The following is a 115343-nucleotide window of genomic DNA, read 5'->3' on the forward strand; positions in this document are numbered from 1 at the left end:
CGACCCAGACCGCCGAGCGCGCCTATGCCGCCTCTGCCGGGCACGCATCGCTGGATGTCGATATCCGCGCGGGCGCCGGCGCCTCGGTCGACTGGCTGCCGCAGGAAACGATCCTGTTCCAACGCTCGGCGCTGCATCGGCGGACCCGTATCGCGCTTGAGGGCGACGCCACCTGCCTGACGGTCGAGACGCTGGTGCTGGGCCGCGCTGCGATGGGCGAGACGCTGACCACGCTGGACGTGACCGACCGCCGCGAAGTGACCCGCGACGGCGCGCCCGTGCTGCTGGAACCGCTGCGCCTGACCGATGCCGCGCTGGCGGCCGGGCCGGGGCACGCGGTGCTGGGCGGCGCGCGGGCGCTGGCGACGGTTGCGCTTGTCGCGAAGGGCGCCGAGGATGCGCTGAGCCGGGTGCGCGCGGTGCTGGACGCCGACGGCGTCGAGGCGGCGGCAAGCGGCTGGGACGGCAAGTGCGTCGTGCGCGCGCTGGCCCAAGATGGATTTCCCCTGCGCCGGTTGGTGGCGCAGGTGCTAATGACCCTGAGACCGGGGCCCTTGCCCCGCGTCTGGCAGATCTGACGGAGGACACATGAACCTGACGCCGCGGGAAAAGGACAAGCTGCTGGTATCGCTGGCAGCGATGGTGGCACGGGGCCGGCTGGAACGGGGGGTGAAGCTGAACCACCCCGAGGCGATCGCCCTGATCACCGATTTCGTGGTCGAGGGCGCGCGCGACGGCCGCACGGTCGCCGACCTGATGCAGGCGGGCGCCCATGTGGTCACCGCCGACCAGTGCATGGAAGGGATCGCCGAGATGATCCATGACGTGCAGGTCGAGGCGACCTTCCCGGACGGCACCAAGCTGGTTACGGTGCACCATCCCATCCGCTGACGGAGGCGGCGATGATCCTGACCTTCATCCTTGGCGTTCTGGCGCTGGTTCTGGTCGACAAGGCCGAGCCCTACGTGAAACGCGGGCTTGAGAACCTGTTCATGGCCGAGATCCGCTTTTCCGGTGGCGAGCTGCGTCTCGCCACGGTGCTGGCCAGCCTTCTGGCTGCCGCGATCCTTGCCGAGCTGTTTTCGGATGGCGATGCGATCCCGCTGATGCTGGGCGCCTGCGTCGGTCTGGTTCTGCCCAAGCTGATGGGCGACAAGTGGCCGGGGTCCAAGGGATGATGGCTGCTGAAATGACGATATTCCTCACAGGAGACCCCGCATGATTCCAGGTGAAATCATGACCGCCGACGGCGAGATCACCCTCAACGAGGGGGCCGAGGCGATCACGCTGTCCGTGTCCAACACCGGCGACCGTCCGGTGCAGGTGGGCAGCCACTATCACTTTGCCGAAACCAACAGCGCGCTGGATTTCGACCGCGACGCGGCAAAGGGCCTGCGGCTGGACATCGCCGCCGGAACCGCCGTGCGCTTCGAGCCCGGCCAGACCCGCGAGGTGCAGCTTGTGCCCTTCGGCGGCAAGCGCGAGGTTTACGGCTTCAATCAGAAGGTCATGGGCAAGCTGTAATCCGCCTGCGGGTGGCAGCCATGCGCAGGCAGGGACTCGGCGCCGCGATCCGACGGGCTATATTCCGGCTCGGGGAGGCGTCTACGAAAGGGCGACGCCATGTCGAGCCGTAAAGAAACCACGTTCCGCATTTGCGGGGCCGCCGCCTGATGTTCCCACATCCCGGCCGGGTCCTTGGCCTTTGGATCAGCGTTCTCGCGATGACGGCCGAGGCGCAAAGCGTTATCGCCATGCGCATGATGGGGATGGCCGGTCTTTGGCCGGTGTCGCCCACCGAGGGCAACCGCATGGTGCTGGAAAAGGTCGAGGCGTGGCACGACCTGCTGCGCGCCGGGGCCGTGACCGCCTTCCGCCCGCCCTTCGACACCGTGGAAGCCGCCGTGAAACCCTATCGCCGCCGCACCCGCGCGAATGCCCGTCGTCTTGGCCGGATGCCCGCGAAACGAGGCTGACGCGGAACGGGCTTTGACTTTGGCGACTTCGGCCGACCTCTGACGCTTGCCCTTGCGGCAGGCAACAGGGGCAAGACCCGGCGGGTTTCTTTCTGCTAGGCTTCCACCAACACGGCGGCCCAGCACCGCCGGGGCCGGCAGAGGGAGGAGCCTGTTCTTGGATTTCACGATTTCACCGCGCGTCGAGGATTTCCGCGCGCGCATCGCCCGTTTCGTCGAGGACGAGATCCTGCCGGTCGAGGCCGACCGCGCCAACTATGACGCTCACGAGAACATCGCCGCCGGGCCGCTGGAGCGCCTGCGCGAGAAGACACGGGCCGAAGGATTGTGGTGCCTACAACTGAAGAAAGAGAGCGGCGGGCAGGACCTTGGCCGCGTCGGCATGGCGGTCTGCTACGAGGAGATGCAGCGCTCGATCTTCGGGCCGGTGGTGTTCAACGCGGCAGCGCCCGACGACGGCAACATGATGGTGCTGGAATCGGCGGGCACGCCCGAGCAAAAGGCGCGCTGGCTGGCGCCCATCGTCGAGGGCAAGGTACGGTCGGCTTTCGCGATGACCGAACCGCATCCCGGTGGCGGCTCTGACCCGTCGATGATCGGCACCACCGCGCGGCGGGACGGGGACCGCTATGTCATCGACGGGCAGAAGTGGTTCATCACCGGCGCGGCAGAGGCGCAGCATTTCATCCTTGTGGCCAAAACCTCGGACGACGCCCGCAAGGGGCTGACCGCCTTCCTGTTCGACGCGGACCAACCCGGCTGGACCATCAAGCGCCGGATCCCGATCATGGGACCGGAAGAGCACGGCGGCCATTGCGAGCTTGAATTCGACGGGCTGGAAGTGTCCGCCGGGAATGTGCTGCTGAACGAGGGGGACGGGCTGAAGGTGACCCAGATGCGGCTGGGCGTGGCGCGGCTGACCCACTGCATGCGCTGGCTGGGCCTGTCCAAGAAATGCGTCGAGATCGCCACCGAGTACGCCCAGCGGCGCGAAGGGTTCGGCCAGAAGCTGATCGAACGCGAGAGCATCCGCATGATGTTCGGCGACCTCGCCATGCAGATTGAACTGGGTCGGCTTCTGGTGATGAAGGCCGCATGGGCGCTGGATCAGGGCTCGTTCGCCCGCAAAGAGGTGTCGATGGCCAAGATCCACGTCGCCAACCTGCTGCACCGCGCCGCCGACACCGCGATACAGATCAACGGGGCACGCGGCTATTCCGGCGACACGCCGCTGGAATGGATCTACCGCTACGCGCGGCAGGCCCGGCTGGTCGACGGCGCGGATGAGGTTCACAAGATGGTGCTGGAACGCACCCTGACCGCCGAAGGCCGCGACTTCTGGTCTTGGGACGTGGCGGATGGGGGCGCGCCGTGACCGCGTCCGGCGATCTGGATTTCGACCCCGCCGCGCTTCACCGCTATCTTGACGGACGGTTCGGGGCAGGGCGGCTGGAAGTAGAGCGGATTTCGGGCGGCCAGTCCAACCCGACCTATTTCGTGACACATGCCGACGCGCGGATGGTCCTGCGCAAGAAGCCCGTGGGTCCGATCCTGCCCGGCGCCCACGCGATCGAGCGCGAATACCGCGTACTGGGTGCCTTGCACCCCGCCGGCGTGCCGGTCGCGCGCCCGATCCTGATCGAGGAGGACGCAGAGGTGCTGGGCACGCCGTTCTACCTGATGGAGCGGGTGGAGGGACGGGTGTTCTCGGACTGTGCGCTGCCGGACCTTCCCGCCGCCGAACGGCGCGGCATCTGGATGGGCCTCGCCGATGCGCTGGCGCGGATGCACTCGGTCCGGCCCGCCGACGTTGGGCTGGAGGATTACGGCAAGCCCGGCAACTATTTCGGACGCCAGCTTGCCCGCTGGACCCGCCAGTGGCGCGAGTCCGACAGCGACCCGATCCCCGAGATCGACCGGTTGGCCGATTGGCTGCCCGCCAACATGCCGGAGGATGATGGCATGGTCCGGCTGGCACATGGGGACTTCCGAATGGGAAACATGCTGTTCCACCCAACCGAGCCGCGCGTTGTCGCGATCCTCGACTGGGAACTCTCGACGCTGGGCCATCCGCTGGCCGACGTGGGGTTTTGCGCGATGCCGTGGCATTCCGCACCGGATGAATATGGCGGCATCCTTGGGCTGGACCTGGCGACGGAAGGTATCCCGTCAGAGGCCGAATTCGTCGCGCGCTATCACGCGGGTGCGCCCGATGTCGCGCCGCTGCTGCCGTTCCACAAGGTCTTCGCGCTGTTTCGCTTCGCGGTGATCTTCGTCGGCATCGCCGACCGCGCCCGCGCAGGCAGCGCCGCCGGGGCCGATGCCGGGCGGCTTGGGCCGCTGGCGAAACGCTTCGCGGTGCGGGCGATGGAAATCGTCGAGGGCGGCGGGCACCGGGTCTGACGATAACCGGCTCCGCCGGTGCGGATCAGGCGACGGCGCGCGCGTCCGGGAACAGAAGGTTCAGGTACTCTCTGAACTGTTCCGACTGTCGGGCGGTCAGACCGGGCGATCCATAGGCCCGCTGCAGGATCAGCCCGCCCTCGATCACCGAGACGAACATCTCCGACAATTGCTTGGCCGTCACCGGACGGACCGGCTGGCGGCGGTCGATCACCTCTTGGAACTTGCGGATATACATCGCGGTCCATGTCTGAAGCACCTCGGCGACATGACCCTTCACGTCGTTCTCGAAGTGGTCGTCTTCGTAGGTGTAAAGCGCGTACAGGCAGCCGCGCGGCGGGCTGTCCGGGTCGCTGAGATATGTCTCGAACGAAGTCAGAAACTGCAGAAGCTGGTCCATCGGATCATCGTGGGCGGCCTCGGCCTGCGCCATGAAGGTCCGGAACATCTTCAGGTCTTGCGCGGAGTGCCAGCGTATCAACTGGTTCGCAAGATCGCCCTTCGACTTGAAGTGATGGAAGAACGATCCCTTCGACAGGCCGGTCGCCTTGAGTATGTCGTCGACCGAGGTTCCGGCGAAGCCCTTGCGCATGACAAGGCCCTTGGTCGCCGTCAGGATCCTCTCTCTCGATTGTTCGCCCTTGGCGCTCATCGCTGCTTTCCAGTCCAAACAGTCTGATCGGTATAGCGTGGCCGTCCTTTGATTTCCACCGGAAAACCGCGTGTTTCAATCATGTTTCGACGTATTCACGGTCCGAAACAAACGAAACTCCAGCTGCTCTACGTCTGAAACAGACCAAACGGTATGACCGGATTAGACCAAATGGTCTGCAACCGGAGTACCGAAAATGATCGACCTGACAGCACATATGACCGCTTCGCAGATGGCCCCCGTGTTCGGGATTGCCGGGCTTGCCGGCCAGCTGGTCTGGCCGCTCTTTCGCAAGCGCGGGTCCATCCTGATCACCCAGCTGGCCGCCGCCTGCTGCTTCGGCACGAGCTATGCCCTGATGGGCCAGCAGACCGGCGCCGCCGTCTGCCTGACGGGAGCGATGCAGACCACCGTAGCTTTGCTGGCCGGAGACCGTCCGTGGCTGAGCCGCATGGGGTACGTGTTCCTGCCGGCGGTGCTGGCGATCGGCGCCCTGACATGGTCGGGCCTGCCCACGCTGTTCGCCGTCACCGCCTGTTGTCTGGTGATGGTCGCGCGCCTGCAGGCCGACACGCTGCGGATGCGCCGGGTGCAGCTGACCGCCGCGCCCTTCGGGATGGCCCACGACACATTGATCGGGGCGTGGCCCTGTCTGGCCGCCGCGCTGCTGTCGTTCGGCATCGCCGCAAGCGCCTATCGCCGCGAACTGATCCTCCGGGGCGTGGCCGCACAGGCGGCCTGACCCCGACCGTTCCCGGCACGCGCCATGCGCCTCCGATCCCGAAAACAGGCGGCTGTTACCAGTGAAACATTCGGCGACCGCGGACTGAAACACGAGGCCCCTAGAACAGCTTCATCGGCACTGAGCAGCCGTTGACCACATACCCCGATAGGAGAATTTGAATGACCACTACCCTCGAAAAGCCCGCCAAGGTCGCCATGAACGGCGTCGACGTTCCGACCTTCGTCGCCACCCTCGGCGTCGTGAAGGAACAGCCCGAAATCGCCAAGTTCACCTTCCGTGCGAATGGCGAATGGCTGTCGGGCAACCACTCGCGCACCTCCGTCAGCAACTTCTTCGGCGTCATGGCCGAGCAGCAGCACAAGGACACCTTCTCGGTCGAGTCCGATCACCCGCAGGTCCTTGGTGCCACGGGCAACGGGATGACGCCGCCGGAAATGCTGCTGGCCGCGCTGTCCGCCTGCATCACCGCCGGGATCGGCAACATCGCGTCGATCCGTCAGGTGAAGCTTCAGTCGGTGGAAACCACCGTCGAAGGCGACATCGACCTCGTGGGTCTGCTGGGCCTCGACAAGTCGGTGCGCAACGGCTTCTCGGGCATCCGCGCCACCTTCCGCATCAAGGGCGACGCCCCGGCGGAAGATCTCGAGAAGATCGTGCAGCAGTCGGTGGCCCGCTCGGCGGTCTTCGACGTCATCACCAACGGCGTCCCGGTCTCTGTGGCCGCCATCGCGAACTGAACCCGCAACCGGGGGTGCCGTCGCGCACCCCCACACCAAACACACATGAACTGGAGAAAGACATGCAAACCAAAAAGAAAACCCCGTACGGCGAAGGCTTCAACGATCTGCCCTTCATGGCCGACTACAAGAGCTTCCTGTCCTGGTGGAATTCCGAAAGCTGGTTCCCGGTCGACGAGGAAGAGTTCGACATCGAACGGGACTTCCCGATTGCGGCCTGAGCCGCTTCCCAACCTCGCACGCCCCTGAAAGGCCCGCATCCGATGCGGGCCTTTCTTCGTAGGTGAGCCTTGGCGCGGAAACATATGAAACCTTTGACGGAACTCCGGGCCATCCGACTGAAACGCACGGGCGCGACGATGGTGGTCGAAGCAACCCGGAGACATTCAGATGCCCCGCACAATCGACGCCCTGATCATCGGAGCCGGCCAGGCCGGCCTGGCGATGAGCCACTGTCTGAGCCGCAGGGCCGTCGATCACGTCGTGCTGGAGCGTGGGCGGATCGGCGAACGCTGGCTGTCGGAACGCTGGCCGGGTCTGCGCCTGCTGACGCCGAACTGGATGATGCGCTTGCCGGGACCGGCGCCCAGCCTGGACGCGCCTCGCGATTTCCTCGAGGCACGCGCCTTCCCGGATGTGCTGTCCGGCTATTCGGACCGCATTGGCGCGCCGGTCGAAACCGGGTGCGACGTGCTGGCGGTCCGTCAGACGGGCGGACGGTTCCGGGTCGAGACCTCGACCGGCGACTGGATCGCCCGCAGCGTCATCGTCGCGACCGGGGCCTGCGACAAACCCTCGGTCCCGTCGTGGGCCGGACGCCTGCCGGACACTGTCCACCAACTCGCACCCTCTGGCTATCGTGGCGTGTCCAGCCTGCCAGAGGGCAACGTGCTGATCGTCGGCGCCTCTGCGACCGGCGTACAACTGGCCGCCGAGATCCGCGTCTCTGGCCGCGAGGTGACGCTGGCCGCCGGTCGCCACGTCCGCACGCCGCGCCGTTATCGTGGGCGCGACCTGTTCGAATGGCTCGACGCCTGCGGCTTTCTGGACGAGGGTCAACCCGCAGGCGCGGACCCGGCACGCCTGCGGGTTCAGCCGTCGCTGCAATTGATCGGCGATCAGGCCGGGGGAAACATCGACCTCGACCAACTGGCCGCGTCCGGGGTCCGGATCGTCGGGCGTGCATTGCAAGCCGACCGGGGAGCCGTGCAGTTCTCCGCAGACCTCAGCCGCGAGCGCGCGGCCGCCGAGCGCCGTCGCCAAACCCTGCTGACGCGGATCGACGCATTCGCGGACGCCATGGGGATCGACGCGCCAGCCGAGCCTGACGCCTGGACGGTGCCTGCCGATCTGCCCGCCGGTCCGGACCGGATCGACCTTGCCGCCAACGGCATCTCGACGGTGATCTGGGCCACCGGGTTCCGCCGCTGCTATCCGTGGCTGAAGGTCCCGGTCCTCGACCGGCACGGCGAGATCGCGACCTTCGGCGGCCATACCGCCGTGCCCGGTCTCTTTGTCCTTGGGCTCCCCTACATGCGACGGCGCAGTTCCGCCTTCATCGACGGCGTTGGCCGCGATGCCGAGGACCTCGCACCCGCCGTTTCCACCCATCTCACCCACCGCCACCTTCGCGCAGCCTGACAGGAGTTCCAGCCATGACCCAGCGCACCCAGTACGACGCAATCATCATCGGCGCCCGCTGCGCCGGAGCCTCGACCGCCATGCTTCTGGCCCGAAGCGGGGCGCGGGTTCTCGTGGCCGATCACGGCCAGCCGGGAACCGACACCATGTCGACCCATGCGCTGATGCGGGGCGCGGTGTTCCAGTTGCACAAGTGGGGCGTTCTCGACGCGATCCGCGCCGAGGGCACGCCCGCCGTCCGGCGCACCACGTTCCTGTACGGCTCGGAAGAGATCGACATCGACATCCGCGCCTCGGGCGGAGTCGACGCGCTGTACGCGCCACGCCGCAGTTGTCTCGACCTTGCGTTGGTGCGCGAGGCGGCGGCGGCGGGTGCAGAGTTCCGCTTTGGCACCGGCTGCGCCGGGCTGCTGCACGACGAGACGGGCAGGGTGACCGGCGTCCGGTTGCGCCGTGCGAACGGGCAAACGGAAGATGTCTTCTCTGGGATCGTCATCGGCGCGGACGGCCGCCGCTCGGCGGTTGCGCGACAGGTGAAGGCGCGGGCGGTCCGCACGGCACGGTTCACCACCGCCTGCACCTATGCTTATTTCGACGGGCTGCCCGACCGGGGTTTCCGCTGGCACCACGCGCCCGGCGCGATCGGCGGCATCATCCCGACGAACGATGGGCTTTCCTGCGTCTTCGTTGGCGTGACGCCCGATAGGATGAAGGCCTTCGGGTCCGTCACGCCGGAGGGCCTTATTGCCGGAAACGTGCCGGTCCTCGCAGACGAGATCGCAGGCGCGCGGCGGGTCACGTCGCCGGTCGTGTTTCGCGGAGAGCCCGGCTATTTCCGGCAATCCGCCGGGCCGGGCTGGGCGCTGGTCGGTGACGCGGGCTATTTCCGCGACCCGGCGACCGCGCATGGCATCACGGACGCCCTGCGCGACGCAGAGATCCTTGCGAATGCCATCGTCGGCGGCGCTGTCGCCGAGTTCCCCGCGCTTCGGATGAAGCTTTCGGGGCGGTTCTTCGACCTGACCGACCGGGTCGCGTCGTTGCAATGGACGCTGCCCGAGCTGATGGACCTGCACCGGCAGCTGAACGAGGACATGAAGGCGAACCAGAAGTGGATCGCGGGCATGACCTCAGAGATGCCGGTGGCGGCCTGACGCGACGCGCTGGGGAGCACAGAGACACGCCGTCGCAGGACCCTGCGGGGGCGTTTTTCCGTTCGGCGGGTCTGGGCCGGGGGCTCTGGCCGCACCGCCTACCAAAACGAAAAACGCCTTCCGGGGAGGAACCGGAAGGCGCAGTCAGGGAGGAGGCTGTTTGCGGGGACGCGCCGGAAGGCCCGGCACCGTCAGATCCGGTGAACCCGGTCGTGGTAGTCGTCGCGGTTCAGACCGATGTCGCGCATTATATGCGCGTCCAGATGGCGGGTGGCCCGGTAAATCTGCCGGGCTTCGCGGCGTTCGGCCATCGTGCGGCGGAAGTCGTTGATCTTGGCTTTCATGACGTCTCTCCATCGTTTTCAGTTTCGATGAAGCAGTTTTCGCCGATCCGCGTTTCGGTCCGATGTCTTTGAAGCCACGGGTTTGCTTCAGTTTTTCGACCCAAACCGCCCCGCTGTTACAATTGAAACAGAACCGGGTGTTGCCCGACACACGACTGAAACGCCGGCGGTGTCGGCTGGGGAGAACGCAAATTGCTTGATCCTACGTAAACCATCGGCCCATGATTCACTGTCTTCTAAGCAAAACGGGTCCGGCGAACGCCAAGAAGGATGGGGAACTGGTATGGAAAAGACACTGTTCGAAAAGTACGGAGGCTTCTCGGTCGTCAGCAAGATCGTCCTCGATCTGTACGACCGGCTGCTGGATGACGACGACGTGGGGCCTTTCTTCGACGACGTCGAGATGAGCCGCATCGTGGATCACCAGACCAAGTTCGTTTCGTCGCTGATGGGCGGTCCGGCAAGCTATACCGACGACCAGATCGAGAAAATGCACGCCCGCTTGCCGATTGGCGACGCGCATTTCGACAAGCTGGAGCAGATCCTGCGCCAGACGCTAAGCGATCACGGCGTGGCGGAAGACGATATCCAGACGATCGTCGGCGCGTTCGAGTCCCGCCGCGGGCTGGTGGTCGACTGATGTCCATCGAGGCGATCAACGAACAGCTTCTTCGCGCCATCGGCGTGGGCGTCGCGCTTTTGGATCTCGAGACGTTCCGGATCAAGTTCCACAACGACACGTTCCGGGAGTGGTTCGGCGACATCGAGATCGGTCAGCACCTGTCCGAGCTGTTCGCGAGCCTCGACCCCGAACCGCTGAAGGCGGCGCTGAACGAGGACGGCCGCTATGCGACCGAAACGACCTTTCGCGTGCGCCGCCGTACGATGACGGTCGCGCTGGCTTTCAACAAGGCGCTGGACGGCGAGGACCCCATCGCGGTTCTCGTCTGTCAGAACATCAGCAGGATCAAGGAACTGGAGTCGATGATCGACTCTTATTCCATGATGGTCGAGCGCAACACGCGCGAGATCAAGCGCGAGAAGGAGCAGGTCGAGAAGCTGCTGCTGAACATGATGCCGCGCTCGGTCTACGAGGAATACACGACCTTCGGAGTGGTCACGCCCCGGCTGTATGACCCGGTATCGGCGATCTACCTGGATTTCGTGGGCTTTTCCGACATGGTCATCGAACACGATCCGGGGGTCATCGTATCCGAGCTGAACGACATCTACACAGCCTTCGACCGGATCGGAGAGCAGTTCGGCTGCGTCCGCATCCGCGCCGTGGGCGACTTCTATATTGCGATGGCGGGGATGCCGGACCCGGCCGAGGATCACGGCGCCGCCGCCGCGAACGCCTCGGTGCGGTTCCTGCGCTACCTGAACCAGCGCAACGAGACGCACCCGATCAAGTGGACCTGCCGTGTCGGGATCTCGTCCGGCCCGGTGGTCGGGTCGGTTGTTGGCGTTCAGAAGTACATCTACGATGTCTTCGGCCCCGCCGTGACCCACGCCAGCACGCTGCGCCATTGGGCGCGTCCGATGCGGATCGTGATCGACAGCCGCACCGCCAACACCCTTCCCGAGGGCTTCCGGCTGGAACCGGTCGGAGAGGTGGAAATGTCCGGCAACGCGGTCGAAGAGGTCTACGCCCTCGAGGCCGACATGCCCGCGCCGCAGGAAGTGCGCTGACATGGCGCTGCGTCCCTCTCCGATGTCGCAGGGCGACGACGGAAGCGACCTGGACTATTCCGTTCTTCTCAGCGACGTGATGGACGCGCAGGGGCAGGGGCTTGCGATCTTCGACGAGGACGCGACGCTTCTGCGGTGCAACGCGAGTTTCCGGGGCATGATCAACAACGCGCTGGCCGATATCCTCGAGCCGGGGCTGAGCTGGGACATGCTTCTGCGCGAGTTCGTGGCGCGGGGCGTGCTGCTGTCGTCGGCGGCGCAGCGCTTTGCTGCGATGGAGGAACAGCTCGACGCGGGAGAGGTGGACGTTCCGCCCTTCGAGATGGACATGCCGAACGGCGCGGCGTTTCAGGCGAAGATGCAGCAGACCTCGACCGGCGGCTTCCTGCTGTCGATCCGCGACATCACCGCCCGCCGCAAGCTGGCCGAAAGCGCGCGCGAGGCGGATGAACTGCTGGAAAAGGTGCTGGAAGCCTGTCCAGCCAACGTCGTCATGTCGCGGGTGGGTGACGGGCAGATCCTGTACCGCTCGCCCGCCGCGACCGAGCTTCTGGGAACCACCAAGCAGACCACCGAGCATTTCGCCTCGCGCGAGGAGCGGGCGGATTTCATCACCGCGCTGCTGCCGGACGGACGGCTGGATGACATGAACGTCACCTCGCTGCGTCCTGATGGCGCCCGGTTTCCCAGCCTCGTCTCTGCGCGGCTGATCGACTATCGCGGCGAAGAAGTCATGGTGTCCTCGACCGTCGACATCTCGCGCGAGGTCGAAATGCGCCGCAAGCTTGCCGAACAGCGCGAGCAGATTTTTCAGGCCGAGAAGATGTCGGCCCTTGGCGAGTTGCTTGCGGGCGTCGCGCACGAGTTGAACAACCCTTTGTCCGTCGTCGTCGGGCAGGCGCTGATGCTGCGGGAAGAGAATACCGATCCCGAGACGCTGCGCCGGGTCGAGAAGATTTCGGACGCCGCCGAGCGCTGTGCGCGGATCGTTAAGTCCTTTCTCGCCATGGCGCGGCAGCAGCCGGTTCGGCTGGTGCCGATCGACGTTGGCGAGACCGTCGAGATGGCGATCGACGCGCTGCTGAACGGGACCGACGGGCTTTCGACCGAGGTGCAGACCGATCTTGGCCCGGACCTGCCGCAGGTCCGGGGCGATGCGCATCAACTGGCGCAGGTGGTCATCAACCTTATCACCAACGCCGAACAGGCGATCCGCGACAGCGGGACCGGCGACCTGATCCGCGTCGCGCTGCGGCATGATGCGCGGGGCGACGCGGTGGAACTGGTCATTTCCGACAACGGCCCCGGCATCCCTGACTCCATTCGCCGCCGCATCTTCGACCCGCTTTTCACCACCAAGCCGGTCGGCACCGGCACCGGGCTGGGCCTTGCGCTGGCGCACCGTGTCATCGCGGCACATGACGGTCAGATCCGGTTTGAACCGGAACCGGGGGGCGGCGCGCGGTTCGTGATCCACCTGCCGGTGACGGTCGGCGGAGACGGGCAGGTGGCCGAGGTCGAAGACGCCGAGACCTCCGCCGCCAACGCCCGTATCCTCGTGATCGACGACGAGCAGGACGTCTGCGACCTGATCCGCGAAGTTCTGGAGAAGGAAGGCTTCGCGGTCGACATCGCGGGCACGGCGGAAGCGGGGCTCGAGAAGCTGTCGGGGCAGGTCTACACGCTGGTGCTGACCGACCTGAACATGCCGGGCATGGGCGGGCGCGGATTGTACGAGACAGTGTTGCGGACCAGGCCCCACATGGCGCAGCGCATCGGTTTCGTCACCGGCGACACCATGAGTCCGCAGGCCAGCGGGTTCCTGAACGGCGCGGGGCGCCCCTATCTTGAAAAGCCGATCGCCCCGGCGGAACTGCGCAAGCTGGCGCATTCGATGCTTTCGGGACTGAAGGGAGGCCGCAAATGAGCGACCACGTGATCGTTTGCGACGACGAAACCGATGTCCGCGAGATGCTGGTGGAATACCTGGGCGGCCGCGGCCTTCGCGTCAGCGCCGCCGGAAATGCCGAACAGTTGCGCGCGGTGATGGCGGAAGATCCGCCCGACCTCGTGGTGCTGGACATCAACATGCCGGGCGAGGACGGGCTGTCGGTGCTGCGTTCGATGCAGGCCGATGAAGGCCCCTTCGTGATCATGCTGACCGCCGCCGGAGAGGTGGTGGACCGTGTCGTGGGCCTTGAAATGGGCGCCGACGACTATCTTGGCAAGCCGGTGGACCTGCGCGAGCTGCATTCGCGGATCAAGGCCGTGTTGCGCCGTCGCGGCAGCGCCGCGCCCGAGGCGCCGCCGCAAGAGCGCAGCCGCCACCGCTTTGGCCGGACATGGCTCGACATAGACGCCGCGAAGCTGACCGACGAGGACGGCACCGAGATCCCGCTGACCTCGATGGAGTTCAACCTGCTGAAACTGTTCGCGCGCAACCGGGGCCGGGTGCTGAACCGCGACCAGATCCTTGAAGGCGCGCACGACCGGTCGTGGGACCCGTTCGATCGCTCTATCGACATCCGCATCAGCCGCATCCGCAAGAAGATCGAGGTGAACCCCCAGTTCCCCGAAGTGATCCGCACCGTGCGCGGCGTGGGCTACATCTATGACCCCGGCTGAAACATAAGAAACATGAAGGGCCCCTTGCGGACGTTCGTCTGAAACAGGGACCCTTCAGGTTGGTGGCATCAAGAAAAGGATGTCACCATGAGCCTCACAGCAGAACACGTACGCCTCCTTCGCGAAACCTGGTCGGTTGCCGCGCGGGACCCCGAGGCGCTGACCGGGCGCTTCTATGCCGAGCTGTTCCGGCGTGAGCCGGGCTATCGCCGCCTTTTCGCGGGCTCGGACCTCAAGGAACAGCAGCGCAAGCTTGCCGCCGCGCTTGGCCTGGTCGTCAAGCACGCCGCCGACCTGCGTCCCGTCATCGCCCCGCTCGAGGATCTCGGCCGCCGTCATGCCGGCTGGGGTGTCGTGGACGCCGATTACGACGTCGTGGGCGGTGCGCTGGTCCACGCGCTTTCCGAAACACTGGGCGACCGCTTCCGGCCCTCCGTCCAGGAGGCCTGGGTCGCCGCCTATACCGCCGTCGCCGACACCATGAAGGGCGGCGCGCGCAGCTCTCTCAAGAAAACCGCCTGAACACGGAAAGGAATTTCGACATGAACCCTGCGAACACAAACACCCGCCCGGACCCGGCCGATTGCATCGGGCCGTGGAACCCCTGGTATCCCCGAGCGACCAAGAAACCGCAGCCCTCCAGCCCCGCGTCGCGGCTGGGGATGACCTGGGGGCACTGAGATGTTCGTGCCCGACGACATCTCGGACATCACGCCGCGCGGCGGCCCGGGCGTTCTTGGCCCCTGGCGCACCCTGACGCGCGGCGACCGCCGGCCGGGGCCGCGAGCCGCCCTTGCCGCCGCCTCTGCCATCGGTGCGGCGACCGTTATCGCACACTGCATTCTGCCTTTGATCTAGGAGCCTTCGACATGACCAACCGCCATTCTTCCATCCTCGGCGCAATCGGCAACACGCCGGTCGTCCGCATCAACAACATCGCGCCCGAGGGCGTGGAGCTTTACGTGAAACTCGAAAGCGCCAATCCGGGCGGGTCCGTCAAGGACCGGCTGGCCATGGGCATCATCGAGGCTGCCGAGCGCGACGGCTCGCTGAAGCCCGGCCAGACCGTGATCGAGGCGACCTCTGGCAACACCGGCATCGGGCTGGCCATGATCTGCGCGGCCAAGGGCTATCCGCTGGTCGTCACCATGGCCGAAAGCTTCTCGGTCGAACGCCGCAAGCTGATGCGGATGCTGGGCGCCAAGGTCATCCTGACCCCGGCCTCGGAAAAGGGGTCCGGCATGCTGGCCAAGGCGCAAGAGCTTGCCGGAAAGCATGGCTGGTTTCTGGCCCGCCAGTTCGAGAACGAAGCCGGTCCCGACATTCACTCTGCCACCACGGCCGAGGAGATTCTGGCCGATTTCGCGGACGCGCCTTTGGATTTCTGGGTCTCCGGTTTCGGCACCGGCGGCACCATGAAAGGTGTCGCCCGCGTCCTGAAAGAGCGCAGCCCGCAGACGAAGATCGTCGCCTGCGAACCCGACAACTCGCCGCTGATCGGGTCCGGCATCGGGCAGGAATACCTGTCCGACGGCAGCCCCGCCGCCAGTCACCCGGCCTTCCGCCCGCATCTGATGCAGGGCTGGACGCCGGACTTCATCCCGAAGCTGGCGGGCGACGTCATCAAGGCGGGCTGGATCGACATCCTTCAGCCGGTACCCGGCGCCGACGCGATGCAATGCGCAAAGGATCTGGCGCGGAAGGAAGGCATCCTGTGCGGCACCTCCGCCGGGGCGACCTTTGCCGCCGCTCTGGAGATCGCGCGCACCGCGCCGAAGGGGTCGCGCATCCTCGCGATGCTGCCGGACACCGGCGAGCGCTACCTGTCGACGCCGCTATTCGCCGAGATCGAAGAGACGATGACCGAAGACGAGAAGGAAATCGCCGCGTCGACGCCGCGCTATCGCTTCGACGCCACGGCTCCGGCCCCGGTCGGTCAGACCCCCGAAGCGCCGTCCGAAGCCGCCACAGCGCATGTCGAGGAAATCATCGGCAACGCCGACGAACCCGTCGTGCTGTTCGCGCTGGAATGGTGCGAGTTCTGCTGGTCGGTGCGCAAGCTCTTCGCGGCGGCGGGTATCGCCTATCGCACCGTCGAACTCGACGGGCCCGCGTATCGCGAGAACGGCTGGGGCGGTGATATCCGCCGCGATCTGGCGCAGCGGACCGGTGCGGTGACGATCCCGCAGATATTCATCGGCGGTAAGCACATCGGCGGCGCGACCGAGACCTTTGATGCGTTCAACGATGGCAGCCTGTCTCGCCTGATGGCCGATCTGGGTCGACCGGTCGACGCCGAAGGCATCGGCAACGCCTACGGCTTCCTTCCGGCGTGGCTGCATCCGCGCGGCAAGGCTGCCGCTCCCCGCAAAGACGCGCCCTGACCGGCTGCGAACGAGGACCCGAGACAATGACCGACAGACCTGCAAAAGAACCGATGTACCGCTGGATCATCGTCATCATCGCATCGACCATGCTGGCGATTTCCATGGGACAGCTCGTCAATGGCCTGTCGGCCTTCTTCCTGCCGCTCGAAGCACAGTTCGGCTGGGCTCGGGGCGAGATCGCCCTGATCAACACTGCGGGCCTGATCGGGCTGGGGCTGGGCGGCATCGTCATGGGCTTCGCTGCCGACCGGCTGGATATCCGCAAGGTGGCCCTGACCGGGGCCATCGTCACCGGCGGGGCGATCCTGCTGGCGTCGCGGGCCAACGCACTGTGGCAGCTGTATGCGCTGTTCTTCGTCGCGGGCGCCTTGGGCGGCGGCGCGTTGTTCGCCCCGCTGATGGCGCTGGTCGGCGGCTGGTTCCGCACGCGCGCCGGTCTGGCCATCGGGCTGGTCGCGGCCGGGCAGGCGCTGGGGCAGGGCGGCATGCCCGTGATCTCGGCCATGCTGATCGAGGCAATGGGCTGGCGCGGCGCGATGTCGGCGCTGGGGATCGGAACTCTGGCGACGCTTGTGCCGCTGGCGCTGCTGGTGCGCCGTCCGCCGGTCGCGCCCTCCGCTGGCACAGTGGCGGTCGAGGTCACGCCGCCGCTGCGCCCAGCGACCACCGTCATCGTGCTGGGCGCTGCGGTTCTGTGCTGCTGCAGCCTGATGTCGGTGCCGCTGATGCACCTGATCCCGCTGGCGCAGGGATGCGGCATCGGCGCCACCGGGGCGGGCAGCATCCTGTTCGTCATGATGATCGCCGCCATCCTGGGCCGCGTCGCCTTTGGCCAGTTGGCCGACATGATCGGCGCGCTGCCCGCCTACCTGCTGGCCTCGGCATGGCAGACGGCGCTGGTCTTCGTCTTCACGCAACTGGTGACGTTGGAGCAGATGCTGACCTTCGCCCCGATCTACGGCTTCGGCTACGCGGGCGTGATGACCGGCGTCCTGACCACGATCCGCAGCCAGACTCCGGCCCATTGCCGGGCAAGCTGCACCGGCATCATCCTGGCCTTCGCGTGGTTCGGCCACGGGATCGGCGGACTGGTGGGCGGTGTGTTCTACGACGCAACCGGAGCCTACGAGACGACGTTCGGCGTGGCTGTGCTGTTCGGGCTGGTGAACCTCGCCATCGTCGGTGGCCTGTTCTGGGTGACGACCAGTCGGCGGCCCGGGCGGCTGGCGGGCAGCGCCGCTGCGTGAGCGCTCCGGGCACACCGGCGAGAGGGAAGGCTGCGGCGCCAGATCGCAGCTTAACCTTTTCCAAATCCCCGCCGGACCCTGCATGATGGAGACGGGAGGACGGGCCGGAACAACTGACTGCGGGCAAGCATGAGCGACCAAAGCGACGTCATCGCCTTTCTTTCTTCATCGGACGCGTTCGGCGGCGACGCAGGGCCGGTCCAACGCATCGACACCCACGGCGCGCTGGTCTTCCTGTGCGGCGGCACCGCGCTGAAGCTGAAGCGCGCGGTGCATTACGACTATATGGACCTCTCCACTGTCGACCTGCGCCACAAGATGCTGGACCGCGAACTGTCGCTGAACGCCCCCCACGCGCCGACGATCTATCGCGACGTGGTGCCGGTGACGCGCGGCGCGGACGGGCTGGGCCTTGGCGGCGAGGGGGCGGTCGTGGACTGGGTGCTGCGGATGAACCGCTTTCCGTCCGAAAACGAGCTAGAGGCCATCGACGCGCGGGGCGCGTTCGACAATCGTCTGGCCGCCGCTGTTGGGCAGATGATTCAGCGCTATCATCATTCGGCCCCGGTGCGCCGGGGCAGGGGCCGCGTTCTGATTGCCGAGATCCTTGACGAACTGGGCCGCGTCTTCGCCGAGTTTCCGGGGGCGGTGGGAACGGACCGCGTGGACGACTACCTTGCCGCGGCCCGTGTTGCGCTGGACGGCTGCGGCGACCTGCTGGACCGCCGCGCCGAGGCGGGGCACGTGCGCCGCGGGCACGGCGACCTGCACTTGCGCAACCTCGTGGTGGTGGAGGGCAAACCCGTCCCGTTCGACGCGCTGGAATTCAGCGAGGAACTGGGCACCTGCGACGTGCTGTACGACCTCGCCTTCCTGATCATGGATCTTGACCAGCGTCGTCTTGAACAGGCCTCGACCCGCGTGCTGTCGACCTACCTCGCCTGTGCGCAGGGGACCGAGGATGAGGGACTGGCCGCCCTGCCGCTTTTCATCTCGGTGCGCGCCGCGATCCGGGCGATGGTGTTGTTGCAGACCGACAAGGCGACGGACCGTCCGGGTGCCTCGGGCGCAGGGATCGGCAGCCATATCGACGCGGCGCTCGCGGCGCTTGACCCGCAGCCCCCTCGGCTGGTGGCGGTCGGAGGTTTTTCCGGCAGCGGCAAATCCGTGCTTGCCGGCGCACTTGCGCCCGGCCTTGGCGCCGCGCCGGGGGCGGTCCTTCTGTCCACTGACGAGGCGCGGAAGATCGCAAGCGGCGTGGCGCAGGGCGCGCACCTGCCGGAAGCGGGGTACAGCCAGGGCGCGCGGGGCGCGGTCTACGACGGCCTTTTCGCGCGGGCAGAAGCGATCCTGAAAGCGGGGCACAGCGTGATCCTCGACGGCACTTTCCTAGATCCGGCGCAGCGGGCGGCGGCGATGGATCTGGCGGCGGGGCTGGGCGTGCCGGGGCATGGCCTGTGGCTTGACGCGCCGGTGGCAGAGCTGGAGGCGCGGATCGCGCAGCGGACGGGCGACTGGTCCGATGCCGACGTGTCAGTGCTGGCCCGGCAGATGGAACGGGGGACGGGCCCCCTTGACTGGACGCGGATCGACGCCGCGACGACGCTTGAACAGACCTTGGCCGCCGCAAGACTGGCGGTGGGCGTCTGACCCACGGCGCGCCCCGCCGGTCAAATGCCGTAGCTTGCGCCGATTGCCGGGCGTTCGACCTTCGCAGGGGCCAGTTCCCGCGCGAAAGCGTCCATCGCCTTTGGCTCGCCGTGGACCAGAAAGGTCTGCTCTGGCCGTCCCGTCCGCGCGTGCCATTTCTTCAGGTCTCCCCGCCCGGCATGGGCCGAGAAGCCGTTGATCGTGTGGATATGGGCGTTCACCGGGATCTCGCGGCCGAACAGTTTCACCTTTCGGGCGCCGTCGATGATGATCCGGGCCAGCGTTCCTTCGGCCGCGAAGCCCACGAAGATCACGCTGCTGTCCGGCTTCGGCAGGTTGTGGCGAAGGTGGTGCCGGACACGTCCGCCGGTACACATGCCGGAACCTGCCATGATCACCGCGCCCGCCCGTATCCGGTTCAGCGCCATCGACTCTTGCGTCTCTTGCGTGAAGTGCAGACCGGGCAGCCGGAACGGGTCGCGCCCCGCGCGGATCATCTCGCTGAGTTCGGGGCGCATGGCTTCGGGATGGCGCGCGAAGATGCGGGTGGCCGAGATGGCCATGGGCGAGTCCAGAAACACCTGAAGCGACCGCCTGAAGGCGCCGGACTCCATGCCTTGCCGCAGGAACCAGATCAGTTCCTGTGCACGCTCCAGCGCGAAGGTCGGAATGATCACGTTACCGCCGCGCCGGTCGGCCTCGTCGATGGCCTCGTGGAATTCCGCGACCGAGGCGTCCAGCGAGCGGTGGTCCCGGTCGCCATAGGTCGTTTCCATCACCACGATATCGGCATTCGCAGGCGGTGACGGGTTGTTCAGAAGCGGCCTGTCGTCCGGCCCGATGTCGCCGGAGAACAGCACCCGCCGGTGCCGCCCGCCCTCGGTCAGGTCCAGCAGGATCGAGGCAGAGCCAAGGATGTGCCCGGCGTCGTGAAAGGTCGCGCGGACGCCGTCGAACAGGTCCAGTGTCTTGCCGTACACCGCCACCCGCCCGAAGCGTTCGACCGCGTCCAGCGCATCCATCGTGTCGTACAGTGGCTCGTTGTGCCCGCCGCGTTTGCCGTGCCGGTGGTGGCGGCGCGCTTCTTCCTCGTGAAGATAGGCAGAGTCCATCATCACCAGTTTCGCAAGGTCGCGAGTTGCCGAGGTCGACACGATCTCGCCGGAGAAGCCGCGCTTGACCAGCAGCGGAATGCGCCCGCAGTGGTCGAGGTGCGCGTGGGTCAGCAGCAGGATGTCGATGTCCGCAGGATCGAACCCGAAGCCGGCGGCGTTCTCGTCGTGCAATTCGCGCGAGCCTTGAAACATGCCGCAGTCGACAAGGATCTTCCGGCCCGCCGCTTCGACAAGGTGGCACGATCCGGTAACCTGCCGCGCCGCGCCGTGAAACGAGATCTTCATTGCTCCCCTCCCGAACAGTCAGCCATCGACGCATCGGCCATCCCGCGCCCTGTCCGGGCGGGTCAGCGCCGGATCCTATTTGTGCTGGGCTTGGGCCTGCGTCTCGACCGGCAAGTTCACCGTCCTCCCACGATGCACCGCCGTCGCAAGCAGCCTAGGCCGCCCGGATCGGCAGCGCACTAGTCGAGGGTGCGGCGGAACCGCGCGAGCGCGAGCAGCGCGAAGGCAAGGACGAACAGCATCATCGCCGCAAGCTGGGGCTGCACGTTGGCATAGCCCGCGCCCTTCAGCATCACCGCGCGGATCATCCGCAAGAAATGGGTCAGCGGCAGCAGTTCCCCAAGCACCTGCGCCCAGCCGGGCATCCCCCGGAACGGAAACATGAAGCCCGACAGCAGTAGCGACGGCAGGAAGTAGAAGAACGTAAGCTGCATCGCCTGCATCTGGGTCCGCGCCACGGTCGAGATCGTGTAGCCCAACAGCACAAGCGCCAGCACGAAGATCAGCACTCCCAGCAGCAGGAGCGACAGGTCACCCACGAACGGAACGCCGAACAGCAGCCGCGCCGCCACCAGCACCACCGTCACCTGAACCGCGCCGACGCCGAGATAGGGCAGTACCTTGCCCAGCATGATCTCGAGCGCGGTGGCGGGCATCGCCAGCAGGTTTTCCATCGTGCCGCGCTCGGTCTCGCGGGTGAGCGCCATCGAGGTCATCATCACCATCGTCATCTGAAGGATGACGCCCAACAGGCCGGGGACGATATTGTACTGGGTGATACCCTCGGGGTTATAGCGCCGGTGTACGATCACATCGAGCTGGCCGCGCGCCTCTTCCTCGGCCAGCGCGTCCAGTCCGCGTTCATGCAACAGCGCCTGCTGCGCGACCGTTCCAAGGGTCGAGACCGCGCCCGAGGCAACGGCGGGGTCGGTCGCGTCGGCCTCGATCAGGATCACCGGGCTGTCGCCCCGGTCCACGCGCCGCCCGAAATCGCTTGGAATGGTGACGACGAAGGACACCGTGCCGCGCTCGATCAGCGCTTCGGCCTCGGCGGCAGAGGCGGTCACGTGGTCGAAGCGGTAATAGCCCGTCAGTTCCAGCGCGGTGACGATGGCGCGGGTGTAGCGGTCCTGCGTGGGGGCCACCAGCGCGGCGGGCAGGCCCTTTGGATCGCCGTTGATCGCGAAGCCGAACAGCACAAGCTGCATCAGCGGCACGCCAAGCATCATGGCGAAGGTGATCCGGTCGCGGCGCATCTGAACCAGTTCCTTCCGCCACATCGCCGCGAGGCGGCCGAGAGAGAAGAACCGGCTCATGCCATGTTGTCCTGCGCGTCGGCCATGAAGCGGATGAACGCGTCCTCAAGGCTGGTCTCGACCACCTCGGCGCGGATGTCGAACTCGGCGGAAGCGGCCTTGATGGTCTGCCCAAGCGCTGCCGCGTCGCGGCCCACCACGTGCAGCGCCGCCCCGAAATGGGTGACTTCGTCGACGCCGGGGCGGCCCGCCAGCGCATGGGCGGCCTGCGCCGACGCGGGGCCTTCGACAAGATAGGTGGTCAGACCCGCGCCCGCGACCACCTCGCCGACCGTGCCGCTGGCCATCAGCTTGCCGTAAGAGATGTAGTTGATCCTGTGGCAGCGCTCGGCCTCGTCCATGTAATGCGTCGACACCAGCACCGTCAGCCCGGCTTCGGCGCGTTCGTGGATTTCGTCCCAGAACTCGCGCCGCGCCTTGGGGTCGACGCCTGCCGTGGGCTCGTCGAGTAGAAGAAGCTTCGGGCGGTGCATCACGCAGGCCGCAAGCGCCAGCCGCTGCTTCCAGCCGCCCGAAAGAGTCCCGGCAAGCTGCCCGGCCCGTGCGGTCAGTCCGAGGTCGGCCAGCGTGTCCCGCACGTACCGGCGCACCGGCCGCAGCCCGTAGAGACCCGCCACGAAAGCGAGGTTCTCGGCGATGGTCAGGTCCTCGTACAACGAGAACTTCTGGGTCATGTATCCGATCTGACGCTTGATCTCGGCGCGCTTCGATAGGTCATGCCCCAGAACCGTACCGCGCCCCGCGTCAGGCGTCAGCAGCCCGCACATCACCCGGATCGTCGTGGTCTTGCCCGATCCGTTGGGCCCGAGGAAGCCCGCGATCTCGCCCGTTTCCACCCGCATCGAGACGTGGTCGACCACGGTCCGGCCCCCGAACCGCTTGACGAGACCTTCGACCTCGATGGCGGGCGTGCTCATTCCGGAATGTCCGGAAGCACCACGTCGACGATCTGTCCCGGCTTCAGCCGCGTGGTGTCGCCCGAGGGCTGCGCCTCGACCATGTAGACAAGCTTTTGCCGGTTCTCGAGTGAATAGATCACCGGCGGCGTGAATTCGGGCTCGTCCGCGATATAGCTGACGGTAGCGCGGGCGTCGTCGGAACAGCCGTCGCAGTTCACGCGCAGCTCGGTGCCGATGTCGATGCCGGAAATCGCCGTCTCGGGCATGTAGAGCCGCAAGAACACGGCCCCCTCGGGCAGCATCGTCAGCACCGGCGCCTGCGGTCCGGCAATCTCTCCGACACGGCGCAGGACTTCGTGGATCCGGCCGTCGGACGCCGCATAGACGGTACGGCGGTCAAGCTGCCACCGGGCGGCCTCGACGCTTGCGCGCGTCTGCGCGACCTCTGCTTCGGCGGCGGCAATCTCGTAGTCGCGGGCGGGCAGGCGGGCCACGGCGAGGTTTGCCTCGACCTCGACCACATGCGCGTTCGCCACGTCCAGCCGCGTCTGCACCTCGTCATACTGCGCGATGGGCGATACGCCGCGGTCGACAAGGCTTTTCACGCGCGCCGCCTCTTTCGCGATCTCGGCGGCCTGCGCGCGGGCAGAGGCGAGGTTCGCCTCGATCACCTCTAACTCCTCGGTCCGCTTGCCTTCGCCAAGGTTCGCAAGCCGCGCTTTCGCAGCCTCCAACGCCGCCTCGGCCTCGGCCAGTGCAATGGCCGCGTCCTGCTGTTCCAGCCGCACCAGCACGTCGCCCGCCGAGACAGGGTCGCCGCGCCGAAGGCCGATCTCTTCGATCCGCGCGGTGGCGACCGGGGCCACCAGCACGAACTCGCCCTCGACATAGCCGGTCGCCAGGGGCGGCGCGGGCATACAGGCGGTGAACAGGGCCGAGAACAGGGGGAGGCTACAGATCAGAGATGTCATGTGTCCGCTCCTTCATGCGCGGCAAGAGAGGCCCGCAGGTTCGCCGTAAGGACGTCGCGGATCTTGCGGGCCTCGTCGGGTCCGATGCCGGACCAGCCGAGCCTGCGCACCACGACGGGGCGGCCGATCCGGAAGTAAAGGATCTGCCCCAGCATCGCGAAGGCGGCGATCCGGGTGCGTTCGCTTTCGGGATCGGTGCCGGTGGCACGGCCCCACAGCAGGCATAACTCGCGGTGGCGATCCTCGATCATGCCTTGGTACAGCAGGTCGAGAACGCCGTCGGGGTCGTTCAGTTCGCGCAGGATGAAGGCCGCCATATCCTCGGCCTCGGGCACCTGCGTCATGAAATCGAGAAGGGCGGACAGCAAAATCTCAAGCTGCCGTGCGGCCTGCGCCGCATCCACGTCCTTGACGACCGGCGGAAGCGCGGTCTGCACCCGTGCAAGGATCGCCTCGCCGCAGGCCCGCCGCAGCCCGGCCTTCGAGCCGAAGTAATAATTCACCATCGCCGCGTTCTGTCCGCCGGCCTCGGCGGTGATCTGGCGAACCGATGTGGCGTCATAGCCAAGCCGGCCGAAAAGCCGGATGGCGGCGGCGATCACTAGGTCCTTGGACGTGGGTGCCGGTGGTTTCATCTTAAACGACTGTATAAAACATCTGTTTAAGTCGTTCAATGCGGACCGCTGCCAGCGCGGCGTCGGGTCGCGGGTGTCAGTCCAGCGCCTCGGCGATCTGGCGGGCGTAACCGTGCATCACCTCGGCCAGCGCGCGATGGCGGTCCGGGGGCAGGGCGGCGAGCGGTTCCGATATGCCAAGCGCGGCCTCGGCGGTGCCGGGCGCACCGACCGGAACGGCGATGCCGACCGCGCCCGCCTCGAACTCGCTTCTGACGATGGCGACGCTTTGCGCGCGGATCTCGGCGACCGAGCGGGCGATGGCGTCGCGGTCCATCAGCGTCTCGGGGGTGAACTTCTGAAGCGGCGCCGTCTCAAGCATCTCATCCGCCCAGCACGGATCGCCCCAAGCGATCAGCATCCGGCCGATGGCGGTGGACAGGATCGGCAGGCGGCTTCCCAGCGTGAACCCGAAGGTATAGCGCGCGTTCTGCTGCGAGGACTGGGCGACATAGACCGCTTCCTGCCCGTCGCGCATGGCGAGGCTCACGCTGAAGCCAAGCTCGCGGGCGCACATCTCGATCAGCGGCTGGATCACGCGGCCGAATTCATTGCCGCGCAGGAAGCCGCTTCCCAGCACTAGAACGCGGGGCGTCAGCGAAAAGCGGTTCTCGATCTTCCGCACATAGCCCAGATGCACAAGGGTCAGCACCAGTCGCCGGGTTACGGCGCGTTCGATACCGGTCAGCCGCGCGATCTCGGCCAGCGTGAGGCGCGCGCGGGATTCGCCGAAGGCCTGAAGAACGGTCATGCCCTTCGCGAAGGTCAGCGAGATGTCCCGGCTGGATATTTCAACGTCCACTTTTTTCGTCACTCCCCCGCTTGGACAGTCTGCATTCTGCACATGTTTTGCCGGGGCCGTAGGGTTCTTTCAGAAAAGCCGGGCCTAAAGATGCGGGACGTGTTGACATTTGGGCGCAATAGCGACCGTTTGATCTATTATCGCACACCTGAAAAACAAAGCACCGCGTCCAGCCCGTCTGCGCCGCGGATCTGACAAGGAGACACCCGCACCCATGTGGCAGAAACTTTCACTCGCCGGAACGGTCGCGCTTGCGTCCACCGCGCCGCTGCACGCGCAGGACACGCTGCGTTACGCCCACTTCATGTCGGCGACCAGCTGGCAGAACGAAGTGATCTTCGAGAACTGGGCCGCCGCCGTGGAAGAGGCCGGTGGGGACTCTGTCGACGTGCAGGTGTTCCCGGCACAGACGCTGGGCAAGGCCGCTGCGGGCTATGACAACGCGGTGACCGGCGTGGCCGACATCGCATGGACCGTGCCGGGTTATACGGCGGGCCGCTTCCCGCTGAGCCAGATCATGGAACTGCCGGGCCTGTTCGACACCGGCGCAGTCGGATCCTGCGCGTTCCAGATGCTGTACGACTCCGGCGCGCTGGACGAGGAATACGCCGACACCCACATCCTGTTCGTCCATACCCACGATCCGGGGCACCTGCACACCGCCGACAAGCCGGTCGAGACGCTGGAAGACCTTGCCGGTCTGAAGCTGCGCCGCCCGACGCAGGTGGTGGGCGAGCTGCTGACCGAGCTTGGCGCAGAGCCCGTCGGCATGCCCGCGCCCAACACCTACGAGTCGCTGCAGCGCGGGGCCATCGACGGCTACATGCTGCCGTGGGAAAGCGTCGACAGCTTCCGTCTGGATGAACTGACCGAGTATCACACGATCTTCGGCTTCTACGCGCTGGCCTTCATCTCGACGATGAACAAGGCGAAGTACGAAGCGCTGTCGCCCGAGGCCAAGGCCGCCGTCGATGCCAACAGCGGCATGGACTGGGCCGTGACCGCGGGCCGTGGCTATGACGAAGCCGGCGCCGCCACCCTGGCCCGCCTGCGCGAGGAATCCACCGTGATCGAGCTGAGCGACGAAGAGCGCGCCAAGTTCGAGGCCGCCGCCGAAACGGCGACCGAAAGCTACATCAGCTTCCTCAACGAGCAGGGCCTGCCGGGCACCGAAACCTACGAAGCCGTCGTCGGCTACGTCAGCGAATGCGAAGCGGAACTGAACTGATCCCGCTTTGAATAACCCGGACCGGGAGGGTGCGCCTTCCCGGTCCTTTCCATAGCCAACTTCCGGGAATAGCCATGCTTGTCTCCGCGCTCGGGCGCATCGTCAGGTGGGTCGAGATCTTCTGCCTCGCCCTCGCGGTGATCGCGCTGCTCTACATGCTGGGCATCGTCGCCTTCAACGTCGTCGCGCGGACCGTGTTCGACATGACCGGCACCGCGGTGAACTTCATGATCCCCGGCGCCATCGAGCAGGTGTCCTACCTGCTGGGCATCATCGTTCTGGCCGCAATCGCGGTGTCGATGAAGGTGGGCATGATCTCGGTCGACATCCTTGTGGGACGGTTGCCCACGCGCGCGCGCAACTATGTCGCGCGGTTCTGGTTCTTCGGGGTCGTGGCGCTGGCGGTCGTTGTCGGCTGGCAGTTCTGGGAAGAGGCGCACGCCACCTTCTCGCGCGGCGAGGAAACGCAGGACCTGCGCATTCCGATGTTCCTGATCTACGGCCTGTATTCCATCGAGTGCTTCGCCCTTGCCATCGTCGCGCTGCGCGAGGCCCTGACGAACACCGGCGAACACGTGGAGCTTCTGTGATGGCGCCTTTGGAAATTGGATACCTGTCCATCGTCGTCATGTTCGCGGCGGTCATCCTTGGCGCGCCCATCGGGCTTGCGATGATCGGCGTCGGCTTTGCGGGCTTCTCGCTGATCATCGGTGTCGCGCCCGCGCTGAGCGTGCTGAAGACCGCCGCCTTCGAGACGGTGACGAACTATTCCTACACGCTGGTGCCGCTGTTCTTGCTGATGGGCAACCTGATCTCGCGGTCGGGCGTCGCGGCGGACCTGTTCAAGGGCGCGCTGCTGCTGACGCGGGGCTGGTCCGGCGGGCTGGCGGCGGCGGGCGTGACGGCAAGCGCCATCTTCTCGACCGTGTCGGGATCGTCGCTGGCCACCGCCTCGACGATGACGCGGGTGGCCTATCCCGAGATGCAGGCGCACGGCTACGACCCGCGCCTGTCGACCGGTTCGCTGGCGGCGGGGGGCACGCTGGGCATCCTGATCCCGCCGTCCATCGCCTTGCTGCTGTACGCGCTGATCACCGAACAGTCGGTGGGCACCATGTTTCTTGCGGGCATCCTGCCGGGCATCCTGGCCTTCGTCCTGTACATCGTGACGATCCTGATCATGGCCCGCATCTGGAAGCCCGCGCCGGGCAGCCCGGCGGTCGCCGCCGCCGCCGCCGAGGAGGGCGAAAGCCACTCCCGGCTGGACATCCTGCGCCTGTTCGCGCCGTCGCTCGTGCTGTTCGGGCTGGTGATGGGCGGGCTTTACGGCAACTTCTTCACCCCGACCGAGGCGGGCGGCGTCGGCGCCGCGCTGGCGCTTGTCTTCGCACTGTGGCGGCGGGTGCCGCGCAAAGAGTTGCTGGCCGCCTGTATCGAGACCGTGGGCACCACCGGCTCGATCTTCCTGATCCTGATCGGGGCAGAGGTGTTCGGCTTCGTCCTGTCGACCTCGCAGCTGTCGATGGCGCTGGTGGATTTCCTGAACAACAGCGGGTTCGGCCCGTGGCAGGTGCTGTTCGCCATTCTGCTGTTCTACATCGTGCTGGGCTGCTTCATGGAAAGCCTCGCCATGATCCTGCTGACGGTGCCGGTGTTCTTCCCGGTGATCCTTGCCAACGGGTTCGACCCGATCTGGTTCGGCGTCATCGCGGTGGTGACGGTGGAACTGGGCCTGATCACGCCGCCGGTGGGGATGAACCTGTTCATGGTGAAAAGCGCCTCGCGCGGGGTGTCGATCGGCCAGATCATGACCGGCGTGGTGCCCTTCGTGATCACCGACGTGATCCGGTTGGGCATCCTGCTGGCGTTCCCGGCGATCTCGCTTCTGTTCACCGGGCGCATGTAGCGGCACGCGGGGCGTCCGGTGCGCCCCGCGGTCAGTTTCGCGCCAGAACCCCCGTGCCGGCGGCCAAAGCGGCGGCGCTGGCGCGGGGCAGGGCGCGAAAGCGCGACTTTTCGGAAGCCTTCCCTCGACACGCAGGCACTTGCGGCAGTATCCCGCAGGGGCACCGCCTTCCTTGTCTCTTGCCTTGGATTCGGGTTTGGTATACTGCCGCATACAGAATTTTGCCGCCGTAGACCGGACGCCTTCGCCGTCCGGTGCTCCAGCCCAGTCCAACTCTGAATCGTAGGGATCGCCATGAGCTTGTACGCCGAGTACCTGAAGGAAATCGAAACGCGCAAAGGCGAGGGGCTGCATCCCAAGCCGATCGACGACGGCGCGCTGGTCGCCGAACTGATCACGCAGATCGAGGATGCGGACAACCCGCACCGCAAGGACTCGCTGGACTTCTTCATCTACAACACGCTGCCCGGCACCACGAGCGCCGCGGGCGTGAAGGCGGCCTTCCTGAAGAAGATTATCCTCGGCGAGGCCGTGGTCCCGGAAATCCCGCAGGCGTTCGCGTTCGAGTTGCTGTCGCACATGAAGGGCGGCCCCTCGGTCGAGGTTCTGCTGGATCTCGCGCTTGGGGACGATGCCGGCATCGCCGCGCAGGCGGCCGAGGTGCTGAAGACGCAGGTGTTCCTGTACGAGGCCGACACCGGCCGGCTGGCCGACGCCTACAAGGCGGGCAACCCGGTGGCGAAAGAAATCCTTGAAAGCTACGTGCAGGCCGAGTTCTTCACCAAGCTGCCCGAGGTCGAGGAAGAGGTCGAGGTCGTGACCTACATCGCCGCCGAGGGCGATATCTCGACCGACCTTCTGTCGCCGGGCAACCAGGCGCATTCGCGTTCAGACCGCGAACTGCACGGCAAGTGCATGATCAGCGAGGCCGCGCAGAAAGAAATCGAGGCGCTGAAGCTGCAGCACCCCGGCAAGCGCGTGATGCTGATCGCCGAGAAGGGCACGATGGGCGTGGGCTCGTCGCGGATGTCCGGCGTCAACAACGTGGCGCTGTGGACCGGCAAGAAGGCCAGCCCCTACGTGCCTTTCGTCAACATCGCTCCGGTCGTCGCGGGCACCAACGGCATCTCGCCGATCTTCCTGACCACCGTGGGCGTGACCGGCGGCATCGGGCTGGACCTGAAGAACTGGGTCAAGAAGCTGGACGCCGACGGCAAGCCGATCCTGAACAACGAGGGCAACCCGATCCTCGACCAGAAATACTCGGTCGAGACCGGCACCGTGCTGAAGATCGACACCAAGAACAAGAAGCTGACCAGCGAGGATGGCGAGGAACTGGCCGACGTGTCGTCGGCTTTCACCCCGCAGAAGGTCGAGTTCATGAAGGCCGGCGGATCCTACGCCGTGGTCTTCGGCAAGATGCTGCAGACCTTCGCCGCCGAAACGCTGGGCGTGACCCCGCCCGCCGTCTTCGCGCCGTCGAAGGAAGTCAGCCACGAAGGGCAGGGCCTGACCGCGGTCGAGAAGATCTTCAACGCCAACGCCCGTGGCGCGACGCCGGGCAAGGTGCTGCACGCCGGTTCGGACGTGCGGGTGAAGGTGAACATCGTCGGCTCGCAGGACACCACCGGCCTGATGACCTCGCAGGAACTGGAAGCGATGGCCGCCACGGTCATCTCGCCCAGCGTCGACGGCGCGTATCAGTCGGGCTGCCACACCGCGTCGGTCTGGGACAAGAAGGCGCAGGCCAACATCCCCAAGCTGATGTCCTTCATGAACACCTTCGGCCTGATCACCGCGCGGGACCCCAAGGGGGATTACCACGCGATGACCGACGTGATCCACAAGGTGCTGAACGACATCACCGTCAGCGACTGGGACATCATCGTGGGCGGCGACAGCCACACCCGCATGTCCAAGGGCGTGGCCTTCGGCGCCGACTCCGGCACCGTGGCGCTGGCTTTGGCCACGGGCGAGGCGACCATGCCGATCCCGGAATCCGTCAAGGTCACCTTCAAAGGCGAGATGGCGCCGCACATGGACTTCCGCGACGTGGTTCACGCGACGCAGAAGCAGATGCTGGAACAGCACGGAGACAACGTCTTCCAGGGCCGCGTGATCGAGGTGCACATCGGCACGCTGCTGGCGGACCAGGCCTTTACCTTCACCGATTGGACGGCCGAGATGAAGGCCAAGGCCTCGATCTGCATCTCGAACGACGAGACGCTGATCGGTTCGCTGGAGCTGGCCAAGGACCGCATCCAGGTGATGATCGACAAGGGCATGGACAACGCGGCCGGCACGCTGGCCGGTCTGGTCGCCAAGGCCGACAAGCGCATCGCCGAGATCAAATCCGGCGAGAAGCCCGCGCTGACGCCCGACGCGACGGCCAAGTACGTGGCCGAAGTGGTTGTCGACCTCGACAAGATCGACGAGCCGATGATCGCGGATCCGGACGTGAACAACGCCGACCCGTCGCGCCGCTACACCCACGACACCATCCGCCCCGTGTCCTATTACGGCGGCGAGAAGAAGGTGGACCTGGGCTTCGTCGGCTCGTGCATGGTGCACAAGGGCGACATGAAGATCGTCGCGCAGATGCTCAAGAACCTTGAGAAAGCCAGCGGCAAGGTCGAGTTCAAGGCGCCGCTTGTGGTGGCCGCGCCGACCTACAACATCATCGACGAGCTGAAAGAGGAAGGCGACTGGGAGATCCTGCAGAAGTACTCGGGCTTCGAGTTCGACGACCTGTTCCCGAAGGCGCAGGCGCGGACCGAGTACGAGAACATCCTCTATCTCGAACGCCCGGGCTGCAACCTGTGCATGGGCAACCAGGAGAAGGCCGCGAAGGGCGACACCGTGCTGGCGACCTCGACCCGCCTGTTCCAGGGCCGCGTGGTGGAAGACAGCGCCGAGAAGAAGGGCGAGTCCCTGCTGGCCTCGACCCCCGTCGTGGTGCTGTCCGCGATCCTCGGCCGCACGCCGAGCGCCGACGAGTACAAGACCGCCGTCGAGGGCATCGACCTGACCAAGTTCGCCCCGCCCACCGCAGCCCCGGGCACCGCGCGTTCGGTGCATTTCTGACGGGCTGACTTCAGAGGGTTGTTACGCGGAAGGGCCGCGCCGGAGTTCGGCGCGGCCTTTTTTGGTGTGTGGGGAAGTTGTCGCGCGTGGTGAACGGTCTTGGTTTGCGGCGTAGACGAGGCGGTTTGTGTAAAAGGGCGGAAACCGGACATTCGCTGCGGTTTGCACAACGTTCCGGGATGCGCCGAAAGCTGAATTTGCATTGTCCGGTGAGCCGGATGTGACTCCTCGGCTCCGCCCGCGCTGAACCGAGTTTCGTAGCTATAAAATCAAATCAAATAGCTCTCCCAGAATTCTTTCAACCACCCTGCGAAAATCGTTAAGTTCGGCATCAGTAATTTGAAGGGTTGCGCGCTCGTGCACCAATTTGTTCCGGCGATCGTAGTAGTGGCGAACCTTATCCCAAACAGAATCGGAAATCGAAAGGTGAGGTTTCACAGCATCAATCACTTCGTGCCTTCGTTTGAAAAGCTCCAGGAGTTTTGCGTCATTGTACCTGTCAGGCCTGAAAATGTCCGCGCGATGCACAATGAATTCCTTAAGTGCAATCTCTAGGTTGCTATCAAGTATGACCAAAGAGATTCGGTTCTTCGTCTGCAATCGCTTTCTGGAAACTGTGTCGGCAACGCCCATCGCCTCAACTAATCCCAAAGTCCAAGGTTTTTCCTCAGTCACCTTAGAGTTATTCTCAAGGATTAGGTCTGGATATGCTTTCTTTTTTCCCCTCGGCAGCGGCAAGTCCACGACCCGCTTTGCAGTTCCATCGCCAGCCAGGTCGATTTCTTCGACTTCCCCTGATTGATGCGCAAACACTTCCGCGTCGCGATCGTTCTTCAGACGACGCGACACTTTGGTGAAATGACTCGTGAGCGCGACTACCCTTTGCCGAATTTCAAGGAACGTTGGGTGGCTCCAGTTGATCCCACTTTTGCTGGAAGTCCATGGCATCAACTCTGGCGGGCCGGACAACTCAACAATGACCCGTGCCAAGGACGCGTCCGGGTGCGGCACGCCAGCTTCGCCTTTGAAGAACCCTACTTCGTATGACTTCTCGTGCGCCACTACCAAACGGTCATTGCAGTAGATGTATACGCCGTAGTTTTCCTCTACCGGATTGCGATCGCGAATGAGGCCTGCTGTGATAGTCACCTCGACAGTCTCATCGTCAGCCGGGCGAATGCTGAACCGCGAGGTCTTCGGCATATATTCAGGCGGGAATGACCAAAAGTCGAACTCGGTTCTGCCAACTGGGTCACCATTCACAGAAATGTTGCATCCCAATTTGATGAACTTGGCGTAGATCTCGGCAAGCCGGAGTTTCAGAAAATCAACGTCTTTGTATGAGAACCCCTGCCTCAGACTGGAAATGGCTACGTTCGTTGTTCCATGGTCTATCTCCGAAGCCGGTTCAACCTCGACCTCCCATGTTTCCCTGGCCAGCCAGTCGTCCGAAAGCACGAAGCGAAAAGTCGCCTGATCATGGTGACGCGTTGTAACTTCTACCCTTTGCCCCAATGCAATTCCGGCTCTTTTGCCACCAACGCCAAAGTTACCGATGAAATGGTAACCACCTTCGTCTCTTGAGGCGCCAGGCGCAATCAGCAACTGAATGTGTTCGGCAGGAACGCCACCCGCATTGTCTTTCACCGTAATAAGTCGGCGGTCGACATTGAGGAACAACTGAATGTGTAGACCATCTGCGCGCCCCAAAGCCGTCCAGTGGTCAATGGCATTGTCAACCAGCTCACATATCGAGGTTTGAAGGCTGTAGTCCGCAATAATGGACCTGAAAATACGCTTCTGTGGAGTTCCATCCACGAAAAATGAGGTGCCTGACAAGTGAACCTCCATCACTTACATTTTTTGTCTTTCAAATCACACTACAGCAGTTAGAATAATTTGTCGCGACCCTATAGGCCGACTTCCAGCACTGTTGTCGAATGAGCGTTTTCTCGGTTGATGCCGGATCCACCGAGAGCGTGCTGCTTACAGAAACTCTATGTCCGCTATCTCTTGGTGGCGGCACAACGGTCCGTTTCTCATCCAAGGTCTGGTCTGGGCCGAAAGCGCCCTCCGCTCCGACTGCTCCCCCAAACCGCCAAGCCACCAGACTGATACACTCACGCCACCAACCACCATAGCCAACAGTCCCCCAACCCCAACACCACATCTCGCCACCACCCACCCACGCCTCACTACATCCGCCACCTCCCACCCCAACTCGCATCGTCACGTGATTGGTACAAAACCGTCACGTCGGTGAAGTCTTGCCGGTCTACCACCCCCGCCAACGAGAAAAACGAATGGGCGGAGCGGTGACGGATCGTGCAATCTTCCTGTCGGATTTTCATCTGGGCACCCGCGGGTGCCGGGCGCAGCTTCTGGTCGAGTTCCTGAAGACGCATGACGCCGAGACGATCTATCTCGTCGGTGACATCGTCGACGGCTGGCGGCTGAGGCGGGGCTGGCACTGGCCCGAAACCCACAACGAGGTGGTGCAGGCGATCTTGCAAAAAGCCCATCGCGGCACCCGCGTGGTGCTGATCCCGGGCAACCACGACGAGGCGCTGCGCAATTACTTCGGCATCCATTTCGGCGGCATCGAGGTCAGGGCCCACGACACCCACGTCACCGCCACCGGCAAACGCTATTTCGTCACCCACGGCGATCAGTTCGACGCGGTAGTGATGAACGCCCGCTGGCTCGCCTATCTGGGCGACAGCGCCTACGCCACGCTGATCTGGCTGAACCCCAAGATCAACGCGATCCGCCGGCTTTGGTCGCCGCGCTACTGGTCGCTGTCGAAATGGAGCAAGCAGCAGGTCAAGCAGGCGGTCAACTTCATTTGCAAGTTCGAAGAGGCGCTGGCGGAAGACGCGCGCCAGAAGGGCCATGACGGCGTGATCTGCGGGCACATCCACCACGCCTGCATCCGCACCATCGGCGACATCCACTATCTGAACACCGGCGACTGGGTCGAAAGCTGCACCGCCATCATCGAGAACCACGCGGGCGAGATGCGTCTGATCGACTGGGAAGCCCGGATCAGCCGTGACCGCATGCTGAAACGGCGCGCGCGCAAGCGCAGCCGTGCGGCGGCCCGTCACAACCACGAACAGGACGCATAATGAGCGACACGACCGGCAACATCATCGGCGAGGCCGTCTATCAGAACCGCTCGTTCTCGATCGGCACCCTGTCCGAGCGGGCCTTCGCCCGGCTGTTCCGCGGCCTTGTCTACCCGCAGATCTGGGAGGACCCGGTCTGCGACATGCAGGCGCTGGGGCTGAGCGAGGCCGATCATGTGGTCTGCATCGCCTCGGGCGGGTGCAACGTGATGTCCTACCTCACGGCGGGACTGCAAAGCATCACCGCGGTCGATCTGTCTCCGTGGCATGTCGAACTGAACCGGCTGAAACTGCGCGCGGCGCAGACGCTGCCGGATCACGCCGCGTTCTACAGCCTGTTCGGCCAGGCCGACCGGCCCGGCAATGTGGACCTGCTGGACCGCTACGTGCTGCCGCGCATGGACATCGAGGCGCGGGCCTTCTGGAACGAAAGCGTCCGCTTCCGGTCGCGCAAGTCGATGTTCGCCCGCGGTTTCTATCGCTTCGGGGTGCTGGGAAGCTTCCTTGGCGCTGTGCATGTGGTCACCCGCATCGGCGGGGCCGATTTCGGCAAGCTGCTGGCCGCCCGGACACTGGGCGAACAGCGCGCCTTCTTCGATGCCCAGATCGCGCCGCTGTTCCGGTCGCGGTTCGTCCGCGCCATGGCCCGCCGCCGCGCCTCGCTGTTCGGGCTGGGCATTCCGCCCGCGCAGTACGACAAGCTGGCCGCCGACGCGGGCGGCGACATCCTCCCCGTGCTGACCGAGCGGGCGCGGAAGCTGTTCTGCGACTTTCCGATCTCGGAGAACTACTTCGCGTGGCAGGCCGCGACCCGCGCCTACCGGCCCGACGGCACCGGCCCGGTGCCGCCCTATCTGGAGCCGCGCCATTTCCACGCCGTGCGGGAAGGCGCGAACCGGGTCGAGGTGCTGAACCGGTCGATTACCGACGTGCTCGCGGAAGCGCCGGCGCAATCGAAATCGGTCTACATCCTACTGGATGCGCAGGACTGGATGACCGATGCCCAGCTGACCGCGCTGTGGGACCAGATCACCCGCACCGCCATGCCCGGCGCGCGCGTGCTGTTCCGCACCGGCGGCACCGACGACATCCTGCCCGGCCGCGTGCCGCCCGCGATCCTGAGCCGCTGGCAGTACGACGCCGCAGCCTCGTCGCGCGCTTTCGCCACCGACCGCTCGGCGATCTACGGCGGCGTCCACCTGTACCGCCTGCGAGGCTGAACCGATGACCGACGCCGCATCCCACGGGCAGTTGATGGACGACGTCTATCGCTACCAGCGCCTGTTCTACGACATCACCCGCAAGCACTACCTGCTGGGCCGCGATCACCTGATCGCAGCGATGGAGGTTCGGGCGGGCGAGCGGGTGCTGGAAGTCGCCTGTGGCACTGGCCGGAACCTTGCCGCGATCGGGCGGCGCTATCCGGGGGCCGAACTGTATGGTTTCGACATCTCGGAGCAGATGCTGATCTCGGCCCGCCGGAAGCTTGGCGCCACGGCGCGGCTGGGGCAGGGCGACGCGTGTTCCTTCGACCCGGTTGCGATGTTCGGACAAAGCGGGTTCGACCACATCGTGTTCTCCTACAGCTTGTCGATGATCCCCGACTGGGAGGCTGCGCTGGCAGAGGCGCTGTGCCATCTCGCGCCCGGAGGTCGGCTGCACATTGTCGATTTCGGCGATCAGGCCGGGCTGCCGATGTGGTTTAAGCGCATGCTGCGGGCATGGCTGGCACGGTTCCACGTCGCGCCGCGCGATACGCTGCCCGATGCGCTGCACGGGCTGGCCGGAGCCGGGCGAACCGCGCGGGTGTCCAGCCTGCGACGGGGCTATGCGACCTACGGCTGCCTTCGCCGCGACGTCTGACTCCGGTCGGTTCCCATTTCGATTTCAATGACCTGAGGCACGACCGGACGCGTCCGCGGATTTGTCGGCCACCGCGCGCTGGGTTGTTATTGAGTGGCCTTAATCTATCAGCGGTAGAGATTGGGCGGCTGCGTCCGAACACCCGATAGGCGATCTGCTGATTCCCGTTGCGGTCTGTGCCGATGGAATATGCATGCCATCTGCAGGATGCAGCCAGCGGAACGCGATGGAAATGTGGCAAATTTCCGGTCTAAGTATGCGAAATTAATGGCATTAGCGATTTCGTTGACAGACGGAAGAAACGACGCCTAGAATTTAACTAAATTGCGATAGTCTCGAGTGTCTAGAGAGCTCGATGACATTGATTTCATTGGTTCCAATTTGGAAACAACAGAGTAACGATTTTGGTCTGAAAGGCGGTGGGGGCCGCTCTTGCATCTTGGTCAATGGCTCTTCTTGGGGGGTAGAGACATGAAAATCATCCACATACCGGACAGCTGATCCGCGCACGAATTCGTGCCGCGTCTAGCGTCTCACGATTTGATGTAACGCCGAGGAATGTCTCTTCGGCGAAGTATTTCGTCTGCTTGCCTGGAGTAGAAAATGGCTTTTACCAATCCTTCGATCACCTTCGGCTCGACCGGTCTTCAAGGTGAGTCCTCGAACAATCCGACCGCGCTGGACACCAGCAAAACCGGCGCTCCGATTGTCTACGTCACGCAGCAGGACGGGAACGTCTACCGCTACGAAATCGAACGGCAGGATGACAACAACGGGGACGGCACAGACGAGTTCGTGGTGACGGGCACTACCCAGATGAACGTCATTCCGCAGACGATCCAGAACTACAACGACGACGGAAGCCTCAATACCACGCAGCAGCGGCAGGTGACCGGCATCGTCGTAACCAAGGACGACGACGGCAACGACGTGCTGTACGTCTCGTCCTCGGACTGGCGCATCGCGGTGGGCAATGACTCGGGTCTCGACACCAACTCGGGCCAGATCCACAAGATCGTTGTCGATCCCGACGGCAATATCCTGTCCAACGTGGCGATCCTTCGCGGTCTGCCGCGGTCCGAGGAAAACCACTCGACAAACGGTCTCGACATCTCGATCGACCCGGTCACCGGGGACGAGATCCTGTGGATCGCGCAGGGCGGCAACACCAACAAGGGCGCTCCGGGCAACAACTTTGCCGGAACCGTCGACTATGCGCTGTCAGGCACCATCCTCAAGGTCAACCTGACAGAGCTGGAAAGCTTTGACATCCGCACCGATGCCAACGGCGACCTGTACGTGATGGACCTGCCCACGCTGGACGACCCGACGCGGGATAACGTGGACCTGGTGAACGATCTTGGCCTCGATCCCGCCGAGATTCCCGACAATTACACCATCGACGAAGGTCCTGCCGGGCAAGAGGGCAATCCGGATTTCGCCGGCGGGCACAACGGTCTGAACATGGCGAAGATCACCGAGAAGGTGCTTGTCAGCGTCGGAGGCGAACTGACCTTCGTCGACAATCCGCTGGCGGTTCACTCGCCCGGATTCCGCAACCAGTACGACGTGCTGGTGACCGAGGACAACGAGGTCTTCACCTGGGACAACGGCCCGAACGGCGGCTGGGGCGGCCAGCCGCTGTCGCAGGAAGACGGGCAGGTCGTGGACGACTGGACCTCTGAATTCGCGACAAACCAGTTCAACGAAAGCGGCTCTGACGGCTTCGGCGACCAACTGCATTACCTTGGTGAGACGACCGACGCCTTCGGGCCCTATGGTGGCGACGCCAACCCGATCCGCGCCGCGCACGAGGCGATCCAGGCCGCGTTCAATCCCGATGGCACCTACACCGGCGCGACCAGCGACGATCCGGTCATCGCCAACGGTGTCGAGCTGTTCGCGAACGAGGCCGAGGCGCGCGCCTATCTCACCAGCCTGCTGATCATCTACGAAGAGCAGGGTGACGGGAACTGGGTGGACGTGACCGGGGCGACCGGTCTGCCCGCCGATTTCTTCGACGTGGTCAACGGCTACCTGTGGGAGCACCCCGGCAGCTCACTCTCGGATCCGACGTCCTACTATGACGGCACCAGCGTCATGGACAACACGGCCTATTCGCCGGAAAGCCAGCTGCTCAACGACAACAACGACGGCTCGCTGAAGACGGTGAACGCATCGACCAACGGTCTGGCCGAATACACCGCGACCTTCTTCGGCGGCGCGCTGGATGGCGCGATTATTGCCGCGTCCTTCGATGGAAACCTGTATTTCGAAAAACCCATCGACACCAACGGCGACGGGCGCACCGACGCGGTCGAAAGCCTTGGCACCATCGGCGGCTTCGGTTCGCAGCCGCTGGGCGTGACGGCGCTTGGCGATGACGGTTTTTCGTCCGACGTGCTGATCGACAACGACGGCGACGGCATCGACGACTTCGCCGGCCTGATCTTCGCCGCCACCTATGGCGCGAACAACATCACCGTGTTCCAGCCCGGTGGCACGCCCGCCGATCCCAGCACCGACCTTGACCTTGACGGGGTGAACAACACGCTCGACAGCCACGTGGGCGACCCCGACAACGGCCTTGGCGTGCGCGTGGGCGCGGATGGCACCGCGCTGTGGCATTTCGAGCTGAACGATCCCGAGACGACTCCGCCGGGCGCGATCCCGGACGGCAACAGCATCGCGGGCGATATCGGCATCAACGCCGTGTGGCGCAACGAGACCGATGTGCAGGTCGCGCCTCCGGGCGAGTTCGCGCTGTACGACGCCGGGGTCTGGAACCTTGGCGGCGCATCCACCGTGGTCAGCATCGACGTGGCCAATAGCGGTTCGGCCGAAGGCATCGACAACGATCAGGGTGACGTTCTGGGCATCGGCTTCGCCGTTCAGAACGACGTCGGCGCGATCAGCATCGTGTCGGAAGGCAAGAACATCTTCGCCTACTCGCTGAACGAAACCAAGACCTGGGACGGTGGCGAGAAGTACGGCCTTGTCGTCGGCCCCGGCAACCAGACGACCTTCGTGCAGGCCGCCGTGGTCGTGCGCGACGTCGGTGGAACGCCGACGTTCGGTGTCGAGCTTCTGGTTGAAGAGAACGACGTAAACTCCAGCGTTTTCGTCGAAATTCCCGGAATCGAAGCGCCGATCGTCGGCCTAAGCGATCCGAACATGCAAGTGGCCATCGACCTTGACCTGACACCGGGCGCGGCCACCGCGGTTGCGCGGGCGCGGTATGTTACTGACGGCTCGTACACCGACTGGGTCGAGACCGCCGCCATCGCGGTGCCGTCCGACGTGATCAGCGCGGTCCGGGGGACCTACCAGAACGGCGCGCAGACCACCGGCGCGTTCGTCGGCCTTCTGGCCACCACCGAGGACGGTGACGACAGCTTCGGCGCGGACTGGGATTTCGTCGAGATCACCGGCACGCCGCTCAGCTACACCGAAGGCGAGATCCTGTACCGCTGGAACGCGGGCGACACCAACGTCGCCGCCATCGACGGCGGCCCGGACTGGGTTCAGACCGGCGCGGTCATCACCGGCTCTTCTGCGCCCAGCACCCAGAACGGGTCGGACAACGGGCTTGACGCGTCCGCTCCCTCGGCATCGACGCCGCTGGGCCTTTACACCAACGAGTATTACGGCAACGACGCGGGCAGTCCGTTCGGGCTTGAGTTCGGCAACGGGGCGCTGGCGGATGGATACTATGCCGTGCGTCTGTTCATGGCGAACGGCTATGACGGAACCAGCGCCATCGGCAGCCGCGTGTTCGACGTGTCCATCGAGGACGGGCTGTTCCTTGACGACATCGATCTGGTCGCCGAGTTCGGCCACAAGGTCGGCGGCATGTTCGAGTGGATCGGCTATGTTGACGATGGCACCATCGACATCGACTTCGGCCACGTGGTCGAGAACCCGCTGATCAACGCGGTCGAGATCGTCTCGCTTGACACCACGCCGGGCGGGCCCGCCATCTCGGTGGTTCCCGAGGCCGTCGCCGAGGGCGATGCCGGCGTCACCGAGGTCTTCGTGACCGTTCAGTCGTCCGAGGTCGTGCCGTCCGGAGAGACGGTGTTCTTCGATCTCGAGATCCGCGGCGCCAACAATGGCGCGACGCCCGAGGTGGACTTCACCGTTCCGGGTGCGACCTTCAACGCCGGCACCGGGGTCTACACGCTTGCGGGCTCTATCGCGGGCAACTCCGCCGACTTCACCTTCGAGATCGAGGTGATCGGCGACACCGACGCCGAATTCAACGAGAATATCGAGGTCGCGCTGGTCTCGGTCAGCGGTGCGGATGCCTATATCGGTACGCCGGTGACGCCGATCACCATCCTGAACGATGACGGCCCGGTCGACGGTATCATCCTGTACCGCGTCAACGCGGGCGGCCCGGAAGTGGCGGCCACGGACGGCGGCCCGAACTGGAGCGCCGACACCGACTCTGAGAACTCGCCGTTCCTCGTCAATCCGGGCTCCAACAACGACTACCCGGACACCGGCGTCGCGACGGGACCCATCGACCTGAGCGAGGTGTCCGACTACGGCGCGCCGGAAGCGGTCTATGGCATCGAGCGCTGGGACGCCGCGGGGGATCCCGCGGGCGAAATGGCCTACGCCTTCGACGTTCCCGTCGGCACACAGGTCGAAATCCGTCTGCTGCTTGCCGAGAACTACCAAGAGATCTTCGACGAGGATGGCAGCGGTGATGCGACGGGCGACCGCGTGTTCAGCGTCAGCGTCGACGGCACCGTTCCGGCCGCGTTCCAGGACATCGACCAGTACGCGCTGGCCGGCACCTTCAACAAGGCCGCCATCGTGACCCATACGGTGGTCAGCGACGGCACCATCAATCTTGAGTTCGTGCACGGCGTCGAGAACCCGGCGATCAAGGGCATCGAGATTGTCGCCGTCGGCGGCACGCCGATCTCGCTGGTCAGCATCGGCGATCCGGTCTCGGCCACCGTAGAAGAAGCGGGCGACACCGGCTTCACCACGCTGGTCTTCCCGGTCACCTTCGACACCGACCCGTCGACCTATGTCGAACTGGAGTACTCGGTCGACATCAACGGCGCCGTCACGACCGGTCTGACGCAGTCTATCGCCATCGGCGGCGGCGAGATCACCGTGAATGTGCCGAACGACGCAATCGACAACGGCGATGACGCCGTGACCGTCACCCTGACCGGCGTGAACAGCGGCCCGGCCGTCATCGACGGCACCACCGCCTCGGCCACGGTGACCGAAGACGACATCGCGCCCATCGTGGTGGCGGTGAACGTCGGCGGTCCGGCGCTGTCGCAGGGCGGCATCGACTTCGAGGGCGACAACTACTTCGACAACGGCAACCAGTTCACCGACGGCACGGGCGGCAGCCCGGATCAGCCGGTATTCGACGGCACCGTGTTCGAAACCGAACGCTGGGGCGGGGGCGGAGGCGGCGAACCGCTGTCCTTCTCGATCCCGGTCGATCCCGGCAGCTACACGGTCGAACTGTACTTCGCCGAAATCTACCTCGAGCCGGATACCCTCAACGGTCGGGTGTTCAACGTCTACATCGAGGGCCAGCTTGTCATCGAGAACCTGGATATCCTTGCCGAGACCGGGGGCGACATCAATCAGCCGGTGGTGATCCAGCTTCCGGACGAATTCTCGCCGGACCAGTTCGACGAACTGGACAAGCTGGACATCACGCTGGAGGCCAGCGTCGACAACGCCAAGCTGTCGGCCATCGTGGTCCGCGAAGCACCGCAGCCGACCGGAGGCGCGGCCACGCTGGCCGTGACGGTGGATAGCGACGACGTCCAGATCTCGAACTACGGCGGCGACTCCTTCGTGCTGGCCAATACCGGCACCAAGAAGATCGTCCAGGTAGATATCGACGTCACCAACGCGCTGTATACCGACAGTGTCTTCGATCCTTACGGAATTGCCGGCGACACCATCGGCAAAGAGCTTGAGATCAACACGGACAGCGGCACGGGCGTCAACGCGCCGTCTTCCGCGTCCTATATCGGGGCAGGGGGCATCGACGGTTTCGAGGGCCTGCGTCTGACCTTCGATACCGGCACCAACGGCGGCTTCGAACCGGGCGACACGGTCGGTTTCTCGGTCGACATGGACCCGAACTCGATTGCCGGCGCCGACAAGGGCACGCTGGACTCGGGTGCGTCGCCCGCATGGGACATCGGCGGCATCTCGGGGGCCGAGTTGATCGGTTCGACCTTCACCATCACCTTTGAAGATGGCACCACCGCCACCGGCCAGTTGATGGGCGCCAGCAATCAGGGCGGCAGCAAGGGCCTTGCCTCGCAGGACAGCCCGGAACTGGGCGTCACGTTGCAGGTCAACGGACTGGATGCCGGCGGGGTCGGCACCTACGCCGATGGTGGTCCGTCCGTCACCGTGCAGGGCGAGGCGGGCCAGACCGCCCGGATCGTTCTGACCAAGGGCATCATCCAGCCGTTCGAGAACAATTTCCCGGACGGCGCCTATGCAGACCAGCTGGACGCGCAGCTTGCCGCGCTTGCCTCGTCGGACTTCCCGGCGAACAACGCGACCGAGTTCCAGACCGTCGACATCCTGCTGGACGGGACGGTTCAGGACATCAGCGGCCTGTTCAACTTCACCGAGGTGCCGGGCTACGACCTGCCGTGGAACGAGGCGCAGCTTCCGCTGGGCTTCGTGGCGGCGGTCATCGACACCGCGAACGACGACCTGCCGCTTGGCCCGGTCACGGCGCCGGTCTACCTGACCTATGCCGAGAACGCGGCCCCGGTCATCGACGCCATCGCGCCGATCGTGATCACCGAGGGCGAGGATGCGGCGTTTAGCATCTCCGCGACCGACGCCAACGACGACGCGATCACCCTGTCTGTCGAGGTGACCGACGACTCGGACGGCTCGACCGTCGATCCGGGTCTCTACACCTTCACCGACAACGGCGACGGCACCGGCAGCTTCTCGTGGACCACGGGCGAGCCGGATGACGGCACCTACTCGATCGAAGTCACCGCGACCGACGGCGTTTCTTCCAGCACCCAAGTCGTGCCTCTGACCGTGAACGAGGACGTGCCGCCCCAGCCCGGCGACGTGCTGTACCGGGTCAATACCGGTGGGGTGGAACAGGCCTTGTCGGATGGCGGTCCAGCTTGGTCCGCCGACACGGCCGCCAACAACTCGCCGTACCTCGTCAATCAGGGCTCGAACAACGTGTACGAGCCGGGCAACACCGTCGATATCTCGGGCCTGTCCGAGTACGGCATCACCGCCGCGGTCATGCAGGTGGAGCGCTACGACCTTCCCGACGCTGCCGATCCCAACGGCGCGATGGCTTATGCATTCGACGTTCCTGCCGGAACGCTGGTCGAGCTACGTATCTACGTTGCCGAGCTTTATACCGGGCTCTCTGATACCGACGGCAGCGGCGATCTGACGGGTGACCGCGTGTTCGACGTAAGCGTCGACGGTGTGGTCCCGCCGGAATTGGCCGGTATCGACCCCTACGCCCTTGGTGGCGACTTCAACGTCGGCTCGGTGGTGACCTACACCTTCGTCAGCGACGGCACGGTCGACGTGTCCTTCCTGCACGGCGTTGAAAACCCGGCCGTCAAGGCGATCGAACTGGTCGTGGCGGGCGAGCCGGACACGACCCCGCCGCTGCCGAACCTCACCGCGCCGGACGTCACGACGCCGGACAGCTCCTATCAGTTCGAGGTGACGTTCGACGACGAGAACGGCATCGATGTGTCGACCCTCGACGACTTCGACGTCACCGTCACGCGGGGTGCGATCAGCTTCGTTGCCACGGCCGCGCTGGTGGGTGTGGACGTCAACGCCGACGGTACGCCGCGTACCGCGACCTACGAGATCACGCCTCCGGGCGGGGCGTGGGATCCGGACGACAACGGCTCTTACGTGGTCACCCTAAACGACGGAGAGGTCGCGGACCTGCTGGGCAACGTGACGCCGGGCCAGACGCTTGGCAGCTTCATCGTCGACGTTGTGCCGACCGATCAGGTCGAGGGCGGGTCGCTGCTGGTGCAGGTCACGCCGGGCACCGGTCTCGACTCGTCGACCTTCGCGGGCAGCAGCTTCATCCTGACCAACGAAAGCGCACCGGGCGTCCAGATCGCCTCGGTCACCTTCAACCTTCAGGGCGCCATCCTCCCCGAGATCGTCTTCGATCCCACCGGGGCGGGCGGCGATGCCACGGCCTCGCCGTTCACGCCGAACTCCGGCGGCGGCGTCACCGGGCTGGTGGTGCCGGGCGATCCGTCGTCCGATCCCTTCTCGGACCCGCATAACGGCGGCTTCGACACGCTGACGATCGAGTTCACCGATTTCGATCCGGGCGAGCAGTTCACCTTCACCACCGACATCGACCCGAACAACATTCAGGGCGTCGAGGGTGCCGGCAACGCGGGCTCTGTCTCGGGGTATGAACTGATCGGCTCGACGGTCACCGTGACCTTCACCGACGGTCTCAGCACCGAGGTCTCGCTGGCCAGCCTGTTCGACGAAAGCGTGATCACCGGCGGCCCCGGTTCGCTGGGCGGATCGGCGGCGCGGGTCACCACCGAGGACGCCGTCACTCCGCCGACGCTCAGCATCGTCGGTTCGGCCGGCGACGCGGTGCCGACGCTGTACGGCGATCAGGTCGAACTGACCTCGTCCGACTTCACCGTTCTGGTGACGGGCGAGCCGAACGGCACGGTCGAACTGCTGCAGGCCGACACGCGGCTTTACATCGCCAGCGGCGACGCGCCGTTCGATGTGACGCAGGCGGAACTGCCCTATCACTCGAACGAGGCGATGAGCGGCAAGGTCCTGACCACCGTCACGCTTGACGGCTCGGGTCAGGCCGAGGTGCCGCTGTCGCTGTTGAAAACACTCACGGGCAACGGCACGCCGGATGGCGGCGTCAACTCGATCATCGCCGTGTCGGTCAACGGCGCGGGCGACATCAGCGTGGCCTCGCCGCCGCTGATGGTCCGGCTGGAAACCGAACTGGTTTACGACGCACCGGGCGTGATGGAGTTCAACGGAACCTCGGGCGGCGTGCTGGAGATCCCGCACAGCGACATCTACGAGATCCCGGCGGGCACCATCGCCTTCTCGTTCATCGCGGCCGACACCAACGGGGCGCAGGGTCTGTTCGTGAAGGACGCAAGCTACTTCGTTGGCGGCGGCAATCACTTTGCCCTCTACCTCGACGGCAATACGCTGGTGGCGCGCTTCCAGGATGGCTCGACCTCGGCGATCATGAACTTCCCGGGCATTCAGGCCGGGCAAGAGTACGAGATCGCGGTGACCTTCGGGCCGGATGGCTCGCAGCTTTGGGTCGACGGCAACCTTGTGGGCAACAGCCCGCTGGTGATGGATTGGACGCAGAACGTCGAATACATCCAGTGGGGTGGCCGTGGCTGGGGCAGCGCAAGCGGCCAGCCCGGGTTCGACGCTCCGTTCGAGGGCGTCATCGCCGACAAGCAGATCTACGCCGGGGTCCTCGACTCTGCCAAGATCGCCGCGCTTGCCGGGTCGTCCTCGGCCAGCAACACCGATCCGGTCGCCAATGACGATGCGGTGACCACCGACGAGGATCAGTCGGTCAACATCGACGTGCTGGCGAACGACACCGATGCCGATGGCGACACCGTCACGGTTGCGGGTATCCAGAGCCAGCCGACGAACGGTACGGCTGTGGTCGAGGCGGACGGAACGGTGACCTACACGCCGGATCCGGACTTCAACGGCTCGGACAGCTTCACGGTAAGCATCATCGACGGGCTGGGCGGGGTCGACACCTCGACGGTCAGCGTCACCGTCAACCCGGTCAACGACGCGCCGACCGCGAACGACGACACGACGAACGCCATCGTCGATACGCCGGTCGAGATCGACGTGCTGGCCAACGACACCGATCCGGATGGCGACACGCTGACCATCCTGTCGGTCGAGGACGGCACCAGCGGGACTACCGCGATCGTGGACGGCAAGGTCGTCTACACACCGGACGCGGGCTTCATCGGGACCGACACCTTCACCTACATCACAGAGGACGGTGCCGGCGAATCCGCGCAAGGAACGGTCGAGGTCATCGTGACCGCCGAACCGAATGCCGAGCCGGTGGCCGTGGACGACAGCATCACGGTCGCGGAAGATGGCTCGGTCACCTTCCAGCCGGGCGACAACGACACCGACGCCAACGGTGATACGGTGATCGCCTTCGGCATCGCCTCTGGCGCCAGCAACGGTGTCGCGGTGGTGAACGGCGACGGTACGGTGACCTACACGCCGAACGCCAACTTCACCGGAAGCGACAGCTTCGAGGTGACGGTGACCGACGGGCAAGGTGGCTTCGACACCTCGACCGTCACGGTTGACGTGACGCCCGAGAACGACCCGCCCGTCGCCAACGACGACGGCGTGTCGACCACCTCGGGCCAGCCGGTGCTGATCGACATCTTCGGCAACGACACCGACATCGACGGCGATCTGCTGAACCTCGTCGACCTGACCGACCCCGCGCTGGGGCAGGTCGTGGTCAACGCCAATGGCACCCTTACCTACACGCCGAACCCCGGCGCAACGGGACAGGATACGTTCGAGTACACCATCTCGGACGGCGAGTTCACCGACACCGCTACGGTTACGGTCAACATCCAGTCCTTCCCCGCGCCGATCTACGAGGCGCTGGGGGATATGTCCTTCAACGGCGCCAACAGCGGCGTGCAGCAACTGCCGCACAACGCGATCTACGAGATCGAACAGGGCACCATCGCCTTCAGCTTCGAGGCGGCGGACACCAACGGCGCTCAGGGTCTGTTCGTGAAGGACGCCTCGGGCTACGCCGGCGGCGGCAACCACTTCGCGCTGTTCCTGAACGGCTCGAACCTTGTCGCGCGCTTCCAGAACGGGTCCAGCGAAAGCGTCCTGACGATCCCCGGCATCTCTGCCGGGCAGGAGTACGACGTCGCCGTGACCTTCGGGCCGGGCGGTGGCAGCGTGTTCCTGAACGGAACCGAGGTCGCCTTCACCCCGATGGTGATGGACTGGACGCAAAACGTCGAGTGGATCCAGTGGGGCGGCCGTGGCTGGGGCAGCGCAAGCGGTCAGGCCGGGTTCGACGCTCCGTTCGAGGGTACGATCTCGGACAAGCGGATCTTCGATGTCGAGCTGACCGAGGACCAGATCGAGCAGCTGTTCACCGATGGGCCGGTCAATGCCGACCCGATCGCGGTGGACGACACGCTGACGGTCGCCGAGGACGGCTCGGGCAGCCTGTTCCCGCTGGACAACGACAGCGATCCGGAAGGTGACGCGATCTTCGTCGACGCGGTCGTCAGCGGCCCGTCCAACGGCGTCGCGACAATCGGGGCCGGTGGCGAGGTGTTCTACACGCCCAATGCCGACTTCTTCGGAACCGACAGCTTCACGCTGCGGATCGAGGACAGCTTCGGCGGATCCGACGAGTCGGTCGTCACGGTCACCGTGACCCCGTCGCCCGACGATCCGATCGCGACGGATGACGACGCGGCCACACAGACGGATCAGGCGGTCGTCATCGATGTCCTGGACAACGACGACGATCCCGACGGCGACACGCTGACCGTGTCCTCGGTCGGCACCGCCACCAACGGCAGCGTCGTCCTCAACGCGGACGACACGGTCACCTACACGCCGGACGCCGGGTTCACCGGGGTCGACGAGTTCATCTACACCGTCGACGACGGTAACGGAGGCTCGGATACGGCGACGGTGTCGGTCAACGTCACGGACGCCCCGGTGCTTCCGGATCCGATCTTCGCGCAAGGAGGGGTGTCGAACTACAACGGCACGAACGGCGACGTGGACCAGTACGCCCACCAGTCGTCCTTCCTGATCCCGGAAGGCACCATCGCCTTCTCGTTCATCGCCGACAATCCCGGCGCGACGGCGGGTCTGGTGGTGAAAGACGCCTCGGGCTACGCGGGCGGCGGCAACCACTTTGCCTCGTACCTGCAGAACGGAGACCTGAAGCTGCGGGTGCAGGATGGCGGCAGCGAGTTCATCATGTCCTTCGACGACATCGTCGCCGGGCAGGAATACGAGGTCGCGGTGACCTTCGGCGCGGGCGGCGTGGTCGCCTACGTCGACGGTGCGGTGATCGGATCGAACTCGGGCTTCGACATGGACTGGACCGCCAATCAGGAATACCTGCAGGTCGGCGGTCTTGGCTGGGGCTCGGCCACCGGCGCGCCGGGCTTCACCAACCCGTTCGACGGCCAGATCGCGGATGTCGAGATCTACGACGAGGCGCTCAACAGCGACCAGATCGACCTTCTGGCCGATATGTCCTCGTTCGACGTCTTCTCGATCTGACGCAGGGGCGCATGGCCGACCCCTCGGGGGCGGCCGGAAACAGCAAGGGCAGGGGACCGCAAGGCTCCCTGCCTTTTTCGTTGCACCGCCAGCCTCTAACCGCCGTGGCCCATGCCGCGCTGATAGCCGAGACCCAGTGCCGCGCGGCGCAGGATGTCCAGCACGCGGTTCCGGGTGGCCGGGTCTTCCATCGCGTTGACCGTGGCGGTGGTTCCCAGCGCCGAGGGCACGCCGCCGATCTGGCCCACCGGCACCGCAAGCGCTCCGGCGCCCATCTCGAACTCGTTCTCGACATGACAGTGACCGGCGGCTGCCGCTTCGCGGATACGGGCGCGGATTTCGTCCGGGTCGGTCTCGGTCCGTTCGGTGAAACGCTGCATGTCCATCCCGGCAAGCCGGGCATCCAGCGCGTCGGGCGCAAGCTGGGCCAGCAGCATCCGCCCGATGGCGGTGGGCAGAAGGGGCAGGGTGCTGCCCGCCGAAAAGCCGAAGGACACCCGCGCCGAAGATGTGGCCGAGCGCGCCACGTAGATCGCGCGCGGTCCGTCCAGCACCGCAAGCGCGATCTCGCCGTCCAGTTCCTCGGCGAAGCGGTCGAGGATCGGCTGCACCGCGCGGCCGTAGTCGTGGCTGGTCAGATAGCCCGCGCCGATCGCCAGCGCCTTCGCCGTCAGCTCCAGCGCCCGGCCGTTCTGCACCAGATACCCGCAGTCGATCAGCGTCAGGCACAGCCGCCGCGCGGTGGCCCGGTCGAAGTCGCACAGCCGCGCGACATCGGCCATCGTCATGCCGCGCTGGCCGGTCTCGAAGCACTCGAGAACCTTTAGTCCCTTGGCGAAGGTCGAGGCGTTTTCACGGGTGCTCACGTTGACAACTCCGGTGCTGGCACGATATCGTTCATTAAACGACAATATGTTCAAATAACGCACGACCGACAGGAAATCAACCCGAATGACCGAGACTGCACAGCCCGCCGTTTCCGACTATGACGGCAACCCGGACGCCTGGGTTCAGATCGCCAGCAGCACCGACCTCGACATTCCACGCCCGGTCATTCCGGTGACGATCAACGGTACCCGGCTGGTGCTGTTTCGCGACGACGAGGGCGTGCTGGGCCTGATCGGCCGCAACTGCCCGCATCGCGGGGCGGACCTGTGCTATGGCCGGCTTGAAGACAACGGCCTGCGCTGCCCGTTCCACGGCTGGCACTTCGACCGGACCGGACAGTGCGTGGAACAACCCGCCGAACCGGAAGGTTCTCAGATGTACAAGGCGATCAAGGTGCCTATGGTACCCGTAATCGAAACCGACGGGCGCATCCTTGCGCGCATCGGCACCGCCTGACCCGCAGCCCAGACAAAGGACCAGTCACATGATCAGCCAGGAACTGAACGACCAGATCACGCGCGTTGGCCCGGGCAGCGATGCGGGGGCCGTGCTGCGGCGCTATTGGCAGCCCGCGGCGCTTACCGACGAGCTCAAGCGGGGCCTGCCGCTTGCGGTGAACCTGATGGGCGAACGCCTTGCGCTGGTGAAGGGCGCCGATGGCGAACTGGTGCTGGCCACCCGCGACGCCTCTGCCGACGAGGCGCCAAGCTTCAGCCCCGACGCAGAGGACATCGTCCTGACCGAGGGCGGGCCGTCCTATCCGGCGGTGGAACGCAATGGCATCGTCTTCGCCTACATGGGGCCGGGCACACCGCCCGCCTTCCCGGACTTCGACTGCTTCCGCGCGCCCGACAGCCACGTCTTCGCCTTCAAGGGCCTGTGGGAATGCAACTGGCTTCAGGCGCTGGAGATCGGCATCGACCCGGCGCATGCCTCGTTCCTGCACCGCTTCCTGGAAGACGAGGATCCCGACGACAGTTATGGCAAGCAGTTCCGCGACCGCGCGGCGCATACCAACATGCCGATGACGCAGGTCCTGCGCGAATACCCGCGCCCCGAGATCCGGGTCGAAGAGACCGACTATGGCCTGAAGATCATCGCCCTGCGCCACATGGAAAACGAACTGACCCACGTGCGCGTCACCAACCAGATCTTCCCCGAAGCCATCTGCATCCCGATGTCGCGCGAGATGACGATCACCCAGTGGCACGTCCCGATCGACGATGAGACCTGCTATTGGTACTCGATGTTCACCAGCTTCCAGAACCCGGTTAACAAGGACCTGATGCGCGAGCAGCGGCTGAAGGAACACCGGCTGCCCGACTATGCGCCGCTGAAGAACATGTCGAACGACTATCACTACAACCCGGAAGAACAGGCGAACCTGACCTATACGGGCATGGGGCTGGACATCAACGTTCACGACCAGTGGGCGGTCGAGGGCATGGGCGCGATCCAGGACCGGACGCAGGAACACCTTGGCCGCAGCGACGTGGCGATCATCCGCTATCGCCGGATGCTGCGGAAGATGATCGCCGCGCTTGGCGAAGAGGGCGGCGACGGCGCGCTTCCGATGCGTGACGACGCGGCCGCGTCGATCAAGGGGCCGCTGTCGAACGACGCCATCGCGACCACCAGCGAATGGGAAACCGCAAGCCATGCCGCAGACATGGAACGGCGCGCGGCCTGCCCGTGGGACGCGACGGTCTGATCCCGGCATGAGCGCGAACATCAGGGACCTCATCGGTCAGGGCAAGCTGGCCGGGGCAGGGCTGTTGTCGGACGACGCTGTCGCCCGCGCCGCCGAGATCGTGAAGCGGGTCGAGGCCGAGGGGATCGAGACGATCCGCCTGCTGTTCCCCGATCAGCATGGCATCCTGCGCGGCAAGACCGTCGCCGCGCGGACGCTGACCTCGGCTTTCGCGTCGGGCATCGGGGTGCCGTCGACGCTGTTGTTGAAGGACACCTCGCACCGCACCGTCTTCGACGTCTGGTCGGGCGCGGCAGAGGTCGACGGGCTGGGCTTTCAGGGCGCTAGCGACGTGCTGCTGGTGCCGGACCCGGACGCCTTTCACCTGCTCAGCTGGTCGCCGCACTCGGCGATCATCCTGTGTGACGTGGTCCAGCGCACCGGCGCGGCCGTCCATTTCGCCTCGCGCACCGTGCTGCGGACGGCGACCGAGAAGCTGGCCGAGGCCGGTTTCGCCGCGACCATGGGGCTGGAGGTCGAGTTCCAGGTCTACGAATTGACCGGCAACGGCCTGGACCACACTCAGGCCACCATGCCCGGCGCGCCCGTCACGACCCGCAACACGACGCAGGGCTACCAGTACCTGACCGAGACCCGCTATGGCGAGGCCGAGGATCTTCTGGACGAGTTGCGCCGCGCCGCCGAGGTGATGGGTCTGGCCCCCCGCTCGATGGAGATCGAGATGGGGCCCAGTCAGTTCGAGTTCACTTTCGACGCTTCGGACCCGATGGGTCAGGCCGACCGGATGGTGCTGTTCCGCACGCTGGTCAAAGAGGTCTGCCAGCGCCGTGGGCTGCACGGCAGTTTCATGGCGAAGCCCAAGCTGCCGAACGCTTCGGCGAACGGATGGCACATCCACCAGTCGCTGCAAACGCTTGAGGGGGCCAATGTATTCGTCCCCGACGCCGATGGTGTTCCGACGCCCGAGGCCAGCGCGTGGATCGCGGGCCTCCTGGACCACGCCGCCGCCGCCTGCCTGATGACGACGCCGACGGTGAACGGGTACAAGCGCTATGCCCCGTTCCAGCTTGCCCCGAACCGCATCCAGTGGGGCACCGACAACCGGGGCGCCATGATCCGCGCGCTGTTGTTCGCGGGCGACAACGCCAGCCGGATCGAGAACCGCGCGCCCGACACCACCGCCAACCCGTATTACGCTTTGGCGGCGCAGATCCTGTCGGGGCTCGACGGTCTGACGCGCGGGGCCAAGGCGCCGCCGGCGACCGACAAGCCCTATGAAGGGGCGGACAAGCTGCCGCCCAGCCTGATCGCCGCCATCGAGACCTTTGAGGCCAGCCCGCTGTTCCGGCAGACGCTTGGGGACGGGTTCGTCACCTATCTCTCGCATCTGAAACGGGCCGAGTGGGACCGCTATCTGATGACTGTTTCCGAGTGGGAGCAGGCCGAATACTTCAACCTTTTCTGACGCATGAAAAACGAAGCTCAGAAAGTGGTTCCGGTATCCGGCGACCTGTTCGAGGACACGATGGACGGCTATTTCCCGTTCCGCGAAAGCGTGCGGCAGATGCTGGCGCGGAACGGCTTCGCGGCGGCGTGGATCTCGCTGGCCCATGCGCCGATGATGGACCTGCCCGACATCGCCCCCGACGCGCCGGTGCCGTTGCGCCTGCGTCCTGAGGCGGCTGGCACCATTCGCAGCATGTCCGTGGTCGCCATAACCGGCTATGGCGGCGTGCAACTGCGCGGCGCGGCGCGGTGGTCGTGGTTCGGGCCGCGTACCGGTGCGGACAGGGCGTTCAGCCCCGACTGGCGGCTGGCCGAGCCGGTCTTCGTGCGGGGCATTGGCCTGATACCCGCGATCGACGGGGAAGCGGCACTTGAAACCAAGGGGTTCGGCCGGATCGCGATGGGGAACGATCAAAGCCCCGTCGTTCTGTGCCGCGATGGCGCTCGGGCCGGGGCGGACACCCGCCTTTGGGGCGTCGATGCGCCGGACGGGATCATCCGCGAAGACCTGTTGCCGCGTCCGGGCCTTTTCGGTGCGCGCCCCGGCGGGGACGGCGGGGCCGATGAAACACTTGCGGTCAGCCTGTCCGACCCGAAGCGCTCCGCACTGGCCGAGCGGATCGCGCTGGACCGCTGATCACTCGATGGTTTGCGCGCCTTCGGGCGGGTTGGCGATGGCGAAGTCGCGAAAGGCCTGAGCCGCTGGCGACAGCGCGTGGTCTTTCCGTTCGTAAAGCATGAACCGGCGCGGCGCCGGGTAATCCGCCAACTCCCGGAACGCCACGCCGAACAACGGCGCGAAGGCGACGGCATAGGCCGGGGCTGCCGTGGCATAGTGGCCGTCCCGCAGGATCGACAGCGCGGTGATCAGGCTGCGGACCCGGATATCGCGGCCGTGATCGCGATCGGGCTCTTGCAGGATCGTCCGCTGCATCAGGCCGCCGAATTCGTCCGAGTAGTGAATCCACGTCATCCGTGCGACATCCCGCGACCGGAAGTCCTTGGCCTGCGCCAACTCGGACCCGGCGGGGAGCGCAATGTGGATCGGCACCTGCCAAATGGGCGTCGCCAGTATCTCTGGCGGCACGGTGCGTTCCGGCCCGATACCAAGCTCGGCGTCGTTCTGGCCGACAGAGGGAGCGACGCGGTCGGTCACGGTATCCACGATCTCGACCCGCACGTCCGGATAGCTGCCCCGGAACGTCCGCAGCGCCTGTGGCAGCCAGGCGGCGGCAAGGATCTGGGGCAGGGCGCAACGCAGCTTGCCGCGCCTGAGGTCGTTCAGCCCGCGCGCGGCGTCGGCCACCTCGGCCAGTTCGGTCAGCGCGCGGGTCAGGCCCGGACGCGCCTCGGCCCCGAACTCGGTCAGCGCCACGCCGCGCCCGGTGCGGACGAACAGCGGCAGCCCAAGGGCGTCTTCCATTTGCCGGATCAGCATGCTGACCGCCGACTGGGTCAGGTTCAACCGCTCGGCCGCGGTGGTGAAGCTTCCGGTGTCCGCTGCGGCCTGAAAGGCGCGGATCTGCTTGAGCGTGACCGTCATAAGAGAACCTGATGGATCAAGAAAATCTATTCGTTTGTCTTGTGGCTGGCGGTCCCCGATAGTCAAGCGAAAGAAAAGGGGCCTCATGCATATAGGAATCGTCGGGACCGGGATCGTCGGGGTCGCCACCGCCGGGTGGCTGCAACGCGACGGGCACACGGTGACGTTCTTCGACCCGGCCGAAGCGGGGACGCAGACCTCTTTCGGCAACGCCGGCTCGCTGTCTCCCAGCGCGGTGCTGCCGGTCGGGATGCCCGGCATGTGGAAGCGGGTGCCCAAGTGGCTTCTGGACCCCGATGGCCCGCTGGTGATCCGCACCCATTACCTGCCGACGGTGCTGCCGTGGCTGATGCGGTTTCTGGGGCATATGTCCGAGGCCGAGGTCACCCGGATCGCCACCGCGATGCGCGGCCTGCTGAACCCGGTGTTCGACTGCTACATGCCGCTGCTGCAACGCGCGGGCGCGTCCTCGCTGGTGCGGCGGAACGGCTGCCTTTACGTCTATTCCTCGCGCGAATCCGCAAAGCGCTGGAACTTCGGAACCCAGTTGCGGCGCGACCTTGGCGTCGAGATGCAACCCGTTGAGGGCGAGGCGCTTTTCGAGTTGGAGCCCGACCTGCGCGGCAGCTTCGGGTTCGGTCAGTTCGCGCCCGAGAACGGCTCTACCCCCGACCCCGAAGCGCTGGTGAAGGCGATCTACGATCAGGCGATCACCGATGGGGCCGCGCATCTCAGGAACCGCGTCACCGGCTTCCGCAGCGCCGACGGGCTGATCGACGGCGTGACGCTGGATAGCGGCGAGACGGTCGCCGTGGACGGCGTCGTCGTCGCGGCGGGCGCGTGGTCCGGCGAACTGGCGAAGCAGCTTGGCGCGAAGGTGCCGCTGGAAAGCCAGCGCGGCTATCACGTGACCATCGCGGACCCCGGCATTAAGTTGAACCGCAACGTGATGGCGGTGGAACAGAACATCATGGTCAACCCGATGTCGATGGGCCTGCGCCTTGCCGGCACGGTGGAATTCGCCGGGCTGAAGGCCGCGCCGAACTATGCCCGCGCCGAGGCGCTGCTGGGCGTCGGCCGCAAGGTCTTCCCCAGTCTCAAGGCAGACACCTACACGCCCTGGATGGGGCACCGGCCTTGTATGCCGGACTCGATGCCCGTGATCGACCGCGCGCCGCGGTTCGAGAACGCCTGGCTGGGCTTCGGCCACGGCCATGTCGGCATGTGCGGCGGCGCGACCACCGGCCGAGAGATCGCACATCTCGTGGCGGGCCGGTCGCCCGAAGTCGACCTGCACCCGTTCCGCGCCTCTCGCTTCAAACGCGCGGCATGACAACAAGACCAACAGGAGAGAAGACAAAATGAAGAATATCATCAAAGGCTTCGCCCTCGCGGCGATGACACTCACGGCGCCGATGGCGATGGCGCAAAGCTTCCCCGAAAGCCCGATCACCATCGTGGTGCCGTTCCCGCCGGGCGGCTCGACCGACCTGCTGGCGCGCAAGATCGGCGAGTCCATGGCCGAGACGCTGGGCCAGCCCGTCGTCGTCGAGAACCGCGGCGGCGCGGGCGGCACCGTCGGCGCGCATTATGTCACGCAGGCCGATCCCGACGGCTACACCCTGCTGATGGGCGTCACCGGCTCGAACGCGATCAGCGCCGTGCTGCGGGACGATCTGCCCTACAGCCCGACCGAGGATTTCGACCCGGTCAGCATCGTTATCTCATCGCCGCTCGTTCTGGTTGTCCAGTCGGACAGCGACTTCGAAAGCGTCCAGGACGTGATCGATTTCGCGGCGGAAAACCCCGAGACCTTCACTCACGGAACCCCCGGCGTCGGCACCTCGATGCACATGGCGGCGGAGCTCTTCGGTCTCGAATCCGGCACCACGCTGCTGCACGTCCCGTATTCGGGCAGTGCGGACGCGCTGAAGGATCTGCTGGGCGGCCAGATCGACTCGATGTTCGGCGACATCCTCGTGACATCCGAGCACGTGAAGGCGGGCACCCTGCGCCCGTTGGCGGTGACCGGCACGCAGGAACACTTCCTGCTGGAAGGCGTGCCCACGATGGCCGAAGCCGGGCTTGAGAACTACGCCGCCTTCTCGTGGCAGGGTCTGTTCGCCCCGGCCGGCACCCCGCCCGAGGTGCTGGACACGCTGTACGGCGCCGTCTCGACCGCGCTTGCCACCGACGAGCTGAAAGCGGTCTTCGCCGAGCGTGGCTTCCTTGTCGAAGGCATGGCCCCGGCGGACTCGAAGGCCTTCATCGCCTCCGAGGTTGAAAAGTGGGGCCGCGTCGTCGACGCTGCCGGTCTCAAGCAGTAATCGCCGGAGACCGCCAATGGCGCGCGAAACAGGCACCATGCTTCGCAGCCTGATGGCCGGTGGGGTGGTGGCGGCGTTCGGAGCGTTCGTCGCCGCCATCGCACTGACGTACCCGCTGGGGTCCGCCTTTCGGCCGGGCCCCGGCTTCGTTCCGCTGGGCATCGGTCTGATCATGATCGGGCTCGGCATCCTTGTGGCCGTCGAGGACGTCCGCGCAGGCGTCGCCCCGACGCCCGAGGCCGTCCCCGTCTGGCGTCCGATGGTCGCCACCGTGGCTGGCATCCTTGTCTTCGCGCTGCTGCTGGACCGGGTGGGCTATGTCCCGTCGTCGATCCTTCTGGTGCTGATCGTGGCGCGGGGCGAGCGGGGCCGCAACTGGCTGACCGACCTTGGGATCGCGGCCTTCATGGCGGTGTTCGGAACCCTTGTGTTCATCTGGGGTCTGGGCCTGCCGATCGAACCTATCGTGGGACTGTGATGGAAATTCTTCAGGGTCTGGGCCTTGGCCTGCAAACGGCGCTTGGCCCGTCTGCGCTGCTGTTCTGCTTCATAGGCGTGACGGTCGGCACCATCGTCGGCGTGTTGCCGGGCGTGGGCGCGCTGGCCGCGATCTCGCTGGCGCTGCCGCTGACCTATTACATCGACCCCACCGACGCGCTGATCATGCTGGCCGGCATCTTCTACGGCGCGCAATACGGCGGCTCGACCGCGTCGATCCTGCTGAACCTGCCGGGCACGGCGACGGCGGCGATCACCTGTCTGGACGGGCACCCGCTGGCTAAGCAGGGCAAGGCGCCGCTGGCGCTGTTCGTCACGGCGATCAACAGCTTCATCGGCTCGTCCATCGCCATCGTGCTGTTGATGTTCTTCGCGCCGCTGGTGGCGCGGGTGGCGCTGAATTTCGGATCCGCCGAGTATTTCGCGGTCATGCTGCTGGGCCTTGTCGCGGCCTCGACCCTGACCGTCGGCTCGCCGTTCAAGGCGCTGGCGATGGTGGCCTTCGGCATCGCGCTGGGGCTGGTGGGGACGGATGTGAACACCGGCCAGTTCCGCTATGACTTCGGTCTGCTGCCGCTGACCGACGGGTTCAGCCTTGTGGCGGTGGCGATGGGCCTGTTCGGCGTGGCCGAGATCATCGCCAACATCGGCCAGCCGCCGGGCACGCTGCACCAGCTGGGCCGGGTCCGGTTCAAGGACATGCTGCCCGACCGCCAGCAATGGCGCGAGATCTGGCCGCCGACGCTGCGCGGCTCGGCCATCGGGTCCTTCGTCGGCGCGCTGCCGGGGACGGGGCCGGGGATCGCCTCGCTGATGTCCTACGCCGCCGAAAAGCGGATCTCGCGCAATCCCGAGAAGTTCGGCAACGGCGCTTTGGAAGGGCTGTCCGCGCCAGAGGCCGCCAACAACGCCAGCGTGCAGGCCGCCTTCATCCCGACGCTGAGCCTTGGCATTCCGGGCGACGCGGTGGTGGCGGTGCTGATGGGCGCGATGATGCTGCACGGGATCTCGCCGGGGCCGAACCTGATCAACGATCAGCCGACGATGTTCTGGGGCCTGATCATGAGCTTCTGGGTCGGCAACCTGATCCTTCTGGTGCTGAACATCCCGCTGATCGGGCTGTGGGTGAAGCTGCTGAGCATCCCGTATCACGTGCTGTACCCCTGCATCTTCGTGTTCATCTGCCTTGGGGTCTATTCCGCCGACAACTCGACCTTCGACATCTTCGTGGTGCTGGCCTTCGGGGTGGTGGGCTATGGGATGCGGCGCTTTGGCTTTCCGGCGACGCCGGTGCTTCTGGGCTTCATCCTTGGCCCGCTGCTGGAGGAACATTTCCGCCGCGCGATGCTGCTGGCGCGGGGCGATCCGCTGGTGTTCCTCGAGCGCCCGATCAGCGCGGCGTTCCTTGCGGTGTCGGCGTTGCTGCTGGCCTCGGCCTTCTGGCCGCGCGGTCGCAAGGGCAAGGCCGAGGAAGCGGCGGACAGCGGACTTGATCCCTGATCCGGCGTCTCAGCCTCGCGCTGTAACCGATTGAAAGTCAGACCTCAGCGCCGCCCAGCCGGGCGGCGTTGCGCATCAGGCAGGCCACCGTCACCGGGCCGACGCCATCGGGCACATGGGTCAGCCACGATGCATGTCCGTTCAGGCTGTCGGCGTCCAGATCGCCCACAAGCCGGTCGCCTTGCCGGGTGATCCCGATGTCGATGCCGATAGCACCCTTGCCAAGGTGGTCCCGCCCCAACAGGCAGGGACGGCCCACGGCGGAGAAGACGATTTCGGCATCTCGTGTCTCGGCGGCAAGGTCTCGGGTGCTGGCCTGCGCCACGCGCACCGTCGCCCCGGCGGCGATCAGCAACAGCGCCAGCGGACGTCCCACCACGGGCGAGGCGCCGACCACGGCGGCGGTCCTGCCCGACAGCGGCCCCGCGATGTCTTCGGCCACGCGAAACGCGGCGTCGGCGGTCGGCGGCACGACGCCCGGACGTCCCAGCGCCAGCGCCCCTGCGTGCAGCGGGTGCAGCCCCTCGGGGTCACGGTCCGGGCCAAGCATCTCGGTCAGTGTCGGCGGGTCGATCCAGCCCGGCAGCGGGTGGATCGGCAGCACGGCGCCCTGTGTCGTGTCCAGCAGGGCGCGAAGCTCGGTCAGGCTGGCAGGATAGTCGCGCACCGTGACCGGAAACCCGGAGCGGGGCGCGAGGCTTTCGATCCGCGCGGCATAGGCGGCAGCGGGCGGAGCCGAGGCATCGCGAAGCACCAGAAGGCTGGCCCGCGCGGCAGCGGGATCGGCGCGCAGGCCGTCAAGGATGCCGTCCGCAAGGGCGTCGCCCCGGAAAGTCCTGGTCACAGGCTGGTGCCGATATCGACCGCGCACTGGCGCAGTTCCGCGATCAGGGAGCCGGGCATTTCGGCGGGATCGAAACGGTCGGTGGGAAATAGGATCGACACCGCGCCCTCGATCACGCCATTCGCGCGGAACACCGGAAAGGCCACGGAACTTACGCCGTCGATCAGCCCGTCCGCCAGATAGGCGAAGCCGCGCTGATGCACCCGCGCGATGGCATCCTCTAGCTCGGGGCCGCGCTCGACGCCTTCGGGCCAGTCGCCGGCGCCCACATGCGCCAGGATCGCGTGGCCGGCGGCGGTGCTGGCCAGCGGCACATGGGTTCCGATCGCCACGCGGTTCAGGGTGAACGAACCCTTCACCTGCGCATGCGCCACGTAGGTCGCATCAATACCGTCGCGCAAGGCAAAGGAAACATTCTCGGAAATCGTCTCGGACGTGCGGCGCAGGATCGGCTGGATGATCTGCGCGATCCGGTGCCCGTCGGTGAAGCCGCGCGCCAGACGCAACACGCCCACGGTCATCTCGAACCGCTGGCCCGTCTCGCGCAGGATGCCCATCTGCAACAGCGTCCGCACCAACCGCCGCGCGACGGACCGGTTCAGGCCGGTCTTCCGCGCGATCTCGGCCAGCGTCAGTTGCCGGTCGTCGCCGTCGAAGGCCATCATCACCTGCAACCCCTTGCGGAAGGTCAGCGAGATCTCGGTCTCGTCCACCTTGCCAGAGTCGCCATCCGCACCCGTGGTCGTTTCGAAACTGCTCAACAACACGCCATCCCAGCAAAAGTTCGGGCAGGTAAGCGACAGGGTGCTTCCCGCATTGGGCTGAAACAAAGGCATCCCGTTCGGGAAGTTGTCAAGCGCCGGGGGCGGCTCTTGACAGTTGGCAATCCTAACGGAGAATACCTACTAACGAACGAATGTTCCATTATCGAACACATGCAGCGGGGCACGATGCGGATCAGCACAGACGATGACGGCACACGGGCGACCGTGGCGCATGCCCTCGTTTCGGGCGCGCCCGTCGTGCTGTCGGGTGTCACGGTGCCCGGAACGCTGCTGTCGGGGCTGGACGGGCGCGCCGCGTCCGGCAGGGCCGCGTCCGGCATGCGCACCACGGATATCGGCATCGCCGGTGGTCGCTTTCGCAGGCCCGCCGATCTTGCCGGTGCGCGCCGGGTTCAGGCTGCGGGCTGGACGCTGCTTCCGGGGCTGGCGGACGCCCATGTGCATCTCGACAAGACCTATACCGTGTCCGAGACCGGAATGGCCGATGGCACGCTGATGGGCGCGATCCGGCTGCATTCCGAGGTGTCGGGCAGCTGGACCCGCGCCGACCATCTTCAGCGCATGCGCCGCGCTGTGGCCGAGGCCGCGGCCGCCGGAACGCGCCACTTGCGGACCCATGTCGACTGCCCACGCCCGCCCGACCAGATGCCGGGCTGGCAGGCCGCGCGTGCGGTGCGGGCCGAGGGCGACGTGACCGTGCAGCTTTGCGCCCTTGGCGCGCTCAGCCGGGCGCAGGACGCGGATTTCACGGACCGCTGCCGTCAGGTCGCGGCAGCGGGCGGAGTACTGGGCGCCTTCGTCGCGCCGGGGCAGGCGGACAGGGCGCTGTTCGAGGATTTCCTGAAAGGCGCAGAGGCGCATGACCTCGACGTGGATTTCCACATCGACGAAGGGCTGCACCCCGGACCCGCCTCGCTGCCGGTGCTGGCAGAGGCAGTGCTTGCCACCGGCTACAAGGGGCGCGTGCTTGCAGGGCATGGCTGCGCCCTGTCGCTGCAACCCGAGCCCGAGCGCGCCCGCGCGCTGAACCAGATCGCAGAGGCCGGGATCGCCGTCGCCTCGTTGCCGCGCACCAACCTTTACCTTCAGGACCGCAGCCCGGACGGCACGCCGGTCCGGCGCGGCATCACCATCGTCCACGAGATGCGCGCGCATGGCATCCCGGTGCTGTTCGGTGCGGACAACGTGGCCGACGCCTATTACCCGTTGGGCGACTACGATCTGCTGCACCTTTTCGGCGAGGCGATGACGGTCGCGCATCTGGATCAGGACCCGGACGGCTGGATCGACGCCATCGCGGGCGTTCCGGCGCGGGCGATGGGGCTGGACGGCGGGCGCATAGCGCCGGGGGAGGTGGCCGATGGGGTGCTTGTGAAGGCGGCCGACTGGCCGGGCCTGCTGACCGCGCCGGTCGCGGGACGGTTGGTCTTGCGCGACGGGGCGCCGTTGAAAGAGGATTTCGGCAGCATCGCCGTGACGCAAGGAGACATGGCATGACTCGTCCGGACATTGAAAGCTGCAAGACCGCACTGCGGGCGGCGGGCATCCCGCCGGAAGACGCCGCCGGTCCGGTGCAACGCAAAAGCCGCGACTTCTACTGGTACAGCCCGATCCTGAAGCGCCAGCTTGCCGAGGTGACGGGCGACTTCATCGTCTCTCCCCGGACCGAGGACGAGGTGCGCACCGTGCTCGCCACCTGCTATGCCCACTCGGTCCCGGTCACCGTGCGGGGCGGCGGCACCGGCAACTACGGCCAGTCGATGCCGCTGAAGGGCGGTTGCGTCCTGTCGACTGCGGAACTGACCCGCCACGAGATCCACGAAGGCCGTCTGGTGACCGAACCCGGCGCCGTGATGGCCGACCTCGAAACCGCCTGCCGCGCCAAGGGGCAGGAGTTGCGCCTGTTCCCCTCGACCACAGCGACCGCCACCATCGGCGGTTTCATCGCGGGCGGGTCCAGCGGCGTGGGCGCGATCCGGTGGGGCGGCCTTCGGAACCCTGCCAACATCCTGAAACTGCGCCTTCTGACGATGGAGGCCGAGCCGCGCGTGATCGAGCTGGACGGGCACGACGTCCACAAGGCCGCCCATGCCTATGGCGTGAACGGCGTGATCACCCGGCTGGAACTGCCGATCGACCCTGCGTCCGACTGGATCGGCGTGCTGGTCGGCCTGCCGGACCTGTCCGCCGCTTTGCGGTTCGGGCTGGCGGTGGGCGGGCAGGACGACATCCTGTGCCGCATGATCTCGGTCTTCGAGCCGGGCATTGCCGAACGCTACTTCCTGCGTCACCGCGCCTTCCTGACCGAGGGCGAGGGGCTGGTGGGTCTCTATGTCTCGCGCGAGACGCTGCCCGCGCTGGAAACCTTCGCCACGGCCCAAGGCGCCGTGATCCGGTTCCGCGACGGGCAAAGCGAACAGCGGGTGCCGCCGCTGTACGAGATCGGGTGGAACCACACCACGCTGCGGGCAATGAAGGTCGATCCCGATACGACCTACCTGCAGATGATGTTCGGCGACGATCCTGCTGCCGAGGCGGCCCGGCTGAAGGCCCGGTTCGGCGACGAGATGCGGCTGCATTTCGAACTGACCCGGATCATGGGCAAGGTCCGCGCCGTCGCGATGCCGCTGGTGAAATATACCGACGAGGCGCGGCTGGAAGAACTGGTGACGCTGCTGGAGTCCGACGGCTTCACCGTCTTCAACCCGCACCGCGTCACGCTGGAGGAGGGCGGCATGAAGGCCCCCGACTTGGATCAGCTGGAGTTCAAGCGGGAAACCGACCCCCGTGGGCTGCTGAACCCCGGCAAGATGATCGCGTGGGAGGACCCGGACTGGGTGCCGGTGGCAGGGCGCACGTACCTGTTCGGAGAAACCGCCAGAGAGGGCGCGGAATGAAAGTACACGTAGTCTATGCCCACCCGCTGAAGACCAGCCTTGCGGCGCGGCTGCACGAGACGGTGGTCGAGAACCTGACGGCGGCGGGGCACGAGGTCGACGACCTTGACCTTTACGCCGACGGCTTCGACCCGGTGCTGTCGCCCGAGGGGCGCAGCGATTACCACGAGGTGCCGAAGAACCGCGCCTCGGTCGATGACTACGTGTCGCGGCTGCAATCCTGCGAGGCGCTGGTGCTGTGCCACCCGGTCTGGAACTTCGGCTGGCCCGCGATCCTGAAAGGCTATTTCGACCGGGTGTTCCTGCCCGAGGTGTCCTTCGTGTTCCAGAAGAACCGGCTGGGGCCGGGGCTGACCAACATCAAGCGGTTGACCAGCGTCACCACCTATGGCTCGAAACGCTGGCGTGCCATGGTGCTGGGGGATGCGCCCCGCAAGAACGGCACCCGCTTCCTGCGCGCCGTGTGCAATCCAAGGGTGCGCGTGGATTACCATGCGCTCTACAACATCGACCGCGTGGGGCAGGCCGAGATCGACGGCTTCATCGACAAGGTCGGCCGCAAGATGCGGGAGTACTGAGACGTGGAGGGCCCGATGACCCAGACCAGACCGGCCGAACCCGGGCACAGGGGCGTCTATCGCCTGTCGCCCGACCGCGCGCCCGACCCGCGCCCCGTCGCGCTGCGGTTCGAGGACCTGTCGATGACCTATCCCGACGGGACCGAGGCGCTGACCGGCATCGACCTGTCCATCGCGGCGGGCGAGTTCGTGTCGATCATCGGCCCCTCGGGCTGCGGCAAGTCCACGCTGGCGCGGATCGCCTCGGGGCTGCTGCCGCAGACCGGCGGCACCGTCCGGATCGACCGCGACCACCTTGCCTTCACCTTCCAGGAGGCGACGCTGCTGCCGTGGCGGCGGGTGCTGGGCAACGTGGAACTGATGATGGAACTGCGCGGCGTCCCGGCGGCGGAACGCAAGCGCAAGGCGCTGGAACAGTTGGACCTCGTGGGCCTGAAAGGGTTCGAGGACAGGTTTCCCCGCGCGCTGTCGGGCGGCATGAAGATGCGCGCCTCGCTGGCGCGGTCCTTCGCGCTGGACCCCACGGTGTTCCTGTTCGACGAACCCTTCGGCGCGCTGGACGAGATCAACCGCGAGCGCCTGATCGAGGAACTCTCGGCGCTGCACCGGGCCAAGGGCTTCACCGGCTTCTTCATCACCCACTCGATCCCCGAGGCGGTCTACCTGTCCTCGCGTGTCGTGGTGATGGGCGCGCGTCCGGGCCGGATCGAGGCCGAGTACGCCATCGACCTGCCGCAACCCCGCAACGCCGAGTTGCGCTTTGACCCGGCCTTCACCGAGGGCTGCGCCGAGATTTCGCATTGCCTGCGCGGGCTGATGCAGCCCGACGAGAGGACGTCCTGATGACCGATACCGCCCTTCCTCCGGCGCACGCGCCCGTCCCGAACCCCGCGCCGCCGACCCCGGCGGGCCGCGTGATCGGAGCCTTCCTGCCCCCCGTCTTGCTGGGCTGTGCGTTGCTGGCGCTTTACGCCTGGACCCGTGCCGGACTGCCCGAGCACCGACAGTTCCTGATGCCCAGCGGGCAGGGCCTGTGGGAGATGGCGTTCTCGAAGCCCGAGATCTGGGCCGAACTGGGCCAGCGCGCGCTGGTGACGATCTCGATCGCCGCCGCCGGTATGGCCTGCTCCATTCCCATCGGCATCCTGCTGGGTGTGTTCATGTTCCGAATGCGCCTGCTGGAACGGGCGATCTTTCCCTATCTCGTGGCGCTGCAATCGATCCCGATCCTTGCCATCATCCCGCTGATCCAAAGCGCGCTTGGCTTCGGCTTTCTGCCGAAAATGCTGATCGTCGCGATGTTCACCTTCTTCTCGATCCCAACGACGCTGCTCTTGGGGCTGAAAAGCCTTGACCGGGGCGTGATCGACCTGTTCCGGCTGTCGAATGCCAGCTGGTGGGTCACGCTGTGGAAGGCGGGCTTCCCGTCCGCCGCGCCCGCTCTGTTCGCGGGGCTTCGCATCTCGGCGGGCCTCGCGGTGATCGGGGCCATCGTGTCCGAGCTGTTCTTCCTCGCCGGTCCCGGCGGGCTGGGGCAGATGCTTATCAACTCCAAGATCGACTTCAAATACGAGGAAATGTACGCCGCCCTGATCGTGTCGTCGCTTCTGTCGATCTCGGTTTACCTGTTTTTCCAGTTTCTCGGAAACCGCCTGTTCGCCGACTGGCACGGGCGGGTCTGAGACCGCGTCACCCACAACAAACGCATACAACAGAGAGGACCAGCCAGATGAAGACCAGCATGACGCTTGCCCTTGCCGCAGGCCTTGCCGCCGGAGCCGCCCACGCGGGCGAGTTTGCCGAAACACATTACACTACGCCGCTTGCCGACGTCTGCCCGAACCCGCTGATCCTGCAGAAGGATTGGCTGATGCAGGCCGAGCACGGGCCGATCCTTCAGATGATCGGTTCGGGCGGCACGATGGAGACCGGCGTCTACAAGGGCCCGCTGGGGTCCACCGGGATCGAGCTTCAGGTGCTTGAAGGCGGCGGCGGCATCGGCCTTGGCGACGGCGAGACCGCGTTCTCGGCGCTGTTCATGGGCAACTCGAAGGCCGGCGTGCGCCCGCACCTTGGTTATCACGAACTGGACAACGCGTTCATCTTCTCCAGCCGCTTCCCCGCCGTGGGCGTCTTCGCGCCGCTTGACGTGGCGCCGACCGTGCTGCTGTGGGACGAGGCGACCTATCCCGACGGCTTCGCGTCGATCGACGACCTGAAGGCCTTTGCCGAGGCCGACAGCGGCAAGATCTACGTCTCGACCATCGCCCGCACCTTCGGCAAGTTCCTGGTGGACGAGGGCGTGCCGGAAGCCGCCTTTGTCGAAGGCTACCGGGGCGACGGCGAGAACTTCGTGGTCAACAACGGCACGTGGCTGAACCAGGGCTTCCTGACCTCCGAGGTCTACAAGTTCGAGAACGGCAACAACTGGGAAAAGCCCATCGGCTACGTCACGCTGAACGACCTTGGCTACGTGAACTACACCGGCATGGTGTCGGTCGCGAAGGACCGGATGGACGAACTCGCGCCCTGCCTTGAAAAGCTGGTGCCGATCATGCAGCAGGCCGCCGTCGACTTCGCCAAGGACCCGGCAGAGGTGTCCGAGTTGATCGTGGCCTTCAACGACGGCGGCTTCGGCACCTCGTGGTGGAAGACCGACGCAGAGCTGGTCAGCTACGCCGCGACCACGATGCCCGAGACCGGCATCATCGGGAACGGCACCAACGACACCATCGGCGATTTCGACATGGACCGCGTGGCGGCCATCCTCGAGATCGTGAAGCCGGGGCTGGACGAACGCGCCGACCCGGACGTGACCCCCGAGGACGTGGTGACCAACCGCTTCATCGACCCGTCCATCGGGCTCGAGTGATCGCGTGACCGCCATCCTTCTGGACGGAGACGTCCTTGCCCGCCGCCGGTTCGACGAACTGGCGGCGCGTGTCGTTTCGCTGAAGGCGCGCGGCGTCGTGCCCCGGCTGGCGACGGTGCTGGTGGGCGACAACCCGGCCAGCCAGTCCTATATCGGGCGCAAGCACGCGAACTGCGCCGAACTGGGGATGGCGTCGGATGACATTCGTCTGCCCGAAGCCGTCTCGGAAGACGCGCTGATCGAACAGGTCGAGGCGCTGAATGCCGATCCGTTGGTCCACGGGGTGCTGGTGCAGTTGCCGCTGCCCGCGCATCTGGACGAGGGCCGGGTCGGCGAGGCGGTCTCTCCGGCCAAGGACGTGGACGGGCTGCATCCGATGAACCTTGGCCGGCTTCTGGCCGGGACGCCGGGCCTGCTGCCCTGCACGCCCGCCGGGATCGTCGATCTGCTGCGCGCTCATGACGTGCCGCTGGCCGGTCGCCGGGTGGCGATCATCGGGCGCGGGATGCTGGTGGGGCGGCCGCTGGCCATGCTGATGTCGCTGCGCGGGACGGATGCCGAGGTGACGCTGCTGCATCGCGGCTCGCCCGATCTGGCCGAGAGCACGCGGCGGTCGGATGTGGTCGTCTCGGCGGTGGGGCAGCCCGATCTCGTGACCGCCGAGATGATCCGGCCGGGTGCGGCGGTTGTGGGCGTCGGGATCACTTATGTCGATGGCGGCATGGTGTCGGACATCGCCGATGACGTGGCCGACGTCGCGGGCCAAGTCACCCCCCGCCACGGCTCGGTCGGCGCGATGACCCGCGCGCATCTGTTGGGCAACCTCGTGCGGATCGCGTCGCCCGAGTGACGCTGTAGGTCGTGCATCTCCGGGCCCGATCAGGGCCCGAAGATGCGCGACAACGCGACCCTTACTCCGTCGGCGGGCAGGTGTTGATCGGGGCGGCCTTCGCGATCGGGAAGCACTCGGCCCATTCCTCGGTGCGCGGCGGCCACGGCGTCAGGAAGGCGGGGCTTTCTTCCAGCTGAAGCACACCCAGCGCCTGCAGGTCCTTCACGCGGCCGTCGAGATATTCCTTGATGATCGTGATCTTGCCATCCTCGACCGAGGCGACCCACACATCGTTCACCACCTGCTTCGCGCCACGCTGGAAGGCGCGGAACTGAAGCTCGACCGCGACTCGGCTTTCATCGAGGTCGATGTAGAACGCGTCTTCCGGCATGTAGATCGACACGTCGGTCGCCATCCCGCAGAAGGTGTTCAGGTCTTCCAGCATCGTGGGCAGACCTTCATAGGCCGTCGTCGGATACGAGAACTTCACGTTCTCCGCGACCGCACCGGTCATGGCGTCGGAATTGCAGTCGGCCCACGCGGTCGCAAGGTCGAAGATCAGCGCCTGCATCATGCCGCGCGGCGAGTCCGCGGGCTCGACCTCGCCCGCGAAGAAGACGCCGGGGCGGACTTCTTCCTGCGCGGTGGCCGCGGTGGCAGAGACGGCGGCGGACAGGGCGATGAGGGCGGCGGTGGTGGCCTTGAGCGTCATCGGTTTCAACTCCCATGTTGTTCGATTATCGAATGTTCGTACGATAATTTGACCTCTCGGGCGGCCTTTCTGTCAACGCCATTCAGTTTTCGCCGCCGCTTCGCGCCAGAGATTGCCTGCCGGATAAGCAGATGCCGCCGCCTCGGTAAGAATGGCGGCAATTGCAGGAAAAGCGGCGTTCAGCCCGCCGCGCCGTAGCCCGCGCCGCCCGCGCTTTCGACCTCCAGCCGGTCGCCTGTGTTCAACACGACCGCCGACCGGGCGGGCAATTCCTCGACGCTGGCGTCGGCCCGGATCACCCGCGCCGCCGCCGGTTTCGGCGCGCCGCCGCCCTGCGCGCCCTCGGGCACACGGGCAAAGCGTTCGCCCCGGATCGAGACCGAGATACCGTCCGCCAGCGCTTCGTACACCCGCCGGATGCCATCGCCGCCGGGGAAGCGGCCCGCGCCGCCCGATCCCCGCCGCCGCTCGGCGCGCGCCAGCCGGATCGGCAGCACCGCTTCCAGCGCCTCGGCGGGCGTGTTCCGCGCGTTGCCGACATCGGTCGAGATGCCCGGTGCGCCGGGCCGGTCGGGGCCGCCGCCCGCGCCGCCCGCGACGATCTCTGTGGCGAGAAAGGGCGTGCCATCCCCGTTCCGGCCCGAGAAGGCGATGACATAGGCCATGCCGCAATTCGCCGCCGGAAGCCCATCGGGCGCAAGTTTCCCCAGCGCCTGCAGCACGGCAGAGGTGATCGAGCGCACCATGTTGGTCCGCGCGTTGACCGCCGCCGGGGGCGCTGCGTTGACGACGCTGGCCTGCGGCAACGTCAGGTCCAGCCGCCGCAGGATACCGCCGTTCCGCGGCGCGTCGGGGCCGAGCAGCGTCAGCAGCGCGTAGAACACCGCCGATAGCGGCCCCGAGGCGACGCAGTTGATCGGCGCTTTCACCTGTGGCGACGAGCCGGTGAAGTCCGCGTGCAGCCGTCCGTCCGCCACGGTCAGCGACAGCCGGACTTCGGCGGGGCCGTGGCCGGGGTTCGGGTCCAGCCCATCCTCGCCGGTGGCCTGGGTGGCGGGCAGGGTGGCAAGGCGGCTGACGACGGTAGCCTCTCCCGCGTCCAGCAACCCGGCGACGGCCTCCAGAAAGCCCACGGTTCCCATTTCGCAAGCGATCCGCTGCAACCCGCGCGCCGCCTGCCGCCCGGCGGCGGCCTGCGCGTCAAGGTCGCCCAGCACCACGTCCGGCACCCGCGACGCGGCACGGATCAGCGCGGTGGTGGCGTCGGTCAGGCGTCCGTTCGTCCCGGCGTGCATCGGCGGAAGGCGCAGGCCCTCTTGGTAAATCTCGGTCGCGTCGGGCGGCACCGAACCGGCGCGCATCCCGCCGATGTCCTGATGGTGCAGCAGGCTGGTCGCCAGCGCGATGACGCGGCCCCCGTGGAACACCGGCATCAGCAGGGCGATGTCGGGCAGGTGAGTGCCGCCGCCGAACGGGTCGTTCGTCATGAACAGGTCGCCCTCGGCCATCGTGTCGACCGGGAAAGCCGCCGTCACCGCCGTGACGATCCCGGGCAGCGCGCCCAGCAGCAGCGGGATGGCGTTCGACATCGCCAGCAGCTCGCCGCCCGTGGTGAACAGGGCCGAGGCGCAGTCCGCCCCCTCGCGCACCACCGGCGAGACCGAGGTGCGCATCAAGCTTTCCTGCATCGTCTGCGCCAGCCCGTCGAGCCGAAGCTGAAGGTTGCGTTGCTGCGGGGTCATGCGCGGTCCTCCAGCAGATAGCCGGCGGCGGAGGCAGTCAGACGCCAGCCTTCCGGCACCCAGACGCCGCCCGCGTCGGTCTGCACCAGCGCGGGACCGTCCACCGGCGCACTGTCGGTGGTTTCGGCGGTTGCAGTTTCGGGCGATTGGTCCCGGATCGCGGTGACACGACCGATGAAACCGGGGCCGGGCGGTTCGATCTCGTACCGCGCGGCATAGGCGTTGCGCCATGCCGTCAGGAGGTCCTGCGCGGTCTTCGGCGGCTGTCCGAGGACCAGCGTCATCGGGTGCATCTCGGGGCGCGGCGCGATGGACAGGCGGTAAAGGTCGGGTGTCAGCCCCAGCGCCGTGGCAAGATCGCCGAACAGCCCCGCGACGTCGAGACCGTCAACGGGCCCGTTCACGCTGTGGCCCGCTTCCAGCCGGTCGGGCGCTTGGGCCAGTCCGGTCGCGCCGGCGGCGGCGGGGTGCCGGGGCAGGCGGACGCGGGACAGGCCCGTCGCCCGGGCGATATCGGCGGCCAGCAATCCGCCGGTGCCGCCACAGACGATAAGCCCGGTCTGCAACGGGTCGACGTTGCGTCGGGTGGCGAAGCGGATGGCTTCCTCGGCCAGCCGGGCAGCGACGGCGCCCAGCAGGGCGGGGCTGGCCTTTGTCGCTGTTGCGCCCGGCAGCCGGCCGTCGGCGATCAGCAGGTCGTCGAGGCTTGGCGCATTGGCGGCGCCCAGCACCAGCCGTCCGTCCAGCAACGCCACCGGGCAGGAGCCGCCAAGCGCGATGCTCGCCATGTCCACAAGGTCGCGGCGCAGGGGAATCCCCGCGATCTGGCCCGGATCGGCCATCACCGGCACCCCGTCCTGAAGCAGCATCAGGTCCGCGCTGCGCGATCCGACGTCCAGCACAACGGCGTCCCCTTCGGACGGGGCCAGCGCACCCCGTGCAGCGGCGGCTGGACCGCTGGCAAGGACCGATACAAGGTCTCCAAGGGCATCGTCCTTTGCCCGCACAACGCCACGCCCGTCTCCGAAGAATAGCGTTCCGGTGAAGCCCGCGTCGCGCAGGCCCGTGTCCAGCGCGGCCAGTTCGGCCTGCGCCGTGCTGCGCAGCCACGCCTCGATCAGCGTGCCCACGGTCCGCTCGTATTCGCGCGGCGCCGGGTCGACCCGGTGCGACAGGATGATCTCGACTTCGGGAAGCAGTTCGCCAAGCCGCGCGGCGACCGCCTGCTCATGTGCGGGGTTCGCATGGGCGAAGAGCAGGGCCACCGCCACCGCCTGAACACCGGCGCTCCTCAGATCCGCAGCGATCCCGTCCAGCGCGGCAAGGTCCGGTGGCGCGGTCTCGGTCCCGTCCGGGCCGATCCGTCCGCCGATCTCGTGGATCACGTCGCGCGGGGCCAGAAACAGCGGCGCGGCAGATCGGGCGACGGGGGCATAGAGGTCCACGCGGTCCTGCCGGGCGAGTTCCAGCACGTCGCCGAACCCCTTGGTGCAGATCAGCGCCACCGGCCCGCGTTCCTGCGCCAGCAGGCGGTTCAGGGGGCGGGTGGATGCAATGCGGACCTCGGACAGCGCGGCAGGCGGGACGCCCATCGCATCTAGGCCGGACAGCAGCGCCGCGACGGGATCGTCCCGCACGGGCTGTTTCGCAAGGCGGGGTCCTTCGGGGCCGGTCAGGCACAGGTCGGCGAAACGGGCGCCGAAATCGACGGCCAGCCGGGTCATGCGGCGGGCCAGCGGATCGAGACCGGCGCGGGCAGGTCGGCGAAGACAGTGTCGGTGGGGCCGCCGGTGCGCCACATCCACGAGATGAACTGCGCCGGTCGGTCCAGCGCGACGATGCCATGGTGCCAGATGCCGGGGTGATACAGGATCGCCTGATCGGGCCGCGCGACGAAGGCGGCGGGGGTCGATTCCAGCCCCTCGGGCCAGACGACCACCAGCCAGCGCGCCGACTGCATCGGGGCGAAGAGTTGCATGGAATGCGGGTGATGCTCGACCTTGGTGGCGACCAGCGGCGCTTCGGTGGCCGCGCATTCGTAGAACTCGACCGCCGCCGTGTCCGCCGCCGCGTCGTGGGGCAGCGCGGCCTCGGGGCGGCTTTGGCGCACGGTGCCGTCCCGGATCATCTTCACCGCGCCAAGGCCGGGCTGCACGACCTCTCCGAACGGCTTGAAGGTATCGGGATCCAAAGGTTGCGCGTCGATATTCATGTCAAGTCTCAGGTTTGGGCCGGGAAGCCGGGCGTGTGCGCCGCGATCTCGTCCAGCATCTCGGCGAAGGCGGTCGCGCAGGTTTCTACGATCACGCGGCCCGCCTCGGCGGTGGCGGCGGCGGCGTTGCCGGCCGCGCCCTCGGGCGTCAGGTCGCGGGCCGCCCAGCCGGTGGTGATCGGGCCCGTCAGCCGCAGATGCGTGTTCGTTTCCGCCACAGCGCGGGACGCAGGGACGAAATCGGCGGCGGCGGTCATGTCCACCAGATCGGGACGAAGATACAGCATCGCGGCGGTTTCCATAAAGCCCGCGTGGATGTCGTCGGGGTATTTCAGCTCTGCCGGAACGCGTGGCATGCCCGGAGTCATCCAGCCGGCGGCAACGGCGAACAGGCCATGGTCAATCCGCAACCGGCGGCACGCGATCTGCAGCGCGGGGATGTTGCCCCCGTGGCCGTTGATGAACACGATCCGCCGCATCCCGGCCTGCGCTACTGCGCGGCCGATGGCCATGAGCTGCACCACCAGCTCTTCGGGCTCGATCCACACCGATCCGGCAAAATCGTGGTGCTCGCGCGAGGCGGTGAGGTCGAGGGTCGGAAACTGCACCACCCTCGCGGATGTCACCTGCGCCACGACCTTGGTCGCCACGCCTTCGGACAGGAAGGTGTCGGTGCCCAGCGGAAGGTGGGGGCCGTGCTGCTCGGTCGCGCCGCAGGGAACCAGCGCCACCGCGTCGGCCAGCGCGCCATCCGCGAAGTCCCGGTGTTTCAATTCCTGCCAAAGCATGAAAAAAAGTTCCATATCCGAACATTTGTGCGCCTATTGGTTCGCAGTCCCGCCCGCGGGTGTCAATACTTGCCTGCGCGCCCGCTTGTGAGCGCGGTGCGCCTGCGCTTAATCTGCGGGCACGATCCCGGCAGGAGCCCCTTGATATGTCCTTCACGCTGAAGCAGTTGCGCTATTTCGTGGCGGTCGCCAACGCGGGGTCCGTCATCGGGGCGGCGCAGTCTTTGTCGATCTCGCAGTCGGCGGTGACCGAGGCGCTGAAGAACCTCGAGGCCGATCTGGGCGTGCCGCTGTTCGAGCGCCACGCGCGCGGGCTGAACATCACCCACAGCGGCCACCAGTTCCTGCGACATGCGACCAAAATCCTGTCGGACGTGTCGGGCGCGCGCCGGGCGTTCAAGCGGGCGCCGGGGACGACCTCGGGGCGGTTGAACATCGGGGTCACCTCGCTGATGGCGGGCTATGTGATGTCGGACCTGCTGGCGCGATACCGGCGGATGAACCCCTCGGTGAACGTCTCGGCGCTGGAGGACAGCGGCGAATACCTTGAACACCTGCTGGTCGGCGGCGAACTGGACGTGGCGGTCATGGTGATCTCGAACCTGCGCGACCGGATGGCGCTGCAGTCCGAGATCCTCGACGTGTCCGCCTTCCGCCTGTGGCTGCCGCTGGAGCACAAGCTGGCGGGGCGGGAAAGCATCGGGCTGGACGACGTGGCGCGCGAGCCGCTGATCATGCTGAACGTCGACGAGATGGAGGAAGAGGCGGTCAAGCTGCTGTCGGCCTTCGGCCAGCGCCCGCAGATCGCCTTCCGGACCCGCAGCGTCGAGGCGGTGCGCAGTCTTGTCGCCACCGGCGCGGGCGTGGCGCTGTTGCCGGACCTTGTCTATCGGCCATGGTCGCTGGATGGGGACCGCATCGAAAGCCGCGACGTGTCCGGCGCGCTGCCCATCGTGCAGGTCGGGGTGGTGTGGCGGCGGGGCCTGCCGCTGTCGCCTGCGGTGCGGGATTTCATCTCGCTTGCGCGGATGGGGCAGGAAGGCAAGCACCTGCGGCTTTGACATGCCCAAGCTATCGGAATTTCCGAACGCACGTTTCTGAATATTGAATTTGCGAATGCAGAATGCGGCTCGCATAGTTTCCCTGCGGCGGATGGGGCCCGCGCCGCCTTGGCGGTTTCCTGACCCCCGGATCGCACCCGGCGCAGCGGCGTCGTGGATCATAAACGTATCTTGGGCTGCCGATACCACCCGGCCGCGCGATCCTGCGCGGACGCCGGTCCGGTGCGGCCACCCCGCAGGGAGATCGCAATGAAGACCAATTTCATCACCGCCGTCGTGACCTCGATCGCCGCCGGTTCGGTCGCCACCGCGTCGCTGGCGCAGATGACCGAGATCGGCGAGGGCGAGGGCGCGCTGTCGATCGTCGCGTGGGCCGGCTATGTCGAGCGCGGCGAGACCGACCCCAACTTCGACTGGGTGACCGGCTTCGAGGAAGCGACGGGCTGCATGGTCTCGGTCAAGACCGCCAACACCTCGGACGAGATGGTCGCGCTGATGAACGAGGGCGGCTTCGACCTTGTCACCGCGTCGGGCGACGCCTCGCTGCGGATGATCGCGGGCAACCGGGTGCAGCCGATCAACATCGACCTCGTGCCGTCGTGGAGCACCGTGGACGACCGCCTGAAGGAAGCGCCGTGGCACACGGTGGACGGCACCCACTACGGCGTGCCCTACATGTGGGGCCCGAACGTGCTGATGTACAACACCGAGGTCTTTGCAGAAGCGCCGACCTCGTGGAACGTGGTCTTCGAGGAAACCACGCTGGGCGACGGCGAAAGCAACTCGGGCCGGGTGCAGGCCTATGACGGTCCGATCCACATCGCGGACGCGGCCATGTACCTGATGTACCACCAGCCGGATCTGGGCATCACCGACCCCTATGAACTGACGCAGGACCAGTACAACGCCGCGCTCGACCTGCTGCGCGTTCAGCGCGGGCTGGTCAGCCGCTACTGGCACGACGCCTTCATCCAGATCGACGACTTCAAGAACGAAGGCATGGCCGCCTCGGGCTCGTGGCCGTTCCAGGTGAACCTGTTGCAGGCGGACGGCGTGCCGGTCGCATCGGTCATCCCGCAGGAGGGCGCGACGGGCTGGGCCGACACCACCATGCTGCACGTCGACTCGGAGCACCCGAACTGCGCCTATATGTGGTTCGAGCACCAGCTTGCCTCGAACCTGCAATCCGACCTGTCGGTCTGGTTCGGCGCGGTGCCCTCGGTGCCGGCGGCCTGTTCGGACGGGCGCGGGATGCAGACGCAGGAAGGCTGCGACGCCAACGGTCTGGACCAGTTCGAGAAGATCAAGTTCTGGAAGACCCCGGTGACCAACTGCGAAAGCCAGGACGAATGCGTGCCCTACTATCGCTGGGTGTCCGACTATATCGGTGTGATCGGCGGACGCTGATCGCCTGACCTCTCCCCCGTGCCGCCCGCCTTGTGTGGCGGCACGGGCAAGGACCGGAAAACTTTCATGTCAGCCGTGAACTTCGACCACGTCTCCCGCCACTTCGGCGAGGTGAAGGCGGTGGATGGCGTCAGCCTTGATATCCCCGAAGGCGAGTTCTTCGCCATGCTGGGGCCGTCGGGGTCGGGCAAGACCACCTGCCTGCGCCTGATCGCCGGGTTCGAGCGTCCGACCTCGGGCCGCATCTCTATCTTCGGAGAGCAGGTCGCCGACCTGCCGCCGTACAAGCGGCACGTGAACACGGTGTTTCAGGACTATGCGCTGTTCCCGCACCTGAACGTCATCGACAACGTGGCCTACGGGCTGATGATCGCCGGGCAGGGTCGCAAGGCGCGTCATGCGGCGGCGGAACAGGCGCTGGAGATGGTGCGGCTGGGCGGCTACGGCACGCGCAAGCCGTCCGAGTTGTCGGGCGGCCAGCGGCAGCGGGTGGCGCTGGCGCGGGCGCTGGTGAACAAGCCGCGCGTTCTGCTGCTGGACGAACCGCTGGGCGCGCTGGACCTGAAACTGCGCGAACAGATGCAGGAGGAACTGAAGGGCCTTCAGCGCCAGCTTGGCATCACGTTCGTTTTCGTCACCCACGATCAGGGCGAGGCGCTGTCGATGGCCGACCGCGTCGCGGTGTTCAACGAGGGCCGCATCATTCAGGTGGGCGCGCCCGAGGATATCTATTTCCGGCCCGAAGTGCCCTTCGTGGCCGATTTCGTGGGCTCGTCCAATGTTCTGCCCGCGCCGCTGGTGGCCAGGCTGACCGGCACCGAGAGCCCTGCCGCGATCCGCCCCGAACGGGTGCGGCTGGCCGGTGAGGGGCCGCTGAAGGCCATGGTCACCGGGCTCAGCTTTCTGGGCCTCAGCACCCGCGTCACGCTGGATGTCGAGGGCACCAGGATGACGGCGCTTCTGCCGCAGGACGCGGCCCGTCCCACAGTGGGCGAGACGGTCGCGCTGGAATGGGCCGAGGGCGATCTGCACCTGATGCGGGGTGGGGCGTGAGCGCGGCGACCGATACCCTGACGGCCCGCGAGGGCGTCGCGACGCGGCTGTCGGACACGCTGTGGCGGCGTCCGAAGCTGCTGCTGGTGCTGCTGTTGCTGCCGCCCGTGCTGTGGCTGGGGATCATCTACCTTGGCTCGCTGTTCGCGCTGTTGCTGCAAAGCTTCTTCTCGATCGACCACTTCAGCGGGCTGATCAACTACGAGTTCACGCTGCGCACCTATGCCGAACTCTTCACGCCCGCGAACTTCGACATCATCGTGCGCACCGTCACGATGGCGGCCTGCACCACGCTGGCCTCGGCAGTGATCGCCTTCCCCATCGCCTATTACGCGGCCCGCTTCGCCGAGGGCCGGTGGAGGGCGGTGTTCTACCTCGGGATCATGATGCCGCTGTGGTCCAGCTATCTTGTGAAAATCTACGCGTGGAAGCTGATCCTCGCGAAGGAAGGCATCCTGACCTGGGCGCTGGAAGGGCTGCACCTGAACTGGCTGCTGGACGCCTACCTGGCGCTGCCGGTGGTGGGCGGTAACTCGCTGTCGGTCAGCACCACGGGGACGTTCATCGTGTTCGTCTACGTCTGGATGCCGTTCATGATCCTGCCGATCCAGGCCGCGCTGGAGCGGGTGCCGGTGTCGATGCTGGAGGCGTCGGGCGACCTTGGCGCGCGGCCGGGCCAGACCTTTCGCCACGTGCTGTTCCCGCTGGCGCTGCCGGGGATCGTGGCCGGGTCGATCTTTACCTTCTCGCTGACCCTTGGCGATTACATCATCCCGCAGATCATCGGCACCTCGCGTCTGTTCATCGGGCAGGCGGTGTACCAGCATCAGGGGATCGCCGGGAACATTCCTCTGGCCGCCGCCTTCGCCGTGGTGCCCATTGTGATCATGGGTGTGTACCTGTACATCGCCAAGCGGATGGGGGCGTTCGATGCACTCTGACCGCGCTTCTCTGGGCCTGAAGATCGCCGCCGCCGCGGGACTGCTGTTCCTGCATCTGCCGATCCTGCTGATCTTCGTCTACGCCTTCACGACCGAAGAGAAATCCTTTCAGTGGCCGCCCCCCGGCCTGACGCTGAAATGGTTCGCCGTGACGTGGAACCGCCCCGACGTATGGGAGGCGCTGGGGCTGTCGGTGAAGGTCGCGTCGATCTCGACCGTCATCGCGCTGATCCTTGGCTCGCTCTGCGCCGCCGCCGTCAGCCGCACCCGGTTCTTCGGGCGCGAGACGATCTCGCTGCTGGTGATCCTTCCCATCGCGCTGCCGGGCGTCGTCACCGGGATCGCGCTGCGGTCGGCCTTTTCCATCGCGGATATTCCGTTCAGCACGTGGACCATCGTGCTGGGCCACGCGACCTTTTGCGTCGTCATCGTCTACAACAACGCCGTCGCCCGGTTCCGCCGCACCAGCGGCAGCCTGATCGAGGCGTCGATGGACCTTGGCGCCAACATGTTCCAGACGCTGCGCCACGTGATCCTGCCCAATATCGCCACCGCGCTGGTGGTCGGTGGGATGCTGGCCTTCGCGCTTAGCTTCGACGAGGTGATCGTCACCACCTTCACAGCGGGTCAGCAGCAGACGCTGCCGATCTGGATGCTCGAGGAACTGGTGCGCCCGCGCGAGCGCCCGGTGACCAACGTGGTCGCCATGGTCGTCGTGCTGGTCACCATGCTGCCCATTCTGGGCGCCTATTATCTCACCCGCGGGACGGAAGCCGTCGCCGGACAGGGCAAGTAACGGAGGAAATCCATGCAGACCAAGATGCTGATCGGAGGCGCCCAGGAAGCGGGCACCGAGACCGAGGAACAGGTCCTGAACCCGCGCACCGGCGAGGTCATCGTGAAGATGCCCGAGGCCGATCTGGATCAGGTGAACCGCGCCGTCGCCGCGGCTCGCGCGGCCTTTCCGGCTTGGGCGCGCACGACGCCGGGCCACCGCTCTGGCCTGCTTTTGGCGCTGGCCGACGCGGTCGAAGCGCGGCTCGAGGACTTCGCGAAGCTCGAGGCGCTGAACTGCGGCAAGCCCATAAACGAGGTGCGCAACGAGGAAGTCCCGGCCATCGCTGACTGCTTCCGCTTCTTCGCGGGCGCGGTGCGCAACATGCACGGCCCGGTGGCGGGCGAGTACATGGAGGGGCACACCTCGATGATCCGGCGCGATCCGATCGGCGTCGTCGCCTCGATCGCGCCGTGGAACTATCCGATGATGATGATGGCGTGGAAGCTGGCCCCGGCGCTGGCGGGCGGCAACACGGTCGTCATGAAACCGTCAGAACAGACGCCGCTGACCGCGCTGCTGATGGCCGAGATCATCGCGGGCATCTTCCCCGAGGGCGTGGTGAACGTGATCGTGGGGCAGGGCGCAAGCGTGGGCAACGCGCTGATCAATCACCCCGAGGTCGATATGGTGTCGATCACCGGCGACGTGGCCACCGGCAAGAAGGTGCTGCAGGCGGCGTCGAAGTCGGTGAAGCGGACGCATCTGGAACTGGGCGGCAAGGCCCCGGTGATCGTGATGGACGACGCCGACCTTGGCCGCGTGGTCGAGGGGCTGCGGGCCTTCGGCTATTACAACGCCGGGCAGGACTGCACCGCCGCCTGCCGGATCTATGCCGGACCGAAAATCTACGACAACCTCGTGGCCGACCTCACCGGCGCGGTGTCCTCCATCGTCTACGACAACGCGGACGATACCCTGAACGAAATCCCGCCGCTGATCTCGCAGCGCCAGCGCGACCGCGTGGCCAGCTTCGTGCAGCGCGCGTCCGAGCTGAAACACATCGAGATCACCACTGGCGGCGACCTGCACGAGGGGAACGGGTTCTACTACCGCCCCACGGTGGTCGCGGGGGCTTTGCAGCAGGACGAGATCGTCCAGCGCGAGGTGTTCGGCCCGGTCGTCTCGGTCACCCGGTTCGACGACGCCGACACCGCCGTGGCCTGGGCCAACGACAGCCAGTACGGACTTGCCTCATCGGTCTGGACCGGCGACATCGGCCGTGCGCTCGATATCTCGGCCCGGCTGCAATACGGCTGCACATGGGTGAACACCCATTTCATGCTGGTCAACGAGATGCCCCACGGCGGTCTGAAGCAATCCGGCTACGGCAAGGATATGTCGATGTACGCGCTGGAGGACTACACCGTCGCCCGCCACGTGATGATCGCCCACTGACCGACGTTCTGCCCTTGCGGTTGCCGGTCTGACGCGACAGCCTCGCGCCGAACGGAACACGGCCCGCGCGGCCGCAAGGAACGGAACGTACGACATGGATCTGACAGGCAAAACGGCGCTGGTCACCGGCGGCACCCATGGCTTGGGCGGCGCAATCGCCTCGGGGCTTCACGCCGCCGGGGCGAAGGTGCTGATCACCGGCATCGAGGACGAGATGGGCGCGGCGCTGGCTGCCGAACTGGGCGAGGGCGCCGCCTATCAGCGGATGGACCTGTCCGACGACGGCCAGATCGACACCGCGCTCGAGGCCTGCAAGGACCGCTTCGGCACATTGGACATCGTGGTCCACAATGCGTGCTCGTATCTCGACAACGGTATGGACACGACGCGCGACGACTGGCTGACCTCGCTGAACGTCAACGTGGTGGGGGCGGCGATGGTGATGCAGAAGGCGCGGCCCTACCTGACCGCGCCGGGCGGGGTCGTGGTGCTGATGGGCAGCGTCTCGGCCAAGTCCGGCAACCACACGCGGGGGCCGTACTCGGTCAGCAAGGCGGCGCTGGCGCAACTGACCAAACTGGGCGCGGTGCAGCTTGGGACCAAGGGCATCCGGGTGCTCAGCGTGTCGCCGGGCTGGACATGGACCCCGCCGATGGAGGCGATGACCGACGGCGACCGCGATATCGCCGACGCGGCGGGCGCGCAGGTGAAGCTCCTGGGCCGGGTCGGGCGGATGACCGAGGTGTCGGACGCGGTGGTCTTCGCCTGCTCTGACGCGGCCTCTTGGATCACCGGTTGCGATATCCCGGTGGACGGCGGCTTCACCGCGCTGGGGCCGGATCGGGGCCTTGGCCCGCGCCATTGGTGCGCGGAAGTACGCGAAGCCGACTGACACCCCCTTGCCAGCGCCGCAGATCGGGGCATCTCATGCAATCATGAGGCGAAGAACGATGATCGCGGGCATGGCGGCGCTGGCAGTCGCGCGGCCCGCGCTTGGGCTGGAGCAGACGGGCGCGTGGCAGGCTTGGCGCGACCGCTTCGTCGCGCCGGACGGGCGCGTGATCGACGATGGCAACGGCGGCATCAGCCATTCCGAGGGGCAGGCCTATGGCCAGATCCTTGCCGAGGTCTTCGACGACCGCGAGGCGTTCGAGCGCATGGAACGCTGGACCCGTGACCACATCGCCAACCGGCAGGACGCTTTGATGTCGTGGAAATGGGACCCGTCCCGGCCCGACAGCATCCCCGACTGGCACAATGCCACCGACGGCGACCTGCTGCGCGCGTGGGCGCATCTGCGGGCAGCGCGGGACCGGGGATGGCCGGTCGACCAAGAGGTGCCCGCCGCGATCACCCGCGACATCGTGGGGTTGTGTCTTGCGCCCGATCCCCGTCGTCCCGACGCGCTGTTGCTGATGCCCGGCGCCGAGGCGCTCAGCCAGCCCGACAGGGTGCTGGTCAACCCGTCCTACTATCACCCGCGCGCCATGCGGGAACTGGCGGACGCCTATGGCCAGCCGGATCTCGCCCGCGCCGCCGACCATGGCGAGACGCTGCTGGCCGAACTGGCGGCGACGGGCCTGCTGCCGGACTGGGTGACGGTCACGCCCAAGGGGTTCGTGGACCCGAGAGACCACGATTACCGCTCGTCCTACGATGCCTTGCGCATCCCGATCTATCTTGCGTGGTCGGGCAGGGGCGATCACCCTGCGGTTGCCGGGATGGCAACGATGCTGGCGCGCGCGGACCTGCCGGACCACGTCGCCGTCCGGGTCGAGGCCGATGGCGCGGTCACCGCGATCAGCAACGAACCGGGATACCGGGCCATCGCACAGGTGGCTTCCGACCAGATTGTGCCACTTTCGCCGGGTGATTTTGCAACGCAGCCATATTTTCCCGCGACACTTCAAATGCTTGCGTATGTCGCACATGCAGAAAGCCGCGGCTGACCGCCCAAACCCTGCCACATTGAAAATTTACTAATTAACCACGATTCGGAAACACCTGGCCCGAAGGCCTGCCGGATCGCCGTGTGGTACAAGGTTCAGGGATAACCCATGAAATATGCTCGCCCTCTACTCGGACTTGTCATTGCTCTGGTGGCCGTTTGGGTCATCGTCGGCGAACAGATGTCCGGCGCCAGCGCCGATGCCGTCGTGAACGCTCCGGTTGTAACCGTACGCGCCGACGTGGCCGGGACGCTGGAACTGCCCAACCGCGCCTTCGGCTCGCGCATCGCCTCGGGCGAGGTGGTGGCCAACGTCACCGATCAGCTTGTCGACACCGTCCGCCTGAACGATCTGCTGATGGAAGCACGCTTCGCCGCCGCCGAAACGATCCGCGTCACCGCGGACCTTGAAGCGACGAAGGCGGTGCAGGCGGAACTGCACCAGCGGACCCGCATCTTCCACGGCGAGCGTCTGGCTGAAATCCGCGCCCGCCTGACCCATGCCCGCATCCGGCTGGCCTATCTCGAATCCGGCGAGATGCCGGACGACACCGAGCTTCGCGTGATCGACCTTGTGGACGACATGCAGGACCGCCTGCCGGGCGAACCGCTGACCGAGGTGCTGGTGCTTGACCACGCGCGCGAGCGGGTCGAGGTGCTGGAAATCGCCCTGCGCGCCGCCGAACGCGGCGTGTTTCTTGGCGACGGCTACAACGACTCGCCCAATGCCGAACAGCGCGCGACCGAACTGGATACGGTGATCGCCGGGCTGGAAACCGCCAAGGCGCAGGCCGAGGCGCGCGAGAAAGCCATCGCCGAACGCATCGGCCGCGAGAGGGTGCGCGTCAACGCGCTGACCGGCGGCGAAATCGCCGCGCCGATCAACGGCCTGTTCTGGGAGATCCTGCAAGCCGATGGCGTGACCGTGCAGCGCGGCGACCCGATCCTGCGTCTGGTGGACTGCGACGCGACCATCGTGACGCTGTCGGTGACGGAACGGATCTACAACAGCCTGCACATCGGTCAGGACGCCAGCTTCCGCCTGTCGGGCTCGAACGAGGTGATGGACGCCACCATCGCCCGGCTTGCCGGCTCTGGCGCCGCCACCGTGTACGAACACCTTGCGGTCGCGCCCAGCCAGAAGCATCTCGAGCGTTACGACGTGGCGCTGCTGGTGCCTGCGCTGGCCGCGAACCCCGAGACCCGCTGCATGATCGGCCAGACCGGCCGCGCCTTCTTCGACCGCCGGCCGCTCGACTGGTTCCGCGGCTGACATGCAGTTCTTTCCGCATCTGGGCGAATTGGGGTCCAGCGCCGTGCATCTTGCGCTTATCGCGGGGATCACGGCGATCCTGCCGTCCTTCGTCGACCGCAACAATAACAGGCATCGGGCGGTCCTGTACTCGATCGCCGGGCTGCTGGCGCTGCGGTACGCATGGTGGCGCGCGACCGAGACGTTGGCGCCTCCGGGCCTGACCTTGGACTTCGTGGCCAGCACGCTGTTGTTCACGCTGGAACTGCTGGCGCTGATCGGCTCTGTCAGCGCCTTCGTCATCATGTCGCGCATCAAGCACCGGTCGAAGGAAGCCGACGAGAACATGCACTGGTGGTGGAAGCAGGGCGAACCCCGCGTCGCGATCCTGATCGCCACTTATAACGAGGAACTCGACGTCCTCGAGCGCACCATCGTCGGCGCCAAGTCCTTGCGACACCTCAACAAAGAAGTGATCGTTCTGGATGACAGCCGCCGTGACTGGCTGCGCGACTACTGCACCGAGCAGGGGGTGCGCTATATGCGGCGGCCCGACAACAAGGGCGCGAAGGCCGGCAACATCAACCACGCGCTGGACCGGCTTGCCGAGGATCCGGTGCAGCCCGATTATGTCGCGGTGCTGGACGCGGATTTCGTGCCGCACCGAGGGTTCATCTCGCGCACGCTATCGCTGTTCCACGATCCCACCGTGGGGCTGGTGCAGACGCCGCAGCACTTCTTCAACCCGGACCCGATCCAGCACAATCTTGGCCTGACGCGGTCGTACCCGGACGAACAGCGGTTCTTCTTCGACTACCTCCAGCCGTCCCGTGACGCTTGGGGCATCGCGATCTGCTGCGGCACCTCGTCGATCTGCCGCTGGAGCGCGCTGCGCGAGGTCGGCGGTTTCAGCACCGAAAGCGTCACCGAAGATTTCATGCTGTCCATGGTGATGGAGAACCACGGATACCAGACGGTCTATCTTGGCGAGCCGCTGACCGAGGGCCTCGCGCCCGAGGGTCTGAAGGAATACATCACCCAGCGCGCGCGCTGGTGCCTTGGCCTGATGCAGATCGTCCGCTCGTCGCTGGGCCCGTTCCGCAAGAACGAGCTGAGCTGGCGCCACCGGTGGAGCACCATCGACTCGTTCTTGTACTGGAGCACCTCGTTCCTGTTCCGGATCGCGGCCATCGTCTTTCCGCTGCTGTACTGGTTCTTCAACACCATCGTCGTCGACGCGCAGCTTGCGGACGTGATCACCTATTTCGGCTGCTACTGGCTGTGGGTCGTATTCACGATGAACTTCCTCAGCGGCGGCATCCTGCTGCCGGTCCTGCACGACGTCAGCCAGTTGATCGGGTCGATCCATATCTCCCGCGCCGCGATGGCGGGGATTTTCAAGCCGAAGGGGCACAAGTTTTCAGTGACCGCCAAGGGGGGCGACCGGTCGAAGGTGGTGGTTCAGTGGGAACTGATGGCGCCGTTCCTTCTGGGTTTCGTTCTGACCTTCATCGGCCTGACGCTGGGCATCTTCTTCGATGGCTACGCCTATAACGACGCGGGCGACGGCAAATGGGTCATCGTGTTCTGGAGCGTGTACAACCTTGTGGTTCTGGGCGTGACCTGCCTTGCCTGCATCGAACTGCCCCGGGTCGAGGTCCACGTCGCCGACAAGCCCGAGCGCGTGACGTTCCGCACCGAGGGCGCCGAGTGGTCGCTGTGGATCACCTCGCTGACGATGGACACCGTGCGGCTGCGCGGCGCCGTGGTACCCGAGGGCGCGCGCGGCACGCTGGAGATCGAGGGCGTTCCGGGCGAGGTCTCGGCCTACGTCATCGCGCCCACGGGCGACGGCGCGCGGGTGCAGCTTCTGCCAGACGATGCGCAGCGCGAGGCGTTCTTCGTGCGCTTCTATGCCGAAGGCAACGCGCCCGGCGTCGGAAACGTGCGGGGTGCGGCTTTGCTGGGTGACCTGATCGAGAGGTTCTCTATCGCCCGCTAGGACCGGAGCGGCGGGCCTGCAGGCGCGACAGCGCCGCCGACAGGGTCGCCGCTTCGCGGGTCGCGCCGGTTTCGGGCGGGTAGGTGTCCTCGCCCTCCGCCATCTTCCGCGCGGCATCGGCCAGACCGGTGAACGGCCTCACGAAGATCCGCACGAACAGCATCGACAGAAGCGCCAAGGCGACCAGAGCCACCGCGATGGCGACGCTGGCCGAGCCGACAAGCGTGTTCAGACCGGGCCGGAAGGTGGCCGCGTCGATCCGTCCGGCCAGCCGCCAGCCGAAGCTGGGAAGATCCTCATAGGACACCTGCGGCACCAGCGTCGTGAAATACTCGCGCCCGTCGGGCCACGTCTCGCGGCCGCCGGTCTCGGTTCCCGAACGCGCGGCAGACAGCAGGCTCAACTCACCCGCGCCCGGCGCGGCGTCGCCCGAGGTCATCACCACCTCGCCGGCGGCGTTGATCAGGTAAAGGTCGATGCCCAGCATCCGCCCCGTCTCGGTCAGCGTCCGCTCGGCCCAGCCCGCGTCGATATGCATGCCGACGACGCCCTGCACCTCGCCATCCGCGTTGCGCACCGGCAGGGCGAGGTCGATGAACCGCAGCGGGTCGCCGCCCTCGGGGCGAAGCTTCTGCGCCAGCAGCACGGCGTCATGCACGTCGCCTGCGAAGCCCGAGCGCAAGCCGTTGCGGAACCACGGCCGCTGACTGACATCGGCGCCAACCAGAAGGTCATCCGACGCGTCCAGCACGATGCCGTCCACGTCAGCGTATCCCACCCACGAGATCCGGTCGCCGTCGCCGCGGACGCCTTCCAGCAGGTCGCCGATGTCACCGTCCTCGGTCCCGCCCGCCGCGCGGGCAAGGAACGCCAGATCCGTCCAGTCCGTGTGCAAGAGCCGCGCGAAGGTTTCGCCCGCCGCCTCGGTGCGCTGGCGGACCGCGAGGTCCAGCGCCTCGTTGATCACCGCCTCGGACCGCGACCAGAACACCGCGCTGGCGGCGAGGCCCAGCACCACGACGGATGCGACGACGAACCCATAGGTGGCGGTTGCGAAGGACATCCGTCCGTCTCGCGATACGTCAGCCATGACGCGATCCCTTTCAGAATGTGTTGATGGCGAAGCCGATGAACGCTTCTTCGGCAACGAATTTATAGCCCGCTCGAAGGTAGGCGGGGCTGTCGCCAAGGCGCTTGCTGACGGCCAGCGTCGTCGCGTCGTACTTGTCGCTGCCGCCGATGCTGAACTCGGCGGAGAAGCCCGACGAGCCGAAGCCGGTCTGGACGAGGCCGAAATAGTTGTTGTCGATCGTGTTGTACTCGGCCAGCAGGAACAGCGAGCCGAAATCGGTGGGCATCCAGCGCTCGAACACAATGCGGGCGCCCGCGGTGGTGGTGGTCGAGCCGTCGGTGTCGTCTACCGAACGCCCGACGCTGGGGCCAAAGCGGAAGGTGCCGACGCCGTCCACCGGGAAGGCATAGGACACGCTCAGCGTGGTCGTGTGGCCGCCTTCGTACTCGGAATAGTTGCCGTTCAGGCTGAACCGGTCGCGCGACAGCGCGAACACGCCGTCGACGGCGCTTTCAGAAAGATCCAGCTGGAAGAACTCGCCGTCGGCCCGCGCCGCATCCGGCGCCGCAAGGGCCAGTCCCGCGGCCAGCGCCGCTGCGGGCAGGCTGCGCGGAAAGTGTTGGACGAACGCACTCATGACTTCACCTCGGCGCCGCTCACGGCGGCATTGCACTTGCTGAACACTGTTAACGGCAGATGGGGCATTTTCAAGGAAACGCTCGCCTTTACGGTGCAGGTGGCGATTGTCTGCAACGCTTGGGCAGCGGCGCGGGCATGGGACCGTTCCGAACTGGCCCACCCGCGCGCACGACTATTCCGCACCGGCGGCTCCGCGCGTCTTCCGTTGCGACAAGGGCGGCCCGCGACGGCGGTTGTCCGGGTTCTGTTACAAAACCGAAGGCCATTTGTCACATCCCATCGCTAGCGGTGCCGCCACGCTTACCAACTCATTGTGAGGCACACATGTACAAATTCGCGACGGCGTCGGCGATGATCGCCCTGACCGCCACCTCCGCACTGGCCCAGTCCGCCACCGAGATTTCCTGGTGGCACGGCATGGGTGGCCGCAACGGCGAGGTCATCAACGAGATCTCGCAGATGTTCAACGACCAGACAGACACCTGCAACCTGACGCCGGTGTCGCGCGGCACCTACGAAGAGGCGCTGTCCTCGGGCATCGCCGCCTTCCGCTCGGGCGAGCATCCGAACATCCTGCAGGTGTTCGACGCCGGCGCCGCGACCATCATCGCCGCACAGGGCGCGACCATCGCCGCCGAGGAACTGATCCTTGCCGCCGGTGAAGAGTTCAACCGCGAAGACTTCATCCCCGGTGTCCGCGGCTTCTACGCCGACAGCGAAGGCAAGTTCATCGGCATGCCGTTCAACTCTTCGGCGCCGATCATGTACTACAACACCGAAGCCTTCGAGGCCGCCGGTGTCGAGCCGCCGAAGACCTGGGAAGAGTTCGAGGAAATCGCCCCGGCGATCGTCGAGGCCGGCTATCTGCCGCTGACCGCCTCGCAGCTGACCTGGATGATGGTCGAGAACTTCAAGTCGCGGAACAACCAGGAATTCGCGACCAACAACAACGGCTACGACGGCGTTGACGGCACCGAGATCCTCGTCAACGACGAGAACACCGTCATGATGTTCGAGAAGCTGAAAGAGTGGGCCGACGCCGGCTACTTCGGGTTCTACGGCGCTGGCTGGGCCGACAACCTGAAGCCCTTCGAAGAAGGCCAGTCCGCGATGTGGATCGGCTCGTCCGGCTCGTTCGGCGGTCTGCAGAAATCCGCTTCGGCCCCGTTCTCGGCTGACTTCATGCCGTATTGGGGTTCGATCGAAGGCGCTGGCACGCAGTCCTTCATCGGTGGCGCCGCGCTGTTCGCGATGGCTGGCAAGCCGTCGGAAGAAAACGAGTGCACCGCCCAGTTCTTCACCTTCCTGACCTCGCCGGAAGTGCAGGTCTACTGGCACAAGAACACCGGCTACGTTCCGATCACCGAAGCCGCCTACGAGATGGCGAAGTCGGAAGGCTACTACGAAGAGCAGCCCGTCGCCGAAGTCGGCATCAAGCAGCTTCAGCTGCCGGCTGGCGAATGGACCGCCGGCTACCGGATGGGCTTCTACCCGCAGATCCGTTCGGTGATGGAGCGCGAGTTCAACCGCATCTTCTCGAACGAAGTCAGCGTTCAGGACGCCTTCGACATCATCCAGCAGGAAAGCAACGACCTGCTGCAGCGCTTCGCCCGCACCGCCGGCTGATCGCGTCTGCGACATGACATGCGGAAGCCCGGACCCCGGTTCGGGCTTCCCCCTATACGGCGCCACCGCCTCGGGAAGACCGACAGGGCAGGGCGCATTCCATCAGACCCGCTGGACCCGCCGTGACCGACACCCCGATTGCCGACATGCCCGACGCCCCCCGCCGCAGCCTATCGGCGCGGCTGAGCGACTGGTACTTCGCCGAGACGCCGAACCCCGCCAAGCGGGTGCAGTTCTCGCGTCCGCTGACGCCATGGATCTTCCTGCTGCCGCAGCTCGCCATCGTCGTCATCTTCTTCTACTGGCCGTCGGTGCAGGCCGTCACCTCGTCCTTCTATATCGAGGACCCGTTCGGTTTCGGGTCGACCTTCGTGGGGTTCGAGAACTACACCGACGCCGTCACCAACAGCCAGTACGCCAGCACCGCATGGTTCACCGCGCTGTTCTGCGTTGTCGTCACCGCGCTGTCGCTGGGGCTGGGCCTATTGCTGGCGGTCAAGGCCGACAAGGTGATCCGCGGCGCCGAGACCTACAAGACGCTGCTGATCTCGGTCTACGCCATCGCGCCGCCGGTCGCGGGCCTGATCGGCATGATGTTCTTCGACATGCACATGGGGCCCTTCACCAAGCTGTTCGCCGCCTTCGGCTATGACCTGCGGGTCGGCATCGACTATTGGGACACCGCCTTCGCGCTGACCGTCATCGCGGTGTGGAAGCAGATACCTTACAACTTCATCTTCTTCCTGTCGGGGCTTCAGTCCGTCCCCGTCTCTGTGCGCGAGGCGGCGCTGATCGACGCGCGCTCGGGCTGGCGCAGGTTCAAGGACATCATCCTGCCGCTGCTGGCGCCGACCGCGTTCTTCCTGCTGGTGATCAACATCACCTACACCATGTTCGACACCTTCTCGATCATCGACGTGATCGTGAAGGACAAGCCCGCGAACAACCCTATGACGCTGGTCTACAAGGTCTGTCTCGACGGCTTCAAAGGCAACGACATCGGCGGCTCGTCGGCGCAGTCGGTGATCCTGATGATCGTGGTCGCGGCGCTCACCGTGGTGCAGTTCCGCTTCCTCGAACGCCGCGTGCACTACGGGTGATCCGATGCAGAAAATCAAACCCTTCGACCACCTGATCCTGATCCTCGGCACGCTGTTTCTGTGCCTGCCGGTGTTCATGGCGCTGATGTCCTCGACCCACACGGCGATCGACATCCACTCGAACGGCCTGTTCCTGACCCCCGGCGGCAACGCGGGACCGACCTACACCAAGGTCCTGACCGCGCGCGGAGGCTTCACGGGCGACGTCACCGGTCTCAGGATGCTGATGAACTCGATGATTATGGGGATCGGCTTTGCGGTCGGAAAGATCGTGCTGTCGATGATGGCGGCCTATGCGCTGGTCTACTTCCGCTTCCGCTTCGCCACAGTGATCTTCTGGGCGATCTTCACCACGCTGCTGCTGCCGCTGGAAGTGCGGATCATGCCTTCGTATCAGGTGATGTCGACGCTGGGCCTGCTGAACACCTACACCGGTCTGATCGTGCCGCTGCTGGCCTCGGCCACCGGTACGTTCTTCTTCCGCCAGTTCTTCAAGTCGGTGCCGGACGAGTTGCTGGAAGCGGCGCGGATCGACGGGGCAGGGCCGGTGAAGTTCTTCATCGATATCCTCGTGCCGCTGTCGCGCACGATGATGGCGGCGATTTTCATCATCATGTTCATCTACGGCTGGAACCAGTACCTTTGGCCGCTGCTGATGACGACGGACGAGACGTTCTACACGCTCATGCGCGGGATCAAGTCGATCCTGCAGGTCTGGGTCGGCAGCCAGATCCCTGACTACAACGAAGCCTTCGCCCTGGCGGTGCTGGCGATGGTCCCGCCGGTCGCGGTGGTGGTCATCTTCCAGCGCATGTTCATCAAGGGCCTGACGGAAAGCGACAAGTGATGGCACATCTCTCTCTCACCAACGTGGGCAAGACCTATGCCGGCGGCGTCGACGCGGTGCGCGACGTGAACATCGAGATCGCGGACGGCGAGTTCATCGTGCTGGTCGGCCCCTCGGGCTGCGGCAAGTCCACCTTGCTGCGTATGGTGGCGGGGCTGGAAAGCGTCACCCATGGCGATGTGCGGATCGGCGACCGTGTCGTGAACCGGCTGGACCCGGCCGACCGCGACATCGCGATGGTGTTCCAGAACTACGCGCTTTATCCGCACATGAGCGTGCGCGACAACATGGCCTACGGGCTGAAGAACCGGGGCGAGACCAAGTCCGTGATCGCCGAGCGCGTGGCCGAGGCGTCGCGGATGCTGGAACTGGACCCGTACCTTGACCGCAAGCCGCGCGCCCTGTCGGGCGGTCAGCGACAACGCGTCGCCATGGGCCGCGCCATCGTGCGCCAGCCCGCCGCCTTCCTGTTCGACGAACCGCTGTCGAACCTCGACGCCAAGCTGCGCGTGTCGATGCGGGGAGAGATCCGGCGGCTTCAGCGCCGGCTTGGGACCACCTCGCTTTACGTGACGCACGACCAGCTTGAGGCGATGACGCTGGCCGACCGGCTGGTGGTGCTGAACGGCGGCCGGGTGGAACAGATCGGCGCGCCGCTGGAGGTCTACCACAAGCCCGCGTCGGTCTTCGTGGCGTCATTCATCGGCTCGCCCGCGATGAACCTTATCGACGCCCGCGTCGAAGCGGGCAGGGTTCTGGTGGGAAGCCACGACATCGCGCCCGCCGCGACCGACGCCGGCCCGGTCACGCTTGGCCTGCGCCCCGAAGACCTGTCCCTCGCATCCACCGGCCTGCCGGTGACGGTCGAGCATGTCGAGGAACTGGGCGCGCAGCGGATCATTCACGGCGAGGTGGCGGGTCAGCCTATCGCCATCGCCGACAGCGGCACCGCCGAGCTTGGCGAGACGGTGCATGTCGCGGCGACGCCGGGCAAGATCCACCTGTTCGCCAGGGACACCGGCCGCCGTATCGACCTTGCCGCTGCGGCGCCGGGGCTGGCGCACGCCGTCTGAGGCGTCAGCTCAGGCCGCGACCTCGGGCTTCTTGCCGAGGATGATCATGCCCAGCAGGTCGTCCTCGGTGACCTTGTCGACCTCGACCGTGCCGACCAGTTGGCCGTTCTTCATCACGCTGGCCCGGTCGCACAGGGCCTTCACCTGGTGGATGTCGTGGTCGATCAGGAAGATGCCGATGCCCTGCTTTTTCAACTCGTCGATCAGTTCGGCGACCATCCGCGTTTCCTCGACCCCGAGGGCGGCGGTGGGTTCGTCCATGATCAGGATCTTGGCGTTGAAATACACCGCGCGCGAGATCGCGACCGACTGCCGCTGTCCGCCCGACAGCCCCGCGACGGGCGTGTTGTAGCGCCGGAAGTTGGGCGTCAGGCGACCCATGATCTTGCGGGTCTCGGCCTCCATCTTCGCGTCGTCCACGAATCCCAGCGGCGTGACGATCTCGCGTCCAAGGAACAGGTTCTGCGCCGCGTCCAGATTGTCGGCCAGCGCGAGGTACTGGTAGATCGTCTCGATCTGGTAGCGCCGTGCGTCGCGGGGGCTGTTGATCTCGGCCTTCTCGCCGTTGACCCAGATCTCGCCGCTGTCGCGCGCCAGCGCCCCCGACAGCATCTTCATCAGCACCGACTTGCCGGCGCCATTGTGGCCCAGCACGCCCACCACCTCTCCGGGGTAGAGGTCGATGGACACGTGGTCGACGGCGTTGATGCCGCCGAAGGCCTTGCAGAGGTCGCGCAGCTCGACGAGCGGCGTTCCGGTGCGGTCGATCTCGGATGCCATGGGTCAGCTCCCCGTGCGCTTGCGATAGACGATGTCGACATAGACGGCGAGCACCAGCACGATGCCGACGACGATGTTCTGATAGGGCGCGTCGACGCCCACCATCGCCATGCCGGACTGAAGCGACTGCATGATCAGCGCGCCGAGAATGGCGCCGTAGATCGTGCCGACGCCGCCCGCCAGAGCGGTGCCGCCGATGACCGCCGCCGCGATGACGCGCAGTTCGTCCAGCGTGCCGATGTCGTTGGTGTGGAAGGTCAGGCGGGCGCTGGCGACGATGGCCGACAGGGCGCACAGGATGCCCATGATCATGAACACCTTGATCGTCAGCGCGCGGGTGTTGATGCCCGACAGTTGCGCCGCTTCCGGATTGCCGCCGGTCGCGAAGATATAGCGGCCCAGCCGGGTGCGGCGGGCGACCATCATCATCACCAGCGCCACGAGGATCAGCAGCAGCACCGAATAGGGGATGCCGTAGCCCGCGGTGTATCCCTCGGGCATGACAAGGCCCTGATCCTCGAAGCTGCGTTGCAGGCGGCGAGTGGGGATGTCGTAGGCGTTCAGGATCGCCACGAAGCCAAGGATGGCGACGGTCGCGATTGCGCCGATCACGACCTCGGCCCAGACCGGTTTGACCTGGAAGTCGTGGCGGACCTTGGACCGGCGCGCCGCGACCAGCGCATACAGCGTCGCCGCCACGGCAAGCACGCCGAATACCCAGCTTCCGGTTTCCCCCAGCGTGCCGTTGATGCCGCCGAGAAGCTGGAAGTTGTTGTCCAGCGGACCGATGGTCTGGCCGTTGGTCAGGTGCCACGCCACGTTGCGCCAGACGAACAGCCCGCCCAGCGTCACGATGAAGGCGGGGATCGTGAGATAGCCGATCAGCCAGCCCTGAAACGCGCCGATGACCGCCCCGGCGGCAAGGCCCACGATGACCGCCAGCGGCGCGATCAGCGGATGTTCCAGCCCGAAGCCCATCACGTTCGGCACGACGACCGTCTGCATCATCGCCATGATGGCGCTGCAGGTCGCCAGCAGCGAGCCGACCGACAGGTCGATATTGCGGGTGACGATCACGAAGACCATGCCCGTCGCCATCAGCGCGACCGAGACGGTCTGGATCGTCAGGTTGAAAATGTTGCGCGGCGTCAGAAAGCGCCCGTCGGTCAGGAAGTTGAACACAAGGCAGACGGCGATGAACGCGCCGATCATGCCAAGAAGCCGGGTGTCGATTTCCAGCGTCGCCAGAAGGTTGCGCTTGGTGGTCCGTGTCGGTTCGCTCACGGATCGGGTGCTGTCGCTCATCGCGTATGTCCGGGTGTCACAAGGAACGGGACGCCCCCGCCGGAAACCGGCGGAGGCGCTTGAGGTCAGGCAGGGGCCGTCAGTTGCAGATCGCCGGTCCGTCGGAAACGCCCTGGCACAGGGTTTCCATGTCGATCCAGCCCGCGTCGACCACGACATCGAGGTTGTCGATGGTGATCGGGATCGGCGCGAGGAACTTCGCGGTCATCGTGGTGCCCGAGGGCGAGGTCCACGACTCGGCGCCGTCGATATCCGCCATCTCGGTGCCGCCGGCCAGCGCCAGCGCGATCTCGCCGGCGTTCTTGCCCAGCTCGCGCGCGTCCTTCCAGACGCTGACGGTCTGGGTGCCCAGCGCCACGCGGTTCAGTGCGGCAAGGTCGCCGTCCTGACCCGAAACCGGGATGCCTTCCATGCCCTGCGCCGTCAGCGCCGCGACCACGCCGCCGGCGGTGCCGTCGTTCGAGGCGACGACGGCGTCGACGTTGTTGTCCTCGGCGGTCAGGATCTGTTCCATGTTCCGCTGCGCGTTGGCCGGGATCCAGCCGTCGGTATAGGCTTCGCCCACGATGGTGATCTTGCCCTCGTCGATTGCCGCCTGCAGGACCTCCTGCTGGCCGCCGCGCAGGAAGTCGGCGTTCGGGTCGGTCGACGAACCCTTGATCATCACGTAGTTGCCTTCCGGCGCCGCCTCGAGCACGGCGCGGGCCTGCATCCGGCCGACCTCGACGTTGTCGAAGGTCAGATAGAAGGCGCGGTCGTCTTCGATCAGGCGGTCATAGGCGATGACCGGGATGCCTTCGTCGGCGGCAGCCTGCACGGCGGGAATGATCGCCTCGGTATCCTGCGCCAGCACGATCAGCACGTCGACGCCCTGCGCCATCAGGCTTTCGATATCGGCCAGCTGCTTGCTTGCCGAGGACTGGGCGTCGGTCGAGATGTAGGTGGCGCCCGCGGCGTCCAGAACCGCGCGGATCGCGCCTTCGTCCCGCTTCCAGCGCTCTTCCTGGAAGTTGGACCAGCTCACGCCGACGGTCTGGGCCAGGGCAGTTGTTGCAAAGCCTGCGGCCATGGCCGCGGTGGCGGCCAGTGTAAGAATGTTTCGCATTGTCTCCTCCCGTTTGTCCGCCCCTTGGGGCGGGCCGGTTGCGAACCGGCTATCGCTAACATTGCACAGGATTTGCGACGTTCAAAAAACAAATTTCAGCCTTTGTGTCGCGGGCAATGGCATGCCTGCGGCGCATCGGGGGTTGATCCCCGGCGCGGTTTTGCCTGAACTCCGGTCAGGGCCGTGGCCCTGCCGGGGAGGAGACCGAGCCATGATCTTGCGACACAGCCTGACGATGGCGGTGCTGGCCATGTCCTGCGCTCCCGCGCTGGCCGGACCGCCGTCTTTCCTCGATCGCCGCGACGCGCTGCCGGTGTCCCATGTCTACGACGGCGGGTGGGAGCATTTCGTGGGCGGCGGCGTCGCTGTGTTCGACTGCAATGACGACGGCTTCCCCGAGCTGTTCGCGGCGGGCGGCGAGAACCCGGCCCGGCTGTTTCTGAACGCGACGACGGAAGCAGGCGGCGACCTGCGCTTCACCGAGGGAGAGGTTCCGGCGCTGACCGGCGTCACCGGAGCCTATCCGCTGGACCTCGATAGCGACGGGCTCTTGGACCTTGCCGTGCTGCGGGCGGGGCCGAACGTGTTCCTGAAGGGGCAGGGCGACTGCCGCTTCACCGACGCGACCGCCGACTGGGGCCTTGTGTCCGGCGACCGCTGGAGCACCGCCTTCTCGGCGACATGGGAGCCCGGCGCGGACTGGCCGACGCTGGCGGTCGGGAACTACGTCGACCGGGACGACCCCGACGGGCCGTTCGGAGCCTGCGACGACAGCATGCTCTACCGTCCGGTCGGACGGGGCTATGGCCCCGATGCGCCGCTGTCGCCGGGCTATTGCACCCTGTCCATACTGTTCTCGGACTGGTTCCGGCGCGGGCGGGCGGACCTGTGGCTGTCGAACGACCGCCACTACTACCTGCGTGGCGGACAGGAACAGATGTACCGCCCGGAGGAGGGCCGGTTCCTCGACGCAGGCGACGGGTGGGAGGACGTGTCGATCTGGGGCATGGGCATCGCCGCCCGCGACCTGACAGGGGACGGGCGCCCCGAGGTGATGCTGACGTCGATGGGCGACCAGCTTTTGCAATTCGCCACGTCCGAAGGCTACCGCCGCGCGCCCTATGCCACCGGCGCGACCGCGCATAGGCCCTTCACCGGCGACGACGGACGCCCCTCGACCGGGTGGCACGCGGCCTTCGGGGACGTGGACAACGACGGGTTGGCGGACATTTTCATCGCCAAGGGCAACGTGGACCAGATGCCCGACCTTGCCATGCGCGATCCGAACAACCTGTTGATGGGGCAGCCCGACGGCACCTTCGCCGAGACAGCGGGTCTTGCGGGCATCGCCACCACCGACCGTTCGCGCGGGGCGGCACTGGCCGACCTGAACCGTGACGGGCTGGCCGATCTTGTCGTCATCAACCGCCGCGCGCCGATGGAGTTGTGGCAGAACACGACCGAGGGCGCGGGGAACTGGGTCGCCGTGGACCTGCGGCACGAGGGCGCGAACACCCGCGCGGTCGGGGCGTGGGTCGAGCTGCGCGACGCGTCCGGCATCCGCACGCAAGAGGTCACGGTCGGCGGCGGTCATGCTGGCGGCAGTGCGGTGCCGCTGCACTTCGGCCTCGGCACGGCGGACAGCGCCGAGGTGCGGGTCACGTGGCCGGACGGGACCGTGACCGACTGGAGAACGGTCGAAGTGAATGGGACGGTGACTGTCCGCCGCTAGCGGTCGACATCCAGCCCGCTGGGCACCGCGTCGGGCACGCCAAGCCGGCCGGGCAGGGCGCCCGCGCCGGTCAGCGCTTCGAGGAACGCCACCAGCGCGGTCACGTCCTCGGGCGGCAGCACGACGCCGGGGCCTTCGTAGGCGTCGGACAGGGCCTCCGCATCGGGAAGGGCGTTCCAGTCATGCGCGCCCGGCATCTCGGGCAGCACCGCCTGTGACGGGTCGTAAGTCCCCGGCCCGGCGGAATGCGCTTCGACGAAGGCTGCCAGGTCTCGGTAAGCGCCGTCATGCCCGTATGGCGCGGTCAGGGCCACGTTGCGCAGCGAGGGCGTGCGGAACCGGAAGGCGTCCTCGGGCCGCCCGCTGACACGCATCCGCCCGTCGTCGCGGGCGTGGCTTTCGAACCGGGCGCGCTTGCCGGGGCCGATCTGCGGCACCGCCATCGCGTGAAACCCGTGGTCGGTCTGGAACTTGCCCGCATGGCAGGTGGAACAGCTCGCCGCGCCGTAAAACAGCTCCATCCCCCGCAGCGCGTCGCCGTCCAGTGCCGTCTCGCCACGCAGATGCGCGTCGAACGGGCTGTCGTCCGACCGCCACTCGAAGGCGATGAAGGCGGCGATCGCGTTGGAAATGTCGGTGAAGGCGATCTCGCGCCCGGCGGCGATCTCGGGGAACGCGCCCTCGAACATCTCCCGGTAGGCGGGGATCGCGGCCACCCGGCCCGCCAGCACGTCCCAAGCGCCGCCGTCCCCGGTGATGCGGCCCTGCCGCGCCAGCTTGCTGATGTCGTTCTCGCCGTAATGACCCGCCATCTCGTCCTGCGACAGCACCGGGAACATGGTCTGTGCCGACAGGATGTTGTCGAACCCCATCGTCATGTCGTCTTCCAGCGGCGTGCGGATGCCGCTGGCGCGGGTCGGGTCGGCCTCGATCCGCCCGTCGTGGAACATCACGGTGAACTCGTGCGCACCAAGGTTCCAAAGCCCGGTGGCGTTGCGCGGGATACGTTCCTCGGGCGGGTTGTCGGGGTCAAGCGTCCGGTCCGGGCCCAGACCGATGCCGCCCTCGCCGATCCCCAGCGACAGCCCGTCCGAGGTGCCGAAACGGGGGTGGTGGCAGGTGGCGCAAGAGATGTTGCGGTTGCCCGACAGGATCGGATCGTAGAACAGCAGTTGCCCCAGCGCGGCCCTGTCCTCTGAGACTTCGGCGTAGTCGGCGTCGGTTACGGGGGGCGGCAGCGTGTCCATCGCGCCGGTCAGCATCTCTGCCATGACCGGCGCGGCGCCCGCCACCACGGCGCATGCCAGCGCGAAGCGTTTCATTCCGCGCGTCCTCCTCCGCTCCCTTGGGCAAGCCTAGTCGGGTTCGGGCGGCCCTGTCCATCCGCCGTGGACGGCCGTGTCACGCGACGTCATGGAAGAGCGGACATAGGCCATTGCGCGCTTTGGGCGAATTGACGCATTGTTTCTTCATACCGTTCAGGGTGGCATTCGCCCTGTTCCCGGACACAGTTCCGCCGGGCCGATTTGACGAGTGACATTGCTTTTCCGATGACGAAGGAGTGTTGCCGCCATGCCTGTCCCCGACAGCCCCGGTAAGGTCGTCGCGATCCGCGGCGCGGTGGTCGACGTGGCGTTCGAGGGTGGCCGCCTGCCGCAGATCAACGAGGCGCTCACGCTGCGCGATCCGGTGATCGGCGCGGTCACCGTCGAGGTCCAGGCGCATATCGACGACGTCACCGTCCGCACCATCGCACTGCGCGCGACCAATGGCCTGAAGCGTGGCACCCCGGCAGAGCGGGTCGGTGGCCCGGTCGAGGTCCCCATCGGCCCCGCTGTTCTGGGGCGGCTGCTGGACGTGGCGGGTGACGTCGGAGACAGCCACGGCCCGCTGCCGCATGACGTGCCGCGCAGCCCGATCCACCGCGCCCCGCCTCCGTTCCGTGCGGAACACCGCGAAACGGAACTGTTCCGCACCGGGATCAAGGTGTTCGACCTGCTGACGCCGCTGGCGCAGGGCAGCAAGGCCGCGATGTTCGGCGGTGCGGGCGTGGGCAAGACCGTGCTTGTGATGGAACTGATTCAGGCGATGGTGGCGTCCTACGAGGGCATCTCGGTTTTCGCGGGCATCGGCGAACGCTCGCGCGAGGGGCACGAACTGCTGAACGAGATGCAGACAGCCGGCGTTCTGGACCGCACCGTGCTGGTCTACGGCCAGATGAACGAACCGCCCGGCGCGCGCTGGCGGGTGCCGCTGACCGCGCTGACCATCGCCGAGCATTTCCGCGACGACGCCCAGCGCAACGTGTTGCTGCTGATGGACAACGTGTTCCGCTTCGTGCAGGCGGGGGCCGAGGTCTCGGGCCTTCTGGGCCGTTTGCCGTCGCGGGTGGGGTATCAGCCGACGCTCGGCACCGAGGTCTCGCAGTTGCAAGAGCGGATCGCCTCGGTCGGTACCGCCTCGGTCACGGCCATCGAGGCGGTCTATGTCCCCGCCGACGATTTCACCGATCCGGCCGTCATGACCATCGCCTCGCACGTGGACAGCATGGTGGTGCTGTCGCGCGCCATGGCCGCCGACGGGATGTACCCGGCCATCGACCCGGTCGCCTCGTCCTCGATCCTGCTGGACCCGCTGATCCTGGGCGAAGAGCATGTCGCCGTCGCCAACGCGGTGCGCCAGACCATCGAACATTACCGCGAGCTTCAGGACGTGATCTCGCTTCTGGGGGTCGAGGAACTGGGCGCCGACGACCGCCGGATCGTCGAACGCGCGCGGCGGCTGCAACGCTTCCTGACCCAGCCCTTCACGGTGACCGAGGCCTTCACCGGCATCCCCGGACGCTCGGTCCCGCTGGAAGACACCATCGCCGGCTGCAAGGCGATCCTTGCCGGCGAATGCGACGACTGGGACGAAAGCGCGCTGTACATGATCGGGTCGCTGGAAGAGGCGCGCGAGAAGCAGAAAGCCGCAGAGGAGGCCGCCGCATGACCGGCCTGCACCTGACCGTGACGACCCCGATGACCGTGCTGGTCGACGAGCAGGGCGTCCAGTCGGTGCGGGCAGAGGACGCAAGCGGCAGCTTCGGCATCCTGCCGGGGCACACGGGATACCTGACGGTGCTGCCCGCGTCGGTGATGCGCTGGCACACTGCCGACGGCAGCCTGCGCTATTGCGCGCTGCGCAGCGGAATGATGACCGTCGAGGACGGCAACCGCGTCGCCGTCGCCTGCCGGGAAGGCATCCTTGGCGACGACCTTCCGACCCTGGAAGCAGAGGTCGAGGCCCTGCGCGCCGCCGATGCCGACGCCGACCGGCGCGAGCGGGTGGAACAGATGCGCCTGCACGCCAGCGCGGTGCGCCAGTTGATGCGCTTTCTGCGGCCGGGACAGACCGGAAGCGGCGCGGCGCAGCTTGCGAAGATGATGCAGGACGGAGAGGGGTCATGAGCCGCAAGCCGAAAAGCCGTCTTGCCGCCGCCGCCCGCCGCTCGGCCGAGCGCGAGAAGATGCACGCCGAGAACCCCGAGCCGTCATTGGGCGCCCGTCTGGGCCAGATCGGCATATTGGGCTGGGCCGTCGTCGTGCCGACGCTGCTGGGCGTGTTCCTTGGACGGATGGCCGACGGCTATTTCGAGACCGGGGTCTTCTTCACCGCGCCGGGGATCATGCTGGGGGCGGCCATCGGCCTTTGGTCCGCTTGGAAATGGATGCACCGCCAATGACCGCTTTCACCTCACTGTTCGACGACCCGCTGACCGGAGCGATCCTGGCGTTCGGCATCGGCCTTGGGCTGGGCTACCTGCATTTCGCCAGCCTGAAACGGGTCACCGCCCTGTATGTCTCGGGCAAGTCGATCTGGGCCGCGGTGGCGTTGCAGGCGGTGCGGCTGGCGGTGCTGGGCGCGGGGCTGTACGGGCTGGCGCTGCTGGGCGCGATCCCGCTTCTGGCCGGGGCGCTGGGGGTTCTGCTGGCGCGACAGCTTGCGACGCGGGCGGTGCGGAAGGGAGCGCCGTAATGGAAAACCCGCTGTCGATGCACGCCCTGTTCCACATCGGCCCGGTTCCGATCACCGAGCCGGTCGTGGTGACTTGGGGCATCATGCTGTTCCTCGGGCTCGGGTCCGCGTGGGCCACCCGGCGGCTGACGATGGTGCCGGGCAAGCTGCAGGCGGTGCTGGAGATGTTCGTGACGGTCATCGACGACCAGATCCGTGACACCATGCAGCGCGACCCATCGCCGTTCCGGGTGCTGATAGGGACGATCTTCCTGTATGTGTTCATCGCCAATTCCTCGGCGATCATCCCCGGCATCGAGCCGCCCACCGCGATGATCGAGACCGACGCCGCGCTGGCGCTGATCGTACTGGCGGCGACCATTTTCTACGGCATCCGCTATCAGGGCCTGCGCGGCTATCTGTCCGCCTTTGCCGAGCCCTCCTGGGTGATGATCCCGCTGAACGTGATCGAGCAAATCACCCGCACATTTTCGTTGATCGTCCGCCTGTTCGGCAACGTGATGAGCGGCGTCTTCGTGGTGGGGATCATCCTGTCGCTTGCCGGTTTCCTCGTGCCGATCCCGCTGATGGCGCTCGATCTGCTGACCGGGACCGTGCAGGCCTACATCTTCGCCATTCTCGCAACCGTCTTCATCGGCGCCGCCATGGGCGAGCACTGATCCGTCATTCACAGGAAAGGACACCACGCCATGACCTCAGACCTGATCCAGATCGTCAGCATCCTCGCCGCGGCGATTGCCGTGTCGTTCGGCGCCATCGGGCCCGCACTGGCCGAGGGCCGCGCCGTCGCCGCAGCGATGGACGCCATCGCGCGCCAGCCAGAGGCGGCGGGCACGCTGAGCCGGACCCTGTTCGTCGGCCTCGCGATGATCGAGACGATGGCGATCTACACGCTGGTGATCGCGCTTCTGGTGCTGTTCGCCAACCCCTTCGTCTGATCCGGGGCCGCGCGGGATGACAATCGACTGGTGGACACTGGGACTGCAGGCGGTCAACGCCTTCGTCCTGCTGTGGATCCTGTCGCATTTCCTGTTCCGCCCGGTGGCCGACATGATCGCGAAACGGCAGGAGGCCGCGACCAAGGAACTGGATGCCGCCCACGCCGCAAGAACCGAGGCCGAGGCGGCGCTGACCGACGCCAAGGCGCAGGTCGACGCCGTGGTGGCGAAACGGGCCGGGATGCTGGAGCAGGCGCAGTCCGAGGCGGAACGCGACCGCCAGAAGGCGCTGGACGCCGCGCGGCGCGAGGCGGACAAGCTGCGCACCGACGCGCGGGCCGAAGCCGCCCGCCGCAAGGCCGCCGCCGAGGCGGGGATGCGCACCGAGGCCTCGGAACTGGCGCTGAACATCGCGGGCCGGCTGCTGGACCGGTTGCCCGCCAGCGCCCGCGCCGCCGGGTTCATCGACGGGCTGGCCGAAGCCGTCGCCCGCCTGCCGCAATCCACCCGCGACGGGATCGGCACCGAAGGCCCGGTGCCGGTGCGTGCCGCGGTCGAATTGTCCGGCGACGAGCTGGAGGCGCTGAACGCGCGGCTGGCGCAAGTGCTGGGGCGCGGCGTGGCGCTGTCGATCACCGTCGATCCGTCGCTGATCGCGGGGCTGGAACTCGACGCGCCGCACGCCATCGTCCGCAACCATTTCCGCGCCGACCTCGACCGGGTGCAAGAGGAGCTGTTCCGCGATGTCTGACACGACCGCACAGGACGACTGGCTGCAATCCAGCCGCGCCGCCGTGGACCGCGCCGAACTGGCGGCGGACGCCCGCACCATCGGCCGCGTTACCTCGGTCGCGGACGGGATCGCCCGGATCTCGGGGCTGCCAGAGGCGCCGCTGGGAGCGCTGCTGCGGTTCGAGGGCGGGCAGACCGGCTTTGCGCAGGCGCTGGACGCGGGTGAAATCTCGGCGGTGCTGTTTGACGATGTGAACGGGGTCGAGGCGGGGCATCAGGTCACCGACAGCGGCGACGTGGTGCGGGTGCCGGTGGGCGAGGCGCTGCTGGGCCGCGTTCTGGACCCGCTGGGACGCCCGCTGGACGGCGGGCCGATGCCCGAGGCCGAACAACGCCTGCCCATCGAACGCCCCGCGCCGACGATCATCGAACGGGACTTCGTGTCAGAGCCGATGATGACCGGCGTTCTGGTGGTCGACAGCATGTTCGCCATCGGGCGCGGCCAGCGCGAGTTGATCGTGGGCGACCGGGCGACCGGCAAGACCTCTCTCGCGGTCGAGGCGATCATCAACCAAAAGCACACCGACATGGTCTGTATCTACGTCGCCGTCGGCCAGCGCGCCTCGGCGGTGGAGCGGGTGATCGCTGCGGTGCGCGAACACGGCGCACCCGAGCGCTGCATCTTCGTCGTCGGCAACGCCGGCAGCGCGCCCGGGCTGCAATGGATCGCCCCCTTCGCGGGCATGACCATCGCCGAGGGCTTCCGGGACAAGGGACAGGACGCGCTGATCGTGATCGACGACCTGACCCGCCACGCCGCTACCCACCGTGAACTGGCGCTGCTGACGCGCGAGCCGCCGGGGCGCGAGGCCTATCCGGGGGACATCTTCTATCTTCACGCCCGTCTGCTGGAACGCGCGGCCAAGCTGCCGCGCAGCGTCGGCGGCTCGATCACCGCATTGCCCATCGCCGAGACCGATGCCGGCAATCTGTCGGCCTACATCCCCACCAACCTGATCTCGATCACCGACGGGCAGGTGGTGCTGAACACCCAGCTGTTCGCCGCCAACCAGCGGCCCGCGGTCGACGTGGGTCTGTCGGTCAGCCGCGTCGGCGGCAAGGTGCAGGCGCCCGCGCTGCGGTCGGTCGCGGGGCGGGTGCGGCTGGATTATGCGCAATTTCAGGAACTTGAGATGTTCACCCGCTTCGGCGGCATCTCCAGCACCCGCGTCAAGGCGCAGATCGCGCGGGGCGAACGCATTCGCGCTTTGCTGGGCCAGCCGCGCTATGCCGGGCTGCGGCTGGAGGATCAGACCGCGCTGCTGGCGGCGCTGGCGGACGGTGTGCTGGACGGCATGCCGGTCGAGGCGGTCCCCGCGCTGCGGCAACGGCTGCCCGGTTGGCTGGACACGCGGGGCGGTGAGGTGCTAGCGACCCTGCGCGCGGACGGCACGCTAGGCGCCGAGGACCGGAAAGGCCTGAGCGCGCTGGTGGCGGAACTGGTCGCCGTGGTGGCGGTCAGGGAGGCCGAGACGTGAGCGGGCAGCTTGCCGAGGTCGAAGCCCGGATCGAGACGGTCCACAAGCTGTCGGCAGTGATCGCGGCGATGCGCGGCATCGCGGTGTCGCGGGTGCAGGACGCGCACCGGCACCTTGACGCGATCCGCATGTACGCCGCGACCATCGGCGACGCCATCGGCCACGCGATGAGCTTCCCGGTGACCGCCCGGCTGGCCGGCGACCGTCCTCCGGGCGGCGAGATCATCGTGGTATTCTGCGCCGAGCAGGGCTTCGCCGGGGCCTTCTCGGAGAAGGTTCTGACCGTCGCGCGCAACGCCGCCGGGGACGTGGCGGGGCCGGTTCATATGCTCATGGTCGGCGATCGCGGGCTTCTGGCGGCGCAAGAGCGGCGCGTGGCGCTGGACTGGACCGCCTCGATGATCGCGCACCCGGATCGCACCGCTCATCTTGCGGGCCGCATCGCGCAGGAGATCTTCGAGCGCCTCGCGACCGGCGGCGTGACCGGGGTGTCGCTGGTTCATGCCTCGCCGGGCGGGGCCGAGGGCTATGAGGTCGGCGTCAAGCGTCTGGTGCCCTTCGACTATTCCCGCTTCCCGCCGCCGAAATCCAACGTTCAGCCGCTGCTGACCCTGAACCCCGACGACCTGTTGGCGCGGCTGGTGGATGAATACCTCTTTGCCGAGATCAGCGAGGCGGTGATGTTGTCCTTCGCCGCCGAGAACGAGGCGCGGATGCGCGCGATGATCGCCGCGCATGACAACGTCACCCGCTCTCTTGAGGATCTGGTGGGGGAATCCCGCAGGCTGCGGCAGGACGCGATCACCGACGAGATCATGGAACTCGCCACCGGCAGCCTGACCCAGCTTTGACGCGCCCGGCTTTACCCTTCGGGGCGGTCTCGGTAAGGGCTGTATCTGTCACACGGCAATCAGACCGTCCGACTTCAGGCGAACCGAAAGGGGTGTGCCCGCATGATGCGTGGCCCGAAACTCGACAGCTACGACTTCGCGATCCTGCGCGCGCTTCAGGCCAATGGGCGGATGACCAAGGTCGCGCTGGCCGAGGCGGTGAACCTGTCGCCGACGCCCTGCTGGGAGCGCCTGAAGAAGCTGGAGCAGGCGGGTTTCATCACCGGCTACCGCGCCATGGTTGACATCCGCAAGATCGCGCCCGTGACCGAGGTGATGGTCGAGATCACGCTGGCGAACCACAAGGCGGACGACTTTCGCCGGTTCGAGGACGCGATCCGTGCGCGTGACGAGGTGCGGGGCTGCTGGGCGCTGGGGGGCGGTGTCGACTATATGCTGCACCTCGTGGTGGGTGACATCGACGGCTATCAGCGGCTGATGGACGAGTTGCTGGACAGCGCCATCGGGATCGACCGCTATTTCGGCTACGTGGTGACAAAGCAGGTCAAGGACGTCCCGAACCCCATTCCGGACGTCTGACCGAGGATTCCTCGGGCTTTTGCGGCATGGCAGAGAGATCCTCTGCCCAAGCTGCGCAGAACAGACCCACTTTCGGCGGGCGGCGGGATAGTTTTCGGGGAATTGCAAACCCCTGATGGAAGGCCGCACGACATGAGACAGGACCGCATCGTGACGGGCGTCACGCTGGACGACCCGAAACTCTTTCGCAGCTTTTCGTATATCGACGGGCGCTGGACCGGCGCTTCGGATGCCGCCACGCTGCCGGTGAAGAACCCCGCCGACCGCACCGTGGTTGGCGAGATCGCCAGCCTCTCCGCGTCCGAGGGGCGCGCGGCGGTCGATGCCGCGCAGAAGGCCTTCGCCGCGTGGTCGCTGATGCTGCCGCAGGACCGCTCCGCCATCCTGCGCCGCTGGTTCGACCTGATGCTGACCCACAAGGAAGACCTTGCCCGGATCATGGTGGCCGAGCAGGGCAAGCCCATCTCTGAAGCGCGGGGCGAGATCGACTATGCCGCCAGCTTCGTCGAGTACTACGCGGAAGAGGCCAAGCGCCCGGACGTCGAAAGCGTCACCAGCCACCTGCCGGATGCCGAGGTGGAACTGTGGCTGGAACCCGTGGGCGTGGTCGCGCTGATTACGCCGTGGAACTTCCCCAGCGCCATGCTAACCCGCAAGGCGGCGGCCGCGCTGGCGGCGGGCTGCACCGTGGTCGCGCATCCTTCGGCCGAGACGCCGTATTCCGCGACCGCGCTGATGGAACTGGCCGAGCGGGCAGGGGTGCCCGCCGGGGTGTTCAACCTCGTGACCGGCGACGCGCCGACCATCGTGCCCGCGTGGACCTCGGACAGCCGGGTTCGGGCGTTGTCCTTCACCGGCTCGACCGAGGTCGGGCGGCTGCTGTACCGAGACAGCGCGGCGACGGTGAAGAAGCTGGTGATGGAACTGGGCGGCCATGCGCCGGTGATCGTCTTCGCGGACTCGGATCTGGACGCCGCCGTCGCCGAGACGATGAAAGCCAAGTGGGCCACCTCGGGGCAGGATTGCCTTGGTGCGAACCGGATCTTCGTGGAACGGTCGGTCTATGACGCCTTCTGCGCCAGGTTCACCGCCGCCAGCGCCGCGCTGACCGTGGGCCGCGGCATGGACGACCCGGACATCGGACCGCTGATGAACGAGAACGCGGTGGCCAAGCAGGAAGCCCACGTCGCGGATGCGTTGGAGCGTGGCGCAAAGCTCGCCTGCGGTGGCAAACGTCACGCGATGGGGCCGCTGTTCTTTGAACCGACGGTGCTGACCGACGTGCCCGAGGACGCGCTGATCCTGCGCGAGGAAACCTTCGGCCCCGTCGCCGCCATCGCGCCCTTCGAAACCGAGGCAGAGGTCGTGACCCGCGCCAACGACACCGAATACGGGCTGGTCGCCTATGTCCACAGCCTGAACCCCCGCCGGATCTACCGCCTGAGCCGCGCGTTGCAGTTCGGCATGGTCGCGGTCAACCGCACCAAGGTCACCGGCGCGCCGATCCCGTTCGGTGGCGCCAAGCAGTCCGGTCTCGGGCGCGAGGGCGCAAGACTGGGGATGCAGGAATTCATGGAACTGAAATACGTTTGCCGCGACTGGAGCTGACACCAAGATGAAGGACGACAACATGCTGAAGAACGACCAACTCGAAAGCTGGGACCGCGAGAACTTCTTCCACCCCTCGACCCACCTGGCCGAGTTCGCGCGGGGCAACCTGCCGCAGCGCGTCGTGACCGGCGGCAAGGGCTGCCATATCGAGGATCGTGACGGCAACCGCCTGCTGGACGCCTTCGCCGGGCTCTACTGCGTGAACGTCGGCTACGGCCGCCCCGAGATCGCCGAAGCCATCGCCGAGCAGGCGAAGGAAATCGCGTACTACCACGCCTATGTCGGCCACGGCACCGAAGCGTCGATCACGCTGGCCAAGATGGTTCTGGACCGCGCTCCTGCGAATATGTCGAAGGTCTACTTCGGCCTGTCCGGGTCGGACGCGAACGAGACCAACATCAAGCTGGTCTGGTACTACAACAACATCCTCGACCGGCCCGAGAAGAAGAAGATCATCTCGCGCTGGCGCGGCTATCACGGCTCGGGCCTGATGACCGGCTCGCTGACTGGGCTGGCCGCGTTCCAGCAGAAGTTCGACCTGCCGCTGGACCGGGTGATCCACACCGAGGCGCCGTATTATTTCCGCCGCGACGACCTGTCGATGTCCGAGGCCGAGTTCGTGGCCCACTGCGCGTCCGAGCTTGAGGCGCTGATCGAGCGTGAGGGCGCGGACACCATCGCAGCGATGATCGGCGAGCCGGCGCTGGGGACCGGGGGCCTTGTCCCGCCGCCCGCCGGTTACTGGCAGGCGATCCAGGAAGTGCTGGACAAGCACGACATCCTGCTGATCGCGGACGAGGTTGTGACCGGCTTCGGTCGCCTTGGCACCATGTTCGGGTCCGAACACTACGGGATCCGGCCCGACATCATCACCATCGCCAAGGGTTTGACCTCGGCCTATGCGCCGCTTTCGGGGTCGATCCTGTCCGACAAGGTGTGGAAGGTGCTGGAAGAGGGCACCGACAAGTTCGGTCCCATCGGCCACGGCTGGACCTACTCGGCGCACCCGATCGGGGCGGCGGCGGGTGTCGCCAACCTGCGGCTGCTGGACGAGCTGAACCTCGTGTCGAACGCCGGGTCCGTGGGCGCGCATCTCAAGGCGGCGCTGAACGACGCGCTTGGCGATCACCCGAACGTCGGGGACATCAGGGGCGAGGGCCTGCTGTGCGCGGTCGAGTTCGTCGAGAACCGTGACGGCCGGGTGTTCTTCGACCCCGCACGCACCATCGGCGCCAAGGTGAACGCGGCGCTTCTGGCGCGCGGCGTGATCTCGCGCGCGATGCCGCAGGGCGACATCCTTGGCTTCGCGCCACCGTTCTGCCTGACCGAGGCAGAGGCGGAAGAGGTCGCGTCGAAGCTGAAGGACGCGGTGGCCGAAGTTCTGGGCTGACACGGCCCAGGTTAACGGATCGCAACAAACGGCCGGGGGTACTGCTCCCGGCCGTTTCCCTTTGCGGCATTGCTTTACTTCCGCCCGCCGCTTCGACAGTGTCCCACCAAATCAGGGAAAACGCATGACACGCAAGATCATCATCGACACCGATCCCGGACAGGACGACGCCGTCGCCATCCTGCTCGCCCTTGCCAGCCCCGAAGAGATCGAGGTGTTGGGCATCACCGCCGTCGCGGGCAACGTGCCGCTGCCGCTGACCTCGAAGAACGCGCGGATCGTGTGCGAACTTGCGGGCAAGACCGGGACCCGTGTGTTCGAGGGCTGCGACCGCCCCATGGCCCGCGATCTGGTCACCGCCGAATACGTTCACGGCAAGACCGGTCTCGACGGTATCGTGCTGCCCGATCCCCAGATGCAGGTGCAGGACACGCACGCCGTCGATTTCATCATCGAAACCCTGCGCGCCGAGCCCGCGGGATCCGTGACGCTGTGCCCGCTGGGACCGCTGACGAACATCGGCACCGCCTTCCGGAAAGCGCCGGACATCCAGGAGAAGGTGCAGGAGATCGTGCTGATGGGCGGCGCTTATTTCGAGGTGGGCAACGTCACGCCCGCGGCGGAATTCAACATCTACGTTGACCCGGAAGCCGCCGATATCGTGATGAAATCCGGGGCCAAGATCACCATCATGCCGCTGGATGTCAGCCACAAGGCCCTGACCACGCGCCCAAGGATCGAGGCGTTCCGCGCGCTGGGTCACGTGGGCGAGGTCGTCGCCAGCTGGACCGATTTCTTCGAACGCTTCGATATGGAGAAATACGGCTCTGAAGGCGGCCCGCTGCACGACCCGACCGTGATCGCCTATCTGCTGAAGCCCGACCTGTTCACCGGGCGGCACATCAATGTCGAGATCGAACTGCAATCCGACCTGACCAGCGGCATGACCGTTGCCGACTGGTGGCGCGTCACCGACCGTGCGCCCAACGCGACCTTCATGGGCGATATCAACGCCGAGGGCTTCTTCGCGCTGCTGACCGAACGTCTGGCGCGGCTGTGAGCGCCAAGCTTCATCTTGCCGGGGAAGACGACCTCGACCGCCTGCTGCCGCTTGTCGCCGCCTATCATGCGTTCGAGGGGATCGAGCAGGACGATGCCACCCGCCGCGCCGCGCTGGCGCCCTTGCTGGCCGGATCACCTTTGGGCGCGGTCTGGCTGATCGGACTGCGCCGCGCGCCGGTCGGTTACATCGCGCTCAGCTTCGGTTGGTCCATCGAGTTCGGCGGCATGGACGGGATCATCGACGAGTTCTTCATTCGCGAGAACGTGCGGGGTCGGGGCATGGGGACAGAGGTGCTGATGGCGCTGATGCCGCAGCTGGCCCATGCCGGGCTGAAGGCCCTGCATCTGGAAGCGAATCCCGCCAACGAACCCGCCCTGCGGCTGTACCAGCGGCGCGGGTTCAAGGTGCGGGACGGCTATCACTTCCTAACCTGGCGGCCCTGACCCCTTCTCAGGCCGCACCCCGCGCCCTAGGTTTACCGCATGACCCTGCATGTGCCCTTCGACAACAGCTATGGCCGGTTGCCCGACCGGTTCTTTTCCCGTCTCGCGCCGACACCGGTGGCGAAGCCCGGCCTGATCGAGGTGAACGACCGCCTCGCGGCAGAGCTTGGGCTGGACGCCGAAGCGCTGCGGTCGCCCGAGGGCGTGTCCGCGCTGGCGGGCAACGCGGTGCCCGAGGGCGCCGATCCGCTGGCGCAGGTCTATGCCGGCCACCAGTTCGGCGGCTGGAACCCGCAGCTGGGCGACGGGCGGGCAATCCTGTTGGGAGAAGTCATAGATGCCAATGGGATACGACGCGATCTTCAGCTAAAAGGGGCAGGGCCCACGCCGTATTCCCGCAGGGGCGATGGCCGGGCGTGGCTTGGCCCGGTCCTGCGCGAGTACATCGTGTCCGAGGCGATGCACGCCCTTGGCATCCCCACCACCCGCGCGCTGGCGGCGATGACCACGGGCGAGCCGGTGATCCGAAACGGCGCGCTGCCCGGCGCGGTGCTGACACGCGTCGCGACCAGCCACATCCGCGTGGGCACCTTCCAGTATTTCGCCGCTCGGCAGGATCTCGAGGCGATCGAGGCGCTGACCGACTACGTGATTGCCCGCCATTACCCGGAAGCGGGCGACGCCCTCGGGCTGCTGGAGGCGGTGATCGCGCGTCAGGCGCGGCTGGTGGCGCGTTGGATGGGCGTGGGCTTTATCCACGGGGTGATGAACACCGACAACTCCAGCGTCGCGGGCGAGACCATCGATTATGGCCCCTGTGCCTTCATGGATGCCTACCACCCGGGCAAGGTGTTCAGCTCGATTGATCAGTACGGCCGCTATGCCTATGCGAAGCAACCGGAAATCGCGGTCTGGAACATGGCGCAGCTGGCGACCGCCATCCTGCCGCTGATCGACCCGGATCAGAACACCGCCGTCGAAAAGGCCACCGAGGCGGTTCACCGCTTCCCCGACATCTATCAGGACACCTGGATCGAGGTGTTCGGCGCCAAGCTGGGTCTGGCCGACACCAGCCGCGACGACGTGCCCCTGATCGAGGGTCTGCTGGGCGCGATGGCGCGGCAGGGCGCGGATTTCACCCGGACCTTCCGGGGCCTGACCGACGACACCGCCCGCGCCGAGTTTGCCGAACCGCAGGCGTTCGACGCTTGGGCCGAAGGCTGGCAAGCGCGCCGCCCGGACGACTGGCAGGCGCGCGCCGCCGCCGCCAACCCGGCGGTGATCCCGCGCAACCATCGGGTCGAACAGGCGATTTCCGCAGCCGTCGCAGGGGATTACGCGCCGTTCCGCACCCTGAACGCCGCCCTGTCCACGCCGTTCGAGCTGTCCGCCGGGCACGCCCATCTCGCCTTCGTCCCCGCGCCGGAAGAGGAAGTCCGCCAGACCTTCTGCGGAACCTGACGTCGCACCCTTTTGCATTGCAGCGTCACCGCGCCTAGATGCTTTAGGGAGCCCCCGAACAGCAAGGAGCCGCGCCAGTGCGGATTGCCAGCTACAACATCCGGAAATGCCTTGGTCTGGACCGCCGCCGCGATCCGGGCCGAACCCTGTCGGTGATCAACGGGCTGGATGCGGATGTCGTGGTGCTGCAAGAGGCCGACAAGCGTCTAGGCGCGCGGCCCGCGGCGCTGCCGCGCGACATGCTTGAATACGAGACGGACTTCGTTCCCGTTCATTTCGCCCGCAACGACGTGTCCTTGGGCTGGCACGGCAACGCGATCCTGCTGCGGCGGGGGCTGGTGCCGAAGTCGATCGACCACGTCGACCTTCCGGGCACCGAACCGCGCGGCGCGGTGGCGGTGGACCTTGGCGACATGCGGATCGTCGGGGTGCATCTTGGCCTGTTGCGCAGCGACCGCCGGCGGCAACTGGCACGCATTGCCGACCGCTTCCACGACGACCGGCCCACGGTGATCCTTGGCGACTTCAACGAATGGCGCGCGCGCACGGGTCTTGAGGCGCTGGATGGCCGGTTCCACGTCCACACGCCGGGCCGCAGCTTTCACGCGGCGCGTCCGGTGGCGGCGCTGGACCGCATCGCGCTTAGCGACGGGCTGGAACTGCGCGACGCCGGGGTCGACCAGACGCTTCCGGCGCGCAGCGCGTCGGATCACCTGCCGGTCTGGGCCGACATCGCCTTTGACCGCGGCGGCCTGTTGACCAGCACCAGCCCCGCCGCCACCAGCATCAGCGCCAGCCACAGGGCATAGCCCACCGTCTCGTTCAGCAGCAGCCAGCCGAAGGCCACGCCAACGACGGGCGACAGGAAGCTGAATGACGTGACGCCCGACGCCGGGTAGATCTTCATCAGCCACATCCACAGCAGGAACCCCGCCGAGACCAACAGGATCTGGTAGGCCATCGCGGCTGCGGTGATCGCGTCGAAATCGCGGACCGCCGGGCCGAAGAAGGCCGCGAAGCCGAACAGGATCGGGACCGACACCGCGATCTGCCAGGTTAGCTGCTGCGCGGGAGGCACCCGCGAGAAGGGCGATATCTTGGTCAGCAGCGCGATCAGCGCCCACAGAAGCGAGGCCGCCAGCGCAAGAAGGTCGCCCGCCAGCCCCGCCTCGCCGCCGCTCCCGCGAGAGAAGATGGCCACCGCGACGCCCGCCATCGCCATGGTCAGGCCAAGCGCCTTGCGAGGCGACAGGCGGTCGCCGGGCACCAGTACATGCGCCAGCAGCGCCAGCCACACCGGCATCGAATAGAAGATGACAGAGGTCCGCGCGACCGAGGTCAGGTCAAGCGCCAGAAACAGGCACACGAACTCGACCGCGAAGACCACGCCCATCAGCACGCACCAGGGCCGTGCGGCGCGTTCGACCGCCAGCGACTGGCCCCGCAGGCGGATCCAGATCAGAAGGATCGGCAACGCCAGCGCCGAACGAACCGCCGCCGCGAACACCGGCTGCAATCCGTCGTTGGCGATCTTCACCACCACCTGATTGAAACCCAGCGCCACGGCAAAGCAGATCAGGGTGACCGCCCCGAAGGCGTCGATATGGTCTTTGCGCTGCATGCAGTCCTCCCAATCGCTGCCCGGCCGGTGCCGGCGTTTATACCAGCCATGGTCCGGATGCGGTTCCGGGGGGCGGGCAGCCGTGCTAGAGGACCGGAAAAACCATTCGGGCACAAGTCCATGAACGCATTGCAGATCGCCGCCCTGCTGATCGTCCTCGCGGGGGCCTTCGGCTCGGTCAATTACCTCTTTCTCCGGCTGCCGTCCTCTATCGGCATCCTCGTGGTGGCCCTGCTGGCCTCGGTCACGGTGATGGTGCTGGACGCGGTTCTGCCTGGCTTCGACATGACCGGCGCGATCCGGCAGGAAGTGATGGAGATCGAGTTCTCCGAGGCGCTGCTGGACGGGATGCTGGGGCTGTTGCTGTTCGCGGGCGCGCTGCATGTGAAGCTGTCCGATCTCCGGGCGCAATGGCGGCCCGTGGTGCTTATGGCGACGATCGGTGTCGGGATCTCGACCGCGGTGGCGGGCTTCGGGTTTTCGTGGATCACCGGCGCGCCGATCCTTGTCGCGCTGGTGTTCGGGGCGCTGATCTCGCCCACCGACCCGGTCGCGGTGCTGGGCGTCCTGCGCGAGGCGCATCTGCCGAAATCGCTGGAGACCAAGATCGCGGGCGAGTCGCTGTTCAACGATGGCGTGGGCTACGTGGTCTTTCTTGCGCTGTCGGGTCTGGCCTTCGCCGGAGCAGGGCACGGCGGGGGCGACGGTGAGGACAGCGCGCTGGCGGATACGGCGCTGCTGTTCCTGCAGGAGGCGGGCGGCGGCGCGCTGCTGGGCGTGGTGCTGGGCTGGCTGGTGTTCCGGGTGATGCGGCGGATCGACGACTATTCGCTCGAGGTGCTGCTGACGCTGGGGCTTGCCTTTGGCGGCTACGAGCTTGCGGTGGCGCTGCATGTGTCGGCGCCGATCATGGCGGTCTGCGCCGGGCTTCTGATCGGCGACATCGGCACCCGCGAAGGCATGAGCGAGGTCACCCGCCGCTATGTCGACGCCTTCTGGAAGCTGGTGGACGAGATCCTGAACGCGGTGTTGTTCCTGATGATCGGCGTCGAGGTCTTCGCCATCGCCTTTGACATGGCAACCGTGCAGGCGGGCGTTCTGTCCATCGCTCTTGCGCTGGCGGCGCGGCTACTTGCCGTCGCGGTCCCGGTGCTGATGCTGCGGCCGTTCCGGGGCTTCGAACAGGGCACCATACCGATCATGACGTGGGGCGGGCTGAAGGGCGGCATCTCGGTCGCGCTGGCGCTGTCGCTGCCGGATGGCGAGTGGAAACCGCTGATCCTTGCCTGCACCTACATGGTGGTGGTGTTCTCGATCGTGGTTCAGGGGCTGACGGTCGCGAAGCTGGCGGCGCGGGTCGGGCGGCAGCCAGACCTCATGTGAGGCACGTCTTTCCCGGGGGGTTCCGCCCGCGACGCAGTTCGCCTAAGACAGCCGGCACGAGGAGCATGCCGTGACCGAGACGATACTTCAGCGCTGCGAGGCCAAGGGCCTGCGCATGACCGGCCAGCGGCGCGTGATCGCGCAGGTGCTGGAGGCCTCCGACGACCACCCGGACGTCGAGGCGCTGTACTCGCGCGCCAGCGAGGTCGATCCGCGAATCTCGCTTGCCACCGTCTATCGGACCGTGAAGCTGTTCGAGGAAGCGGGCATCGTCGAGAAGCTGGAATTCGGCGACGGCCGCGCCCGGTACGAGGACGCCGACCGCGAGCATCACGACCACCTGATCGACATCCATTCCGGCGAGGTGATCGAGTTCTGCGACCCCGAGATCGAGGCGTTGCAGGCGAAGATCGCCGAGAAACTGGGTTTTGAACTGCGCGGCCATCGGCTGGAACTGTACGGCGTTCCGAAGAAGCCACGGGAATGAGCGTCGAGGCGCATCCCGACGCATCCGCCTCGACCAACGGCATCGGGCTGATGGTGCTGGCGATGGCGCTGCTGGCGGTGTCGGACATGTTCGTGAAGCTGGCGGGCGGCACCCAGCCGCCGGGGCAGGTGATGTTCCTGCTGTCAGTGGGCGGCACCGCCTTCTTCGTCCTGCTCGCCCGGTTGCAGGGCGCGCGGGTCTGGGACCGGCGGTTCTGGTATCCGTCCGTGGTGCGGCGCAACTTGTTCGAGATCGTCGCCGCCTTCGGGCTGGTGCTGGGCCTGACCTATGCGCCCCTGTCGCTGGTGGCGGCGCTGATGCAGACCACGCCGCTGATCGTGACGATGGGCGCGGCGCTGATCCTCAAGGAACCGGTCGGCCCCCGCCGCTGGGCCGCCGTGCTGGTCGGGCTGGCGGGCATGCTGCTGGTGGTCCGGCCGTGGTCGGCCGACTTCGCGCCGTCGGCGGTGTTCGTGCTGGTGGCCGTGGTCGGGCTGGCGTTCCGCGACCTTTACACCCGGCTTTGCCCACCCGAGGTGCCGTCCGTAACCCTGTCGACATGGGGCTTTGCCGCCACCATGCCCTTCGGTCTGGTGCTGATGCTTCTGATGCGCGAAACGCCGGTGGTCAGCGGGATCGGGCTGGCCCATGTGGCGGGCGCCATCGTGGTGACGACCACCGGCTACTATGCCGTGACCTCGGCCATGCGCGCGGCGCCGGTCGCGGTGGTGGCGCCGTTCCGCTATACCCGGCTGATCTTTACCACCGGGCTGGGGATGCTGGTGTTCGCAGAACGGCCCGACACGCTGACCTACGTCGGCTCGGCGATCATCCTCGCGGCGGGGCTTTACACCTTCCTGCGCGAGCGGCAGTTGGCGCGGCGGCGCTAGGGGCTAACCCTTCGCTGCCGCCTTTTCCTCGGCCT

Annotated in this window: 104 protein-coding genes and 1 pseudogene (2 of these 105 cut by a window edge); 79 read left to right on the forward strand and 26 right to left on the reverse strand. The window is 66.5% G+C overall.

Annotation, left to right across the window (positions count from 1 at the left end; genetic code table 11):
* From ACP156_RS22435 to ACP156_RS22465, 7 genes are all read left to right on the forward strand, one after another.
* Positions 1–578, forward strand: the 3' portion of a protein-coding gene (locus ACP156_RS22435) for an urease accessory protein UreD (protein ID WP_425053589.1). The gene continues 250 nt to the left of window position 1, outside the view; only the last 578 of its 828 coding nucleotides appear in the window; its start codon lies beyond the left edge, outside the window; the stop codon is at positions 576–578.
* A gap of 10 nt (positions 579–588) precedes the next feature.
* Positions 589–891: an urease subunit gamma gene (locus ACP156_RS22440; RefSeq protein ID WP_425053590.1), complete on the forward strand. Its 303-nt coding sequence runs from the start codon at positions 589–591 to the stop codon at positions 889–891.
* 11 nt (positions 892–902) lie between these two features.
* Positions 903–1178 (forward strand): hypothetical protein, encoded by a 276-nt coding sequence (locus ACP156_RS22445; protein WP_425053591.1) that lies wholly within the window; start codon positions 903–905, stop codon positions 1176–1178.
* A gap of 40 nt (positions 1179–1218) precedes the next feature.
* Positions 1219–1524 carry an urease subunit beta gene (locus ACP156_RS22450; RefSeq protein WP_425053592.1) on the forward strand — a complete coding sequence of 102 codons (306 nt, stop codon included), beginning with the start codon at positions 1219–1221 and terminating at the stop codon, positions 1522–1524.
* Between the two features lie 149 nt (positions 1525–1673).
* The gene (locus tag ACP156_RS22455; protein WP_425053593.1) at positions 1674–1976 is read left to right on the forward strand and encodes an antibiotic ABC transporter; all 303 of its coding nucleotides are present in this window, start codon (positions 1674–1676) and stop codon (positions 1974–1976) included.
* Positions 1977–2133: 157 nt separating this feature from the next.
* The gene (locus ACP156_RS22460; protein WP_425053594.1) at positions 2134–3351 is read left to right on the forward strand and encodes an acyl-CoA dehydrogenase family protein; all 1218 of its coding nucleotides are present in this window, start codon (positions 2134–2136) and stop codon (positions 3349–3351) included.
* On the forward strand, positions 3348–4379 hold the full coding sequence (locus tag ACP156_RS22465) for a phosphotransferase family protein (RefSeq protein WP_425053595.1): 1032 nt from the start codon (positions 3348–3350) through the stop codon (positions 4377–4379). Before ACP156_RS22460 ends, ACP156_RS22465 begins: the two co-directional genes overlap by 4 nt.
* Positions 4380–4404: 25 nt before the next feature.
* Here the strand turns inward: ACP156_RS22465 and ACP156_RS22470 are convergent, their stop codons facing one another.
* Complete coding sequence (locus tag ACP156_RS22470) at positions 4405–5031, reverse strand: TetR/AcrR family transcriptional regulator (RefSeq protein WP_425053596.1); 627 nt, start codon at positions 5029–5031, stop codon at positions 4405–4407.
* A gap of 196 nt (positions 5032–5227) precedes the next feature.
* On the opposite strand from ACP156_RS22470, the gene ACP156_RS22475 reads away from it, so the two are divergent.
* The 5 genes from ACP156_RS22475 to ACP156_RS22495 all read left to right on the forward strand — a co-directional run bounded on the left by ACP156_RS22475 (position 5228) and on the right by ACP156_RS22495 (position 9308).
* Complete coding sequence (locus ACP156_RS22475; protein WP_425053597.1) at positions 5228–5773, forward strand: YgjV family protein; 546 nt, start codon at positions 5228–5230, stop codon at positions 5771–5773.
* Between the two features lie 161 nt (positions 5774–5934).
* Positions 5935–6513, forward strand: coding sequence for an OsmC family protein (locus ACP156_RS22480; RefSeq protein WP_425053598.1), 579 nt, complete (start codon positions 5935–5937; stop codon positions 6511–6513).
* A gap of 62 nt (positions 6514–6575) precedes the next feature.
* The gene (locus tag ACP156_RS22485; protein ID WP_425053599.1) at positions 6576–6734 is read left to right on the forward strand and encodes a hypothetical protein; all 159 of its coding nucleotides are present in this window, start codon (positions 6576–6578) and stop codon (positions 6732–6734) included.
* 169 nt (positions 6735–6903) lie between these two features.
* Positions 6904–8154 (forward strand): flavin-containing monooxygenase, encoded by a 1251-nt coding sequence (locus ACP156_RS22490; protein WP_425053600.1) that lies wholly within the window; start codon positions 6904–6906, stop codon positions 8152–8154.
* A 14-nt stretch (positions 8155–8168) separates the two neighbouring features.
* Positions 8169–9308, forward strand: a complete 1140-nt coding sequence (locus ACP156_RS22495; protein WP_425053601.1) for an NAD(P)/FAD-dependent oxidoreductase — start codon at positions 8169–8171, stop codon at positions 9306–9308.
* 191 nt (positions 9309–9499) lie between these two features.
* On the opposite strand, the gene ACP156_RS22500 is transcribed toward ACP156_RS22495, so the two are convergent.
* Positions 9500–9652 (reverse strand): DUF1127 domain-containing protein, encoded by a 153-nt coding sequence (locus ACP156_RS22500; RefSeq protein ID WP_425053602.1) that lies wholly within the window; start codon positions 9650–9652, stop codon positions 9500–9502.
* A 283-nt stretch (positions 9653–9935) separates the two neighbouring features.
* Between ACP156_RS22500 and ACP156_RS22505 the strand changes: the two genes are divergently transcribed.
* The 10 genes and pseudogenes from ACP156_RS22505 to ACP156_RS22550 all read left to right on the forward strand — a co-directional run bounded on the left by ACP156_RS22505 (position 9936) and on the right by ACP156_RS22550 (position 19253).
* Complete coding sequence (locus tag ACP156_RS22505; protein WP_425053603.1) at positions 9936–10292, forward strand: group I truncated hemoglobin; 357 nt, start codon at positions 9936–9938, stop codon at positions 10290–10292.
* Complete coding sequence (locus ACP156_RS22510; RefSeq protein ID WP_425053604.1) at positions 10292–11344, forward strand: adenylate/guanylate cyclase domain-containing protein; 1053 nt, start codon at positions 10292–10294, stop codon at positions 11342–11344. The genes ACP156_RS22505 and ACP156_RS22510 overlap by 1 nt, the downstream gene beginning before the upstream one ends.
* Position 11345: 1 nt before the next feature.
* Positions 11346–13271, forward strand: a complete 1926-nt coding sequence (locus tag ACP156_RS22515; protein ID WP_425053605.1) for an ATP-binding protein — start codon at positions 11346–11348, stop codon at positions 13269–13271.
* Positions 13268–13969: a response regulator gene (locus tag ACP156_RS22520; RefSeq protein ID WP_425053606.1), complete on the forward strand. Its 702-nt coding sequence runs from the start codon at positions 13268–13270 to the stop codon at positions 13967–13969. The genes ACP156_RS22515 and ACP156_RS22520 overlap by 4 nt, the downstream gene beginning before the upstream one ends.
* Before the next feature lie 87 nt (positions 13970–14056).
* Positions 14057–14491 (forward strand): globin domain-containing protein, encoded by a 435-nt coding sequence (locus ACP156_RS22525; RefSeq protein ID WP_425053607.1) that lies wholly within the window; start codon positions 14057–14059, stop codon positions 14489–14491.
* 159 nt (positions 14492–14650) lie between these two features.
* Positions 14651–14827 (forward strand): hypothetical protein, encoded by a 177-nt coding sequence (locus tag ACP156_RS22530; RefSeq protein WP_425053608.1) that lies wholly within the window; start codon positions 14651–14653, stop codon positions 14825–14827.
* An 11-nt stretch (positions 14828–14838) separates the two neighbouring features.
* Positions 14839–15876 (forward strand): annotated as a pseudogene (gene cysK / locus ACP156_RS22535) (cysteine synthase A); the annotation flags it as partial.
* 105 nt (positions 15877–15981) lie between these two features.
* On the forward strand, positions 15982–16353 hold the full coding sequence (locus ACP156_RS22540) for a glutaredoxin domain-containing protein (RefSeq protein WP_425053719.1): 372 nt from the start codon (positions 15982–15984) through the stop codon (positions 16351–16353).
* A gap of 26 nt (positions 16354–16379) precedes the next feature.
* Positions 16380–17603: an MFS transporter gene (locus tag ACP156_RS22545; RefSeq protein WP_425053609.1), complete on the forward strand. Its 1224-nt coding sequence runs from the start codon at positions 16380–16382 to the stop codon at positions 17601–17603.
* A gap of 129 nt (positions 17604–17732) precedes the next feature.
* The gene (locus tag ACP156_RS22550) at positions 17733–19253 is read left to right on the forward strand and encodes an AAA family ATPase (protein ID WP_425053610.1); all 1521 of its coding nucleotides are present in this window, start codon (positions 17733–17735) and stop codon (positions 19251–19253) included.
* A gap of 20 nt (positions 19254–19273) precedes the next feature.
* On the opposite strand, the gene ACP156_RS22555 is transcribed toward ACP156_RS22550, so the two are convergent.
* The 6 genes from ACP156_RS22555 to ACP156_RS22580 form a co-directional block, all read right to left on the reverse strand.
* The gene (locus ACP156_RS22555; RefSeq protein WP_425053611.1) at positions 19274–20653 is read right to left on the reverse strand and encodes an MBL fold metallo-hydrolase RNA specificity domain-containing protein; all 1380 of its coding nucleotides are present in this window, start codon (positions 20651–20653) and stop codon (positions 19274–19276) included.
* 179 nt (positions 20654–20832) lie between these two features.
* Positions 20833–21969 carry an ABC transporter permease gene (locus tag ACP156_RS22560; protein WP_425053612.1) on the reverse strand — a complete coding sequence of 379 codons (1137 nt, stop codon included), beginning with the start codon at positions 21967–21969 and terminating at the stop codon, positions 20833–20835.
* Positions 21966–22886, reverse strand: a complete 921-nt coding sequence (locus ACP156_RS22565) for an ATP-binding cassette domain-containing protein (RefSeq protein WP_425053613.1) — start codon at positions 22884–22886, stop codon at positions 21966–21968. The genes ACP156_RS22560 and ACP156_RS22565 overlap by 4 nt, the downstream gene beginning before the upstream one ends.
* Positions 22883–23839 carry an HlyD family secretion protein gene (locus ACP156_RS22570; RefSeq protein ID WP_425053614.1) on the reverse strand — a complete coding sequence of 319 codons (957 nt, stop codon included), beginning with the start codon at positions 23837–23839 and terminating at the stop codon, positions 22883–22885. The genes ACP156_RS22565 and ACP156_RS22570 overlap by 4 nt, the downstream gene beginning before the upstream one ends.
* On the reverse strand, positions 23836–24474 hold the full coding sequence (locus tag ACP156_RS22575; RefSeq protein WP_425053615.1) for a CerR family C-terminal domain-containing protein: 639 nt from the start codon (positions 24472–24474) through the stop codon (positions 23836–23838). Before ACP156_RS22575 ends, ACP156_RS22570 begins: the two co-directional genes overlap by 4 nt.
* 76 nt (positions 24475–24550) lie before the next feature.
* Positions 24551–25315 (reverse strand): IclR family transcriptional regulator domain-containing protein, encoded by a 765-nt coding sequence (locus ACP156_RS22580; RefSeq protein ID WP_425053616.1) that lies wholly within the window; start codon positions 25313–25315, stop codon positions 24551–24553.
* 214 nt (positions 25316–25529) lie between these two features.
* Here ACP156_RS22580 and ACP156_RS22585 point away from each other — a divergent pair, with 214 nt between their 5' ends.
* From ACP156_RS22585 to ACP156_RS22600, 4 genes are all read left to right on the forward strand, one after another.
* Positions 25530–26543, forward strand: a complete 1014-nt coding sequence (locus ACP156_RS22585; protein WP_425053617.1) for a TRAP transporter substrate-binding protein — start codon at positions 25530–25532, stop codon at positions 26541–26543.
* Between the two features lie 74 nt (positions 26544–26617).
* On the forward strand, positions 26618–27133 hold the full coding sequence (locus ACP156_RS22590) for a TRAP transporter small permease (RefSeq protein WP_425053618.1): 516 nt from the start codon (positions 26618–26620) through the stop codon (positions 27131–27133).
* Positions 27133–28449, forward strand: a complete 1317-nt coding sequence (locus ACP156_RS22595; protein ID WP_425053619.1) for a TRAP transporter large permease — start codon at positions 27133–27135, stop codon at positions 28447–28449. Before ACP156_RS22590 ends, ACP156_RS22595 begins: the two co-directional genes overlap by 1 nt.
* Positions 28450–28743: 294 nt before the next feature.
* Entirely contained in the window at positions 28744–31533 is a 2790-nt protein-coding gene (locus tag ACP156_RS22600; protein ID WP_425053620.1) for a bifunctional aconitate hydratase 2/2-methylisocitrate dehydratase, read from the forward strand.
* A gap of 261 nt (positions 31534–31794) precedes the next feature.
* Here the strand turns inward: ACP156_RS22600 and ACP156_RS22605 are convergent, their stop codons facing one another.
* Positions 31795–33384, reverse strand: coding sequence for an ATP-binding protein (locus tag ACP156_RS22605; protein WP_425053720.1), 1590 nt, complete (start codon positions 33382–33384; stop codon positions 31795–31797).
* A 464-nt stretch (positions 33385–33848) separates the two neighbouring features.
* Between ACP156_RS22605 and ACP156_RS22610 the strand changes: the two genes are divergently transcribed.
* From ACP156_RS22610 to ACP156_RS22625, 4 genes are all read left to right on the forward strand, one after another.
* A complete protein-coding gene (locus ACP156_RS22610; RefSeq protein ID WP_425053621.1) occupies positions 33849–34661 on the forward strand; it encodes a UDP-2,3-diacylglucosamine diphosphatase in 813 nt (270 codons plus the stop codon).
* On the forward strand, positions 34661–35881 hold the full coding sequence (locus ACP156_RS22615) for a DUF3419 family protein (RefSeq protein WP_425053622.1): 1221 nt from the start codon (positions 34661–34663) through the stop codon (positions 35879–35881). The genes ACP156_RS22610 and ACP156_RS22615 overlap by 1 nt, the downstream gene beginning before the upstream one ends.
* Positions 35882–35885: 4 nt before the next feature.
* Positions 35886–36524 carry a class I SAM-dependent methyltransferase gene (locus tag ACP156_RS22620; protein WP_425053623.1) on the forward strand — a complete coding sequence of 213 codons (639 nt, stop codon included), beginning with the start codon at positions 35886–35888 and terminating at the stop codon, positions 36522–36524.
* Positions 36525–37127: 603 nt separating this feature from the next.
* Positions 37128–48893: an Ig-like domain-containing protein gene (locus ACP156_RS22625; protein WP_425053624.1), complete on the forward strand. Its 11766-nt coding sequence runs from the start codon at positions 37128–37130 to the stop codon at positions 48891–48893.
* A gap of 95 nt (positions 48894–48988) precedes the next feature.
* Here ACP156_RS22625 and ACP156_RS22630 read toward each other — a convergent pair whose 3' ends face one another.
* Positions 48989–49759 (reverse strand): IclR family transcriptional regulator domain-containing protein, encoded by a 771-nt coding sequence (locus tag ACP156_RS22630; protein WP_425053625.1) that lies wholly within the window; start codon positions 49757–49759, stop codon positions 48989–48991.
* 85 nt (positions 49760–49844) lie between these two features.
* Between ACP156_RS22630 and ACP156_RS22635 the strand changes: the two genes are divergently transcribed.
* From ACP156_RS22635 to ACP156_RS22650, 4 genes are read left to right on the forward strand one after another with little or no spacing between them, the layout of a single operon-like run.
* Positions 49845–50237: a Rieske 2Fe-2S domain-containing protein gene (locus tag ACP156_RS22635; protein ID WP_425053626.1), complete on the forward strand. Its 393-nt coding sequence runs from the start codon at positions 49845–49847 to the stop codon at positions 50235–50237.
* A 28-nt stretch (positions 50238–50265) separates the two neighbouring features.
* Positions 50266–51492 (forward strand): aromatic ring-hydroxylating dioxygenase subunit alpha, encoded by a 1227-nt coding sequence (locus ACP156_RS22640; protein WP_425053627.1) that lies wholly within the window; start codon positions 50266–50268, stop codon positions 51490–51492.
* 7 nt (positions 51493–51499) lie between these two features.
* A complete protein-coding gene (locus ACP156_RS22645) occupies positions 51500–52957 on the forward strand; it encodes a glutamine synthetase family protein (protein WP_425053628.1) in 1458 nt (485 codons plus the stop codon).
* 3 nt (positions 52958–52960) lie between these two features.
* Positions 52961–53635, forward strand: coding sequence for a hypothetical protein (locus ACP156_RS22650; RefSeq protein ID WP_425053629.1), 675 nt, complete (start codon positions 52961–52963; stop codon positions 53633–53635).
* On the opposite strand, the gene ACP156_RS22655 is transcribed toward ACP156_RS22650, so the two are convergent.
* A complete protein-coding gene (locus ACP156_RS22655) occupies positions 53636–54541 on the reverse strand; it encodes a LysR family transcriptional regulator (protein ID WP_425053630.1) in 906 nt (301 codons plus the stop codon).
* An 85-nt stretch (positions 54542–54626) separates the two neighbouring features.
* On the opposite strand from ACP156_RS22655, the gene ACP156_RS22660 reads away from it, so the two are divergent.
* The 4 genes from ACP156_RS22660 to ACP156_RS22675 are packed head-to-tail and all read left to right on the forward strand — an operon-like array spanning position 54627 to position 58866.
* On the forward strand, positions 54627–55874 hold the full coding sequence (locus tag ACP156_RS22660; protein WP_425053631.1) for an NAD(P)/FAD-dependent oxidoreductase: 1248 nt from the start codon (positions 54627–54629) through the stop codon (positions 55872–55874).
* A gap of 28 nt (positions 55875–55902) precedes the next feature.
* Positions 55903–56868, forward strand: coding sequence for a Bug family tripartite tricarboxylate transporter substrate binding protein (locus ACP156_RS22665; RefSeq protein WP_425053632.1), 966 nt, complete (start codon positions 55903–55905; stop codon positions 56866–56868).
* A gap of 16 nt (positions 56869–56884) precedes the next feature.
* Positions 56885–57346, forward strand: coding sequence for a tripartite tricarboxylate transporter TctB family protein (locus tag ACP156_RS22670; RefSeq protein WP_425053633.1), 462 nt, complete (start codon positions 56885–56887; stop codon positions 57344–57346).
* Positions 57346–58866, forward strand: coding sequence for a tripartite tricarboxylate transporter permease (locus tag ACP156_RS22675; RefSeq protein WP_425053634.1), 1521 nt, complete (start codon positions 57346–57348; stop codon positions 58864–58866). Before ACP156_RS22670 ends, ACP156_RS22675 begins: the two co-directional genes overlap by 1 nt.
* A gap of 37 nt (positions 58867–58903) precedes the next feature.
* On the opposite strand, the gene ACP156_RS22680 is transcribed toward ACP156_RS22675, so the two are convergent.
* Positions 58904–59710, reverse strand: coding sequence for a hypothetical protein (locus tag ACP156_RS22680; RefSeq protein WP_425053635.1), 807 nt, complete (start codon positions 59708–59710; stop codon positions 58904–58906).
* Positions 59707–60471, reverse strand: coding sequence for an IclR family transcriptional regulator (locus ACP156_RS22685; protein ID WP_425053636.1), 765 nt, complete (start codon positions 60469–60471; stop codon positions 59707–59709). Before ACP156_RS22685 ends, ACP156_RS22680 begins: the two co-directional genes overlap by 4 nt.
* 189 nt (positions 60472–60660) lie before the next feature.
* Here ACP156_RS22685 and ACP156_RS22690 point away from each other — a divergent pair, with 189 nt between their 5' ends.
* From ACP156_RS22690 to ACP156_RS22720, 7 genes are read left to right on the forward strand one after another with little or no spacing between them, the layout of a single operon-like run.
* Positions 60661–61992: an amidohydrolase family protein gene (locus ACP156_RS22690; protein WP_425053637.1), complete on the forward strand. Its 1332-nt coding sequence runs from the start codon at positions 60661–60663 to the stop codon at positions 61990–61992.
* Complete coding sequence (locus ACP156_RS22695) at positions 61989–63392, forward strand: FAD-binding oxidoreductase (protein WP_425053638.1); 1404 nt, start codon at positions 61989–61991, stop codon at positions 63390–63392. Before ACP156_RS22690 ends, ACP156_RS22695 begins: the two co-directional genes overlap by 4 nt.
* Positions 63389–63970, forward strand: a complete 582-nt coding sequence (locus ACP156_RS22700; protein ID WP_425053639.1) for an NAD(P)H-dependent oxidoreductase — start codon at positions 63389–63391, stop codon at positions 63968–63970. The genes ACP156_RS22695 and ACP156_RS22700 overlap by 4 nt, the downstream gene beginning before the upstream one ends.
* A 15-nt stretch (positions 63971–63985) precedes the next feature.
* Positions 63986–64813 carry an ABC transporter ATP-binding protein gene (locus ACP156_RS22705; protein WP_425053640.1) on the forward strand — a complete coding sequence of 276 codons (828 nt, stop codon included), beginning with the start codon at positions 63986–63988 and terminating at the stop codon, positions 64811–64813.
* Entirely contained in the window at positions 64813–65652 is an 840-nt protein-coding gene (locus tag ACP156_RS22710; RefSeq protein ID WP_425053641.1) for an ABC transporter permease, read from the forward strand. The genes ACP156_RS22705 and ACP156_RS22710 overlap by 1 nt, the downstream gene beginning before the upstream one ends.
* Before the next feature lie 47 nt (positions 65653–65699).
* Positions 65700–66842 carry a hypothetical protein gene (locus ACP156_RS22715; protein WP_425053642.1) on the forward strand — a complete coding sequence of 381 codons (1143 nt, stop codon included), beginning with the start codon at positions 65700–65702 and terminating at the stop codon, positions 66840–66842.
* Positions 66843–66846: 4 nt separating this feature from the next.
* Positions 66847–67692, forward strand: a complete 846-nt coding sequence (locus ACP156_RS22720) for a bifunctional 5,10-methylenetetrahydrofolate dehydrogenase/5,10-methenyltetrahydrofolate cyclohydrolase (protein ID WP_425053643.1) — start codon at positions 66847–66849, stop codon at positions 67690–67692.
* 61 nt (positions 67693–67753) lie between these two features.
* Here ACP156_RS22720 and ACP156_RS22725 read toward each other — a convergent pair whose 3' ends face one another.
* From ACP156_RS22725 to ACP156_RS22745, 5 genes are all read right to left on the reverse strand, one after another.
* Positions 67754–68386: a nuclear transport factor 2 family protein gene (locus ACP156_RS22725; protein ID WP_425053644.1), complete on the reverse strand. Its 633-nt coding sequence runs from the start codon at positions 68384–68386 to the stop codon at positions 67754–67756.
* Between the two features lie 179 nt (positions 68387–68565).
* A complete protein-coding gene (locus tag ACP156_RS22730; RefSeq protein WP_425053645.1) occupies positions 68566–70128 on the reverse strand; it encodes a hydantoinase B/oxoprolinase family protein in 1563 nt (520 codons plus the stop codon).
* The gene (locus ACP156_RS22735) at positions 70125–71852 is read right to left on the reverse strand and encodes a hydantoinase/oxoprolinase N-terminal domain-containing protein (protein WP_425053646.1); all 1728 of its coding nucleotides are present in this window, start codon (positions 71850–71852) and stop codon (positions 70125–70127) included. Before ACP156_RS22735 ends, ACP156_RS22730 begins: the two co-directional genes overlap by 4 nt.
* Positions 71849–72340, reverse strand: coding sequence for an ureidoglycolate lyase (locus ACP156_RS22740; protein ID WP_425053647.1), 492 nt, complete (start codon positions 72338–72340; stop codon positions 71849–71851). The genes ACP156_RS22735 and ACP156_RS22740 overlap by 4 nt, the downstream gene beginning before the upstream one ends.
* An 8-nt stretch (positions 72341–72348) precedes the next feature.
* Entirely contained in the window at positions 72349–73143 is a 795-nt protein-coding gene (locus tag ACP156_RS22745) for a creatininase family protein (RefSeq protein WP_425053648.1), read from the reverse strand.
* Positions 73144–73274: 131 nt separating this feature from the next.
* Between ACP156_RS22745 and ACP156_RS22750 the strand changes: the two genes are divergently transcribed.
* The 10 genes from ACP156_RS22750 to ACP156_RS22795 all read left to right on the forward strand — a co-directional run bounded on the left by ACP156_RS22750 (position 73275) and on the right by ACP156_RS22795 (position 85025).
* A complete protein-coding gene (locus ACP156_RS22750) occupies positions 73275–74189 on the forward strand; it encodes a LysR family transcriptional regulator (protein WP_425053649.1) in 915 nt (304 codons plus the stop codon).
* Positions 74190–74438: 249 nt separating this feature from the next.
* Entirely contained in the window at positions 74439–75596 is a 1158-nt protein-coding gene (locus ACP156_RS22755; RefSeq protein WP_425053650.1) for an ABC transporter substrate-binding protein, read from the forward strand.
* Positions 75597–75662: 66 nt separating this feature from the next.
* The gene (locus tag ACP156_RS22760; RefSeq protein ID WP_425053651.1) at positions 75663–76649 is read left to right on the forward strand and encodes an ABC transporter ATP-binding protein; all 987 of its coding nucleotides are present in this window, start codon (positions 75663–75665) and stop codon (positions 76647–76649) included.
* Positions 76646–77590, forward strand: a complete 945-nt coding sequence (locus ACP156_RS22765; protein WP_425053652.1) for an ABC transporter permease — start codon at positions 76646–76648, stop codon at positions 77588–77590. Before ACP156_RS22760 ends, ACP156_RS22765 begins: the two co-directional genes overlap by 4 nt.
* Positions 77580–78386 carry an ABC transporter permease gene (locus ACP156_RS22770; RefSeq protein ID WP_425053653.1) on the forward strand — a complete coding sequence of 269 codons (807 nt, stop codon included), beginning with the start codon at positions 77580–77582 and terminating at the stop codon, positions 78384–78386. Before ACP156_RS22765 ends, ACP156_RS22770 begins: the two co-directional genes overlap by 11 nt.
* A gap of 12 nt (positions 78387–78398) precedes the next feature.
* On the forward strand, positions 78399–79823 hold the full coding sequence (locus ACP156_RS22775; protein ID WP_425053654.1) for a gamma-aminobutyraldehyde dehydrogenase: 1425 nt from the start codon (positions 78399–78401) through the stop codon (positions 79821–79823).
* 94 nt (positions 79824–79917) lie between these two features.
* Positions 79918–80715, forward strand: coding sequence for an SDR family oxidoreductase (locus tag ACP156_RS22780; RefSeq protein WP_425053655.1), 798 nt, complete (start codon positions 79918–79920; stop codon positions 80713–80715).
* A 43-nt stretch (positions 80716–80758) separates the two neighbouring features.
* Complete coding sequence (locus tag ACP156_RS22785; protein ID WP_425053656.1) at positions 80759–81772, forward strand: glycosyl hydrolase family 8; 1014 nt, start codon at positions 80759–80761, stop codon at positions 81770–81772.
* A gap of 108 nt (positions 81773–81880) precedes the next feature.
* On the forward strand, positions 81881–83044 hold the full coding sequence (locus ACP156_RS22790) for an HlyD family efflux transporter periplasmic adaptor subunit (RefSeq protein ID WP_425053657.1): 1164 nt from the start codon (positions 81881–81883) through the stop codon (positions 83042–83044).
* Position 83045: 1 nt separating this feature from the next.
* Positions 83046–85025 carry a glycosyltransferase gene (locus tag ACP156_RS22795; RefSeq protein ID WP_425053658.1) on the forward strand — a complete coding sequence of 660 codons (1980 nt, stop codon included), beginning with the start codon at positions 83046–83048 and terminating at the stop codon, positions 85023–85025.
* On the opposite strand, the gene ACP156_RS22800 is transcribed toward ACP156_RS22795, so the two are convergent.
* Together ACP156_RS22800 and ACP156_RS22805 are read right to left on the reverse strand one after the other, a co-directional pair.
* Positions 85012–86115, reverse strand: coding sequence for a HAMP domain-containing protein (locus ACP156_RS22800; RefSeq protein WP_425053659.1), 1104 nt, complete (start codon positions 86113–86115; stop codon positions 85012–85014). The two genes, ACP156_RS22795 and ACP156_RS22800, sit on opposite strands and share 14 nt — an antisense overlap.
* A 13-nt stretch (positions 86116–86128) precedes the next feature.
* Positions 86129–86734, reverse strand: coding sequence for a hypothetical protein (locus tag ACP156_RS22805; protein WP_425053660.1), 606 nt, complete (start codon positions 86732–86734; stop codon positions 86129–86131).
* Between the two features lie 326 nt (positions 86735–87060).
* Between ACP156_RS22805 and ACP156_RS22810 the strand changes: the two genes are divergently transcribed.
* From ACP156_RS22810 to ACP156_RS22825, 4 genes are all read left to right on the forward strand, one after another.
* Positions 87061–88362 (forward strand): extracellular solute-binding protein, encoded by a 1302-nt coding sequence (locus ACP156_RS22810; protein WP_425053661.1) that lies wholly within the window; start codon positions 87061–87063, stop codon positions 88360–88362.
* Positions 88363–88508: 146 nt separating this feature from the next.
* Positions 88509–89462, forward strand: a complete 954-nt coding sequence (locus ACP156_RS22815; protein ID WP_425053721.1) for an ABC transporter permease subunit — start codon at positions 88509–88511, stop codon at positions 89460–89462.
* A gap of 4 nt (positions 89463–89466) precedes the next feature.
* Positions 89467–90309, forward strand: coding sequence for an ABC transporter permease subunit (locus ACP156_RS22820; protein ID WP_425053662.1), 843 nt, complete (start codon positions 89467–89469; stop codon positions 90307–90309).
* Positions 90309–91382 carry a sn-glycerol-3-phosphate import ATP-binding protein UgpC gene (locus ACP156_RS22825; protein ID WP_425053663.1) on the forward strand — a complete coding sequence of 358 codons (1074 nt, stop codon included), beginning with the start codon at positions 90309–90311 and terminating at the stop codon, positions 91380–91382. The genes ACP156_RS22820 and ACP156_RS22825 overlap by 1 nt, the downstream gene beginning before the upstream one ends.
* Positions 91383–91391: 9 nt before the next feature.
* On the opposite strand, the gene ACP156_RS22830 is transcribed toward ACP156_RS22825, so the two are convergent.
* The 3 genes from ACP156_RS22830 to xylF form a co-directional block, all read right to left on the reverse strand.
* Positions 91392–92162 carry an ATP-binding cassette domain-containing protein gene (locus ACP156_RS22830; RefSeq protein ID WP_425053664.1) on the reverse strand — a complete coding sequence of 257 codons (771 nt, stop codon included), beginning with the start codon at positions 92160–92162 and terminating at the stop codon, positions 91392–91394.
* 3 nt (positions 92163–92165) lie between these two features.
* Complete coding sequence (locus tag ACP156_RS22835; RefSeq protein WP_425053665.1) at positions 92166–93467, reverse strand: sugar ABC transporter permease; 1302 nt, start codon at positions 93465–93467, stop codon at positions 92166–92168.
* Between the two features lie 79 nt (positions 93468–93546).
* The gene (xylF, locus tag ACP156_RS22840) at positions 93547–94572 is read right to left on the reverse strand and encodes a D-xylose ABC transporter substrate-binding protein (protein ID WP_425053666.1); all 1026 of its coding nucleotides are present in this window, start codon (positions 94570–94572) and stop codon (positions 93547–93549) included.
* Positions 94573–94783: 211 nt separating this feature from the next.
* Between xylF and ACP156_RS22845 the strand changes: the two genes are divergently transcribed.
* Positions 94784–96304: a CRTAC1 family protein gene (locus ACP156_RS22845; protein ID WP_425053667.1), complete on the forward strand. Its 1521-nt coding sequence runs from the start codon at positions 94784–94786 to the stop codon at positions 96302–96304.
* Here the strand turns inward: ACP156_RS22845 and ACP156_RS22850 are convergent.
* Entirely contained in the window at positions 96301–97626 is a 1326-nt protein-coding gene (locus tag ACP156_RS22850) for a cytochrome-c peroxidase (RefSeq protein ID WP_425053668.1), read from the reverse strand. The genes ACP156_RS22845 and ACP156_RS22850 overlap by 4 nt on opposite strands.
* 250 nt (positions 97627–97876) lie before the next feature.
* On the opposite strand from ACP156_RS22850, the gene atpD reads away from it, so the two are divergent.
* The 16 genes from atpD to ACP156_RS22930 all read left to right on the forward strand — a co-directional run bounded on the left by atpD (position 97877) and on the right by ACP156_RS22930 (position 111736).
* On the forward strand, positions 97877–99295 hold the full coding sequence (gene atpD, locus ACP156_RS22855) for a F0F1 ATP synthase subunit beta (protein WP_425053669.1): 1419 nt from the start codon (positions 97877–97879) through the stop codon (positions 99293–99295).
* Entirely contained in the window at positions 99292–99753 is a 462-nt protein-coding gene (locus tag ACP156_RS22860; protein WP_425053670.1) for a F0F1 ATP synthase subunit epsilon, read from the forward strand. The genes atpD and ACP156_RS22860 overlap by 4 nt, the downstream gene beginning before the upstream one ends.
* Positions 99750–100028, forward strand: coding sequence for an AtpZ/AtpI family protein (locus ACP156_RS22865; protein ID WP_425053671.1), 279 nt, complete (start codon positions 99750–99752; stop codon positions 100026–100028). The genes ACP156_RS22860 and ACP156_RS22865 overlap by 4 nt, the downstream gene beginning before the upstream one ends.
* Positions 100025–100321, forward strand: a complete 297-nt coding sequence (locus ACP156_RS22870; RefSeq protein WP_425053672.1) for an ATP synthase subunit I — start codon at positions 100025–100027, stop codon at positions 100319–100321. The genes ACP156_RS22865 and ACP156_RS22870 overlap by 4 nt, the downstream gene beginning before the upstream one ends.
* The gene (locus tag ACP156_RS22875) at positions 100321–100980 is read left to right on the forward strand and encodes a F0F1 ATP synthase subunit A (RefSeq protein WP_425053673.1); all 660 of its coding nucleotides are present in this window, start codon (positions 100321–100323) and stop codon (positions 100978–100980) included. The genes ACP156_RS22870 and ACP156_RS22875 overlap by 1 nt, the downstream gene beginning before the upstream one ends.
* 30 nt (positions 100981–101010) lie before the next feature.
* Positions 101011–101259 (forward strand): F0F1 ATP synthase subunit C, encoded by a 249-nt coding sequence (locus tag ACP156_RS22880; protein WP_425053674.1) that lies wholly within the window; start codon positions 101011–101013, stop codon positions 101257–101259.
* Positions 101260–101275: 16 nt separating this feature from the next.
* Entirely contained in the window at positions 101276–102010 is a 735-nt protein-coding gene (locus ACP156_RS22885) for a F0F1 ATP synthase subunit delta (protein WP_425053675.1), read from the forward strand.
* Positions 102003–103529 (forward strand): F0F1 ATP synthase subunit alpha, encoded by a 1527-nt coding sequence (locus ACP156_RS22890; RefSeq protein WP_425053676.1) that lies wholly within the window; start codon positions 102003–102005, stop codon positions 103527–103529. Before ACP156_RS22885 ends, ACP156_RS22890 begins: the two co-directional genes overlap by 8 nt.
* Positions 103526–104380, forward strand: a complete 855-nt coding sequence (locus tag ACP156_RS22895; RefSeq protein ID WP_425053677.1) for a F0F1 ATP synthase subunit gamma — start codon at positions 103526–103528, stop codon at positions 104378–104380. The genes ACP156_RS22890 and ACP156_RS22895 overlap by 4 nt, the downstream gene beginning before the upstream one ends.
* A 102-nt stretch (positions 104381–104482) precedes the next feature.
* Complete coding sequence (locus tag ACP156_RS22900; RefSeq protein WP_425053678.1) at positions 104483–104959, forward strand: Lrp/AsnC family transcriptional regulator; 477 nt, start codon at positions 104483–104485, stop codon at positions 104957–104959.
* 132 nt (positions 104960–105091) lie between these two features.
* Positions 105092–106567 carry an NAD-dependent succinate-semialdehyde dehydrogenase gene (locus tag ACP156_RS22905; protein WP_425053679.1) on the forward strand — a complete coding sequence of 492 codons (1476 nt, stop codon included), beginning with the start codon at positions 105092–105094 and terminating at the stop codon, positions 106565–106567.
* Between the two features lie 22 nt (positions 106568–106589).
* Positions 106590–107960, forward strand: coding sequence for an aspartate aminotransferase family protein (locus ACP156_RS22910; RefSeq protein ID WP_425053722.1), 1371 nt, complete (start codon positions 106590–106592; stop codon positions 107958–107960).
* Between the two features lie 124 nt (positions 107961–108084).
* Complete coding sequence (locus ACP156_RS22915) at positions 108085–109020, forward strand: nucleoside hydrolase (RefSeq protein ID WP_425053680.1); 936 nt, start codon at positions 108085–108087, stop codon at positions 109018–109020.
* The gene (locus ACP156_RS22920) at positions 109017–109466 is read left to right on the forward strand and encodes an N-acetyltransferase family protein (protein ID WP_425053681.1); all 450 of its coding nucleotides are present in this window, start codon (positions 109017–109019) and stop codon (positions 109464–109466) included. The genes ACP156_RS22915 and ACP156_RS22920 overlap by 4 nt, the downstream gene beginning before the upstream one ends.
* A 39-nt stretch (positions 109467–109505) precedes the next feature.
* A complete protein-coding gene (locus ACP156_RS22925; RefSeq protein ID WP_425053682.1) occupies positions 109506–110927 on the forward strand; it encodes a protein adenylyltransferase SelO in 1422 nt (473 codons plus the stop codon).
* A 77-nt stretch (positions 110928–111004) separates the two neighbouring features.
* Complete coding sequence (locus tag ACP156_RS22930) at positions 111005–111736, forward strand: endonuclease/exonuclease/phosphatase family protein (protein ID WP_425053683.1); 732 nt, start codon at positions 111005–111007, stop codon at positions 111734–111736.
* Here ACP156_RS22930 and ACP156_RS22935 read toward each other — a convergent pair.
* A complete protein-coding gene (locus ACP156_RS22935; protein WP_425053684.1) occupies positions 111637–112548 on the reverse strand; it encodes a DMT family transporter in 912 nt (303 codons plus the stop codon). The two genes, ACP156_RS22930 and ACP156_RS22935, sit on opposite strands and share 100 nt — an antisense overlap.
* Before the next feature lie 120 nt (positions 112549–112668).
* On the opposite strand from ACP156_RS22935, the gene ACP156_RS22940 reads away from it, so the two are divergent.
* From ACP156_RS22940 to ACP156_RS22950, 3 genes are all read left to right on the forward strand, one after another.
* On the forward strand, positions 112669–113931 hold the full coding sequence (locus ACP156_RS22940; protein ID WP_425053685.1) for a cation:proton antiporter: 1263 nt from the start codon (positions 112669–112671) through the stop codon (positions 113929–113931).
* 70 nt (positions 113932–114001) lie between these two features.
* The gene (locus ACP156_RS22945) at positions 114002–114418 is read left to right on the forward strand and encodes a Fur family transcriptional regulator (RefSeq protein WP_425053686.1); all 417 of its coding nucleotides are present in this window, start codon (positions 114002–114004) and stop codon (positions 114416–114418) included.
* On the forward strand, positions 114415–115308 hold the full coding sequence (locus ACP156_RS22950; RefSeq protein ID WP_425053687.1) for a DMT family transporter: 894 nt from the start codon (positions 114415–114417) through the stop codon (positions 115306–115308). The genes ACP156_RS22945 and ACP156_RS22950 overlap by 4 nt, the downstream gene beginning before the upstream one ends.
* 3 nt (positions 115309–115311) lie before the next feature.
* Here ACP156_RS22950 and mazG read toward each other — a convergent pair whose 3' ends face one another.
* Positions 115312–115343, reverse strand: the final stretch of a protein-coding gene (gene mazG, locus ACP156_RS22955; RefSeq protein ID WP_425053688.1) for a nucleoside triphosphate pyrophosphohydrolase. 802 nt of this gene lie beyond the right edge of the window; only the last 32 of its 834 coding nucleotides appear in the window; the start codon falls outside the window, past its right edge; it ends in the stop codon at positions 115312–115314.

The sequence above is a fragment of the Psychromarinibacter sp. S121 genome (assembly GCF_049801035.1).
Classification (GTDB): domain Bacteria; phylum Pseudomonadota; class Alphaproteobacteria; order Rhodobacterales; family Rhodobacteraceae; genus Psychromarinibacter.

Bases quoted from the DNA above. Each gene is read 5' to 3' on its own strand.
- ACP156_RS22705 (WP_425053640.1), top strand. From the start codon at position 63,986: ATGACCCAGACCAGACCGGCCGAACCCGGGCACAGGGGCGTCTATCGC.
- ACP156_RS22820 (WP_425053662.1), top strand. From the start codon at position 89,467: ATGCAGAAAATCAAACCCTTCGACCACCTGATCCTGATCCTCGGCACG.
- ACP156_RS22950 (WP_425053687.1), top strand. From the start codon at position 114,415: ATGAGCGTCGAGGCGCATCCCGACGCATCCGCCTCGACCAACGGCATC.
- ACP156_RS22480 (WP_425053598.1), top strand. From the start codon at position 5,935: ATGACCACTACCCTCGAAAAGCCCGCCAAGGTCGCCATGAACGGCGTC.
- ACP156_RS22605 (WP_425053720.1), bottom strand. From the start codon at position 33,384: ATGGAGGTTCACTTGTCAGGCACCTCATTTTTCGTGGATGGAACTCCA.
- ACP156_RS22595 (WP_425053619.1), top strand. From the start codon at position 27,133: ATGGCGCCTTTGGAAATTGGATACCTGTCCATCGTCGTCATGTTCGCG.
- ACP156_RS22485 (WP_425053599.1), top strand. From the start codon at position 6,576: ATGCAAACCAAAAAGAAAACCCCGTACGGCGAAGGCTTCAACGATCTG.
- ACP156_RS22860 (WP_425053670.1), top strand. From the start codon at position 99,292: ATGACCGGCCTGCACCTGACCGTGACGACCCCGATGACCGTGCTGGTC.
- ACP156_RS22505 (WP_425053603.1), top strand. From the start codon at position 9,936: ATGGAAAAGACACTGTTCGAAAAGTACGGAGGCTTCTCGGTCGTCAGC.
- ACP156_RS22885 (WP_425053675.1), top strand. From the start codon at position 101,276: ATGACAATCGACTGGTGGACACTGGGACTGCAGGCGGTCAACGCCTTC.
- atpD (WP_425053669.1), top strand. From the start codon at position 97,877: ATGCCTGTCCCCGACAGCCCCGGTAAGGTCGTCGCGATCCGCGGCGCG.
- ACP156_RS22715 (WP_425053642.1), top strand. From the start codon at position 65,700: ATGAAGACCAGCATGACGCTTGCCCTTGCCGCAGGCCTTGCCGCCGGA.
- ACP156_RS22810 (WP_425053661.1), top strand. From the start codon at position 87,061: ATGTACAAATTCGCGACGGCGTCGGCGATGATCGCCCTGACCGCCACC.
- ACP156_RS22695 (WP_425053638.1), top strand. From the start codon at position 61,989: ATGACTCGTCCGGACATTGAAAGCTGCAAGACCGCACTGCGGGCGGCG.
- ACP156_RS22590 (WP_425053618.1), top strand. From the start codon at position 26,618: ATGCTTGTCTCCGCGCTCGGGCGCATCGTCAGGTGGGTCGAGATCTTC.
- ACP156_RS22670 (WP_425053633.1), top strand. From the start codon at position 56,885: ATGGCGCGCGAAACAGGCACCATGCTTCGCAGCCTGATGGCCGGTGGG.
- ACP156_RS22565 (WP_425053613.1), bottom strand. From the start codon at position 22,886: ATGAGCACGCCCGCCATCGAGGTCGAAGGTCTCGTCAAGCGGTTCGGG.
- ACP156_RS22775 (WP_425053654.1), top strand. From the start codon at position 78,399: ATGCAGACCAAGATGCTGATCGGAGGCGCCCAGGAAGCGGGCACCGAG.
- ACP156_RS22825 (WP_425053663.1), top strand. From the start codon at position 90,309: ATGGCACATCTCTCTCTCACCAACGTGGGCAAGACCTATGCCGGCGGC.
- ACP156_RS22760 (WP_425053651.1), top strand. From the start codon at position 75,663: ATGTCAGCCGTGAACTTCGACCACGTCTCCCGCCACTTCGGCGAGGTG.
- ACP156_RS22585 (WP_425053617.1), top strand. From the start codon at position 25,530: ATGTGGCAGAAACTTTCACTCGCCGGAACGGTCGCGCTTGCGTCCACC.
- ACP156_RS22870 (WP_425053672.1), top strand. From the start codon at position 100,025: ATGACCGCTTTCACCTCACTGTTCGACGACCCGCTGACCGGAGCGATC.
- ACP156_RS22915 (WP_425053680.1), top strand. From the start codon at position 108,085: ATGACACGCAAGATCATCATCGACACCGATCCCGGACAGGACGACGCC.
- ACP156_RS22750 (WP_425053649.1), top strand. From the start codon at position 73,275: ATGTCCTTCACGCTGAAGCAGTTGCGCTATTTCGTGGCGGTCGCCAAC.
- ACP156_RS22570 (WP_425053614.1), bottom strand. From the start codon at position 23,839: ATGACATCTCTGATCTGTAGCCTCCCCCTGTTCTCGGCCCTGTTCACC.
- ACP156_RS22550 (WP_425053610.1), top strand. From the start codon at position 17,733: ATGAGCGACCAAAGCGACGTCATCGCCTTTCTTTCTTCATCGGACGCG.
- ACP156_RS22725 (WP_425053644.1), bottom strand. From the start codon at position 68,386: ATGACGCTCAAGGCCACCACCGCCGCCCTCATCGCCCTGTCCGCCGCC.
- xylF (WP_425053666.1), bottom strand. From the start codon at position 94,572: ATGCGAAACATTCTTACACTGGCCGCCACCGCGGCCATGGCCGCAGGC.
- ACP156_RS22935 (WP_425053684.1), bottom strand. From the start codon at position 112,548: ATGCAGCGCAAAGACCATATCGACGCCTTCGGGGCGGTCACCCTGATC.
- ACP156_RS22800 (WP_425053659.1), bottom strand. From the start codon at position 86,115: ATGGCTGACGTATCGCGAGACGGACGGATGTCCTTCGCAACCGCCACC.
- ACP156_RS22545 (WP_425053609.1), top strand. From the start codon at position 16,380: ATGACCGACAGACCTGCAAAAGAACCGATGTACCGCTGGATCATCGTC.
- ACP156_RS22560 (WP_425053612.1), bottom strand. From the start codon at position 21,969: ATGAGCCGGTTCTTCTCTCTCGGCCGCCTCGCGGCGATGTGGCGGAAG.
- ACP156_RS22520 (WP_425053606.1), top strand. From the start codon at position 13,268: ATGAGCGACCACGTGATCGTTTGCGACGACGAAACCGATGTCCGCGAG.
- ACP156_RS22530 (WP_425053608.1), top strand. From the start codon at position 14,651: ATGTTCGTGCCCGACGACATCTCGGACATCACGCCGCGCGGCGGCCCG.
- ACP156_RS22490 (WP_425053600.1), top strand. From the start codon at position 6,904: ATGCCCCGCACAATCGACGCCCTGATCATCGGAGCCGGCCAGGCCGGC.
- ACP156_RS22835 (WP_425053665.1), bottom strand. From the start codon at position 93,467: ATGAGCGACAGCACCCGATCCGTGAGCGAACCGACACGGACCACCAAG.
- ACP156_RS22555 (WP_425053611.1), bottom strand. From the start codon at position 20,653: ATGAAGATCTCGTTTCACGGCGCGGCGCGGCAGGTTACCGGATCGTGC.
- ACP156_RS22650 (WP_425053629.1), top strand. From the start codon at position 52,961: ATGAAAAACGAAGCTCAGAAAGTGGTTCCGGTATCCGGCGACCTGTTC.
- ACP156_RS22845 (WP_425053667.1), top strand. From the start codon at position 94,784: ATGATCTTGCGACACAGCCTGACGATGGCGGTGCTGGCCATGTCCTGC.
- ACP156_RS22635 (WP_425053626.1), top strand. From the start codon at position 49,845: ATGACCGAGACTGCACAGCCCGCCGTTTCCGACTATGACGGCAACCCG.
- ACP156_RS22805 (WP_425053660.1), bottom strand. From the start codon at position 86,734: ATGAGTGCGTTCGTCCAACACTTTCCGCGCAGCCTGCCCGCAGCGGCG.
- ACP156_RS22740 (WP_425053647.1), bottom strand. From the start codon at position 72,340: ATGAATATCGACGCGCAACCTTTGGATCCCGATACCTTCAAGCCGTTC.
- ACP156_RS22790 (WP_425053657.1), top strand. From the start codon at position 81,881: ATGAAATATGCTCGCCCTCTACTCGGACTTGTCATTGCTCTGGTGGCC.
- ACP156_RS22830 (WP_425053664.1), bottom strand. From the start codon at position 92,162: ATGGCATCCGAGATCGACCGCACCGGAACGCCGCTCGTCGAGCTGCGC.
- ACP156_RS22470 (WP_425053596.1), bottom strand. From the start codon at position 5,031: ATGAGCGCCAAGGGCGAACAATCGAGAGAGAGGATCCTGACGGCGACC.
- ACP156_RS22880 (WP_425053674.1), top strand. From the start codon at position 101,011: ATGACCTCAGACCTGATCCAGATCGTCAGCATCCTCGCCGCGGCGATT.
- ACP156_RS22850 (WP_425053668.1), bottom strand. From the start codon at position 97,626: ATGAAACGCTTCGCGCTGGCATGCGCCGTGGTGGCGGGCGCCGCGCCG.
- ACP156_RS22730 (WP_425053645.1), bottom strand. From the start codon at position 70,128: ATGACCCCGCAGCAACGCAACCTTCAGCTTCGGCTCGACGGGCTGGCG.
- ACP156_RS22910 (WP_425053722.1), top strand. From the start codon at position 106,590: ATGCTGAAGAACGACCAACTCGAAAGCTGGGACCGCGAGAACTTCTTC.
- ACP156_RS22900 (WP_425053678.1), top strand. From the start codon at position 104,483: ATGATGCGTGGCCCGAAACTCGACAGCTACGACTTCGCGATCCTGCGC.
- ACP156_RS22620 (WP_425053623.1), top strand. From the start codon at position 35,886: ATGACCGACGCCGCATCCCACGGGCAGTTGATGGACGACGTCTATCGC.
- ACP156_RS22735 (WP_425053646.1), bottom strand. From the start codon at position 71,852: ATGACCCGGCTGGCCGTCGATTTCGGCGCCCGTTTCGCCGACCTGTGC.
- ACP156_RS22755 (WP_425053650.1), top strand. From the start codon at position 74,439: ATGAAGACCAATTTCATCACCGCCGTCGTGACCTCGATCGCCGCCGGT.
- ACP156_RS22710 (WP_425053641.1), top strand. From the start codon at position 64,813: ATGACCGATACCGCCCTTCCTCCGGCGCACGCGCCCGTCCCGAACCCC.
- ACP156_RS22940 (WP_425053685.1), top strand. From the start codon at position 112,669: ATGAACGCATTGCAGATCGCCGCCCTGCTGATCGTCCTCGCGGGGGCC.
- ACP156_RS22625 (WP_425053624.1), top strand. From the start codon at position 37,128: ATGGCTTTTACCAATCCTTCGATCACCTTCGGCTCGACCGGTCTTCAA.
- ACP156_RS22785 (WP_425053656.1), top strand. From the start codon at position 80,759: ATGAGGCGAAGAACGATGATCGCGGGCATGGCGGCGCTGGCAGTCGCG.
- ACP156_RS22665 (WP_425053632.1), top strand. From the start codon at position 55,903: ATGAAGAATATCATCAAAGGCTTCGCCCTCGCGGCGATGACACTCACG.
- ACP156_RS22780 (WP_425053655.1), top strand. From the start codon at position 79,918: ATGGATCTGACAGGCAAAACGGCGCTGGTCACCGGCGGCACCCATGGC.
- ACP156_RS22745 (WP_425053648.1), bottom strand. From the start codon at position 73,143: ATGGAACTTTTTTTCATGCTTTGGCAGGAATTGAAACACCGGGACTTC.
- ACP156_RS22905 (WP_425053679.1), top strand. From the start codon at position 105,092: ATGAGACAGGACCGCATCGTGACGGGCGTCACGCTGGACGACCCGAAA.
- ACP156_RS22675 (WP_425053634.1), top strand. From the start codon at position 57,346: ATGGAAATTCTTCAGGGTCTGGGCCTTGGCCTGCAAACGGCGCTTGGC.
- ACP156_RS22655 (WP_425053630.1), bottom strand. From the start codon at position 54,541: ATGACGGTCACGCTCAAGCAGATCCGCGCCTTTCAGGCCGCAGCGGAC.
- ACP156_RS22510 (WP_425053604.1), top strand. From the start codon at position 10,292: ATGTCCATCGAGGCGATCAACGAACAGCTTCTTCGCGCCATCGGCGTG.
- ACP156_RS22690 (WP_425053637.1), top strand. From the start codon at position 60,661: ATGCGGATCAGCACAGACGATGACGGCACACGGGCGACCGTGGCGCAT.
- ACP156_RS22525 (WP_425053607.1), top strand. From the start codon at position 14,057: ATGAGCCTCACAGCAGAACACGTACGCCTCCTTCGCGAAACCTGGTCG.
- ACP156_RS22450 (WP_425053592.1), top strand. From the start codon at position 1,219: ATGATTCCAGGTGAAATCATGACCGCCGACGGCGAGATCACCCTCAAC.
- ACP156_RS22445 (WP_425053591.1), top strand. From the start codon at position 903: ATGATCCTGACCTTCATCCTTGGCGTTCTGGCGCTGGTTCTGGTCGAC.
- ACP156_RS22815 (WP_425053721.1), top strand. From the start codon at position 88,509: ATGCCCGACGCCCCCCGCCGCAGCCTATCGGCGCGGCTGAGCGACTGG.
- ACP156_RS22495 (WP_425053601.1), top strand. From the start codon at position 8,169: ATGACCCAGCGCACCCAGTACGACGCAATCATCATCGGCGCCCGCTGC.
- ACP156_RS22440 (WP_425053590.1), top strand. From the start codon at position 589: ATGAACCTGACGCCGCGGGAAAAGGACAAGCTGCTGGTATCGCTGGCA.
- ACP156_RS22875 (WP_425053673.1), top strand. From the start codon at position 100,321: ATGGAAAACCCGCTGTCGATGCACGCCCTGTTCCACATCGGCCCGGTT.
- ACP156_RS22660 (WP_425053631.1), top strand. From the start codon at position 54,627: ATGCATATAGGAATCGTCGGGACCGGGATCGTCGGGGTCGCCACCGCC.
- ACP156_RS22795 (WP_425053658.1), top strand. From the start codon at position 83,046: ATGCAGTTCTTTCCGCATCTGGGCGAATTGGGGTCCAGCGCCGTGCAT.
- ACP156_RS22890 (WP_425053676.1), top strand. From the start codon at position 102,003: ATGTCTGACACGACCGCACAGGACGACTGGCTGCAATCCAGCCGCGCC.
- ACP156_RS22500 (WP_425053602.1), bottom strand. From the start codon at position 9,652: ATGAAAGCCAAGATCAACGACTTCCGCCGCACGATGGCCGAACGCCGC.
- ACP156_RS22770 (WP_425053653.1), top strand. From the start codon at position 77,580: ATGCACTCTGACCGCGCTTCTCTGGGCCTGAAGATCGCCGCCGCCGCG.
- ACP156_RS22865 (WP_425053671.1), top strand. From the start codon at position 99,750: ATGAGCCGCAAGCCGAAAAGCCGTCTTGCCGCCGCCGCCCGCCGCTCG.
- ACP156_RS22925 (WP_425053682.1), top strand. From the start codon at position 109,506: ATGACCCTGCATGTGCCCTTCGACAACAGCTATGGCCGGTTGCCCGAC.
- ACP156_RS22475 (WP_425053597.1), top strand. From the start codon at position 5,228: ATGATCGACCTGACAGCACATATGACCGCTTCGCAGATGGCCCCCGTG.
- ACP156_RS22615 (WP_425053622.1), top strand. From the start codon at position 34,661: ATGAGCGACACGACCGGCAACATCATCGGCGAGGCCGTCTATCAGAAC.
- ACP156_RS22575 (WP_425053615.1), bottom strand. From the start codon at position 24,474: ATGAAACCACCGGCACCCACGTCCAAGGACCTAGTGATCGCCGCCGCC.
- ACP156_RS22455 (WP_425053593.1), top strand. From the start codon at position 1,674: ATGTTCCCACATCCCGGCCGGGTCCTTGGCCTTTGGATCAGCGTTCTC.
- ACP156_RS22640 (WP_425053627.1), top strand. From the start codon at position 50,266: ATGATCAGCCAGGAACTGAACGACCAGATCACGCGCGTTGGCCCGGGC.
- ACP156_RS22645 (WP_425053628.1), top strand. From the start codon at position 51,500: ATGAGCGCGAACATCAGGGACCTCATCGGTCAGGGCAAGCTGGCCGGG.
- ACP156_RS22515 (WP_425053605.1), top strand. From the start codon at position 11,346: ATGGCGCTGCGTCCCTCTCCGATGTCGCAGGGCGACGACGGAAGCGAC.
- ACP156_RS22700 (WP_425053639.1), top strand. From the start codon at position 63,389: ATGAAAGTACACGTAGTCTATGCCCACCCGCTGAAGACCAGCCTTGCG.
- ACP156_RS22600 (WP_425053620.1), top strand. From the start codon at position 28,744: ATGAGCTTGTACGCCGAGTACCTGAAGGAAATCGAAACGCGCAAAGGC.